The following is a 115343-nucleotide window of genomic DNA, read 5'->3' on the forward strand; positions in this document are numbered from 1 at the left end:
AATAATGCATAAGTTGCAAGCTGAGAATGAATACTGTTGAAGACTTGGTAGAATAATCCAAAGAATAGTGGAAATATAGTAGTAGCGATCGCAAAAGACAAAATCATTTCAATATAAGTAAATCCTAATTCTGAAATCGAAGAGTCTCGAGTTTTACCATACGGCTTATTCCCTGTTGATTTTTCCATTTGACAAGTATCTTTAGATTCCATAATCGTTGTGAGTAAGTCACCTCTTCCTGTATGGTATATGCTCTCATTTTCCATGTTTTTTTACGAATCTGTAACCTGCTAAGCCTTTCTTCCAATAATTCTTGAGCTACTATTCTGGCTTGGTTTTCTAGCATGCGATCATGGAAAAACATCTTCCCAGTTAAGTATAATGGCACAACAAAACCAATTAGCGTAGTCCCTACCATCAATGCAACAAGTGTCTCTACAAGAGTAAATCCTTTTTCCCTTTTATACATGAAAGATTACTTTTGTTGTGCCACTGGCTACTTGGATCACAACATCCATCCAGTTTTTTTCATTTTTCTTTAAGTGGATCGTTCCTCCTCGGACTTGCCCAGTCCTTCGAAATAAGACTCGATTCTCCTTGAAATTACTGGATATTTTCAGATCATCGGGTAATATCGTTTTATGTTGTGTTTTCCCATCTATCCATGTAGTTATTGTCCTATTGGAAAACAAAACAGATACTTCTGTTTCTCTCGCCATAGCAGTTAGTTGTGCATCTTCTAATTGTGAAATAATTTGATATCGAAGTTGAAGATACGTAGCTTTAGCTACCAAAGCAGAGAAATTTGGTACTGCTAATGAGATGAACATCCCCATAATACTTAACGTACACAGCAACTCAACCAAAGTATAGCCGGCCTCTTTCCTATTTTTTACTTGCATACGACTTGAATTTCTCCCGATTTTGATACTAGTTTGTACTTCCCAGCATCTCCTGGACAGTCTGGGATGGTACGAAGATATTTTTGAGAAACTAAATCTTGGATAGTTTTAGGATAGATACCATGATCCAAGTAGTAATTATCTACCTGCATACCAATCATTCGTCGATTTGCTCTATCTGCCTGTACATTTGCCTTTTTGCTGGCTTCTATAAAATTGGGCAGCGCGATTGCAATGATAATGCCAATAATAAATAAAACAACCAACATCTCGACTAATGTAAAACCCTTTTCCTTTTTCATTTTTTCCTCCTATTGAACTGCCTGGATGAGACCGAACATTGGCAAAAATAATGAGATGACTACAACTGCCATAATTAATCCAATAGAAAGTGTTAAAATTGGTTCTAAATAAGCCATCCATCTTTCTAATCTTTCTGTTAACCACTCTTCGGTAGTAGTAGCTAGTTGTACTAACATCTCCCCTAATTTTCCAGTCTTTTCTCCCAAAATAAGTGTCTGAGAAAAGACAGGAAGCAGAGTAGATGATTTTTCTTGGACAATATTGCTTAAAGTAGCACCATGGATAAGTTTTCGTTTCGTACTTTCTAAATACTTACATAAATCAGGCCAAGGCGTTACCTGCTCGAGTAATGAAATAGCAGATAGCATAGGTACCCCTGCTGTCATAAATGAACCTAACTGCAAAGATAAATATTGCGTATACCTATACCGATAATAAATAGTGATTATGGGAATCCGCTTCATAACATGTTGAAATCTCGGATTTCTTCTTCCCCAAATACAAAAAAGCAAAAGAATAAACCCAGATATAAAAATATATGGAAATATTCGCGATAGGGTAAAAATCAACTTAGTAGTATACGGTAACTCCAATGAAAATGATTGAAATAACTCAGAAAAAACAGGCAAGATCACCGTGGATAAAAAAATTAACCCTATACTTAAAGAACAAAGAATAAAGAACGGATAGAAAGTAACTTGTTTTAACTTACGAAACCATTTGGATCTCGATAAATAATATCGATGACACTGATTTAGAGCAAAAAGAACATCACCATGATGTTCAGCTGCCTTCACGAAAGCGCAAAAAATTGCTGGAAACCCGATTGCTTGTAAAGAAGCAGAGAAACTCTCTCCTTTTTGAATCATTTGAATAAGTAAGTTACCATCTCTCTTTGGAATAATTTGCTCTGAAGTAATCATTTGAACACTTTCTACGAGGGAAATACCATTTTCCAACATTGTTTTTAAATGGTAACTAAACATCGCAATTTTCTCGTCTCTCCATTTATCCACTTTTCATCACATCCAATGCCAAATAGTTAAGTTCCTCTTCTGTTGTTAATCCATAATCATATTTTTTACGCAGTGCATGTTCCAACATGTGCACACCTTTCCTTTGAAAATGTTGTCTAATCTGGCCAACTGAAGGTTCTTTCATTATTAAACTCTGCACGGATTCATCTAAATACAGCACTTCAAAAATTCCTGATCGATTATAGTAACCACTCATTTTACAGCGAGGACACCCCTTCCCCCTACACTTCGTACAAGATAATCGAATCAACCGTTGAGCAATTACTCCACTGAGTGCAGAGGCCACAAGGTAAGCTGGTATTCCCATATCAATCAATCGAGTGATGACACTTGATCCATCCGTTGTATGTAAAGATGTAAGGACAAGATGCCCTGTCAGTGCTGCTTCAATTGCAATTTCCGCAGACTCTTGATCACGTATTTCCCCAATCATCATGACATCCGGGTCTTGCCGCAATATTGCCCGTAATCCTTTAGCGAAAGTAAAACCAATCTTGTGATGTACCTGAACTTGATTAATACCAGATAGTTGTATCTCAATTGGATCTTCAAGAGTGATAATATTTCGCTGATGATGATCGAGTAAACGAAGTAATGTATAAAGTGTTGTTGTTTTCCCAGCACCTGTCGGACCAGTAACAACTATCAATCCTGTTCTTTTTAATAAATCCGATACTCGAGTGACTTCTTCAAGTTCCATGCCGAGATGTGTTAAGTTACTAACTGCTAATTGACTGGGCAATAAACGCAATACTAACTTTTCACCGTATAGAACAGGGATCGTAGCTAAACGAACTTCTATCTTTTTTTCTCCCATTTCAACCGTCATTGCTCCATCCTGTGGGAGCCTCCTTTCTCCAATATCTAGTTGCCCCATTACTTTCAGACGAGAAATGACTGCGTTTGCCTCTTCAAGCGGTAAACGGTTTGTCTCTACTAAGTAACCGTCAATACGTTGACGGATAATCAGATTCTCACAACCTGGCTCTATATGAATATCACTAGCTCGATTAGATGTTGCCTCAAAAAATAAATTGTTAACAAACGCAATGACATCCAAAATATCACCTCCAAACAGAACGTATATACCTATTTCGACTTATACATCCCCTAAACCTCTTAATTTGTCAAAAAAAGTATTTTTTAGTCAAAAATAAAAAGGCCTGAATTTCGGCCCCTGATTACGCAAATATGTCGTAGTTTTTACCATAGATACAAGTCGTTTCATCATCTACTTGGATTACCTGTCCATCGAGCAAATCAATATTAATTTCTTTACCATCAGTAGTAGTAAGGGAAACAGTCAATGATCTACGAATTTTAGGTTTAAGTAATGAAGATAAAAACTCGAATTGTGTTGTCATTTCTTCTTCCACGGATACTGTACCTAATTCTGAATCCAACATAATTTTGTAATAGGGTTGTGCCGAAAAATGCTTCATAAAAGCTTGTAGTTGATCCTTTTTTCCTGATACTCTCAACGTCAACATAGTAAGTGACACTCCTTATTTTTTAAATCATCGGAATAGTAAACTTTATCCGTAACTTTCTTTCCCATAATTAAGTATAAAGCCCAATAACTCGGTACTCAATCATTATTAAAATCTATTTTCATCTGTATATTCGCTAATAATTTACAATTTTTCGCTCAAAAACACACAAAAAGAGACAATTTAATATTTTCCATAATAATGACAGAAAAATCCAAGTTTCGGAGAAGGAAAACAGGATTTGACATCGAATCTTTGAACAAACAAAATAACATCTATAGGCAGGGATCAACCAGATGGATCGATATAATTCGCTAGACTTCGGCAAAATTGTCCGTAAACTGAGAACATCTCGCGGTCTCCCTATGAAATTTTTTGAAGATAAAGAGATTTCCCAAGGTACGATTAGTAAAATCGAAAGAGGTGATCCAACAGTCAGCAAACACAAGCGGTTTTACTACTTAGAAAAATTAGGTTACAGTACAGAAAAACTGCAAGAGTTGCTGGAAGAAGAAAATAATATCGCCCAAGTTGAACATCTTCAATTAAAGTCAATAGAAACCATTATTGATTTGGTTGGTGCAAAAGAAGGCTTAAAACAGCTGAAAGCATCAGGATTACATGAAAAAATTCACGTCAAACCAATGGTCAACTTCTTAAGAGGTAAGATTTATTATCAAAAAAAATCTTATGATAAAGCCAAAAATGTTCTACTTGAAGCAATCAAGTTAATTGATCGAAATCTAGGAGTTTGGGAATCTACCAATTTAAAATCATCCTGTTTTGGAGAACTTGCACGTATCTTTTTCCAAGAAAAAAATTATGATGAGACCATTGCCTATAATCAGCGAGGAATTGATTCTTTTGTAGAGCAGGGCACAAGAAAATACACCAAAGCTATTTTGCTTTCCAATCACTCTCTCTACTTGTTAAGACAAGATAAATTGGAAGAGAGTTTGGAAATGGTCAAAAATTGCAAACATAACCTTGGATCGCAGGAAACGGGGCTAAGTTTTATTTACCCTTATAACGTGGAAGTAAATGCTTTAATTGAAAACAAATGCTACACTCAAGCAATTCAAAGTGCTGAGATAGGTATTGAGATTGCTCGTATCAGTCAGAGTTACGATCGATCATTCCAGCTTTGGAGTAGCTTAGGCGATATATTTTTTGAACAGGAAGAATTTTCTGTTGCACTTATCTGCTACCAAACTGCTCTACGGTTAAAACCAAGAGTAAGTTACGAAAACTGGTTTACTTATATTCGCTTACAACTAGGACTTATTTATCTCCAAATGAAAGAACATTCAAAGGCTGAGTCTCATTTGATAGAAGCCGTTAAAACCTCCGATGGGAGTCGGATGGATCAAATATATGATGCATACAATGCATTAGGTGATCTATATCTTTCATTAGATTTTACGGAGAAAGCTGTTCTATCTCTACAAAAAGCACTGCACATTGCTCAAGATCACAAACTGTATAAACAAGAAAGAGATTCACTCACCAAACTGTGCCAATGTCAGACTTACTTGGATGGTGAGCAATATCAAAACTATGTTAACAGCTTGGTATCTGTGAGTATCCAACTCCAAAGAGGAGGTGATTAATATGCGAAAAACAACAAGCGAGCCAATCCACACTTAAATGGAACTATTTTTTGTAAGTTAAAATTGCTATTATTTGAGCTAGCCGTAAGGGGCTAGCTTTATTTTATGCCTGATTAAAAAAATAGTAAACTTAAATAAAAAACTTTTTTTATAACAAAATGCATAAAAAAACGCATCTATCTCATACTAGTTTTAGTGATGGGGAGTGGCCAAGTGGTAAGGCAACGGACTTTGATTCCGTGATGCGTAGGTTCGAATCCTGCTTCCCCAGCCATTCGCATAAATTATAAAAGGCGTTTTCCTCAAAAGGAGCGCCTATTTATTTTTTCACATGAGGAACCAGTTTTGGAACTGAAGACAGTAAGATGAGAATAGCAGTTGCGTATGGCAAGATTTCCAGAAATTCAATATCCCTCACATATTGAAATACCCAAGGGTCATGAATAATTAGGTCTCCTGCAATATAGCCGAGTACTGCCCCCCCGATATATAAAATAAAAGGGAATCTCGCGATAAATCGAGCAACAAATCCACTTCCCCACATCAGGAGCGGGATACTGAGTGCTAAGCCAAATAGCACTAACCACACATTTCCATGGGCAGCACCAGCTACTGCCATCACATTATCCAGACTCATCACAACATCCGCTACAATAATGGTCTTAATCGCACTGCGAAAAGTACCCCCAGCTTCTACATGCGTCATATCATGATTATCACCAACCACTAATTTACCTGCGATAAAAAATAACAACAATCCTCCAGCTGTCATTAAAAAAGGAATGTGCAACAAATAAGCTGCTATGGTTGTAAGAGACGCACGCAATATAACAGCAATACCAGAACCAATTAATATCGCACGTTTGCGTTGTTCTTTTGGTAATCTCCTTGCTGCCATACCTATTACAACAGCATTATCTCCACTTAACAGGAGATCGGAGAGGACAATGGTAAACATACTAATCCAAAATGTAGATTCCATCTATTTCTTCCTTTCCCCAGTTTGTCCTCTTGGACAATTTATGTAAAATACTCAAGTGGTATAACCAATAATGAAAACTTCCAACTTAAGCAAATCATTTAAACTTCGTTCAACAAAAAAAGAAAACTGCACACAATACAGCTTTCCCTTCTCCTCGCTACTTCATAGCTGGAAATTCCCCTTAAGTTTTTAATCGAAAATCAATGCATTCTATACCTTCCACTGCTTCGTTTACCAGTGATTCCACATCTAGTTTCTTTTCTTCACGATTACATACTTTGATTGTCGGCTTTGTTTTTGGCTGCTCTGGTACAAATACTGTACAACAATCTTCATAGGGTAGAATAGAAGTTTCATATGTACCAATGTTATTGGCAATTTTCATGATTTCCGTTTTATCCATGCTGATCAAAGGTCGCAAAACCGGCATACTTGTCACATCATTTATTGCTTGAAGACTTTCTAATGTCTGGCTTGCAACTTGTCCAAGAGATTCACCAGTTATAAGTGCTTTTAAATCAAATTTTTCCGCAACTTGCTCAGCAATCCGTATCATCATACGTCGCATAATAGTGATGCTGTAATTATCGTAACAATGTTTTCGAATTTCTGTCTGAACATTGGTAAAAGGAACTACATACAGTCGTATTCTCCCTCCAAAACGTGTCAAGATTTTGGATAAATCAAATACTTTTTGTTTTGCTCGTTCACTAGTAAATGGATAACTATGGAAATGGATAGCATGTAGTTCCACCCCACGCTTCAAAGCTAAATAACCTGCTACAGGACTATCAATACCACCAGATAGTAATAATAATACTTTTCCACTAGTACCTACTGGTAATCCCCCAGCTCCTACAGTTTCTTTTCCATAAATATAAGTTCCTTTGATGCGAACTTCTATTTTTATTTCTAATTCTGGGTTATGAACATCTACTTTTGCCTGTGGCAGTTTATCCAAAATATATTGTCCAACACGTGGATTGATCTCACTAGAACGTATTGGAAACCGTTTGTTTGCTCGTCTGCTCTCTATCTTAAACGTTGAAATTCCTGGATAAGAAGCAAAGACATTAGCAGCAGTCTTCTCTATTTCTTCGATTTGAGAATGTATGCGAATAGCTGGACTAAAACTGACAATTCCAAAAATATCTTTTAGTGTCTCGATAATGGGAGGTGCAGAATGATTACCAAGTTCCACAAAAATACGGCCATGTTCCCGTGTTACATGAACGCCTTCAAAATTTGTTAATTTTTCTCTAATGTTCTGAACAAGACGATCTTCAAATAACTTTTGATTTCTGCCTTTAAGCGAAATTTCACCATATCGTATTAAAATAACATTCCAATTCATGAATCATCTACACCTTTATCCATTGTTGTAAAGTAGGTATGACATTTGCGACTGCTTCCTTGCAAACTTCTATATCTCGGGGCGTTGTTAGCATTCCCATACTGATCCGTATTCCGCTTATTGCTTCCGGCTTTTTTTTACCCATGGCAAGAAGTACACGACTAGGAGTTTCTTTTTTGGAAGAACAAGCAGATTTACTCGAAACATATAGCCCTTTTTCTTCGAGTGCCCTAACCAGTACTTCTGATTTTATTCCTGGACTGGAAAAATTCAAAATATACGGGACTCCTTTAGTTCCATTTAAAACAATCCCATTTAAATTGGATAAAACAGAAAGCAAATCATTTTTCCAATTTTTCGCTTGTTGATAAAAAACATCCCTATTGTGTAAAGCAATTTCTAAAGCTTTCCCCATTCCTACAATCAATGGAACAGCAAGCGTACCCGACCGGAATCCTTGTTCTTGTCCGCCGCCAATCAGTAACGGCTGGATCAATTTATTTTTTTTCAAATATAAAGCTCCAATACCTTTAGGTCCATGGAATTTATGTGCAGATAAAGAGAGCAAGTCAATCTTCATCTTATTAACATCAATAGGTAACTTAGCGAAAGATTGAACAGCATCCACATGAAAAAATAATTTTGGATAGGAAGCTAGTAATTGTCCAATTTCCTCTAAAGATTGAATAGAGCCTATTTCATTATTCACATGCATAATCGATACCAATATGGTTTTATCGCTGAGGGAAGCTTTTAGTTCTTCCAACGATATTTCACCTGATTCGTTTACAGAAAGATACGTTACGGAGTATCCTTGCTTTTCTAAGTCACGAAAAACTTCATAAACAGAATCATGCTCTATTTTGGTTGTGATAATATGCCTTCCTCTATTTTGATAGGCTTTTGCAACTCCCTGAATTGCAAGATTGTTTGCTTCTGTTCCTCCAGAAGTAAACACGATTTCTGAAGGAATAGCATTTAGCTCATTCGCGATCAAATGACGAGCGTATTCAACTATTTTTTCTGCTTCAAACCCAAGTCCATGTAGAGATGCAGGATTGGCATAAGTATGTTCCATCACTTGGCTCATCATTTCGATAACTTCTTTAAATGGCTTAGTAGTAGCACTGTTATCAAGATAATGCATGAAAACGAATCCTTCCCAAAAAATATGATAAATCTTATCTTATCAGATAAGGATAAAAAAACAAAAAATGATTGTGTTATATGAAAGAAAACTTGCCTGCTGGCAAGTCCTAACGTTTCAAATAAAAGCCTAATCTCTGTAAGAAAAAAAGGCGATTTTCACTCGCCTTAGATATGACAAGAGTCTTTTCCTCGCTTTTGCAAATACTTTTGATGATACTCTTCAGCAGGATAATAAGACTTTGCAACTGTAATTTCTGTTACGATTGGTTTGGAGAACTTCCCAGATTGATCGAGTTCTTTCTTCACCTGTTCTGCCTGATGTTTTTGTTCTTCAGAATGATAAAAAATAGCTGAACGATATTGAGTACCTAAATCGGGACCTTGACGGTTTAATGTAGTAGGATTATGGTTTTCGAAAAATATTTTTAGCAATTCTTGATAAGAAACTTCACTTGGGTCAAAATCGATATCGACCACTTCAGCATGACCAGTCTTATCAGTACAAACATCCTCATAAGTAGGATTTTCCTTTGTTCCACCTGTATATCCTACTGAAGTACTATTAACACCAGGTATTTTACGAAAAAGCTCTTCTACTCCCCAAAAACATCCTGCACCAAAAGTTGCTTTAGCCATGAATTAAATCCTCCTTATGAGAGTCGGTAAAACTCTTTTTGTTTCATTGCTTGATCATTTTCTTCAGGTGTTAGTAACAAAGACTCTTCTGGACGTGGAAAAGGCTTTAAAATCAAATCTAAATAAGTTTTTTCTCGATGATTTACCTCAATTAAAATACCGATATCAATTAATAACTGAATCATTTCCTTTACTGTCGTTGGATAAGTCAAATCAGAACGAATTAATATAGATTCACACCATTGTTCACGAAGCAACAAGTGATGATATATTTGTTTTTTTTGTGCTTCAGCCAATGGAAAGGGTTGAATAGCTAGCTTTTCTGCCTCTTGTTCCATATATAAAAATATTTCTGATTTGGAGTATCCTTGATAAATAAAAGCAACAACACTCAGCACAACTGAATTCATTCCCTGTGGCAGATAGAGGTTCCAACCAAACTCAAAAAATACTGCTGGTACTTGAATATATTCTGCTGACCAGCCCGTACTGAGAATTGTCTGAATGCGCATCTTTTTCCCCTTTGCAGCGCTATTCTTCATCTTGTACTCTGTTACAATCTTAATTTCTTCGCCATTTAGAAACCAATTTATCCGCTTTCGACGCTAGCTTTGGAAAGCGAAGCCGGAGTTTGTGAAGCCACCTTCTTGCCCATGGTGTTGTTTTGGATAACATCACTAAACCGATTAGAAAAAAGAACCATCCTTGCATAATAGGTAGTATTGCACCAATCACACCTAGAATTAAAAAAAAATATCCACCAACAGTTATCATAACTTGTTTTGTAGATCGATTCATTGGACTATGGCCACCCCTAACCCATCTCCGACAGGTAACAACATCGATTCTAAGCGAGAATGACTTGCTAACATCTCTGTTACTTTTCGAACAGCAGTTGGAGCTGGATGTTGATCTTCTTCATCAAGAACTCGACCACCCAAAAACAAATTATCAAGAACAATTACAGTACCATGTAGAGATAACTGCATAACTTGTTCCAAATATGTTGGATAGTTCACTTTATCTGCATCAAGAAATATAAAATCGAACTTCTTTTCTTCTTTAATTAATTTTGCTAATTGTAAGGAAGCATCGCCTATTAAAGTCGTTACACAATCAAGAAGTCCCGCCTTATTTAGATGGTCCTTGGCCAATTTAGCATGTTCTTCTTTAAGTTCGATTGTAGTACAATGTCCGTCTTCATTCAAACCTCGTAATAAGCATATGGTACTGTACCCTGCCAATGTTCCTACTTCCAATATTTGTTTTGCACCAGTCATCCGCACCATCATTGTCAACCACTTACCAACTTCAGATGGTACAGAAATAAGGGGCAGTCCTAATGAAGTTAAACGTGAACCAATTGATGCTAAAACATCATCTTCGTTAACAAATAGATCACGGATATACTTGGTTTGATCCATTAGATGCTCCTTAGAGATTACAATTTTAAATCTTGATACTAGAACCTCCATACCGTTTCCCTATTATATACTAGATTATTTAGAGTGGAAAGAAAAGCCTCTCAAATAGAGAGGCTGCTAAAAAATAGCTAGTATTGGAAAAGCAAGTATCCGGATGAGGAGAACAAAAGCACCAATTCCTACTGCCCACCAGCCAGTAGCACTACCTCTTTGTCCACCAACTATTCCCAGTATAATTCCCAAAGTAGATAAGACAAATGGATACAGAAAGAATGCTAGTATTGACAGGATCAATGCTGTTACACCAATCCCTGTACCATGTACTTCTCTTTCTTCTCTGTGTGCATCAACAGGATTTACACCAGTTGGAGTTAATTCAGCAGCAGTTTCTGTGTCTTGGTGTTTCTTATTTCGCTTCTTTTTCTCTTTGGTCATAATAACCCTCCTGATCCTTATGGAAACTATCCTTAGTTTCTATAGATCAGGATAAAATCATACATATTTTATGTTGTTATCTATTACCTACCGCATGACTTTCTCAATTCGTTCTAATCTTGTCAAAATTTCATTTATTACAGCGTCATACTCGCTCATATTAGGTATGGCTTTCTGTCTAGCTGTATTATGTTTCTTCGATGTTGTTAGTTGTTCCTTTAGATACTCGTTTTCTTTGAGTATTTCTTCATAGTTTCGGATAACAAGGTCAAGAAATTCATTTACTTCATTTACATCATACCCACGCATCGATTGTTTAAAGTCTTTGTTAAAAATCTCCATCGGTGTTAAACGTTTCACTATCCAGACACTCCTATCAACATCAACGTTTCATTTTTTTATTATATACGAATTCTTTGGTTATCGTAAAGTAAACTTGTCAATTGAAAAGCTTTACAATGCTGAATCGACAAACATGACTGTTTTTTTCCTGTAATTAAGGTTATTCCTATTACTTTTTGAATCATAAAAAAAGATGGCTTAGGAGACCATCTTGTGTATTTTATTTTTTGCGTTGTTCTACCATTTTACGAAAGCTGGGATTATCTGAAACATAAACTTTTTCAACAGCTGCATCCATATCTTTCACAAGTGCAGGAATACCAACCCTCAAATGACCTAATGTAGACATCTTGGAATTCGGTGTTACAGCAACATAAGCTCTATTTTTAATGATAACAACTGAAACAGACTGCAATTGAGGATATACCTTTAAAACTTTTTTAGCTATTTCATTTTCAATCCTTACACCTGTGGAAGGTGTTTTGCGTGTAACAAAATTGGCATTTTTGGTATACAGCGAATTTGTGCGATCTATATTCGTTTGATATCTTGTAGGCAACATATTTTGCTCTTGTACAGGTGATTGAGAATGATATCTTGCACATCCCATCACACCTATAGCTAAGATTACTAGAAAACCATATAGAAATTGCCGCATTACCCATCACCTCTCGTTATTTTGAGATAAAACATACAAAAGAATAAATCGAGCTAGCTCAATAATGGCTACTAATGCACTTGCAACATAAGTAAAAGCCGCAGCATTTAATACTTTTTGAACTCCTGTTTCTTCTTCTCTTGCAATGATGCCTTCCGAGAAAATAATATGTTTGGCTCTTGAACTAGCATTGAACTCCACTGGTAATGTCACAAGATGAAACAATACTGTTACTAAATAAAACAAAATACCGACTAGAATTAGATTGGATAATTGCAGAAAAAAACCGATAAGTAATAAAATCGGTGCTGCACCAGAAGTGAAATTTAAAAAGGGTACCAACCGATGTCGAATAACGAGAGCTCGATAACCTTCCTGATGTTGCAAAGCATGTCCACATTCATGTGCTGCAACCGAGATCGCAGCAACCGATGATTTGTCATATACCGCTTCCGAAAGTCGTATTGTTTTGCTCGTTGGGTCATAGTGATCACTAAAACTACCTCGAATAGGCTCAACTTGGACATGTTGGAGTCCGTTTCGATCTAATATATGCCTGGCAACCTCTAAGCCCGTATAACCAGACCTAGCGGCTACTTGTGACCAGCGCTGAAAAGCACTTTTCACTTTAATTTGAGCATAAATAGTGATCAAAACCGCAACAAGCATGACAAAAATGTCCAATACAAAAAACATATCCTACCCCTACTTTCTCTTTCTATCTTGTGCAGGTGAAGGATTTTTATGCCCTATGGAAAATATGGGTTATATAGAGATTTTACTTAACGGATTAACCTCACTTTAAGCAAAAAACTAGAGCTTTGGTTTTACATTTGATAAGATATCCAAGAAGATGCAAATGAGGAGTTTTTCAATGCAACGAACAAAGCCAGACTTCTGGCTTATCCTATTGACGTTTATTCTAGTTGGATATGGTCTTGTGATGGTCTTTAGTACAAGCTATTATAAAGGAATTTTGGATTACCAAAATGCCTACTACTTTTTCAACAAACAATTGATTTTTGCTGGAATTGGATTAGTTCTTTTTTTTATCTTTTCCAATATTCCTTACCATTGGTATCGGAAGCATGTAGGAAAGCTATTATTGGTGTCTTTGTTTATGCTAATATTTGTTTTGCTATTTGCCAGCGAGACTAATGGCGCAAGAAGATGGATCAGCATTGGATCGTTTACATTCCAACCCTCTGAATTTGTAAAGATTGTAATGATCTTATATACGTCCTCCATTATGGTGAAAAAACAAGAGGTATTAGACAGTTTTAAGAAAACAATCCTTCCTCCACTTACCATCATCACTATTTTTTGTGGGTTTTTGGTAATACAACCTCACTATAGTGCAACAATCATTATTTTTAGCACGTGTATGATTATCATTTTTTGTGGCGGAGCTAAACTTAGGCAACTTTTCCTGCTTGCAAGTGCGGGGATACCCATTCTTGTTGCTGTTCTCTTCTTAGATCAATATCGTGTTAATCGAGTAATGGCTCTTTTTAATCCATTTAGTGATCCCCAGAATCATGGTTACCAAGTTATTTATTCATTGTACGCTATTGGACCAGGGGGCATAACAGGCGTAGGTCTTGGTAACAGTATTCAAAAAATGGCATATCTACCCGAAGCACATACAGATTTTATTTTTTCCATTATTGCGGAGGAACTTGGGTTTATTGGAGCTGGAACATTAATTGTTTTATTTGGTATATATGTCATCCGAGGAATACGGATCGCATCTCGTGCACAAGATCTTTTTGGTACCTTGCTCAGTATTGGTATTGTCAGTCTTTTTGCTATACAAGTGATTTTCAACCTCGGTGTAGTCACAGCATTGCTGCCTGTTACAGGTGTTCCACTACCTTTTATTAGCTATGGTGGTTCATCCTTAATGTTTCAACTAATTGCAACTGGAATCTTACTCAATATATCTCGGTACCAAAACATTCGAAAAAAAATAATCACGAAGGAAAAATAAAAAACCTGCTATTCTCAGTGGATAGCAAGTTTGTTTTGTTTAAGGGAGATAACAAGCATTTATTTAGGATGATTTTTTATTGACGGAACGGTTTTGACTCCAAAAATAGTAACCAAATGAAATGGCAGCTAGTGGTACTATGATGTAGAGTGCCTTCGTACCAAAACGATGAATATACTCAAATAACATTTCCCAATTGGAACCGAGTACATGGCCTAAACCGATGAAAGTTGCACACCAGACAATTGCTCCTATATATGCAAATAAGGCAAATCTCGTGATAGACATACAAGAAATTCCCGCAAGATAAGCTGTTACATGACGAACTCCTGGAATAAAATAACCAACAGAAAGAAGAGCACTTCCATATTTACGAAACAACAACTGGGAAATCCGCAATCTTCTTCTCGTGATAAAAATTTTACTCCCATATTTCCGTAAGAAAGGATATCCAAACTTTCTACCTAGAATATAGCTGATTGTAATACCTGTCGCGGAGCCTAAAAGAGCGCTGAGGAAAGTATAGATAAGATGCAGCTGTCCGATGGAAGAGAGGTATCCTAAAAAAGTCATCATAATCTCATCGGGTAGAGGTAATCCAACGATACCTAGTACAAAAAAAAGAAAAACTCCTATATATCCATAGTGTTGTAGAAACTCAACCAACCATTGATCCATGGTACAACCCCGTTTAACAATGCTTTATTAGCTAAAATATACAATACCACAAATAATGCAGTTGCACAAAATAATAAAGAAAACTTGCCGACTGACAAGTTTCATTTACCATATCCTCTACCCATTATTTTAATGCAAGAAAGATATAAGCTCTCTGTATTTTTTCTCATCGATCTTTTGAATTACTTTTACCATTAATTCCACTACATTTTCAACATCTTTTTTGCTCACCATCGAAACATGGCTATGAATATAACGAGCTGCAACTCCAACTACCAAAGAAGGAACCCCACGTTGATTCATATGAAATCTTCCCGCATCTGTTCCTCCACCAAGCATGGTTTCCGATTGAATAGGGATATTATTTTCTGAAGCTGTATCCAATACTAAATCACGCAAACCAATATTAGGTACCATAGTAGCATCTAGAAAAGTAATAACCGGTCCTTCACCCATTTTAGGATGCAACAAATTTTCCTGCCCCGGTGCATCTTCGGCTATCCCTACGTCTATCGCAAAGGCGATGTCTGGGTCCACCGCATACGCTGCTGTTTGTGCCCCTCGAAGACCCACTTCTTCTTGCACAGTTGCACCTGCTATTACCGTATTGGGATGTTCCTCTACTTGTAATCTACGCAATACTTCTATTGCAACATAACAACCCATTCGGTTATCTAACGCTTTTGCTAATATCGTGTCTTGGTCTGGCAAAATTTCAAAAGGACAGGTGGGAACAACTGGATCACCAACTCGGATTCCCCATTCTTTAACTTGACTATCACTGTGTGCTCCTATATCAATATACATTTCTTTCATCGGATAAACTTTATTTCGTTCCTCTACTGTTAAGACATGAGGCGCTTTAGAACCAATAACTCCTGTAAATTTACGATTTCCAGACAAGACGATCACACGTTGGGATAAAAGAACTTGGCTCCACCAGCCACCTAAAGGTGTAAAGCGCAAATAACCGCTTTTTGTAATCTCTGAAACCATAAAACCGACTTCATCCAGATGACCTGCTAACAAAATACGAGGTTTATCTGCTATGCCTTTTTTTTCACCAAAAATACTGCCTAAACCATCTCCTACAATATGGACATCAAACTGTTGCAGTTCATCTCTTACTATATCTCGCACTTCATGTTCATACCCAGAAACACCATTTGCTTCTGTTAATCGTTGTAACAATCGCATGTTTACTCTCCTTTGAATCCGATGTATATTTCCTGTCTAAAATTATCAGATGCATCCGCAATTGCTAACTGATTTTCAAGTTGATTAATGATCTGCGTATAATATTGCGATGCTTCTGTAGTTTGACCCATTTGAATCAGATCATGATAAGCTCGGTAACTTTCTCGTAATAGTTTGAACTGCCTACAAAACTCTTCCTTCGTCATCATACCAGGCCTTTCATCACCTTCTTCATCATAATATGTCTTATAACGATTCAGATAAGCTTCGTATGTAGAAAATGCCTCCATATAAGTACCTACCTTTTTTATATAGGATAAGCATTTCTATACCATTTATACGAATAAAAAAGACTAGTCCGAAGAACTAGTCTCTGCTTTGTATTTTCATATTAAAAAGACGCCCAGCGTCTAAAACAAGCAAGTAGGAAGCAACCAATAAGCCGAGTTCTGTTCTCCAAGTGGTAATCGATAGCTTGTCATATCTCCCACAAAATGGAGCAGCAATCATCTGTCTAGGCCAAGTATTGCTACTTAACTCCAGCGACCTACCCTGAATCACTGCGGGCAACAGCTGTATCCAAAGATACGGATTCTCTATCAGGTCTTGCACCAGGTGGGGTTTACCTAGCCAGCATGTTCCCATGCTGCTGGTGCGCTCTTACCGCACCGTTGCATCCTTGCCTGTGAGGTTTCCCTCCATCGGCGGTCTTCATTTCTGTGGCACTAGCCTTAGGGTTGCCCCCACCGGCCGTTAGCCGGCACCCTGCCCTATGGAGCTCGGACTTTCCTCCCGTGGCACCTTTCGGTTATCCACCGGCGATTGCTTTGTTTACTTCCATGAAATAAGATAATAACAGAAGTACTAAACTTAATCAATAGCAAAATATAACTTTGAAACAGATTTTATTCATTGCCTGTTTGATGGGAAACAAGTTTATAGTACTCGAAATGGATTTTGATCGACTTCAGAAGGAAAAACTTTTGCATCTCCTTCTAAGAGGTTTTTCAATTGACGACAAACATGCGGGACAACTCGCTGTTCTGTGGCATGCCCTATATCAACGAGAGAAATATTTTCTTCTAGTGCAAGTTTCGCAGTATGATAATCGATATCTCCTGTAAGGTAAACATCAGCCCCGTGTCTCTTTGCCTCCATTACATAACGGCTTCCAGCTCCACCAAGAAGAGCTATTCTTTTTACTTTTTCATTTCCGTTTCCAACAACATGAACATGATCCAATCGATACGCTTTTTTCAGATGCAGGACAAAATCTTCCAATGTCATTTCTCCCAAGAGGTTCCCAACTTTACCCATTCCATATGAAACACTTTGAGAAAGAGGATAAATATCATAGGCTACCTCTTCATAAGGATGAGCAGCAAATACTGCTTGAAGCACCCGATCTTCCAGCGATTTTGGCATTATGGTTTCCAATCGGTATTCGTCTACTTTGGATAACTCTCCTTGAATACCCGTGAAAGGAATGCTGTCTTTACCTGGTAAAAATGTTCCTGTTCCTTTTCCTGCAAATGTCCAATGACTATATCCTCCTATAGCTCCTGCTCCATTATTACCAATTGCAGTTCTCACTGTTTCCAGATGGCTGGAAGGTACAAAAACAACAAATTTTAATAATGGATCACTACCATGGATGAGAAATGTCTTCTTTTCCAGCAAACCTATCTCATCTGCTAATACATCATTTACGCCATCTTTTACCGTGTCTAGGTTGGTATGGGCTACATATACTTGAATCTGGTTTGTAATTAATTTTTCAATTAATTTTCCCCTCGGCTGATCCGTACGAACAGAATCAAGCGGCTGAAAAATAAGAGCGTGGTGCGTAAAAATCCAGTTGGCTCCTAAAGCAACTGCCTCATTGACAACTGCATCCGTTATTTCCAGTGTTACTAAAATACCAGTAACTTTACGCTCTAAATTTCCCAATTGGAATCCGATCCGATCTTTTTCTAATGCAAGATTAGGAGGTACCATCTGCTGAAAAACTTCTATAAGTTGATGTCCATCGATAGCCATTGTATCACCTGCTCTTTATCTTTAATTTCAGAATCGATCTCCTCCATTTTTTCTTTTACATCTTCTGACTTGGCATTATTGAGCTGCTTGCGAACTTCCAACTTTCTTTGCAATTCGAATTTTAATTTCGGAATCAGAAGGGTATGCTTTTTTCTCCATAATAGTGGTCCTATCTGAAAAAACCGCTCTTTTTGAAGTGGAAGCTGATGATATGCAGAAACAGATTCATTTTGTTCTGCAACTATAATCTCATAATAGATCCCATCTTCTACTACGATTTCTTCATCTACCAAATACCAATTATTTTGATCCAACCATTTTCGAATACGATTTTCACCAATATTGGGTTGAAGAATTAACCTGCTTACTCCATCTAACTTTTTTCGTCCTTTTTCTAGAATGCTGGTAATGAGAGAGCCACCCATACCAGCAATTACGATAACATCTACTTCTTCATGAATGACATCAAGGCCATCTCCTAACCTTACATCGATGACTTCTTGAAATCCATTTCTATGTACAAAATCAGTAGCATTTTTCCATGGCCCTAGGTTTAGTTCACCCGCTACCCCTCTGGCAATTTTATTGTGCTGTGCTAAAAAAACCAATAGTTTACCATGGTCCGCACCTATATCAGCAACTGTAGTATCAATAGGAACAAACTTAGCTACTTCCTTTAATCTTTTTGACAATTTTTCCTTCACATTTCCACCTGCCCTATTTCACCTCACTCTATTATATCTTACCCCAAAGAAAAAACGAGCAACATAAGTGCTCGTTTTCATGCTCATCCTTTGAAATACAACCATTTCTCAAAAAAAGGAGTTAAATTTTTCCCTGATACTTGATTTGCAATACGCAAAAAATCTGAGGTGGTTGCGATTTTAAACTGATATTGATGATAGTACGTATTTAAGATTTTCATGACTTTCTCTTCTCCTATTTCATCCATTAAAGCAAACATCATCGCTGCTGGACGTAAATAGACCATAATTCCATAGAGTTCGTCAGGATAATCGTACAAACGCTGAGCTGACGTAATTCCTGCTGATCGATGTATTTCATCTGATTTGATAGCAACTCTTTTTAACCAAGGTGCATCATCTTGCTTCATACGCTTTTGCATATAGAGAAACTCAGAAAAGGTAGTTAAACCTTCATCCAACCAAGGCTCCTTGGCTTGATTATTACCTACTACTCCATACCACCACTGGTGAGCTAATTCGTGGACTACTACATTTACTGCAGGGGAAATCCCATTTGATGTCGGAACTTTAGGAAGTGAAGTTACAAGACCTGGGTATTCCATTCCTGCAATGCCATATCCAGTTTCACCTAAGACTACATCTACTTCTTGGTATGGGTAATGGCCAAAACGATTTCCATAAAATTGCAATCCATCTACTGCAGCTTTCAATAGCGGCTCACTAACGTCTTTTGTAGTATTGGTATACCATAAATTCACTTTTGTGTTTCCCGATTTCTTGCTTATTACGTGATAGTCTTTGGTCAAAACCGCAACAAAATCTCTTACATTATACTGTTGTAAATGCACATTTTCCTTGGTTTGATGAATATCTTTCGCGGTTGAAATAACTTGATAACCTTTGGGCACATGGAATGTCACATCAAAATCAGACATCGTGCTATAAAACGGATCACCTGTTGTTGTATAAGGTTCTGTATGCCATCCATCTTTATCTTTAACAGCAAGCATTGGATACCATTGTGCCAGAAAAGCAGTATTTTTATATTTGTTTAATCGTGTACCTCCATGAGGTAAATAAAGCTCATAATCTAATTCTATTTTGGCACTTCTTCCTTTTTGTAATGGCTTAGGAAGTCTTACTTTCATTACCGTGTCGTTAATGTTAACACTCTGTTTTACACCATTCACTTTTACATGAGAAATGGCAATATGGCCTTCTTTTAATGGTTTGGCTTCTTTACCATATTTCCAATGCTGAAAAACATTTGGATACAAACGAAAATATACTTCGTTTTGAATTTCATTTCGAATTTCAGGCAATGTCACAGACATATGTCCTTTTACGATATCTTTTTTTTCTAAATAAGTAGCATCAATTTGATAGGTAGGCCTATTTGTCTTTGATTCTGTTGCAAACATTTGGTTTATATTACATAAAAAAGAAAGTACTATTGTTCCTAAAAGCACAGTAGCTAATAATTTACGTTTCATTTTTCCACTCCTCCACTGGTACCTAAAAATTAGGATTACCAAATAGAAGAAAAACATGTAGAAAACGAAACGCTTTTCCTGCGTATTTCTTATCTATTAATAATTATGTTATGAAATGACTTGATTTCAGCTACCTATTTATACAATTTTTTAATAATCTTATAATTAAAATAATTCCAAACAAAAAACAACATTCCTATACTGATATCTAGCTTTATTTTTATTATTTTTCACTCAGTTCTTTAAAATCAGTATCTGTTAACGCATAAACACATACATTTTCCAGCTGACCATCTACACCTAACTGATAATTTCGTAATATACCTTCCAATTGAAAGCCCAAACGTTCTGCAACTTTTCTACTTCTTACGTTTCTTTCATCACAGTTGATCTCGATTCGATTGGCATTTAAAATCTGAAAAGCAAAAACAGAAATCCCCCGAACAGATTCTGTAATATATCCTTTTCCAGTTAAGGATGTTCGACACCAATATCCAATTTCGAATTTTCGGGCAGACCAATCCATACGATGTAATCCACTGCTACCAATAAATTTTTTGGTATCTTTTTCAAATAGGTGAAAGCGTAAATCGGTCCGTTCTAAAAATTGGGCATGGGCTTTTCGAACATTCGCCTCTGTTTCCTCTTTTGATGGACAGGATTGTGCCCATGGCATCCACTCTTTCAACTCTGCCATCGATTCCATCATTGCTTCATGAACGACTTCTCCATCACCTGGTAGCGGCATTCGAATAAATAATCGCTCTGTCTCAAATGAATGGGGAAAATTTTCCAATATAGGTAACATCTCGATAACTTCTCTCCCTCATATGTGATTCTACATACACAAGGAGAAATTGTCAATGAACCACTTTCCCCTACAGAAATAGAAGTTTCTTACTAATGAGCGTGTTACTTATCCGTTTAAAATAGAGTATTTTTACAATCTTGAAAAAATTAATTTATGATGATTTGATCAATCCTTACTGCAATACCATATACTAGAATTCCCAGTTCTTAACTGCAACTGGGAAGATTTTTGTTTTATGTATCGTCATAATGAGATAGCGATAAAGCTCATGCTGCTTGGAAAAGTGAGAAAATGCTACCGTTCATATTCTTAAGGAAAGGCCACAACTTTTCATAAGTTGTGGCTTGAATAGAAAAAAACTTAACATCCTATTTCCCGGGCAATTATATTTCGTTGTATTTCAGAAGTACCCTCACCGATCTCTGTTAACTTGGCATCCCGAAAAAACCGTTCCACTTTGAAGTCATGAATGTATCCCCAACCACCATGAATCTGAATAGCTTGGTTGCAAACTCGCATTGCAACTTCTGAAGCAAATAATTTACAAATAGAAGCCTCTTTTGTAAATTTCCTGCCCTGGTCTTTCAGCCAAGCTGCCTTATAAACATAATTTCTAGCTATTTCGATTTCCATTGCCATATCAGCAAGTTTATGTTGAATTGCTTGTATTTTAGAAAGCGAATGTCCAAATTGCATCCGCTGTCCAGCATATTTTTTTGCTAATTCAAAAGCACCTTGGGCAATACCTACAGCCATCGCACCAATACCAATTCTCCCACCATCTAAAGTGACCAAAAATTGACGAAATCCATTTCCCACTTCACCTAACACATTTTCTAGCGGTATGTGAACCTTGTCTAGAAATATTTCTGTTGTATTTGAGCTTTTTAATCCTAATTTATGATAATTATCATTTATAGTGACTCCATTCAAATGTGTTGGAACAATAAAAGCAGTTATTTCACGCTTATCCTTTGTTAAGTTTGTTCTGGCAGTTAAACTTAAAAATTTGGCATATGATGCATTTGTAATAAAGCATTTGGAACCTTGTATTAACCATCCATCAGCTAATTTATCAGCTGATGTCTGTGTTCCAGCTGCATCAGAACCTGCATTAGGTTCCGTTAAACCAAAGGAACCTAATGTTTCCCCTTTACAAAGTGGTATCAAATATTTCTTTTTTTGTTCTTCAGAACCAAATAAGTAGATGGGAGCACATCCAAGTGAAATATGAGCAGAGTAGGTTATTCCCGTAGAGGCACAAACCCGACTTAATTCTTCGACTGCAATTGCAAAGGAAATAGTATCAGCCCCACCACCGCCATAATCTTCTGGGAAGTTAAGACCCATTAATGATAAATCAGCCATTTTCCTAAAGATACTGCTTGGAAACTCACCAGTTATATCTCGTTCATCTGCGTTTGGAGCTACTTCTTCTTCTGCAAATTCACGCATCAACTTTTGAATCATGGATTGCTCTTTCGTAAGATCAAAGTTCATTCTTTGTCCCCCTACAACCCTTATTGACAGCGCTTACAACCTTATTATAGGCGAGAAGGTTTGTTTTCTTCAATTTTTTTGTTTATTCAGATGATAAAGGCTTATTTCGCCACTTCGCTAATTTGCATTGGACTTAGAATAGAGTTAGAATGAGAGCACAAAAAACTCACCAATCTGGGAGTAGATTGGTGAGTAATCGTGTTGTGTTTTATTCCAAAAAGTCTTTTAACCTTTTGCTTCGGCTTGGATGACGAAGTTTGCGGAGTGCTTTTGCTTCAATTTGACGAATTCGTTCACGTGTTACTCCAAATACTTTTCCTACTTCTTCTAAGGTACGAGTTCTACCATCATCTAATCCAAAACGCAATCGCAAAACATTTTCTTCTCTTTCCGATAATGTATCTAATACATCTTTAAGCTGTTCTTTTAAGAGTTCATATGCAGCAGCCTCAGCTGGAGCTGTTGCATCATCATCTGGAATAAAGTCACCGAGATGAGAATCATCTTCTTCACCGATTGGAGTTTCCAAAGATACAGGTTCTTGAGCTATTTTCATGATCTCACGAACTTTTTCTGGAGTTAACCCCATCTCTTTTGCGATTTCTTCTGGCATGGGCTCTCTGCCTAATTCTTGAAGCAATTGACGAGATACACGGATTAATTTATTAATGGTCTCCACCATATGAACAGGAATACGTATAGTTCTTGCTTGATCAGCAATTGCACGCGTAATTGCTTGTCGAATCCACCAAGTTGCATACGTACTAAATTTAAATCCCTTACGGTAGTCAAATTTTTCTACCGCTTTGATAAGACCCATATTACCTTCTTGGATTAGATCGAGAAATAACATTCCACGTCCTACATATCTTTTTGCAATACTCACTACTAAGCGCAAATTAGCTTCTGCTAATCTTCTTTTTGCCTCTTCATCGCCTTCTTCAATGCGAGTTGCAAGATCGACTTCTTCTTCTGCTGATAAAAGCGGAACTCGTCCAATCTCTTTCAAATACATCCGTACTGGATCATTAATTTTAACGCCAGGTGGAACACTCAAATCATTTTGTAGGAAGTTATCATTTTCCGTATCATCATTATGGTTAAATTCGTCTTCTCCATCATTAATAACTTCAATACCTTGTTCCGTTAACACCTCAAAGAAGTCATCTATTTGTTGAGAGTCTTGTTCGAATGATGCCAATTTTTCCATAATCGATTTATAAGTTAGAACACCCTGTTTTTTCCCGGACTCTATTAACTGTTCTTTGGCTTGATCCAATGTAATTTCATCGACATGCGATTCGTTTGCCAATCTAACTCCTCCTTCCTCCTACTGCTTAAACATTTTCTGTTTTTTCCTAAGTTGTTCTATCACTTGTAATCCCAACTCTGCTGCTTTTAATGGCTCTCCTGCGTTTTCCACTTGTCTTACTTGCTTTCCTTGCTGCTTTATCGCTTCAACTAAATCAGATTTGCGTATTCTATCTATTAAGTTCCCTATCATTTCCTTACTCACTTCTGATGGTATTTCTAACATTCCAAGCGAAGTAATCTTTTTTACTAGAACTGAGTCTTGAAGCGATTGGATAACGGGGACAAAACCAGCTTGATTTCCTTTTGAATAATAAGCACATAAATAAGGAATGAAAGACCCATAGTCCCCTTTAAAATGATAATCCTTCAACTCATCTTCCACCCAGCCAGCTACTTGCTTATTTTGTATCATATGTGCTACTAAATATTTTTCTGCCGTTTCTACTGGCGACATTCCAAGCGTATGTTTGCTCACCGTTTGATTACCATTATTCCACTTGACTTTTTCTTTATCCCTCTGTATGCTCTTCTTTTTGGGAAATTTTTGTTTGCTCAGTTCTTCTTTCACTGCTTCGAATGATAAATGAAACTCTTCAGATAGGTGTCTGGCATATAAATCTTGCTCAGTAGCGGTTGGCAATGCTGCGATAAAACGTATCGCAGCAGCAATATAACTAAGACGATCATCATCATCTGTCAACTTGTAACTTCGTTTCATGCGATCCAACATAAACTGAGCAATCGGTTTTGCACCACCGAGGACTTCTTCTCGAAATGCAGTGGCCCCTTTTTCTCGTAAAAAATCATCGGGGTCCAGACCTACCGGCATCTGAGCTACCCTTGCTTTTAATCCTTGTTCCTTCATCATTTCCAGTGAACGCTCAGTTGCAGATTGCCCTGCTTCATCGGAATCAAAACAAAGTGTTACTTTGTTCGTATTTCGACCAATAAGGCGGGCCTGTGTGTCTGTTAGAGCAGTTCCAAGTGGAGCTATCCCATGAGAAATCCCAGCTTGCCAAAGTGAGATGACATCCATAAAACCCTCCATCAGTATAGCTTGTCCATCCTTGCGGATATGTTTCCGGGCACGAGAAAGATTGAACAGATGATTCCGTTTTTGAAAAAGGCGTGTCTCCGGAGAATTTAAGTATTTTGGACCATTATCCGCAAGTGCTCTACCACCAAATCCCACTACTCTTCCTTGGGGATCAGTGATTGGAAAGAGAATACGGTGACGAAATCGATCATAAGCAGATCGAGTTTTATCATCTGGAACAACGACAAGACCAGCTTCTACCAATAAATCAATGGATACTCCTCGCTTCTGAAAAAAGGGTATCAAACATTCGGTAGACGGTGCATAACCAATTTCAAATGTTTTCATGGTCTCCAAACTTATTTTTCGGTTCGCTAGATATTCTCTAGCTTCCCTTCCATAGGGGGTATGCAATAATAAGTGGTGATAAAGTTTTGTTGCTGTGGAAAGTACAAAACGCAATCGACTAATAACTTGATCTTCATCCGAAACAGTGTATGCTTTGTCTGGTATTGCAATATCTTTTTCTTTTGCTAAGTGAATGACAGCTTCTTGAAAAGTGTACTGCTCGACATCCATGAGAAATTGGATGACATCTCCGCCAGCACCACAACCAAAACAATGATAAATTTGCTTATGTGCTGCAACAGTAAAAGAAGGAGTTCTTTCGGAGTGAAAAGGACAAAGACCAAAGTAATTGCGACCGCCACGCTTTAAACTCACATACTGACTTACTACATCCAAGATGTCTACTTCCTTGCGGATACGCTCTAAGACCTCTGAAGATATTTTTCCCATCGACATCACTGCCCCTACCTGTTACCATTGTCGAAGATGAATTAGCACTTGGAATAGTTCGCCGCAAAAAAAGAATCTCCTGCAAAATTACTAGAAATTTATTTGGTAATGTTTACATGTACGAAAGATTTATGTATCTCCTCTTTTTTTGCAGTGAATCGAGATGTAATGCAAAAAGATTCCTAAAAAATGGATTTTACTTGAAGTAATCTTATATGCTCTATTCTACAAAACTGTATAGAGTCCTTCTAATTGAATAATTTCCCGTATTTAGGACATACAATCATTAATATACCCTAAAAATACAAATTATAAAATAGATTTTATTACAAAATTAGATTAGTAAGATTTACCTATCGCATACAAAATCCACAAAAAAACCCGGTAACACCGGGTCTAATTCTTTAATTTTTTTTGACAGAGCTGTTTAATTGTGCTTGTGCTGCCGACAACCTTGCAATTGGAACTCGAAATGGTGAACAACTGACATAATCTAAACCTGTGTCGTGGAAAAATTGGATGGAACTTTTCTCTCCTCCATGCTCTCCACATACTCCTGTTTTCAGCCCTTCTTTCTTCTTTCTCCCTGCTACAGTTGCCGTTTTGATCAAGGAACCAACACCAGCCTGATCCAACACAATAAATGGATTTTCTGGCAGCACCTTTTGGTCTACATAAGTGTGCAAAAACTTGCCCTCAGCATCATCACGACTAAATCCAAAGGTAGTCTGTGTCAAATCATTTGTTCCAAACGAGAAAAAGTCAGCTTGTTCTGCTATTTCTTCCGCAGTTAGCGCTGCTCGAGGAATTTCAATCATCGTACCAATGGTGTAATCAAAAGAAACTCCGGTTTCTTCTTGAATATTTTCTCCAACTGCGATAACCATTCTTCGCAAAGCTTTTAATTCTTGCACATGCCCTACTAAAGGAATCATTACCTCTGGAATTACAGTAATTCCGGTTTGTTTTGATTCTACAACAGCCAAAAAGAGTGCTTCTACTTGCATCTGATAAATCTCTGGATTTGTCATGCCAAGCCGACAGCCTCGATGTCCTAACATAGGATTGAACTCATGCAGTGCGCGAACCTTCCTTAGCAAAGCTTCTTTTGCTACATACTCTTTCGGATTTGTCTTCTCGTACTGCATTTTCGTCAGCTCTACTACTAACTCCTCCATATTTGGTAAGAACTCATGTAAAGGAGGATCTAAAAGACGAACATTTACTGGTAATCCATCCATCGCCGCAAAAATTCCTTTGAAATCTTCTTTCTGCATCGGCAGTAATTTGGATAAGGCACTTTGTTGTTCTTCTTCATTGTCTGCTAAAATCATTTGTTGGACGATCGGGACTCGATCAGGCTCCATAAACATATGTTCTGTCCGGCAAAGTCCAATGCCTTCAGCTCCAAATTCTCTAGCTTTTTTCGCATCTACTGGATTATCAGCATTTGCTCGAACTCTCAAACGACGAACTTCGTCTGCCCAAAGCAAAAGTTGTTCAAATTCAGTGGAAAGATTAGGATCAATCAGAGGTACTGTTCCTTGAATTACTTGACCAGTACTTCCATCAATCGTAATATGATCCCCTTTTGCAATCGTGAGATTCCCTATTACAACCAATTCATTTCGCAAATCTATTTTTAATTGCTCACAGCCACAGATACAGGCTTTGCCCATTCCACGAGCAACTACAGCAGCATGACTAGTCATTCCCCCGCGACTAGTTAATATCCCTTGAGCTGCAAGGATACCATGGATATCCTCAGGAGTAGTTTCAGGACGTACGAGAATTACTTTATGTCCTTTTTCTGTCATTTTCTCTGCTTCATCTGCATCAAATACTACACTGCCAGATGCAGCCCCAGGAGATGCTGGTAAACCTTTGGCTATGACTTGTAAAGTGACATTTGGATCGATACGAGGATGCAACATTTGATCCATTTGATCTGGATCGATGCGGAGCAGCGCTTCTTCTTTGCTAATTTTCTCCTCACTTACAAGATCAACAGCAATTTTGACAGCTGCTTGTGCTGTTCTTTTACCAGACCGTGTTTGCAAAATATATAGATTTCCTCGTTCCACTGTAAACTCAATATCTTGCATATCTCCATAATGTCCTTCTAATAGGCTAGATAATTCTACAAACTTTTTATAAATAGATGGCATCTGTTCTTTTAAATCAGCAATTGGCTTTGGAGTTCTTACTCCTGCAACCACATCTTCCCCTTGAGCATTGATTAAAAACTCTCCATACAATTCCTTTTCTCCAGTTGATGGATTGCGCGTAAAGGCAACTCCAGTTCCTGAATCATCGCCTAAATTACCAAAAACCATCAACTGCACATTTACCGCAGTACCTAAATCATCAGGAATTTTATTGATCTTGCGATACACTTTTGCTCTTGCGTTGTTCCAAGAACGAAACACAGCTTTTATCGCTTGAGATAACTGAACTTTTGGGTCCTGAGGAAAAGGTGAATTCGTCTTGGTTTGAACGATCTTTAAGTAACGTCCAATCACTTCTTGCCAATCTTCGGCAGAAAGAGCTGTATCTTCCGAAACACCTCTTTTTTCTTTTAGCTCATCAATGACATCTTCAAAAAAGTAGTGATCAATTCCTAACACTACATTAGAAAACATTTGGATAAAACGACGATAAGAATCATAGGCAAACCTTGGATTTTTGGTCAAATTCGCTAAGCCTGCTACTGTTTGATCATTAAGACCTAAATTTAAAATCGTATCCATCATTCCCGGCATAGAAAAAACGGAACCCGACCGAACCGAAACCAAGAGTGGATTTATGTCGTTGCCAAATTGTTTCTGAGTCTGTTGCTCTAGCTGATCTAATGCAGTGTATACTTGTTCCATTAACACATTGGATAAAAGTTCACCTTCACGATAATAATCGAGACAAGCTTCCGTCGTAATCGTAAAACCTGCCGGAACGGGCAAACCTGCATTTGTCATTTCCGCTAGATTTGCACCTTTCCCGCCAAGGAGATACTTCTGATCTTTGGAACCTTCTGGAAATAAGTACACTTTTTTTGTTGTCATGGATTGCTTTCACCCCTGTTTGTTGATCATATCCAAGATGATATTTGCAGTCTCTTCTACCGCTTTATTGGTCACATTAATTTGAGGACATCCAACTCGACGAATGATTTGTTCAGCGTACTCTAATTCTTCTAATATTCGACCCATATTCGCATAACTAGCCTCGGAAGTTAACCCTAATGCTTTGAGGCGTTCCCGTCGAATACTATTTAAATGTTCAGGATCAATGATAAGCCCAATGCAACGCTTACGAGGAATCAAATAGAGTTGATCAGGTGGTTCTACTTCTGGAACAAGCGGGATATTCGCCACTTTCAACCCTCTATGTGCAAGATACATCGAAAGTGGGGTTTTGGAAGTACGAGATACTCCAATTAATACTACATCTGCACGTAAAACACCCCGAGGATCTTTTCCATCATCATATTTCACTGCAAATTCAATTGCTTCTACTTTTCTAAAGTATTCTTTATCTAATTTATGGATAAGCCCGGGCTCTTTTTTTGGTTCTTTTCCTAGTAATCGACTAATTCCATTCATCACAGGTCCAATCAAATCTACATAAGGCACTTGATTTCTCACTGCTTCACTTATGAGGTAATGCTGCATTTCAGGAACCACTAGTGTAAAAACGACCAGAGCTTTTTCTTCTCTTGCGATTTCAATGACTTCTTTAATTGTTTTTCGATCACCTACATATGAAACACGGCGTATCTCAACAGATTTGGACCCAAATTGGCTTGCTGCTGCACGAATTACTGCCTCTGCTGTTTCTCCGATTGAATCGGAAACCAAATATATAATGGAATGGCCGAGCAAGTGGTTCACCTCCCTATACTTTCATTGCTTGTCCTAGTTCAACAAACGCCTTGACAATTGAAGTTTTCGTAATTCGGCCAACTACTTCCCATTCCTGGGGATATACTTGATGCTGCCGAACCACTGGAAGTGAATCCACTTGATGGTTTACCATTTGCATAGCTGCTTCAAACAAGGAATCTTCACTTCGACAAATTATCAGATTTGGCATTCTTGACATGATCACACCTACTGGAATCGATGAAAGTTCTGATTTTCCCATGGCCGCTTTTAATAAGTCTTTTCGGGATACAACACCTGTCAAATATCCTTCTTTTTTGAGGATAAAAATACTTCCAACATCTTCTAGGAACATGGTGCAAATTGCATCGTAGACAGATGTGTTCTCTTGGATTACGATAGGGACAGACTTATATTCACCCACAGATAAACTTTTGATATGCTCTCCTAATAATTGATTAGCAGTTTTACCTGTGTAAAAATATCCAACTCGCGGTCTTGCATCAAGAAAACCTGACATGGTGAGAATGGCTAGATCTGGTCTTAAAGTTGCACGAGTTAAATGGAGCTTTTCTGCTATCTGTTCCCCTGTAATAGGTCCCTTTTCTTTTACAATTTCGATGATTGTTTCTTGGCGTTTCGTAAGTTCGATGGTCTTTACACCTCCTATTTCTCCAAATGTGACATACTTATATTATAATCTCCTTATATAGTATATACTATATTTTTTCTTCCTTGCCTATCGTTTTTTGTTTTCTATGTATTTCAATATTTATAAATAATATTATTTGTTTCCTATTCCGTTTTTCCCCAGAATACCAACTATGGAGATTTGATGATAGTGATACTATCTATTATAAGGCTATTACAGATTTTGTAAACTAAAGTAAATAACGCTTTCACCATGTAAACAAAGGATTATTATAAAAATAAAGTAATAACAACCATAAACACAAACAAAACCATTGATATCGTTTATTATTTACTTTATTTCAGATTATTAATAAAATGTATATAAAAGAGTCCCATTCTACCTAAAAAAGGAATATCATGTTTTCTTTCCGATCGAAGTCGCTTCCCTTCTGGCTCGTACCGCTCATGATCGGTCAGGTGATCACCGTTGCGGCAATCCCTGACCTGATCAATCAGGCTTTGCATGTCATCCTCGACAAGCAGGGAATGCCCGTAGGGCAGATCATTGGATCATTTATCCTCACTTTTGCCATTTGTGGACTTCTCTTTGGAAGGGTGACGGATCGATATGGACCGAAGAAACTACTAAGCATATCTCTTCCCGCTTTGATCGGAACGCTAACCCTGTATCCTCTTACAAATACAACATGGGGATACATGACGGTTCGTATTTTGAATGCGATTGCCTATTCACTTGTCGTGAATGCGCTATCCGTACTCATGCGAATGAGCATGCCTAGTGGTCGTCACGTTCAGGCGAGAATCACTGGTTTCACCAGTGCAAGTTCCTATCTGGGCGCAGGTCTGGCGATGTTTTTCGGCCTAAAGCTTTCAGACAATGCGGGAAAACTTTGGCTCACTGTACAGATCTTGGGACTGCTTTCTGCTGGATTGATCTTTTGGGGTATGACCCTGATCCATTCACAGGAGCAGGTTCCGATGAAACAGAAGGTGCTGAGGTCGGTCAGGAAGGCAGTTTCCCACTCTGTTGGAGAAGCTAAGAGGCTGTTTGACAAAGATGCCTTTCTGATTTCACTTCCTAGTCTAGGAATCAGTGCTGTTTATCTAGCCTTTCTGACCTATTTCGCGCTCTATGCCGGTGGAGAATCAGCGGCTTCTATTCTTCTCTTGACCACCATGACAAATGGGGTAGCCTCTGCTACTTTTGTTCCCAAATGGGTGGTAAAGAAAGGATATCGTCCCGTTATGTTGGGGAGTATTTTCCTCTTGACCGCAAGCTTGATTCTCATCCGAGTTGGGGAGCAGTTCTGGCTGCTTCTTCTGGCTGGGATGATGGTTGGAATGGCGATTTCCAGCAGCAGTCTGAGTATGTCAGAAGAAATCAATTCAAGGGTATATCATGGACGCCTAGGTGCAGGAGTTGCTACCTATGGTTTTCTCCGTCAAATTGGTGGTGTGATTGGTACCATTTATTCGGGGATCATGTGGGGAATCTGGAAAGCTGACATGTGGCTCTCCCTTATTCCTCTGCTCCTAGTCGCCCTATTTCTGCTCTTCTCTATTCGGTTGAAGACTAGGCGGGGCTCCAGCAGAACCCAAAACCGTGGTGGTTATAAGGATTTGGAACTCGGCAGACATAATGCTGCTTGGGAACTTGCCTTCGGCAAAGCCGATCATAATACTGTGGTGAGTAGTGTACAACTCTACGAGAAGCAATTTTTGGACACAAGAAAATTGCAAGAACTATCACCTGAAGTTCTTGTACAGAGAATCCAAAATCTGTCCTTGGCAATAGCTCTTCTCCATCATGTGCAGGGTTCAGCAAGCGGTAGGCTGTCTTCTGAGATGATTACCCAAACTCGTCGGCAGCTCATCACTCACCTGAAAATGCTTGATCGACAAAATCTTCGGCACTATCTCCGGAATCCTTGGCAACCTGAAGTAAAGGTTAAGGATTTCGCGTATCAATTGGAGATAGAAGATTTGCATCAGTTGACTGCAGCAGAAATTGACCTTCGAGTAAAGAGTACCATTCGAATCGTACAGATGCATTTGGAGGCTGGTCATGTACTGGACGATACGGCTCAGGAGCAGATCGATCAGGAAATTGAGAGGGATGACTTTCGAACCGTACAAAGGTATTTGGAGGCTCTTCGAATTCTTCATGTACTAGACGATTCGGATCTAGAGCAGATCGATCAGGAAATTGCAAGACTAAACTCCATCCATGGAGAATGGGACAAATAACATTACCTGTTCTTTAGGGCTTAGGTAACGTAACTGCGTCCCCTTTGAATAAAGGGGACGCAGTCCAGATTTAAAACCTATATCAAGATAATAGAAATTATCCCCTGTACTAACACTTAATGATGTGGTTTTTCTTACTATTTACTTAAACTAGGGTAAATTTCATTACTCCCCTTCAAATACAATATGCTCAAAAGCAACAAAAGAGTGAACTAGTTGATGAATACTTTTTAATAGTGCCAAACGATTTTCTTTGATGTCCTCACGATCCACCATCACCATCACATGGTCGAAAAAAGTATGAATAGCAGGAACGATCTTCTTCAATGCCCTGTATACAGATGATGCATCCTGAGCTTGTGTTACTTCATCCAAAGAAAGTTGAAAAGCTTGGAACAGAGCTATTTCTTCCTCTTTTTCCAATAAGGACTGGTTTACAACTTGTTGCTTACCTTTTGTAGCTAGATTAGCTACCCGTATGAATCCATCTACTTCCACCTTAAAGCTTTCCCGTTGCACACTTTCCATCAATACCTCTGCTTTTTGCACCACATTGGAAAGGTTATCGATATCACTTGCTAACACTGCTTCTACCACATCATAACGAATCGATCGCTCAGACAAAAGTGCTTTCAATCGTAAGCGAAAGAAATCCAATAGTTCCGTTGCAACCTCTATGTTAGGACGTTGGAGCCTACCTGATTTTCCGACAACCGCCAGTGCCAATTCAATTAATTTGCTTAAGGATAAGTTCATTTTTGGTCGTTGTAACAACAATTGAACAATAGCGGATGCTTTTTTTCGAAAGCCATATGGATCTTGAGAACCGCTAGCAGTTAGCCCAATACCAAATCCAGAAGCAAGTGAATCTAAGCGATCAGCCAGAGCTAAAATGAAGCCAATATTACTCACAGGTAACTCATCTTCTGTCTGGCGAGGCAGTACTTGTTCGAAGAGTGCCTCTGCTACTTGTGGTATCTCTCCTTGAAGCAAGGCATATTCGCGTCCCATATAACCTTCTAACTCTGGGAATTCCCCGATCATCTGCATTGCTTGATCAAATTTTGCAATCAAAGCAGCTCTCGCTAGTTGATGTTTTTCTTGCTCCGAAAGACCCACTGTCTCTCCAATAGCTAAGGCTAATTTTTCCCCACGTTCCACACGTTCTGCCATTGAACCAAGTGTTTCTTGGTAAACGATATTAGCTAATTTCTCTTTTGCTTGATCAATGGTTACCTTTTTATCTTCTGCAAAGAAAAATTGAGCATCCGCCAATCTTGCGCGCAATACTTTTTCATTTCCTTGGCTGACATGTGTTAAACCATTTTTATCCCCATTTCGTATCGTCACAAAATACGGCAATAAAGCACCAGACTCATTTTGCACAGGAAAATACCGTTGGTGTTCTCGCATTGTGGTAATGAGTACTTCTTTGGGTAAGTTCAGATATTCGGTGGCAAATTGACCACTGACTACTGTTGGATACTCAACCAATTGAGTCACTTCTTCCAATAGATCTAGATCAATCGGAATATCCCAACTGTGTTCTTTTTGCAGTTCGATAAGCTGGTTTCGAATATTCTCTTGCCGTGTATCCATATCCACTTCTACAAATTGATCACGTAAAGCCAATGGATATTGTTCTGCTTCAGAAATAGCGATTTCCTTCCCTAAAAACCGATGTCCCCTTGTCATACGATCAGCAGTAACTCCTGCAAAAGAAACCGGAATCACTTTATTATCGAAAAGACTGACTAACCAGCGAATCGGACGAATAAATTTCGTCTTGGTAGCTTCCCATCTCATCGTTTTTGGAAAAGTTAAACTCTCTAAGATGGACACAAAAGAATTCATTATTACTTCTTCTGTGTGTAATCCAACTTCTTGTTTTATTGCATAGACATATTCGGTTCCCTTGTCTTCCCTGAGTTCTAACGAAGAAAGTTCCACACCATTTTTACGGGCAAATCCCATCGCGGCCTTGCTCCAAGAGCCATCTTCTGCTTTGGCGATTTTCGCAGCTGGACCACGCAGTAATTCCGTGCGATCACTTTGTTTCTCTGCTACTTCGTTCACCAATACTGCTAAACGACGAGGCGTCGCAAAGGTTTGAACAGCACCGATGGAAATTCTTTGCTCCGCAAACCATTTCTCGACTTTTGCTGAGAATTGTTCTGCTGCATTTCGAACAAATCGAGCAGGAATCTCTTCACAACCAATTTCAAATAGAAAACTATGCTTCACTTTGAACGCCTCCTTGCTTAAGCAGCGGAAATCCTAATTTTTCTCGCTCTTCAATAAATGCTCTCGCACATCTTCTTGCCAAGTTACGAACTCGTTTGATATAGCCCGTTCTTTCTGTGACACTAATCGATCCACGAGCATCCAGTAAATTAAACGTATGAGAGCATTTTAAAATGTAATCATATGCAGGAAAAACGAGTAATTGATCCAAAGCCCTGCCTGCTTCTCGCTCAAAAGCATCGAATTGCGAAAATAAAAATGCTTCATCCGATATTTCGAAGGTATATTTGGAATGCTCATATTCTGCTTGATAGAAAATATCCCCATATGCGACGCCTTCTACCCACTCCAAATCAAATACGTTTTCTTTTTCTTGAATATAGGAAGCTAGGCGTTCTAACCCATATGTAAGCTCAGCGGAGACCAACTCTGTTTCCAAACTGCCTACTTGTTGAAAATAAGTGAACTGGGTGATTTCCATCCCATCTAACCAGACTTCCCATCCAAGCCCTGCTGCACCAAAAGTAGGATTTTCCCAATTGTCCTCTACAAACCGAATATCATGATCCAATGGATTCAATCCCAATACCCGTAAACTATCCAAATATATCTCTTGGATATTGTCTGGTGCAGGCTTCATAATGACCTGAAATTGATGATGCTGATAAAGTCGGTTTGGGTTCTCTCCATATCTGCCGTCAGCTGGACGACGGGATGGCTCGACATAAGCCACGTTCCATGGCTCAGGACCTAACGCCCGCAAAAAAGTCATCGGATTTAATGTTCCAGCACCTGTCTCGACATCATATGATTGAACCAATATACATCCTTTTTCACTCCAAAATTCTTGCAGTGCTTTGATCATCTGTTGAAAATTCAACACGTTCACCTCCAAAAAATACAAAAAAGCTTCTTGTCTCCATGTGATGATAAAAAACATCACATAGGGACGAGAAGCTTTTTTCCCGCGGTTCCACCCTATTTGACCAAAACACATTTTGGTCCGCTTTCAGTTTCAACCTAATGCTCAAGAACGCCTATTCACGAATGCCACTATCAGGCTCACACTCTCCCTGATTCGCTAGGAAGTGGGGGATTCGTTACTACTTTTCTGTCATCGCACTTCAAATTTTTTTTAGCTTACCAAATGCAATAGGGAATTGTCAATGTTAAGACTGTGAATCAACATAATATAATACTTATGTGTATGATCAAACATCTATTAAAAAAATTATTTACCTAGGCGGAGTTAGGAGATGATACATGTATCCATCACCTAACTCCACCGTTTACCATGGTTGAGCTAGAACTCAGAGTCCGAAGCGCTTCTTGATCGCATCCATGCTGTTCTCAAGCGCCTCTCCGTGTCGCTGGGCGGAGGGGTCTTCGGACTTCTTGGCATCTGCGGCCACCCTCTCCGCGTTGTCGAGAATCTTTTCCTCTTCTTCTTCTGTTGCCATGGCAAACTCCCCTTCAGGGATTCAGACCACTCCTATTGAGCAGCACTTATTTTTGGAAATCAGTTGTCTATATCCTCTTGAGATATCAAAATCAACGGATACCCTTAACTACTGCTGGAAAAACTCGCTTTTTTGAAATAGTTTCGTGAGTTTATTTTGTATTTACCCGCTGCCTTGGATCACATTAGAATGAACTTGAAAAGGTTTATGCAATTACCCTTTTTTCTTCGTCGTTATTACTTGATCAGAAGTAGAAGAATTTCTAAGGCCTTATTTCTCGTTTTTCCTGACCAATTAACTGTGTATTCCTAAATTTCAATAATTAATTTACAATCAACCTGCCTTTCATTAAAATAGAGATAGTCCATCAACTGGATGTGCTATCATAGAGAACTGGAGTCAAAAATGACATCCAATCCCGAACCCTCTCCTCCTACTGGGCTGCCAGTAGTCCTGAATGACGTGGGTGACAACACTGCGGACCCAGAGAAGTCCGAGCCCCAAGACTCTCCGCCCCCAGTGAACCCCTTCGGCACTTGGAACGAGTGAACTAAGTAGTCTCATCGTTCCAGTTGGTTGCATGTGGATATCATATGCAGCCAACACCCTTCATAGAGAACCTAATAAAAAAAGAAAAAGCAAACAATAGAAAAAATCCATTGTTTGCTTTGTTATTTTCCATTCCAAGTTGATCGCAATTGTTGAAGGATTGCTCTTGACTTGGTCTTGATATCCAATTGTGCATCTAAATAAAATTGCAATATCGTCTCCATATCGTGTTTGGTTTCCCATTTTATATTGACATTTCCTAGTTGATCAGCAGATATATCATTTAAAATCCGCAAGTAGTATGCAGTTGCAGGGGTAATGCTGATATCTCTTGGCGTCATGCACTTGGTACACACCATACCGCCTTGTGTCAGCGAGAAGGCTGCTGCTTCTCCATTTTGCCAAGGAGTCCCACATTTAGCACACTCGGAAAATACAGGTTTATAGCCAGCCGCTGCTAGGATCGCGAGTTCTAGTAAACGCGTCAATATTTCTGGGTCTTTGCCATCATTTAATTGAGAAAGCAACAGTCCAAGCTGATTATATAAAGTTAGAGCAGGTTCTTTTTCTACGATAATTCGATCCACTAATTCTAACCAATATGCGCCGTAAGCAGTCAATAAAAGATCTGATCGTATAGTTTGATGGTGATGAATGATATCTGCCTGAGAAAGGGACGGCATACTTGTTGGACTATGCTGATAGCAGACAAAATCAGCAATCGTAAAAGGTTCTGTCACTGCACCAAATCTGCTTCTTGGTTTTTTGGAACCTCTTACGATCATGCTTACTTTTCCTCGTTCACGGGAAAAAATAAACAGCAAATGATCACTTTCTCCATATGGTTGATTTCGAAGGACAATTCCTTGCAATTTGATAATCATTGCTGTCCTTTCTACTAGGCCTCTTCTTTTTGCTCAACGTCCTCTAACTGTTCTTCATCCTGCTCAACTGTTAAAGCCTCTATATCTTTGTATAAAAGATAGGCATCGATGCTACCCGTTACCTGAAAACAGCTCCATGAGAAATTTCGCAACGAGTCTCTTCCTTTCTAGAGAGGGGTTCAGAGTTAGCATGACCGAGGAGCATGATTTATATGAGACAAAGTTATTGGTTATTTTTTACTCCTCATCGCGATAGCCATATTCCCTCAGATATTGGGATTCATTGCGCCAATCTTTTCGCACTTTAACCCATAAATCCAAGAATATGCGATATCCAAATAAACGTTCCATTTCGGTACGAGCAAGTTTACCGACTTGCTTTAGCATTGCGCCTTGCTTGCCGATCAAAATTCCTTTTTGTGATTTACGTTCTGCAACAATAGCAGCCCGTAAATATAAAGTTTGTTGATTTTCCCTCAACTTCGCCTCTTCTACCACTACTGCAACAGAATGAGGAATTTCCTCATGTGTTAATTCTAACACTTTTTCCCGAATAATCTCACCCATGATGAATTTTTCAGGATGATCCGTCACTTGATCTTCTGGGTAATACATGGGGCCTTCTGGTAAGCGTTCTAAAATTAACTCAAGCAAACGACCTGTATTATTTCCTTTTAAAGCTGATATAGGAATAATCTCATCGAAGTCATGAAGCTGACGGTATTGCTCGATAAATGGCAAAAGTTTGTCAGGATGAACTTTATCAATTTTATTGACCACCAAAAATACTGGTGTAGAAACCCCTTTTAGACGTTCGATTATGTATTGATCCCCGCCGCCTAAACCTTCTTCTGCATCGACTAAAAATAAAATAAGATCTACTTCTGTAAACACATTTTGCGCTGTTTTAACGAGGTATTCTCCTAGTTTAGACTTAGGTTTGTGAATCCCTGGTGTATCAAGGAAAATAACCTGACCATGTTCATCTGTATAAATGCCTCTGATTTGATTTCTCGTTGTCTGAGGCTTGTCCGACATAATGGCAATCTTTTGGCCGATTGCTTCATTCATCAATGTTGATTTCCCCACATTTGGTCGTCCAATAAGTGCCACAAATCCGGAACGGAACTTATTTGTCATAAAAATCCTCCTTTTGAAAAGCAAAAGGGAGCAGATCTGCAACGTTACCCGTTTGCTTACTCCCCCTGTAAATTGTATAAAGTTACAGGCATATTAGCTAAAAACCATTCTATTACTACATGTCGACAAAAGGCGAGACAGGATTATGTGCGATAGCTCAAAATAATGCTGCTCCCTCAGGGAACATTAGCTCATTTTGTATTTGGTGGTTCCTACAAAAGCTGCAATCCGAGTACAGCTATGACAATCCCCATAAGCGCACCAAAATACATCGATCGATAATTGGTGTTTTCTTTAATACGTGACTGCACGGCAATGCCCGTTAAAAATAACACCAAGATACTTATAGGAAGCTGCCAAATTACCAAGATGATTAATGTCGCTACACAAAAGGTGAGAGACATGATCAAACTCGGTTCCCAGTCTTTCCAATATCTCGAAACCCATGCTTTCAGCAAAAAAGTTGCAAAAAAAGTAACTAATACAATTGCTGTAAGCCCAATCGTTGGCGGATAGAGAGAATGTTCCGAAATACTGGTGTGAATAAACCGTAAATAAGGAAAAAAGATACTAGTCCCAACAATAAAAGCAAGTCCTGCTGTTAAAAATACAGCTCCTGCTGCAACATCTTTGGCAATCTTAGCAAGCGGATGGAATTCTCCTGTGATCATATCTACTACTGCTTCGATGGATGTATTGATCAATTCAGCAAACAATACCAATGTGATAGAGACAAACAACAGCAATATTTCTAGCTTTGATAAAGATAAACAAAGGCTTAATAATAAGACAACCAATGCCGTAATAAAATGGATGCGCATATTGCGCTGGGTGACAACCGCATACTTTAAGCCTTCGATCGCGTATCGAAAGCTTTTGAGTACTTTAGTCACCCACATGAAACATCTCTCCCTATCTCGTAATATCTAACTCGGATAATACTTTCTCTTGCAAGCCGAACATTTCTTCTTCCTCTTCCTTTGTTTCATGATCATAACCAAGTAAATGCAAAAATCCATGTACTACCAAAAAGGAAATCTCTCGCAGTAAGGAATGACCGTATTCTATCGCTTGAACACTTGCTATAGGAAGACTGAGAATAATATCTCCAAGTTCAATCGTTTCTTCCCAATCTTCTTTGCTCCATTCCGATCGATTTTCAAATAGCGGGAATGAGAGAACGTCTGTAGGACTATCTTTTTCCCGATACTCTCGATTGATTTCTTGGATTCTTTCCTTACTAACTAAGGTTAACGATACGGAAACCTCTGGAAGTTCTTCCATCTGAGCTACTTTATCTAATACTTCTTGCACTCTGTCAATCGCTGCTTTTTCCTCTTCTGTCAGAGGTATTTCTGCTTCTATTTCAATGGTTACCATCTATTTTGCCCCTTTTGTTGGTATATCCTCTGGGTACTCGATGCGGGAATGAAAAATCCCCTGCAACGTTGCTGCCATCGCTTTAGCGATAGAATTACATTCTTTAAATGTCAAATCACATTCATGAAATTGTCCATCTTCTAGACGATCTCGGATAATTTTACTAATCATATTTTCAATTCGTGATGGAGTTGGCTTGGAGATGGAGCGTACAGCAGCCTCCACACAATCGGCAATCCCGACAATAGCTGCTTCTTTAAACTGTGCTTTTGGACCAGGATAGCGATAATCAGCCTCAATAACCTGTGTTCCATTGCTTTGTTCTAGTGCACGGTAATAAAAAAACTTCAACAAAGTTGTCCCATGGTGTTGTGCAGCAATATCTTTGATTGCTTTTGGAATGCGATGAGCCTTCAGCATCTCTACACCATCTCTTGGGTGTGATAAAATAATTGTTTTGCTCAGATTTGGTGATATTTTATCATGGGGATTATCTCGATGGATCTGGTTTTCGATAAAGAATTGTGGCCGCTTTAATTTTCCAACATCATGATAATAAGCTCCAACTCTCGCAAGAAAACCATCAGCACCAATTGATTCAGCTGCTGCCTCCGCCAAGTTTCCGACTATGATGGAATGATGATAAGTACCAGGAGCTTTGTAAAGTAAATCTTTAAGTAATGGATGGTTAGGATTGCTAAGCTCCAAAAGACGCAGAGGAGATAGTATTCCAAACATGGCTTCAAAATAGGGCAAAAAGCCAATCGTGAGCACAGCAGAGAAAATACCGCCAATTAAGCCGAACAAGAGTGATTGAAAAAGTTGCGCCCAATCACGTTCTGCTGGCCATAATGTATAGAGAGCAAGAATAGCTACCATACTCACAAGAGAAGTTAAAACACCTGCTTTTAACACGGCACTTCTTCGTTTAACACCGTCAAGGGCGAAGGTGCTGATCATCCCACTGATCAATGCAACTAATCCAAAACGAAAATCAAACAACAACTGATTATCTCCGTTAAAAAATATGCTTGCTGCTAAACATAATAATAAACTTGCTGCTAAAGATAATTTTGAATTTAACAACAAGGTAATCAGCATCGTTCCGAGCGCGACAGGAGCGAGAAAACCTACTGTACTCCATTCTAAATTTTGTCCTAATGTAACTATCTTCATCCCAATCAGTGTAAGTAGCATGATCGATACCAGCAATAAAAGTTGGCTGTTATCTGCATGCAGGAAGGAATGAAAGCGCTGCACATAAAACCGAAAGATAGCCAAAACCAACAAGACAAGAATCAGTAAACCCACATAAGGCAGGACATTTGTTTGTTCGCGTATCAAACCTATTTCTTTTAATTTTCGATATTGATCAGGAGTGACAACTTCCCCGGAAGAAACGAGCACTTGCCCTTTTTTGATCGGAATTGATTCAACAGAATCTTTCGCAGCTTCTCGAAGGGATTCTGTTTTCTTCTGGTCATATAGTTCATTAGGAATTAAAAAATATCTGGTGATCTCACGTGCCAAATAGCGTGAATTACTCGATAGTGATGAAGTGACCAACATGCTGTCTACCTGATCTTTCTTCGTGGCAAGTTCTTGAGAACGAACTCCTTCTTCTAATATATTGGACACAATGTCTCTGGTAGTTAGACGTAAATCTGTTAATTCAGTTAAAGAAGTTCGTACTAATTTAATATAAAATTCTTCTGGTAGTTCTTGGGAAATTGCATCTTTTAAGCTTTTCAATTTTTCGGGTTCTTTCAACGTTTTATCTCCGATGATCCTTCTTGCATCAGCAAACACCAAATCAATTTTTTCAATTTGACTGTTCGTTAATTCTTCGTTTTTTGTGTATTGAGGATCTACAGAGTTTGCTGCTCTATCCTTTGCTGCTTTTGTCGCTGTATCATCAATTTTAGTTATAGGAGAAATAATCGTTTCTCTACTTATTTTCCCAACTTTTATATCGACAAACTGCGGCAAGGCATGTGGAAGCAACAACAAATAGAACGCGACCCCGAAGATCGCGTAAATGAGTATCTGTATGGAAAAATGACTTTTCCACTGTCCTTGAAAAAAAGAAGCTCTTTGGCTTTTTCCCATAACTAGCTGGCTCCTTGGTTGTCTTCCTCTGCATATGCTTCAATAATTTGTTGTACCAGTGTATGTCGAACAACATCAGCTTGTTTTAAATAGACAAAACGAATATCCGGAATATTTTCAAGTATCCGCTCTGCCACTCGCAATCCTGAATTTTTTCCTCGAGGCAAATCCACTTGGGTTACGTCACCAGTTATGACCATTTTGGAGCCAAATCCAAGACGAGTTAAAAACATCTTCATTTGTTCAGGTGTTGTATTTTGAGCCTCATCTAAAATGACAAATGCGTCTTCTAATGTTCGTCCACGCATATACGCTAGAGGTGCAATTTCAATTAGTCCACGTTCCATCATTTTCGCAACTTGTTCCATTCCAAGCATGAAGTATAAGCTATCATATAAAGGGCGTAAATAAGGGTCTACCTTTTCTTGAAGATCACCAGGTAAGAATCCTAAGTTTTCCCCTGCTTCTACTGCTGGTCTTGTTAACACGATCCGCTTAACACGATTGGTCTTTAAAGCCATCACTGCCATAACGACAGCCAAAAAAGTTTTCCCAGTACCTGCAGGTCCAATCCCAAAGACGATGTCTTTTTTCTGGATAGCTGTGACATAATGCCGTTGGCCTAATGTCTTGACTCTCACCTTTTGACCTTTTTGGGTAATACCTACTTCTTCTTGGTACAGTTCCAATAATTCATCGGCCTTGTCCGTTTCCGAAAGTCGCTTGGCATATACAACATCACGTTCATTTAACTCCAAGCCTTGGCGAATAAGCGTCAGCAAGACGCGAAATAATTCCTGTGTTCTATCTACTTGTTCAGATGGTCCAGAGACTACAATTTCTCCGCCCCTCGAAACGATCTTGACCTTACTGTCTGCTTCAATCACTTTGAGAAACGTATCATGCGGGCCAAACAATTTAATTGCTTCATCAGAAGTCTGAAATTCAATGTGAATCCGTTTTTCATTGCTTTGCAAATGTTTCAATCCCCTTGTAGTATAGGCTTTTCTTGAGCAATATTTTCAACCACATCAAAATGTATCTTCAAATAAACTTTACCATTGTCTATGCGTTGGTGCAAAACTTTTTCCCCTAAAATTCTACCTTCTGGAGCAATAGTATTAGTCATTTCCAATCTAGCTCTTTTTTTTCCTAAAGTAATCGCATCTGTATGATTTCGAGTATAGGTTACTTGTCTAACAGACCAATAAACATCGCGTACCAAACCGATCGGTAATTGATATTTTCCAATACGCAGTGCCGATATTCTTCTCATTAGTTCTGATTTTGCATAAGGTTTAGGCGTAGAAAATGGATTAGTTAAGATAAATGGCCCCACAAATGGCCATGTATAACGTGTTTTTTCTCCAGTATATTCGTTTTGTACATACTTTAGGGGCACAACTACCTCTGATTCATACCAAACCTCACCTAAAACAATTCCTTTAGCCCCAACAATTGTCCCCTTACTTGGAGATGCTGCGGCTCCATAAGTACCTGAAACCAACAATTGCCCTTTTTTCACAGCATCATGTACTTTGACCACCGGATTCCCGTGAAAAACACGTACATCCATAATGAAGGCATTTTTTTTAGAAATCAAATCTACAGGCCGACGAATCAGCTTCTTTTCCCCGATCGAATCTACCCGTTTTTTTTCTGCCACTGTGACAATGATGCGAGTACCTTCTATACGCACTCCAATCCATGAAGCATTTGGAATTCGTTTTAGAAGTTTTCTTTGCAGTTGATCCGTATTAGGAAATCCAACTTTAAGCTGTCCTGGATAAATACCTTCCTTTTGTAAAATAGATAGAACATATTTATCTGGTAATTGCTCATTTCCCTCCACATCTATATACCAAATAAACGAAGAAAAGAAGAATAGCAAAAATAAAAAAATAGAAAAACCAATGACAAAAAACTTTCGCTTCTTTATCTTTTTGAGCATGAAAAAAGGCCCTGATTTCTCCACTATTTTCCCAGCTATTTTATATTGTTTCATATACTTCCAAACTTGCATGATATCTGATAACAAAACGGTAATTCGCACTTTTTCTTTACTTACCCATTGTACATTCTTAAGGACAATCTTAGCTTGTACGATTTGATCCAATAAGATTGAAATATTTTGCCCCAAGCATTCAATAGTTACTGTACCACCTCTCACATGCCTTCTCCCCTATTCCTTATTCTTCATATGTACTGCAGAGATTTTTCCAGTAAGTAATATTCTATCTGGGTAAATAGCTTCCATCACAAGAGAGTCACCTTCCACAGTAAGAAAACCTGTAGCCGTTTTTAACGTGAGTAAATCTGGGTTAAATTGATGGACACCTATAAAATTTTCGATTTGTAACTGTTGTCCGATCCATTCTATGCGAGGGAGAGTCCCAACCACTTCAGGGGGTAAATCAAACCAATTGGAAGCTAGTTGTGTAAGTCGTTTCATCGTTTTCCTCCCTCCATCTCCTTGTTAAGAATATGCACGAAACAGAGAGAGTAGAAGAAAAAATCCAGAAATCAAAAACGACTCCTGAAATGGAGTCGTTCATTCCTATACTATTTGGTTTGTTGCTGCTCGACTTGAGCGATAAGCCGTTTCGTTATTTCTCCACCTACTGATCCATTCGATCGAGCAGTTGTATCTTTTCCAAGGGTCACACCAAACTCACTAGCTATTTCTTCTTTAAATTGGTTTAATACTGCTGCTGCACCTGGTACTAATAATTTATTTGTGCTTCTTGGCATTGGTCTTGCACCTCCTTATCTACCCTTTAGTATGGGAAGGAGGTTCTATCTTTACTTGTATTACATCTTACCAGAGCTGGCAAAATTGGCCTAATGCCTAAGTCGTCGTCGAATAAACCGACGAATGACAAAAAATAATACAATCAAGACAATGATGACGAGCACAATAAATATGATACCTGCGATGATAACCCCACCAACGAAAGAGCCTAACTTACTAAAGATGCTTTTTTTCTTTTTTGTCTTGTAATAAGAATAACTACTCGATTTATAAGATGGTGAATAGTAGCTGGAATGCGAACTACTGGTATGATAGCTGGAGTGTGACCTTATTTTTGCATAACTCACTTCCGAGTGAGCAGTAGCAAATACAACAGACAATAGCAGCATGGAGAGAAATATAGCTGTTAATCGTTTCAATTAATTACCTCCATCAATATATAATAGTTTTATTCTATAAATAACTATTACTGATTGGCAAGTAGAATTATCTTAGAGTATTGTGCTATTCCTTTATACCCTAATTTACAGCTCGACGCAAAAAGGTGGAATAACTAAACTTTGCAATGATTAAACCCACAAACCCAATAGAAAGTAAAACAGCAAAGGTTGGCCATATATCACTTATTTTTGCCCCATGAGCCATCACTTCCTGTAAACCATGTTGTGCCCAGTATTGAGGAGTCATTTTCCCAAATACTTGTACATAAGAGGGAAGCATATCAAAGGGAAACCAAAGTCCGCCTAACATGGAACCACCTAATGTAAATAATTGAGTAATCCCTTTTGAAGCCTGATCAGATCGAATTAACATGGAAACTGCTATACCGATGCTTGCTCCGCAGATACTTAGGGATATTACGATCAACAAGACAAGCAAAAAGTTGCCGAAAACTAAGCCATAGGCAAAATGACCAAATAGGAGCAACACTAAACATTGAAACAGAACCATAAATACATTTGGTAACCACATGCCCAGTAAATACTGCCAGGAGCTGATGGATGTACCTTGTAAACGAGAAACCATACCCGAATCCCTCTCCGCTGTAAATCTTGTTACCATCGTCATGATGATAAAGAAGGAGAACATAATCATATAACCTGGAACAACTTGAGTAATACCATTAATTTCACTAGATGTTTCATTGATTGTAGTGATGGTTATAGGAGCTTTCATTGTACCTGCTATTTTCGATTCTGGCTGACCCTCACTCAATAAACTTGTTTTAATTTTTTGTTCTCGATATTGATTACTCAAACCGTTTAGCACAGCATCCACTGCTGCTGCAGCTTGATTTGCATTCCCATCTCGATAAAATTGAATCTGAGAAGCACTAGTTGCGAATTGTTTTTCAAACCCTTTCGGAATTACCACAAGAGATGAAATGTTTCCTTTTTGTAACTGCTTTACTTGATCGTTAAAAGATGAGCTGCTTTCTAATTTCACATCTATCTCTTTTATTCCATCCAACTGTTTTATAAATGCACGAGAGAGAGTAGATTGGTCTCTGTCTATTAGTTGAACTGTTACTTTTGAGTCTGAATTGGAGAACATAAGATTCATAACTACGATAAAAAAGATCGGCATAGCAAACAACCAAAAAAAGTTTCCTTTTCGTTTTAAAAATATTTTCAACTCTTTTTTTAATACTGTACTCATTTTTGACTCTCCCCCTTACACATCTCTGAGACTTACACCAGTTAATTTTAAGAAAACATCTTCCAATGACGGACGTAGTATTTCTAATTTTTTGATAATTAGTTTTTGATTCGTTGCTATTTCCGTTAAATATTGAATTGTTGGAAGTAGTTCTTCTGTTTCAATTACCCAACCATTGCCTTTTTCTATTACATTTGTTGCAGAAGGTACTTTTGGTTGTTCGCACTTCTGAGCAGATTCCATATAAACAGATGGCTTTGTATGCTTTGTTAGAAGTTCATCTAGTTCGCCCACAGCAATGACATTTCCATTATCAACAATTGCAATCTCGTCGCACAGTGCCTCTACTTCTTCCATGTAATGTGTAGAATAAATAATTGTCACTCCTTGCTTGTGCAGCGAGCGAATCAATTCAAAAATAAGGTTACGAGATTGAGGATCAATCCCCACAGTTGGTTCATCTAAAATTAATAAGTCAGGCTTATGCAACAATGCTACAGCGATATTAATCCGACGTTTCATACCTCCAGAATACGTACGAACTTCGTCCTTTCCACGGTCAGATAAACCTGTTTTGGCCAGTACATCTTGAATCTGATCTTGCAACTTGCTTCCTGTCACTCCAGCCAATTCACCAAAAAAAAGTAAATTATCGATTGCTGACAAATCTTCGTACAGGGTAATAGATTGTGGAACATATCCTATTTTTTGTTGGATCTTTACTAGGTTCTTTTTCATATCTAAACCCATTACTTTTATTTGACCAGAATCTGGCTGTATAATGCCAGAAATCAGTTTCATCATCGTTGATTTCCCTGCACCATTGGGACCAAGCAATCCAAAGCATGATCCCTTTTTGACTGAGATTTCTAATTGATTCACTGCGATACGTTTGCCATAACTTTTTTTTACTTTATGAAATTCAAGCATATTCGTCATATAATCTCCTCCTCGATACCTGTTAGACCAGTTTTCTTTCCAAAAGATTAGACATAGAAGCAATTAGCATGTAGGTGATGATCCAGCATGGTATCCAAGCAATTAAGGAAAACTCAGGAAACGCCATATACTGGTGTTCTACGAAATGGAATATCACCTCTGCATATGATGAGATCACGAGAGCCCAAAGTACCCAAAATCCGATCCAAAATAGAGAGACTAAATAACGATACTCGGTCAAAGCCAATGTTCCCATAAACATGCCTAAAGCAATAACAAGTGGACCGATGACAATCATGATCAAACCAACATTTGCACCAGTTGATAAGAAACTGCCTATATCATGGAGCTGTAACTTAGGATCGAGAAGCAAGACATAGAAAAAACCTGCTAATCCAATCACAAAAATAATGAGGTAAGTTAATATCGATCTCCACATGGCTGCAAGAAATTTGGCCCAAATCAGTGTCTGACGACTGTAAGGCAAAGATAACCACCAACCAATGGTGTTACTGCGCTGCTCTCGTTTGATTGTTCCTCGGGAGATTCCAATTAAAATAAAAGGTAAGCCATATAACACATTCCAAATTTGAACCGGCTCTAACTCTCCAGTAAGCGCAAGCCTTGTTATAAACACGACAGCAAGAACTAAGAAGACGACTAAATAAATATACTTGATGTATCTTTTGTGACTCGAATTTTTATCTTTATCCGTACTCCTCTGTTTCAATTCATGTTTGACTAGATTCCAAAACAAATTTCATTCCTCCTATCGATATAACTCCCGGTAGATACTCTGTAGAGAACCTTGCTTTTCCCGCATTTCTTCTACATCCCCACTGAGAATGACTGCCCCCTCTTTAAAAAAGACCACATAATCGAATAATCCTTCTGTTTCTGCTATTTCATGTGTACTGATCAAAATCGTTTGCTCTCGTTCGCTAGCTAAATCGATGATGGTCTCCATGATTTGTTCTTTCGCAATCATGTCAATTCCCGCAAAAGGTTCATCTAATATAACCAAAGGTACCTCTCTAGCCATGCATAAAATTAACATCAATTTTGCTTCTTGTCCTTTAGACATGCTGGCTGTCATCATCGAAGCATCTAAGTTCATTCTGTTTGCTAGATCAAAAGCTTTGTCTTCTTGAAAACCAGGTAAAAAGTTTTTACCATATTCGATCGTCTTCTCTACACTGTAATCGAGATACCAACGTGCACGATCTGGTAAATAGGAAATTTGGTGATTCAATTTCCAGTTTGGCTTTTGCCCGAGTACTTGAATCTCACCTGCGTCGTTTTTGATTTGTCCTACAAGTAATCGAAAAAAAGTAGATTTCCCTGCACCATTCGGTCCTAAAACACCTACAATGCGATTTGCTGGAATTTGAACTTCCGCTTCCTGCAATGCGAAGTTTTTTTCGAACTTTTTACTCAGCCCTTCACATTCAATTACATTCATTTGTTTACTCCTTTCTCATTGGTGATCCATTGAATCATGTCTTTCTCGTTATAGCCTAAGCTTTTCATCTTTTCCACAAACTCTAAACAATAGCGCTCTGCTAATTCTGACTTAAACGATGCGATGTTGTTTTTGGATGTAGTAATAAATGTTCCTTGCCCGCGACGTTTTTCTGTCAATCCATCTCTCTCCAATTCTTGGTATGCTCGCATAACTGTATTTGGATTCACCTTTAAACTAATCGCTAACTCACGTACAGATGGTATCTTCTCTCCCAAACCGATCTCCCCCCGTGCTACTGAACTTCTAATCTGATCTAAGATTTGTTCGTATAAGGGTTGGCTAAGATCAATTTGAAAAACAAAAGAGCCAACCTTTCTATCTTCCATGTATGCTCCTCCCTTTCAGGAGTATTTTTTCTTATAAGTGTATTATAACAACTAACACACTTAATGCAAGTGTTTTTTATCATAAAATAAAAAAAACAGTTAGGAATGATTTTCCCAACTGCCTTCAGCTATTATTTTCCGATGATATGAACCAATCCTTGGCCGCCATCTACGATTACTCGGTCTCCAGTCTTTAAACGAGTAGTCGCATTTCCACACCCAACAACCGCTGGAATTCCTAATTCTCTAGCAACAATCGCAGCATGGGAAAGTGGTGCTCCTACATCTGTAATAATGGCCGCTGCTTTTGGAAATAAAGGTGTCCAGCCTACATTCGTACTAGAGGCTACCAAAATCTCACCTGCTTGCAGTTCCTTTCCTTGATCTGGGCTTATCAAAACGCGAACTTTTCCCACTATCCTCCCAGCAGCCCCTGCAAATCCTTTTAACTCTTCTGTATCCATTTCTGTAGATGGGATGGTTGGATCATAAATATCTCCTCTCTTTTGAGGATCTTTAGCCCATGAAAAGGGATCAAATCGCCCGCGTATAATTGCTGGAAAAGGTGGCAAAGACTTAAACTTAGCATATGTTTCTTTTCTTTTTGAGATAAACTTTATTATATTCTCTTCATCAGATAACAATTTTTCTATTTCTGTGAGATAAAGAAAAAAAATATCTTCTCCGATTCCTGTTATGTTACCAATTTGAAGCATAAAGGCTCGTAAGACACGATGTACGCGAACAAACTCAGAACGTACTGTTTCTCTTAGCTGTGCACCTTCTGCCGCTAATTTTAGTTGTTCCTTTAGCCATCGCTTTTTAAGCGGATACTTTTGTTCAAATCGAGCAAATGCTGCCTTACTCTTGGTTTCTTGAGTGGTCAATAATTCCATCACATTTATGTTGGATTGTTGGAATTCTTTTATTTGTCCCTCCAACCAATCGCTATTTTCAGCTGGATCAGCAATGGACAGTTCAAACTCATAAGGACCTCGATGCCCATACTGGCGAGCATAATCTTCCTTGCTCCATTCACCGGCCAATACTTTGGATATCCCTAACACAGGTCCAAGACTTGCTAATTCACCTTCTCCCCTTAAGTTTGAAAGCAGAGCATTTGCATCTTCTTCTCCGACCATTTTTGCTAGTTTTTTCTTCAATCTCATCGCTAAAACTGCTTTTGTTCCCCCAGACAGAAGTGTCAGCCACGCTTTACGATGATAAGGATGCAGCTCCTCTTCCCAAATATTTTTTATCTCAGCAGTTGTCGTTGCTGCTGCAATTTGCTTTTTTATATTTTGACACCACTGTGGAGTATCTGAAATTTGTTTCGTTATGGATTTTGAGGCAATCTGAACTTCTTTGAGATAGTGTTTTACTTTTGGTACCATCAATTTTAATAATTCCCACCGAGTAAATGGATAGACTGGTAGTTCCATCTCTTGTGGTATATTGCCAAATACATCGCCAATGAGAGAAAGCGCGAATTTAGGACTGATCCCAAATGCAGAGAAAACCGATAACCTCCTGCTGATATTGGTATAAATTCTTCCGCATATATTTCCCGACATGAGATAGTATCCTGGAACAACACTGATTTCCTCATCTAAATATTGCAAGATCGACCATGTGAAAGGAGTAACAACATCTGGCACAGCTTCCCCAACATTAGCATTGGTCCAGAGGTAGTCTCCTGATAACGAATAGTTTATGTCATAAGTTTCCATGTTTCCCTTGGATAGTGTAGTGATTGGTCGAGCTTGAAGGATATATAACTTTTCATTTGCAACGGCCCATTCCAAATCTTGTGGTAAACCAAATTGTTTTTCTAACTCTATCGCCAAGTCATAAAGTTGCAATGCGTATTTTTTCATTCTATATGGACCATTATATTTTTTTCGAATACGAGTCAATTCAAAAATATAGGCATCCGCTTCTCCAGAAACCAGCTGTTCTCCTAAGCCATTAACAAAATTTCCAATCATGCTCACACTACTACCAGTCACTGGATCAGCAGTAAACAAGACCCCTGACATCTGGGACGGAACCATTACTTGAATGACAACCGCGATTTGATGATCTTCTTTCATTCCTTTAATCGAAGTATAAGATTTCACTCTTTCATGATGAACAGAATGAATTACCGTTTGAATGGCTTCCCTTATCTCTTCATCTGTAGATTGATTTAATACGGTTTCAAACTCCCCAGCAAATGATGCTTCTGATGAATCTTCACTTAAAGCAGAAGAACGAACAGCAAATTTAGCTTGAGGATATCTGAATCGAATTTTGTTTAAATGAGTGACTACCTCCGTCCAAACCCCATCAACAAAGTTCTCTGGTCCAGTAGCTGTAGATAGAATGACAAATCCATCTGGAATGGGGTACCCATCTTGAAACATCTTTGCCAGCATCATCCCTTTCCCACCTGCAAAAGAGAAATCAGCTGGAGTTAATTCTGCAAAACTTTTCACATGATGACTCATGTCAAACATCTCCTGTTTTCCTAGTTGTATAGTGTTTTTCTGAGTATCTCTAGATATTTATCCAATTCTTGTAATGTCTTGCCATTCTGAAGTTCTTCAGCTTTTTTAAACTTATCTCGAGCCTGAACCTTATTAGATATGCCTTCAATCGTCCAAATAATGATATCCAATGCTCTTGAAGGATCGATATCTCTGCGAAAAAGAGACGCATCGATCGAAGCAAACATTTTAACATAACTATCTCGAATAATTTCTTGATTGCGAGAGTTAAGTTTATCTTTTATTTCAGTCGCTTCTTCTATATTGGCTTCTATAAGAAAATCAAATATTACAGGATATTTGTTCATCAATCGAAGTTTAATCAATAGCATTTCTCGAGATCTCAGTAAAATATCTTTTTGGTCAAAATCGATTTGTCCAAAAAAATCTTCCAAGATTACCTCTACGCAATAATCGTAAAGGTACAAATACAACTTTTGTTTATTGGAGAAATAATGAAACAATAATCCCTTGGAAATACCTGCTGTTTCCACGATTTGATTAGTAGATGCTGTTCTGTAACCTTTTAGAGCAAATTCTTTCATTGCAGCATTTAATATTTGTTGTTGTTTAACAGGATCTAAAGCAAGAAATTTAGAGGTCATATAAAGTTTTCCTCTCTTTTCACGTTTGACCAATGTGGTCAATTACATTTTAAGACTATTGACCAATGTGGTCAATAGGAAAGGTTATAAACATTTACTCATCTAGAGATATGGCAACAACAACAATCCTTTTCAAATACACACAACAAAAAAGTGGGATGGGGAATGTTTAGAAACAGAAAAAGCCATTCCCACTAAGGAATCTGGCTTTTCCATAATTAAAACTGATGTTTTAACTAACACGCAATGTTTTACCCGTTTCTACTAAACTTTTCATCATTGATAACCCAATTGGCCAACCATTAAAATAATAAAAAAATCCACCAATATTTTTATTGATGGATTACATAAATAAAACCACTTTTAAAATCTATGAAAAATAACTTATTTACGGGATCTGGATCGAGGAGACTCAACCCAGACTGTAGACGTGAAGACACAAATAACAAAACTTTCACATCCACTTGGTGTATTCTCAACGAGCACAGCGAAGCAACGCCCGAATAGTCATGGCGAAACCATAAACCATTCCAATGACGATGAATACCATCCCGAAGAACACACCCAAGACCATGAGAGCACCGAAAGTGAACAGCATTCCCCTCACCATCCAGCGCATTGCTCGGAAGGTCGCTACGATGATGCATGCAAAGCCTACTACGGCGGAAAGGATGTAGGGAAGGTTCTCCTTCCATTCCGTGAGAACCGCGAGGACGAAAACAAAACCAGCGACGCGATAGATGCTCTTCACGAAAGCTCCTAAGAATTTGACCTTAACACTGATTTTAGGGACAACATCCGCTATCCATGCAGAAGTCACCTAAAGTTATAATTAGATTAGCACACTTCTGAATAATAGGATAGCTGATAAAAATAATACATTACAAAAAAGACCCTCATAAAGAGGATCTGAATTTTACCTAGGATATTTTCGTTTATATGGTTTGATTGCTTTTGGTGAATCTAAAACCTCTTTAAGCAAAAACGCTTTTTGCAATGGTTTTAGTTTCTTTTGTTTCGCCATTGGTAATGGCAAAACAGTATTTAATTCATCATGCTGCCTATCTGACGGGATCATGGATTTTTTGGAGGAGAAAAAGTCAGATTTGTTATCTATCATACTCTCTTTTTGAGCAGAGCCTTGATTTGGATCTGTACTTGGTTTCTTGTTCATCTGCTTCGATTTTTTCTGCTTATGTTTCAACTGATCCCCTGCTGGTTGTTTCGCACTAGAAGTGCAACATAGACGACCAATACCCCACAATATTAGAAAAGCGATGCCAAAAGGGATGAGCGTTTTGATTAATTCTAAGATGGCAATCATATCATCCCTCCCGTTCCTTCCCCATAAGCAAGAGACTGATATGGGATTTCGTTAAGAGATTACTCTGTATCATCTTCGCCCGTATCCCCTATGGTACGACGCATTTTGGTATCCGCATCTATGTTTTGAAGTTGGTAGTAGTCAAGCACTCCCATCTTCCCAGAGCGCAATGCTTCTGCAAGTGCTTTTGGCACCTCTGCTTCTGATTCTACAACTTTGGCACGCATCTCTACTACATGTGCACGCATTTCTTGTTCTTGGGCTACAGCCATTGCACGGCGTTCTTCTGCTTTTGCTTGAGCAATCCTTTTATCTGCTTCTGCTTGATCTGTTTGCAGTTCTGCACCAATATTTTTACCAATATCTATATCTGCAATATCAATCGAGAGGATTTCGAAAGCGGTTCCAGCATCGAGACCTTTGGAAAGAACCGTGTTGGAGATACTGTCTGGATTTTCAAGTACCGCTTTGTGACTAGCGGAAGAACCAATTGTGGTAACGATTCCTTCTCCTACACGTGCAATAATCGTTTCTTCTCCAGCACCACCAACAAGACGTTCAATGTTTGCTCTTACGGTTACACGAGCAATAACTTTTAATTCAATCCCATCTTTGGCTACAGCTGAAACGACTGGAGTTTCAATAACACGAGGATTTACGCTCATTTGGACTGCTTGTAATACATCACGTCCTGCCAGATCAATCGCCGCTGCACGTTCAAATACCAAATCGATATCAGCACGGTGTGCAGCTATAAGAGCATCTACTACTCTGTCAACATTACCACCGGCTAAAAAGTGTGTTTCTAACTGCTGAATGTTTACACCAAGACCAGCTTTATGTGCTTTAATTAATGGATTGACAATTCGAGCAGGAGTAATTCGGCGAAGACGCATACCGATCAGTGTGGTCAAACCGACATAAACTCCTGATGCCATTGCACTAATCCAAAGCATTACCGGAACAAATGAGAACAAGATAGACAAAACAATAATCGCTAAAACAACAATAACAATAGGACCTAACAAACTAGTATCATCCACTAAAATTCTCCTAACATGATATGATATGGATATATCCCTAATAATAACCTAATTATTCTATCTCTTCATCCACTATTTTTACAACTACTCGAGTTCCTTCTACATTTGTGACAATAATCACCGCATCTTTTGGGATAAGCTCTCCCTCACTTACCACATCTTCTTTTTGACCTTCGATCATGGCCCATCCAGCTGGCCTCAGTGCGGACAGTGCCACACCTTTTTTCCCAATCAAATATTTACGATTTTTGGAAGAAGTATAACCTTCTTCATTATTTTGCTGACTCGAAAGAATAATTTTGCGCCATGTAGTACGAAACCCAAAAAATTTGTAAAGAATCCAAATGAACAAGACAGTAGCAACGATTCCAATAGCCAAAGCACTGAGTCCTACGGCCACACTTTTTGCAGCTGTTACTACAGAATAAAAGAGAGCGATAGTACCCAATGTTCCGAAAATACCTCCAGGTACAAGCATCTCAATTATGAGTAATATTAATCCAACTACGAATATAATAGGTGCACTCAATTCAGCTATCCCTGCTGCAAATTGCCCATAAAAGTACAGCACAAAAGCTCCAATGCCGATTACACCGGGAATAATATGTCCAGGAGCTAGTAATTCTACAAAAATGCCCGCTAAACCAATCGTTAGAAGAATAGCCATGATAGCAGGATGTGTAACGATATCCCAGCTAGTCGAAGCTGCAAGCAGAGTGGTTCCAAGGGTCATATCTTCTATCCCCTTTCTTGATGTTGAAAAAAAGACAGCGCAAAAAACACGCTGTCATCCGAGTAACTGCTGGACCAACTGATTTACTTTCTTGCCGTCCGCACGCCCTTTTGTAAGCGGCACAACAACACTCATCACCTTGCCCATTTCTTTTTTCGAAGAAGCACCTGTATCAGCAATTGCCTTTTTCACAATTTCAAGAAGTTCTTCTTCGGTTAATTGCGCAGGAAGATACGCAGACAAAATTTCAATCTCACGTTTTTCCTTTGAAGCAAGATCTTCACGACCTGCTTTTTCATATTCTTGCAGAGAGTCCTTGCGTTGCTTGATCTCGCGTACAAGTACCTCTAATACTTGATCTTCACTTAGTCCGCTTCGATTATCGATCTCCACCTTTTTAATGGAGGCACGAACCATGCGAATGGTAGACAATGTTTCTTTGTCTTTTTGTTTCATCGCAGCTTTCATATCTTGATCCAACTGCTGGATTAAGCTCACAGATCGGACACCTCTTATCTACGCTTTTTATTGCGTGCTGCTGCTTCCGCTTTCTTTTTCCGTTTCACACTGGGTTTGTCATAACGCTCGCGCTTTCTAGCCTCCGATAAAACCCCATCTTTTGAGATGGAACGTTTGAAACGACGTAAAGCAGTATCGAGTGATTCATTTTTTCTCACACGTGTTTCAACCATGCTTCTCCCTCCCTCCAAGGGCAAACAAAAGCCACTAGAGTAAGCAGATAGCGGCCTGATCCAATATAAAGGAGGTCAGCATCCACGACACCTGCAATAACCTTGTAAAATTTTGAACACAAAAGGTCATTCTCCATTATAAATCATCAAATGAGGCGATGTCAAAGCTTCTTAACCTGGAGGCCAAGTCAGTTGACGTCCACCTACCAGATGAAAATGAATATGAGGCACCGTTTGTTGCCCAAACACTCCTATGTTGTTGACGACACGGAAACCTTCGTTATCCATACCCAACTGTCCAGCTACTTTTTGGATACCGAGTATTAAGTTACCCATCAGTTGTTTATCTTCTTCTTTTACATCCATCATGGAAGGTATATGCTTTTTTGGAATGAGTAAGACATGAGTAGGTGCAGCAGGCTGAATATCATAAAAGGCATATAAATCTTCATCTTCATATACTTTTTTTGATGGAATTTCTCCCGATATAATTTTACAAAAAATACAGTCCATTGTAACCTCCACTATTCACCTTTGCATCTTATCAGCATACACTATAACACGATTTTAACAAAGGGGAGAGTTCATTTTGGCGAAAAAATATACAGTTAGTGAAGCTGCGTTACGGAGATTAGTCAAACAATTGGTGACAGAGGAAGTAGAAAAAAAGTGGAATCAACCTAACGGACCTTTTATCGATGAATTTCAAGAAGACCCTTGGTTTTATCTAGGAGAACCAACACCAGCAGGTGACCAAAAAAATACTCGCTCCAAACAACAAGCACCATCTGAACACCCAGAATGGCAAGATACATTTTATCCTGAGCTTGGTGAGATAGATGCCCCCCCTTTTTTAAACAGGCAGCCCAAAAAGAAATAACTCCTCTTTTCTAGTGATTCCTAACAAGGAATCGCTTTTTTATTATCTAGCATGTGCATGTCCTCTTCCCCATATGATGTAAGGAGGAGGAAGGATTATGGCAGCTATTTTACTACCCTTTTGTGGGGGACTTATTATCTTTTTATATGGAATGAAAATGATGCGAAATGGTCTTGAAAGCCTAGCAGAAAAACATCTCCAAAACATATTGTTACGCTTTACCAAAACACCTTGGCGGGGGATGGTATGCGGAACAATCTTAACCGCATTACTGCAAAGCAGTACAGCAGTGACAGTCTTCACTATTGGTTTAGTTGATACAGGACTGCTAACTTTTGCTCAATCATTAGGCATCATCCTTGGCACCAACATCGGAACCACGATTACTACACAATTATTGGCATTAAAATTAGATGATTTTTCCTGGCCTTTAGTCGTTATTGGACTTATTTTGATTGTAATGAAACAGCGCACGGGATCAATATGGTTTGGACTTGGGCTTATTTTTGCCGGAGTAAAATACATGCAAGGTGTTGCCACTCCTTTAGAGCAAGCTGGATATATCGATTGGCTGATGTCAAGTACTGATTATCCCATTTTGATGGGATTTCTTACAGGTATGGTGATCACTGCACTCATCCACAGCAGTAGTGCTATGGTAGCCATCACAATGGGTTTTTATGCCTCTTCCGTCATTACGCTGCCTTTTGCTATTGCTGTCGTAATCGGAAGCAATGTGGGTACATGTGCGACTGGTTTGATCGCAGCACTCCAAACCAAACCATCCGCCAAAAGAGTTGCGATTGCACATCTTGTACTAAATGTTAGTGGAGCACTCTTATTCCTCCCACTCATCCCTCTTCTCCTAGATGTAGTCTCTCAATTTTCGAGCAATCCTTCGATTCAAGTCGCACATACCCAAACGATCTACAACATCGTCTGCTCATTGTTAGTGCTTCCTGTATGTGCTGGATTTGCTAAGTTGGTGGAGTGGATGGTGCCTAGCTAGATGGGAAACTAAAGATTAGAGAGAATCACTGAATGATTACTTGATATATTGGAATAATCTTGCTATTATACTAACAAAACGTATGCAGTTAAAATTAAGTGCATACGTGTAAAGAGGGAATTAATTTGAGAAATGATAAAGAAAAGATAGTAGAACAAATATTAGAAATTAAGGAACCTTTTATTTCAGCAAAAAGCTTAAAAAGTCAAGGATTTAATACTTATGATATTCATACATTGCTTAAAGATGGACGATTGGAAAGAATAAAACGCGGGCTTTATAAATGGACACAGATCGAACAAGAGTATAATGAAATCGCTGACGTTATGGGAATAATACCAGAAAGTGTACTTTTCCTCTTTTCAGCCCTTAGTTATCATGAACTAACCACTTACATCCCGAAAGAACATACAGTAGCTATTCCACGCACCATGCGTAAACCAATCATACCAAGTTATCCTCCAATAAAAATATTCCATTTATCAAAATATCGATTTGAAACAGGTATCATGGAGACGATGATCGGTAATTGCACCATAAAAATATACGATTTGGAAAAAACAGTATGCGATACTATCATTTATCGGAACAAGATTGGTATGGATATCGTCAAAGAGATGATAGAAAGATATATAATCAATCCTGAAAAAAACTTGCAAAGACTTATAGAATATGCTAAAAAATTAAGAATCTACAAAATGGTAAAAACTTACTTGGAGGTACTTATATGATCAAAGACATGTCTAGTTCAATCAGAGCTAGATTGTTAAACTTGGCCAAACAGCAAGGTAGGTCATTTGATGAAATTTTAACAATGTATATGCTTGAACGTTTACTCTATCGCTTATCTTGTTCCCGTTTTAAGAAAAACTTTGTTTTAAAAGGCGGGCTTCTGTTGTGTGTAATTTTTAATGACCCACACAGAACAACAAAAGATGTAGACTTTTTGGCAAAGTTACTTGCTTCACAACTTGAAGAGATTGGGGAAATATTCAGAGAGATATGTCAAACTGAAGAAGATGATGGTATTTTATATGTAACAGACACCATTAAAACAATACGCATTAAAGAAGGAGCCGACTATGAAGGTGTACGTGTCTTAATTGAGTGTCGTCTAGGCCAAGCGATAAAAAAACTACAGATTGATATCGGATTTGGTGACGTAATTGTACCAAAACCTAAACTTATGCAATACCCTACTTTATTGGATATGGATTATGCCCAAATGTTTGTATACTCCTAAGAATCAGTTATTGCTGAAAAATTTGAAACGATGATTAAACTCGCTAAGTTGAACAGTCGAATGAAAGATTTCTATGATATCTATCTACTAACAAAACAATTTCCCTTTGATGGTAGAATAGTATATGAAGCCATTTTTGAAACCTTTCAAAGGAGAGGTACTTTATATGAACGTAAGCCGGACATATTTTCCGAAGAATTTGTCATTTCTGATGATAAACAAAAACAATGGGCAGCGTTTTTAAAAAGAACCACCAAAATATCTATCTCGTTCGAACAAGTTATGAAACAAATAAAAATTTTTCTGTTACCGATTTATGAAGCAATACTCAATGAAAAAGAATTTTTTGGCAAATGGAATAACGAAGAGATAAAATGGACAAGCAATATCGGATAAATGTGTAAAAGTTCTATTATCGATCATCAGGTTGATGCTACCTGATGTGATTTGTTAATCATTTTTATACATTCCCATTAAATACTGGATTGCTTTTTCCAATATAGAATGATTGTTTTCATAACCATTTACTTGATGAAGTTCTCTTGCTTCTTCAATCGAATACCAAGCCACTTCGTTTATTTCTTCTAGTTGAGGGCTAATACTATCTTCATCCGTTTGAACTACATAATAGGTCACTTCTTTTTCTACTTCCCCATGCTCAGAATGCATAAAAGTATAGGAGATAGTGTCTATTTTCGCGACAATTTTACCGACAACTCCTGTCTCCTCTTCAATCTCGCGAACAGCTGTTTGTTCGATCGTCTCCCCTGCTTCTTGATGTCCTTTAGGTAAAGTTATCTTGCCAAAACGATCTTGGATAAGTAAGAGTTGAATTGCTTCCCCTACTTTCCGAAACACGACTCCACCTGCTGATATTTCTTTACGCAAATTAAACCCTCCTATTTTATTGTAATGCAAGTATCATTTATCCCGTAATGCTTTAAATGCTTTATCATAACGTTGAAAAGCCCATTCGGCGATTTTTAGACACCCTTCATCAAGCTCACTTTTATGTAATTCAATGATTACTTTTTTATCATTGATTATAAGTGTCACACCACCGTCCGAAAATAATGGATGCTTTATAGATACGTAACCCCACTAAAAGAAATTCTAGTGGGGTTACGTGTTACATAAAGCTGTCTTAGTTTTAAGAACACAATTGTTTCTCATCCAACACCCTAACAAAAGAGCCCTTATTCATTTCTGCTCCTACTTCATCGATTTTCACCCGACATACTTTCCCAATCATGTCCTCCGTTGCAGGGAAAGCCACAGGAAGATAATTATCCGTATAACCAGTATACAAACCCCTACCCGGTTCTTCTTTGTAGGCTCTTTCCGGGATCACTTCTAATACTTCCCCAACATACTTGCTGGCATATGTGGTAGTTAGTTTATTCGATAAAGCAATCAGTCGGCTGACGCGTTCGGTTTTCACCTCATCGGCTACTTGATCAAGCATCCTAGCAGCAGGGGTTCCCGTACGTTTGGAATATGGGAATACATGCATTTGATACATCCCTAACTCTTCTACAAAGCGATAACCATTTAAAAATTGTTCTTCGGTTTCTCCTGGAAATCCCACGATCATATCAGTGGTGATCGCTACACCAGGGAGGGCATCATGCAATTTTAAGATGGTTTCCCGATATTCTTCGACGGTATATTTGCGACGCATTCTTTTTAATACTTCATTGTCACCAGCTTGGAGAGGGATATGAAGGTGACGGCACATTTTATCCGATGAATTTAATACATCAATCAGACGGCCATCTACTTGGCTTGCTTCTATAGAGCTGATTCGAATCCGGTGCAAATCTGGGATTTTATCAAGGTCAATCAAAAGATCAGCTAGTTGATAGTTTTCCAAATCATCCCCATAACCACCTGTGTGAATTCCTGTGAGCACAATTTCTTTATAACCAGCAGCAACTAATTGGCGCGCTTGAGCCAATACATTTTCCGGCTTGCGACTACGGGAAAGTCCTTTTGCCCACGGAATAATGCAGAAGGTACAGAAGTTGTTACAACCTTCTTGGATTTTTAGTGATGCCCGAGTGCGATCTGCAAATGCAGGAACATCGAATTCTTCGTATTCGCGCTGTTTCATGATATTGCCAACAGCATTGATAGGCTGCCGCTCTGTGCGATATTGCTCCACATATTCGATGAGTTTATCTCTTCCTTGTGTCCCTACCACAATATCTACACCAGGAATTGCAGCGACTTCGCTTGGAGACGTTTGTGCGTAACATCCAGTAACGGCAATAACAGCATCTGGATTTTTCCTAATCGCTCTACGAATCACTTGACGACTTTTTTTATCACCTGTATTGGTAACCGTACATGTATTGATCAGGTAAACATCTGCTTTGGTATCAAACTCTACTCTTTCGTATCCCGCTTTTTGAAACAGTTGCCACATTGCTTCTGTTTCATATGCATTTACTTTACATCCCAATGTATGAAATGCGATTTTGCTCATTTTCAGTCACCCCCTAATTCGTTAAACATAAACATGAGACAGGCCAACAAACTAATCGCTGCTGTCTCCGTACGTAAGATACGATTTCCTAACGTGATCGGTTTTGCGCCATGTTCAACTGCTTCCCCAATCTCTTGCTCCGAAAATCCGCCTTCTGGTCCAATTATCATCAAAATGGATTTACTCTCTTGTATAAAAGGTACTGTTTGAAGTGCTAATCCACCCTTTTCATAGGCGATAATTGCTACATCATAATTTGAAATCTCCGACAAAAGTGCCTTCCAATTCAATGGAAGCTCAACAGATGGAATAATCCCGCGATGAGATTGCTCTGCTGCCTCTTTCACAATCTTAATCCAGCGATCTCGTTTTTTCGGTGCTTTGTTCCCTTCTAATTTTACAATGGTTCGAGTAGAGGAAAAAGGCAGAAATGCATTTGCTCCTAGTTCTGTAGCTTTTTGCAAAATCCATTCAAATTTTTCACCTTTTGGCAGTCCTTGTGCAAGGGTTACTTGAACGTTAGGTTCCCCTTCAGATTGCGAGCCTTCTATAACATGGCAAGTAACTGCTGATGGGCTGATCGACTCAATTTTCACCAAATAATCCATTCCCATCATACAGCAAATAAATGTATCTCCAACCTGACTTCGCATCACGGTACGAATGTGATGAACATCATCACCTGTTATATGAATTACTTCCCCGAACAATTGATCAGGAGTAATAAAGTATCTTTGCATGAAAAAACCCTCACCAGCTTACCATTTTTTCGCTGCTACAGCTACCCAGTCTTCTTCGGTAATGATTTCTAGTACTGTTAAACCAACAGACTGCAAACCTTTCACGATGTCCTCTTGTTTGCTCTCTATAATTCCTGAACCAATAAAAACCCCTCCAGGTTCTAGGACTCTTGGTAGATCATACATCATTTTATGTAAGATTTCAGCTAGTATATTGGCAACGATTAGTTGTGCTGTCGTTCCTACACCTTGCAGTAGATTACCTGCCTTCACTACTATCCGTTTGGTATCATTTTGGGCACAATTTTCTTGTGCATTTTTCACTGCAACAGGATCTAAATCTAGGGCTAAAACTCTACCCGCGCCCAATTGTTCAGCTGCAATGCTGAGAATCCCACTTCCACATCCTACATCGATAACTTTATTGCCAGGATGAAGATATTTTTCCATCAATTGCAATGTCAATCTCGTAGTTGGATGTGTTCCTGTTCCAAATGCCATACCTGGGTCTAAATAAATGGGTAGTTCACCTGATTGGGTTTTGTATTCCTCCCACACCGGCACAATAACCAATCGATCAGACACACGTGTCGGTTTGTAGTAAGTTTTCCACGCATTTGCCCAATCTTCATCATCCACCCACTTTGTTTCAATTTTCCCCTCTCCAACATGTAAACCATATTCTTTTAATTCAAGTAAACATTCCTCCATTTGAGAAACCAGCTGATCTGTATTCTTTACTTCTGCAAAATAAGACTTAACAATTACCCCTGAATCAGGGTAATCCGTAGGATTTAAAGCGATGATCTCACCATATTCTCCCGGTTGTGTTCGATCGATGGTTGCCGATTCTTCAATGGAGACTCCCCCAGCTCCATTATCCTGTAATCTTTCTGTCAATGCTTCAACTGACTCTTCTTCTGTATATATCGCTAATTCTAACCATTTCATCGGAACATCCTCCTAAAAACATCCTAGAAAATGAAGTAAAAAGAAAACGGGCATCTAATCGCCCGTTACTCTCCTTTAAATGCTTTTTTCATTTTCGTAAAGAAATTATCGCTCTGCTCATGTATATATTCTCCAGAAAGTCGATTAAAATCGCGAAGCAGTTGCTTTTGTTCTTCTGTTAATTTCATAGGAGTGACTAGCTTTACTTGTACGCGAAGATCACCTTCGTATCCCACGTGCACGCGGTACTCCTTTACCTCTTAGACGGAATTCTGTTCCTGTCTGTGTTCCAGCTGGAACTTTCAACTTAGCCCTACCATCTAAAGTTGGTACAACAATCTCATCTCCAAGGGCAGCTTGCACAAAACTCAAAGGAATCTGGCAGGTTAAATCATAGCCATCTCTTGCAAAAAAGTCATGCTTTCTAACAAAAACAGTAACATATAAGTCCCCAGGCGGCCCGCCATTAACTCCAGGATTCCCTTCCCCTGTGATACGAATTTGTTCCCCGTCATAGATGCCTGCAGGAATGGTAACAGGAATCTTAAATTTCTTCTTGGTCTGTCCAGTACCGGCACAATTCACACATTTGTCGCGAATTACTTTCCCTTTCCCACGGCATTGCGCGCAATCATGGCGGTTTACAATACGTCCAAAAGGAGTATTTTGAATGGATTCTACATGCCCTTTTCCTTGGCAAGTCGAACATACTTCTGGTTTGCTTCCTGCCTTCGCTCCAGAACCATGACAAATATCGCATTCTGCCGCTTTCACCATGATGATATCTTTTTGAGCACCAAAAATAGCATCTTTGAATTCAATATGCATTCTAGCTTCTAAATCAGTTCCCTGTCTTGGTGCATTTGGGTTAGCACGTCTACCGCCACCAAAGAACATATCAAAAATATCACCAAAACCAAAGTCTTGGCCATTAAAACCAGCTCCGCCACCCATACCACTTGGGTCTGCATGACCAAACTGATCATATTGAGCTTTCTTTTGTGGATCGCCTAATACCTCATAAGCTTCTTTTACTTCTTTAAATTTGGCTTCGGCATCGGCTTCTTTGTTTACATCAGGATGATATTTGCGAGCAAGCCTTCGATAAGCTTTGCGGATTTCTTCTTCAGTAGATGTTCGAGAAACATCCAACACTTCGTAGTAATCACGTTTGCTCACAAGATCACCTCCTTCTCCCTAAAAATTAAAAATATATGGAGGAGGCCAGAGTCGGGCATCCTTCGACTATGGCCATGAGGATTGTGTGCATTAATTTTCTTCTTTGACATCTTCAAATTCGGCATCTACTACATTGCTGTCGTTCTTTTTCGCTTCTGGATTTTCTTGAGCAGCTGCTTCTTGCTGCATTTTTTCATACAACTTGACAGAAAGTTGTTGGACTTTTTGTTCCAGTTCTTCTGTTGCTGTTTTCAAAGCTTCTTCGTCAGTTTCTTGTAAAGCTTTTTGGACTTTTTCTTTTGCTGCATTTGCTGCTTCTACTTCACCTGCATCTACTTTATCTTCTAATTCTTTCACTGTTTTTTCAGTGGTGAATACAAGTTGTTCAGCTTTATTTCTCAGTTCGACAGATTCCTTTTTACGTTTATCTTCCTCAGCATTTTCTTCTGCATCGCGAATCATCTTCTCAATGTCAATATCGCTTAATCCACTGGAAGATTGGATGGTAATAGCCTGACTCTTATTAGTTGCTTTATCTTTTGCTGCAACATTAACGATACCATTTACATCAATATTAAATGTTACTTCAATTTGTGGAATACCACGAGGTGCCGGTGGAATGTCATGTAATTGGAAACGACCGAGCGTTTTATTGTCGTTTGCCATTGGCCGTTCTCCTTGAAGAACATGGATATCTACAGCAGTTTGATTATCAGCAGCGGTAGAAAAAATCTGTGTTCCATCTGTTGGAATGGCAGTATTACGCTCAATAATTTTGGTAAACACACCGCCCATTGTTTCAATACCGAGAGACAGAGGTGTAACGTCAACCAATACTACGTCTTTCACATCACCAGTAATAACTCCACCTTGAATAGCTGCACCCATTGCTACTACTTCATCTGGGTTAACACCTTTTGTAGGTTCTTTTCCAGTGAGGCGTTTGATCGCTTCTTGTACAGCTGGGATACGGGTAGAACCACCCACTAATACTACTTTGCTAATATCACTAGGTGATAATCCTGCATCACTCAAGGCTTGACGTGTAGGTATCATAGTGCGCTCAATGAGTTTTGCACTCAATTCTTCAAATTTCGCGCGTGTTAGTGTTATTTCTAGGTGTTTTGGTCCAAATTGATCCATGGTCAAGAAAGGAAGAGAAATGGTGGTATTCAATACACCAGACAAATCTTTTTTTGCTTTTTCAGCAGCATCTTTGAGGCGTTGAAGTGCCATTTTATCTTGAGATAAGTCGATACCGTTTTCCCGTTTAAATTCTTGAACCAAATAATCAATGATGACTTGGTCGAAGTCATCTCCACCCAGATGGTTATCTCCACTTGTAGAAATAACTTGGAAGAAATTATCTTCTAGTTCCAAAATTGAAACGTCAAAGGTACCACCACCGAGGTCGAAAACTAAAATCTTTTCTTCCCCCGTCTTTTCTAAACCATAAGCTAATGCAGCTGCAGTTGGTTCATTGATAATACGCATAACTTCAAGACCAGCAATTTTACCTGCATCTTTTGTAGCTTGGCGTTGGCTATCGTTAAAATAAGCAGGAACAGTGATGACAGCCTGAGTTACAGGTTCTCCTAAATAGCTCTCTGCATCTTGTTTTAATTTTTGGAGAATCATTGCAGAAATTTCTTGAGGAGTGTACTCTTTTTCTTCAACTTTCACTCTATAGTCTGTTCCAATATGTCTTTTTACTGACATCACTGTATTTTCTGGATTCGTAATAGCTTGACGTTTTGCAGCTTCTCCAACCAATCTTTCGTTTTGTTTAGAAAATCCAACGATTGAAGGAGTTGTTCTACCTCCTTCAGCATTAGGTATTACTGCTGCTTCTGAACCTTCCATGAATGCCACACAAGAGTTTGTAGTTCCTAAATCAATACCGATAATCTTACCCACTGCTTACACCCTCCTAAAAATTAATGCTATGTATATAATAGCTTAGTTGACAGAATAATTTATCTTAATTTAGAGAAGAAATTTGTCCATATAAAAACTTCCTGAAATTATGTAGAAAGATTACCCTTATGTACTCACTTTCACCATTGTTGGGCGAATTACCCGATCCCGGAAGCGATAACCAGATTGTAACTCCTCTATCACAATTCCAGACTCATGCTCACTTGATTCTACTTGCAAAACAGCATTATGTACATGCGGATCAAATGGAACACCAACTGCCTCCACCATACTTAGACCTGCATCAGACAAAGCCTGAAGCAACTGACGATAAACCATCTCTACTCCTTCGAGTAAACCTCTGTCCTCAGCTTTTATTTCTGCCGTATCTAGCGCTCTTTCAAAATTGTCTAGGACTGGCAGCAAAGACTCTACAAGAGGAACAGAAGCATACTTTACCGCATCCTCTTTTTGTTTCTGTGCTCGACGACGAGTATTCTCTAGATCAGCAACAGCCCTTGATAATTGATTCTTTGACTCAGCTAACTCACTTTCTAATTGTGCACTTTTCTCTTTCAACAATGCAAATTCATTTTGCAGTGAATCATTCTCATCTCGGGAAGGCTTAGAGGTATTTTCGTCAACATGTAATACGTTTTCCTCTGCATCTCCTACTTTTTGCTTTTCTTCCATACTAATCCCTCCTTATTCACCGCTTCTCATCTTCACAACGGTATGAATTCTAAGTACAGCAGTAGCAACTTCTCCTGCTGCTTTTAATGCATGATATTTCACCAGTAGAGGATCAACAACACCCATTTCAATCATATCTGAGATAGTACCACGATCACAATCAATTCCCAAAGAATCGGAATCACGTTTTACTTGGTAAGCTTTCACCATCTCAATCTTCTCTAGAGGGTTAAATCCAGCATTTGCGACGACTTGTGTCATAGGTCGCTCCAATGCCCCAGCTACCACAGCTACCCCAAATCTTTCCATACCTTGAATACTATCTCGAAAGCGCTCTACATCACGAGCAATAGAAAGTTCCAGTGCACCACCACCAGGTACAAAACCACCTTTTACAGCAGCCTGCACTGCGGAAGCTGCATCTTTGCATATCCGCTCCCGTTCTTCTACTACCTCATCAGTAGAAGCACTTACCAAAATGGTGGCATACGCTTTTCCTCGTCCCCCACTGATTAAAACACGCTCTAAAATTCCATCGTCCTCGATAATGGAAGCATACCCTAATACTGATTCTAGTTCTTCGACTGGTTTAAATAAAGTACTGCGTTTGATCGGTTTTGATAGTGTATGTTCAGATACACGATAAACTTCTTCTTGTGTGAGGTCGGAGACAACCATTACACCAGAGTCCGTAAGTATATCTTCTGCTAATGGGTCAATGTTTCCTGTGGTTAAAACTATTCCTACATTCAAATGAACCATATTTTCAATAGCTTTTAAAAATTGTTCACGAAAACGTTCATGTTTTTTAAATCCAGACTCTGTTCGGAGTGCTTCATCATCTACTGTATCAGCATAAAGAGAGTCAGCCAACAATAAAATTCTCGCATCTACTTTTGCCCGAGGCATTTGTGGATTTAATCGAGAACGATTAAGAAAAACACCCGTAAACACAGCGCTTTCTGCACGAGGATGAGCAACTACAGAACTAGATAATCGGAAATTTTTATCTACTAATTTCTCATGCCCGATTAGATGAGCAGCTTCTATTACAGATACTGTAATATCTTCGTTTTCTCGACTCGCTGTAAAAGCAATTCTCTGTAGCCACTCGTCATCAAGGTGTTGGATCTGACGAGCACGATCTTTCATTTTTTTTAGAGCAAAGCGAACACCCCGGTTGATGCCAGCAATAACCTTTACAACCGGAACACCTAATGTTACCTGTTTTACACCTTCACTTACAAGGGCTGCTGCAAGTAAAGTCGCTGTTGTTGTCCCATCACCCATTTCATCTTGTTGAGCACGTGCCACATTAACAATCATATGAGCAGCAGGATGTTCTACTTGCATACGATCTAGTATTGTCACTCCATCATTGGTAACAATTACTTCTCCTCGTTCCCCAACAAGCATGGTATCTAAACCTTTAGGTCCAAGAGTAGTCTCCACTGCAGATGCGACAGCTTTTACAGCATTTGCATTCGACTGGAGAGCAGATAAGCGTGGATCTACTCTATCTACATCAAAAAATTCACTTTCCGCCATTGAACCTTCTCTTCCTTTCTTTCATGGGGACCGAGGATACATCCTTTATTGTTTCTTGATGCATATAGTATTTTGGCTGCGCTTTACATCTCACGTTTTCGTAAGCTTCCTTCACTGCGCGGAGATTAACTTAGTAAAACCTTCAATAAGGGATATTACTTTACCATAGTCCATTCTTGTGGGACCTAACACACCTATTGTTCCAACAGGGTCCTCATCTACTTTAAAAGATGCAGTTATCACACTACATCCTTGAACACCATCAAGTGAGATTTCACTCCCAATTCGAACTTGTATTCCAGGTATCAGTGGCTCTAAAGGCTCCAAGAGTTGTAGAACTTGTTCATTCGCTTCCACCAAATCAAGCAACCCACGAACTTTATTGACATCGCGAAACTCAGGTTGTTCTAACATCCTTGTTGTCCCGCTTAAAAAAATCTGTTCGGGATGTTCAAACTCAAATAGTTGCTCAAGCATAGTAGGGATGAGTTGTGCAGGATACAGTAAGTGATGCAGATCATCATAAATTTGGCTAAAAGCCAGTTTATTCAATTTTGAAAGTGGCAGACCAATTACCCGGTAATTGAGCAGATTGACCAGTTCCTCGATCATGGATAAAGAAATAGCCTCAGGTATGAAGATTTGATGTTGCTCCACTTGCCCTTTGTCACTGACGATGACAGAAACTGCAAGATTGTCACTAATCGGCACAATAGATAAATGTTTCAAGTGCCCATCTACTAACTTAGGCCTTACAATCATTGCCATATAATTCGTAAGCTGCGAGAGTCTGGCTGAAACGCTTTGCATCTCCATCTCCAGTACATTTAGAGGATCTAGCATCCATACAGCTCGTCGGTTCTCGTCTCTTTGTACTTGAGAATGCAGCAAATGATCAACATAAGAACGATATCCCTTTTCTGAAGGAATACGTCCGGCAGATGTATGCGGTTGCTCCAAAAAACCCATCTCTTCTAAATCAGCCATTTCATTTCGCACAGTAGCAGGGCTAAATCCAACCCCTTCTTTTTTTGACACAGTACGTGAACCAACAGGTTCTGCTGATAGGATGTATTCATCAACGATTGCCCAGAGAATCTTTTTTTGCCGCTCAGTTAACATCTGCCTCCCTCCTAACTTGGTAGATAAGATGGCATAAATCTTATCTATGCCTCTGTCAGCGCCTTGTAAGGCAAGACACACGGCAAGTTTTCTCTATTAGCACTCGTTTATTCCGAGTGCTAAAATCTACTCTTAAAGTTATCAAACCACTGATTCCGTGTCAATGATATCAGTAGAGAAATTGGGCAAAAACATCATTCCCAAATAACAAACCTTGCTCGGTAAGTCGGAGAATATCATCTTCTATGGTAAGAAACTGTTTTTTTACTAATATTTCAATTGCTTCCTTAAAAACTTTATCAGCAGGTAATCCATATTGTTGTTCGAATTGCTTCAAACTAACTCCTGCTAATAGTCTTAGACCAAGAATAAAGTAATTTTCCATCTGTTCTTGGATGTCTATTTTATCCTGTTGTAAAATTGGGCGTTCTCCATTGGCTATACGCCCGATATATTCCGAAATGCCTTTTACATTTGCATGCCGAATATGATTTACGTAACCATGAGCACCAGCACCAAACCCATAATAGGCTTCATTTCTCCAGTAGGTGGAATTATGTTTGCTGGCTTTTCCTAGTTTGGAAAAATTACTAATTTCATATTGAATATATCCTTGTGAAAGCAAATAATCACGAATTAATTGATACATCGCATACTCTGCATCTTCTGTCGGCAACGGTAGCTGTCCGCGCTCTTCTAAATGATAAAATAGTGTTCCTTCTTCTACTTTTAAACTATAACAAGAGAAATGATCAGGAGATAATGCTACTGCACGTTCCAATGTATCCCTCACTTGTTCTACTGTTTGATTTGGTAAACCAAACATTAAATCAAGTGAAATATTCGTAAAACCTGCATACCTAGCATCTTTTACACTAGTCGCAATTTCGCTTACTCCATGTGATCTTCCAATGTCCTTTAACAAATGTGGCTCAAAGGTTTGTGCACCAAAACTTAAACGGTTCACTCCGCCTGCTCGCATAACCGAAAGTAACTCGCTGGAGGTCGTTCCTGGATTTGCTTCCATTGTATATTCGATAGTTGGGGACCAGTTTGGAAAGTAACAACGGATCATACGAAGTAACTTTTCCATCTGAACAGGAGTCAGGACGGTTGGAGTACCTCCTCCGATAAATATACTTTCCAACATGCCAAGGGGAGCATCTTTCACCGTCATCTCGATTTCTTTTTCCAAAGCATCGATATAATCATCCACTGGCTGTCCATCTACAACATAAGCGGTAAAATCACAATAATGACATTTCGTAGCGCAAAATGGGATGTGAATATAAACCGCTTTAGGGGAAAACACTTACTTCTCCTCCATCTTAAGAACAGCCATAAATGCTTCCTGCGGAACCTCTACGCTACCGACAGCTTTCATCCGCTTTTTACCTTCTTTTTGCTTTTCCAACAGTTTGCGCTTACGGCTTATATCCCCACCATAACACTTAGCCAGTACATTTTTGCGGATGGCGCTAATGTTCTCTCGTGCTACTACTTTGTTTCCGATTGCTGCTTGGATTGGTATTTCAAACATTTGTCTAGGGATCAGTTTTTTCAACTTTTCTACCAACAAACGGCCACGATGCTGGGCACGATTGCGGTGGACGATAAAGGAAAGGGCATCTACTACTTCTCCGTTTAATAAAACATCCATCTTCACCAGATCTGAAGTCTTATTACCGATTAACTCATAGTCAAAAGATGCATAACCTTTGGTACTTGATTTTAAGAGGTCAAAGAAATCATAGACAATCTCAGAAAGCGGTAAATCATACTGCAAATTCACACGATTGGTATCCAAATACTTCATGTCGATGTATTGACCACGTTTGTTTTGGCAGAGTTCCATAACGGTACCAACATAATCATTGGGCACCATAATGCCCGCTCGCACATATGGTTCTTCCACATGATCAATCTTTTGAACAGGAGGCATCAATGTTGGATTTTCTATTTGAAAAGAAGTACCATCCGTCATGTGGACTTGGTAAACAACACTTGGCGCTGTGGTGATGAGGGATATTTGAAACTCTCGTTCGATTCTTTCTTGGATGATCTCCATGTGAAGCAAGCCCAAAAAACCACATCGAAATCCAAATCCAAGCGCATTAGAGGTTTCTGGTTCATAGGCCAAAGATGCATCATTTAATTCCAATTTTTCCAATGCTTCTCGCAGGTCTTCGTATTGGGAAGAATCCACTGGATACAATCCACAAAATACCATCGGATTTGTTTTACGATAGCCCGGAAGTGGTTCAGCTGCTGGATTTGTAGCATCTGTTATCGTATCTCCAACACGAGTATCCTTTACATTTTTAATACTTGCTACCACAAAACCAACTTCCCCAACAGATAATTCATTCATGGAGACAGGATGTGGATTGTAAGCTCCTACTTCCAGTACTTCAAAAATTTTGCTTGTCGCCATCATTTTGATCTTCATGCCTTTGCGTATCGTTCCTTGAACAACCCGCATATAAACGATTACACCTTTGTAGGCATCATAAAAAGAATCAAAGATGAGCGCTTGTAGAGGAGCTTCAGCGTCTCCAGTAGGTGCTGGTACTTTTGCAACAATTTGCTCCAAGATATCTTCAATTCCGATACCCGCTTTTGCTGAAGCAAGGACAGCATCACTAGCATCCAAACCAATAACTTCTTCTACTTCTTCCTTTACGCGCTCTGGATCTGCACTTGGCAAATCAATCTTGTTGATGACTGGAATGATTTCTAGATCATTTTCCAATGCAAGGTATACATTCGCTAATGTTTGCGCCTCGACACCTTGTGCTGCATCTACAACGAGTAAAGCACCTTCACAAGCTTGCAAACTCCGTGATACTTCATATGAAAAATCAACATGGCCAGGTGTATCGATTAGATTCAATATGTACTCCTGCCCATCTTTTGCCCGATAAGGGAGACGTACTGACTGTAACTTAATGGTAATGCCGCGTTCTCTCTCTAAATCCATCTTATCTAAAAATTGATCTTGTTTCTCTCGCTCAGTGAGTGCCCCTGTAAAATCAAGGATTCGATCAGCTAACGTTGATTTTCCGTGGTCAATGTGTGCGATAATGGAAAAATTACGTATTTGCGATTGTTTATTCATCCGTTCTAATCCTCCCTGCTAGCCCATTAGCAGACTGCATTGTATCATTATAGCAGGCTGTAAGGAGAGCAAGCAATGGTATTAGATATTGTTTGTCCTGCAACAAACATAAAAAAACGCCACATTGCTGTGGGCGTTTTTCTTAAGTCCTATTTTACTACTGATTTGTGCACATAAGCATATGCACCGCTTTTTAGCTTGATTTTGTAGAAGTCTCCAACTACTCCAACTTTGTTGAGGACTGTTCCACGAGGTACTACTTGTAATACTTTTGCGTTAAGAGAAGCAGCAGCACGGATATTTGCAGCACTAACGGAAACCGTCAGTTTACCAGCAGGACTTGGGGTGGAAGTACGATGTTTTCCATGCCAGATACCATCGCTCTTACCAGTATGAATCCATACCAATGTACCAGTTCCTACTGTGTTGTAAAGTTCAATAATTTGGTTGTTATTCATTCGTACACAACCGTGTGATGCATGCGTTCCGATGGAAGATGGTTGGTTAGTCCCATGAATGCCATATGTCCGACCATTGTCACCACGAACTTGTAAACCAAGCCATCTTGGACCTAGTGGATTTTTGGGATCTCCTCCAGGAATACCTTTCCAACCGGGTTGGTTAATTTTAATGATAATTTCAAATGTTCCCTCAGGTGTTAACGCTTTGGTTTTCCCAGTTGCTACTCGGTATGTCTTAATTACCTTACCGTATTTGTTGTACAAATAAAGGTAATTGGTTGTCTTGTTGATTTCAATTTTGTAATCATCAGGACCACCAGCAGCGTAAGAAGTATTAGCTGATCCGAAGCCAGCCAAAACAGTTAAGACCAAAGCTAACGCAGTGAGAATACTGACCCACTTAGCAGCTTTCATCAAACCTCCCCCATCTCTCTTTGTAGAAGTAAAAAAGGTGCTACTTATTTTTATAATAAATGATCTACTGTTATCTGTATATACATTAGGAACTCGAAATAAAAAAAAAGTCGACTTTTTTTAGTCGACTTTTTAATAAAATTTTAACTCTTCGTTATTAAATTATTTATTTAGCCCATGCGAAAACAGTACTCAGCATCATTCTGGAATAATAGCGCATATTGGAACCAATTGCATTTCCAATATTAGATAGGACATTTTCACTCTGGGTGATTGTCTTTTGAACTTTTTGTACTTGAACAGCGTTGATTTTATTGGATTTTACTACTTGTCCGAGTACATTTAACTCCAATTTATCGCCTTTACTACTCAACTGCACTGCTCTTGGTGCGCCTTCGATACCTTGCATTTTTTGAATATTTTTTTCTGCTGAATCAATCCCGACAAATACCCCGATCAACAATACAAGGGCAAGGCTCATAATCTGGATAGAATATCGCATTTGCTTCATCCTTTCTATTTTTGAACCGGAATTGCATCTGAAATTCGTTCTCTTAACACTTTTGCCAATATATCTGTCGATCGATACACTTCTTGGAAATTATTATCAATTCCGCCTATTTCCACAAGAAAACTCCCTTTAGATAAGGACTGGTTATACTCCCCATTTGTCCCCATTGTCCTCGGCTTGATAAAGACACCTCTGACTAATCCAGGAGCAATCTTATTGATATCTTTGTACAAGGAACGAGCCAATTTTAGATTGTCTGTATAGTGCTTACTTGCTCCCCCCACAACAAAAGCAAGTCTAGCATACGTTTTTCCTTTAATCGTAATGGTGGTCTTTTTACGTCGCTGAGAGTCTCGATGGATGTCAATCAAATACGTTAAGTGATCGTACTCCTTTAATGCTTGAACTACTGTCTTGCGTGATGCATTATAAGCCCCTCGATATGGATATGGGAGATGTGATGCTACAGAACCTATCCCCATCTTCGCCAAATCTTCTGCGAGATGCTTGCCCACCAAGGTGATGTTTTTGTTGGCATCATTGGCTTTCATACCATTGGATTGATCCAGCTCCGGAATATAGGACTCCGAGAAATGCGAGTGATAGATAAACACCCTTTTTACTTTTGGACTTGTTACCGTAGTAGATGGCGGTTTCTGTTCTGACTGTTCTTGTTTCTTGATCTGATTCATCACTTGTTCTTCGAGATTTGCAGGCGGCGATGACTCAATAGGAACATCCGAAAAGGTTACATCTTTACTCGCTGTATCAATATCGGTATCAAATAGAGCAAACAAAGGAATTTCATTGCTCAAAAAAGTACGAGGATCTTGTGGATCAAAACTAGTCATCACTTCAAAAAAGAGGCGTGATACCATCTGTTCGCTTCCCGGACGGTGAATCATTTCCTGCAAATAAGGAATGTTATCACTCATGACTTGAAGTAGTGTCCTAGAAGTAATATTGGAAGTAACTTTACCCAATTGTGAGTTATGATTCGACTCGGTTTGAAAAACAAAAAAGACACCCAAGACCAAGAAAAGGTTTGCTGCACTCATCATAAAAATAACGAACATTCGCCGATATCTAGGATCTGATAGGTTATATGTCTCCATGCGAAAATGCGTCCGCCTCATCCTAACTCCCCCATCCGTGCACTTTCTTTTCTATCAATACCTATGAGAGAGTTTGAGAGAGTAGAACGAAAAAATAGAAGAGAAGAATAATAGCAACAATTTGGCTTTTATAAAGTTAGACGAATGAATAATGGGCTATTGATTAAGTTTATTTATTCTAGAGAATAATTGTCGTCATATGATTTTGTTGATAAAATAAATATACTTCTATTAGTCAACTGATCAGAAGGGCATCCCATGCCTGCAAGGAAGAATGGTAGGCAGCACGCCTTCGCCGACAGGATCGGGCTCAACAGGTACCACGGGTTTGCGAGGCAAAACCTGATGATCCTGCTCCGCCGCGCTGAGATCAGCCGCCAAGAGATGCGGGACTGTTTCTGGTTCATCCGGAAATACAATGATCCCAACACCTTCGAGCTCGAACTCATGTCGCTTCTGGAGACTGAGCTTCAAACCAAGGAGCCGAATCAACTTCCCAGCTTCGACATCTGTGCTCTGCAAGCCAACTTCGAGAGTGAGTTGGTCGAATATGGGGTGAGACCTGAGGCGAGAACTGCCGATCATGTCTCGGCGCTTCACAGGTGGAATGACGCTTTCGATCTGGAAGCGTATCTCTCCCTCTGGCCGATGTACGAAATAACGGGCTCTCGTACCAGCAAGTGCGATGAGCTCCTTCACCAGTACTTCGAGGAGGCGATGGAGAAGGACTTGGGGGGTGAAACCCTCAGATTCTGGGGAGACATGCTCGACCTGTGGCTCATGATCCTCCCGGAAGGGGAAGCGGTCAAGGTCAGAGAGTACCGCGAGCTGGTGAACAACCGAATCTCGGCGTAGGCATACGGGTGGGTTAGTAGGACAAGTTCCCGCTAATCCGCCCGCCGACAATTCTAATATTCATATATAAAGAAGGGATACCACTATCGGTATCCCTTCACGTTTTAATATTTATTCTTCTCAAAAAACCAATATCTACACAAAAGACACTACTAGTAATAGCATCTACTGCATCAGTCAAAAAGAGATAGTCACACTTGCAATTCAATTTTCCTCCCAAATGGTAATAACTCATTCAACAAATGATAAGTGATTTCGAAATTAATCTGTAAATTTCTATTTATCTTACAGGTAATTTCCTTTATAATTACTTTAGCCAACTAAATCCCCTATATACAGAAAGGTCAAACCAGATGACTGTTCTGGTAACAACCAGCTCAACGCATCCTTCCTTCCAGGAGCTTCTGGATGAAAACATCAGGCTTCGCCGAAGGCTGAAGCAGATGATGCAAGAGATGAGGAGGTCACACAAGAATCGGGATCACATCATCGAACTGCGTATGCTTCTCCGCATTGCTCCTGAGCTCCTTCCTCAAGGGATTCAACTCGGCGAGCGTCCCCACTGGGGTCAGGAGCAGCTCAAGCGGATGGCACTCACTGGAGAAGTCTTTCCCCTCAAGCATGACGAGACACAGAACATCCTCTGTTTCGCCTATCTCGGAGTGAAGCTTCGAGGTGAAGTCATCCGTCTGCATGCTGGAGGGAATGCGCCTGGAATGTGGAGCGACCTTCAGTACCTGCTTGTCCCTCACTTCTCAAAGCTGATTCGGTACTACCGACAGTAGAGGCTGGACATGCAAAACCAGAACCTCTAGAGGTAGGGGATCGTGGGGCTTCCTAGGAACTTCGGTTCGCAGGAAGCCCTGCCCCAATATAGAAAAACCGTTCAGAGATTCAACGGATTTTTACTACCATTATTAATGCATATGGGTTACAACATTATCCATCGTCACTGCTTCATGTAAGGCACAGTTTAATCCCGTCGCAATCACTTTCGCCATATCATTAATAAAATCATCTACTTCTTTTGGCGTTACCATCAAATTTTGACCCAATGGTGATAATATCTCATGAATAAGCTGTCTCTTTTCATCATCTTCTAACCCGCCAACTAAACCCAGCATCTTTGTTTTGGTCTCAAGTGGTACTTCTTGCTGCTCTAATTCTTTTAGTTCTGGACGATTCAAAGGATCAAGCGGATTTCCTTTTACTCCTGACATTTCTCTACTCAAGTAAGCCAATAAGTAGTTCACCGTATCAAATGCAATCGTCACTGCATCAACTACGGTTGGAACTCCTACTGTTACTATATTGCAATTCTGAAGACAAAAGCGCTCCATTCCGTTTTTCAAGAGTTGCCGCAGTTTCTCTAGCACAACTTACTGCCTCAAAAAACTTTGGAACATCAAAATGAAGTTCAATTGTGATGTCTTCTCCTGCGACTTTCACCTCTCTCACAATACTTTTAATCATTTCTCGTTTTTCTTCAGTAGTTGCAATCACAAATAATTTTCCCCAGTCTTCTAATACATCTTGTAGTTTTAAAACATCTACTTCCGAAAGACCATTGCTGTCTTTTAATGCTTTCATCTCTTCATATAGTCTTTCTGCTTTTTGCAATTCCCGTACTGATCGTTCATACAGCTCTTTTAATTGGGCTTCAGAGAAAGAAGAATCTTCTCCCATTAAAATCTTGAGCAAGTGATTATTCGCATTTTCTTTTGCTCGCTGCCATTGTTCTCGATCCTGTTTTGCTTGCAACAGTTTTGCTTCGATTTCTTTGGAAGCATGTAACGTCTTTTGTTGAATCTCGCTTAATACATTCGATGTGATCAATTCTTTGGTGTATTCCTTTATTTTATCCATGACCAGTCTATCGAGTTTTTCCGTTTTATGCGTTCCTTTTTTTGACCCACAGGCATGAACTCCTGACTTGAGTCTCCTTAGACAACGATAGATACCATATAATTCGCCTTTTTTTGTTCTTTTGGAATCCAACCAATCCCGCTGACTTCCATATGTCATATTGCTGCCGCATTCACAGGTTAAAACACCTACTAATAACCCTTTTCCTGTTCCTTTTCGCTGAGGAGCAACCCCTCCAAACTGATTATTGGTCACTCTCGCTTTTTTCATCTTTTGTGCTTTTCCCCAAATCTCTGCTGAAATGATTTCATATTCCGGCCAAAACTTCTCTGATACGAGTTCTTCCCCTTGTTTGGTGTACTTTTGATACGATCCAAACTCTCCTTCTACTGTCTTTGTTTTCCCATAAGACAAATAACCTTTATAAACCGTGTTACGTAATATTTTTCGAATACTTTCGGATCGCCACTGGCGACCTGTCCTTGTCTGTAAATCTCTCTCATTTAATATACTAGCAATTCGCAGCATTCCTAGACCTTCTGATACATACAACCGATAGATTTCTTTTACTACTTCCGCCTCTTTAGGGTCAATGTCCAACATATTGGACAACTCATGATGATTGCGATACCCGTATGGAGGATTTCCACCAGTCCAAAAACCCTCTTTATGAATGAGTTTCATCATATCTGTTACACGAACTTTGGTATCCATTGAAGACTTTTTGGCAGACCAAAATTCAATGAAGTTCAAAATTTCATCCGCATCTCCATTGTTGGTAAACTCTCTATTTTTATCTACTACCCAAATCCGGCAATGCCTTAAAAAACGTATGGCATGATTTAAACTCTCTGTTGATCGGCGGCCAATTCGGTCGAGTTTATATACTAACAATACATCAAATAGACCTTTTTTCGCGTCCTCAAAAGCACGATTCAGACCTGTCCGTTTACTAGTATGTGTATGAAATCCAGATACACCGGCTTCTACATACTCTAACTCCGTAAATTCCCAATCCGGTTGATTCTCTATGTACTCCATGCATTTCTTCTTTTGAAGCGGAAGATCATTTTCATCTGATGCAGGTCTAGCAGATACTTTGCCAGATCGAGCAGCTAGTTTCATCTTTCCTTGGCTTGTTTGTTTATTTGTACTTGCCCTCATAAATAATGCTATTCTTAGTTTACCTGACATAAATCTACAACCTTTCACATTCTACAGTTGTATTATTACAGGTATTATATACTGCTCTGACTAAAGAAACAAATATAAAAGAGGCTTATCTAGCCTCTATTCTAATTTTGTCCGTTTGTCCCTTTTTTTAAATTTATCACTATAATAGCGTGAAGCAACTTCAGCGAAAACACGCTGAAAGTCAGTGATTTTATTTTCAATATCTATAGTATCGAGTTTATTGTTTGTTACAACTACTTTGACTTTGTAATCGGACATTTTAAACAACATCCTTTTTATTTTTACAAAGTATTTTTTTCTAATAACCCCTCATTATTCATCTGAACAACATAGAACTTATTGATCTCTTATTTCTTAAGGAAATTAAGACACTGAAAAAAATCTCTCTTCTACAAAAAAATAGATCACATTGCCAAGTGTGAAAAACGTAAGCTTGATGCATTCAAAAATGAAATAAAATACCAAAAAATCATCTTTCCAATAAATATTCGTTATACCATGGGTTATCCCAACTCTGGTATGACCTAGATAAATTGTAAACTCTAACCCGAAAGAAAGGATTGTTTGTATCCCAAACAAACCTAAATAAGTAAGAAAACTCTGCTTAGCTGTTTTTGCAATTGTTTTCGTTCTTAATATGGGAAATGGAGTAGTATAGGAAAACAATAAGGCAGGCCCCAATGAAAAAATGAATAAATAAAAGATTTCCATCCATTGTTCTAAGGTAGTTAAATCAGCTTGAAAATCAAAATAGTAATGGAATGCTAGAGTGTAGATGAGATAACTCGCTAGAGCCGTTAATAATATGTTTATGGACATAAGAATATATAGGCGTTTTTTTATAGTCACTGAATACTCCTTTTTATTTGTTTTATTTATCATTCTCTGAATAAACAAAAAAGGGAGGCATATATATCCCCTTGATTATCTTTCTCTATTTGAGATCCACTTCATTAAAATTATAATACATAAGAAGTTTTTGCCTAAATATAAATTTGAACACAAGCTCTTAAATACTTTAGAGAATATTCGTACTGATTCTCGTATTAGAACCCGGATCATTTCTCTCTTTTGAAAGGTTATTTAAGGTTACAAAAGTATAGTTTTGTAACCTATATTCGGAAAACGTTGATATATAAGGGTTTTTTAAGCATGAGATTCCGCATGAGATATGCCCTTATTTTTCCATTTATATTTTTAATTGGTAAATAGACTTATGAAATAATGATTCATAAGTCTTTTTATATATCCGAGATTTATGGGTAGTTGTTTTCTCCCTAAACAAAACAATAAGAACCTAGAAAATGAAATACGTCTCTCCCACTTTAATTATAAAATATAAATAAGATAAGATATAGACTGTTTATTCTTAGAGCTAAGTTCTAGAATATATACATATATTGTAATCAACTCTTCGGTGCGTAGAAAAAGAGGATACCATAAGCACTATTTTCAAAATATATCAATGAAACCAAAAGAAATGTTAGGAGGAGATAGATTGAGTTCTTTGGTTCTCGATTTTCAGGAAATGAAAAAAACACAGCTTATGCTTGTCGGCGGAAAAGGGTTAAATTTAGGGGAATTATCAAAAATTCAAGGGATACAAGTGCCAAATGGATTTTGTGTTACAACAGAAGCTTATCAAAAAGCCCTCAAACAAAACGAAGTGTTCCACATATTGTTGAATCAACTAGCACTGCTAAAAGCAAAGGATCGAGATCAAATTGGTGAAATCAGCAGGAAGATTCGAAAAACCATTATGGAAGTAGTAATTCCTTCCAATGTGGTGAAAGCTGTTGCTCACTATCTCTCCCAATTTGGCGAGGAACACGCTTACGCTGTTCGTTCCAGCGCAACTGCTGAAGATTTACCTCATGCTTCTTTTGCCGGTCAACAGGACACCTATTTAAATATCATTGGGAAAGATGCAATATTGCAACATATCAGTAAATGCTGGGCTTCTCTTTTCACGGATCGCGCAGTAATTTATCGTATCCAAAACGGATTTAACCACAGCCAAGTTTACTTATCCGTTATCATTCAGCGGATGATTTTCCCACAGGCTTCCGGAATTGTATTTACTGCTGATCCGATTACTTCCAATCGAAAGGTTCTATCGATCGATGCTGGCTTTGGTTTAGGAGAGGCCCTTGTCTCCGGCTTGGTATCTGCGGATTGCTATAAGGTGCAAGAAGAGAAAATCGTCAATAAGATGATAGCAACCAAAAAATTGGCTATCTATGGACGAAAAAAAGGCGGAACAGAGACAAAACAGATCGATTCTGATCAACAAAAGACGCAAACACTTAGTGACCAACAAATTTTACAACTCGCACACATAGGCAGAGAGATCGAAGCCTATTTTAGCTGCCCGCAAGATATCGAATGGTGTTTAGCAGACGAGATATTTTATATCGTCCAGAGTCGTCCCATCACGACTTTATATCCTGTGCCTGATTCAGATGATCGGGGGAATGGGAATCGGGTTTATCTATCTGTTGGTCACGTACAGATGATGACAGAACCAATTAAGCCACTAGGCATGTCCTTTTTTAAAAAAAACCATAAACATTCTTTGCTGCACGCAGGCGGAAGGTTGTATATGGATAACACCGATATTCTGGCGTCACCTGTCAGTAGAAAAAATTTTTTTGATGCAATGGAACAATCTGATCCGCTCATCAGAGACGCATTTATAAGTCTCATAGAGCGAGAAAATTTTATAAAATCTATACCTGATGGTATAGAAATGCCTCGGCTCATTGAAAGCAATGAAGATGTATTTGAGAATTCTCTGGCACAAAATATCGAGATCAATCCAACCATCGTTCTTGATTTAATCAAACGTAATGAAGCATCGATAGAAGAGTTAAAACAAAACATCCAAACAAAATCAGGATTGGACGTATTTGATTTCATTCTAAAAGATTTTCAACAATTAAAGAAGATCTTATTTGATCCACAAAGTTCTCATACGATTATGGTTGCTATGAATGCTTCAGTCTGGATCAATAAAAAAATGCAGAAATGGTTGGGTGAAAAAAACGTAGCAGATACGCTTTCTCTATCTGTTTCAAACAATATTACATCGGAGATGGGTTTGGCGCTAATGGATGTTGCCGATGTGATTCGTCCTTACCCAGATGTAATCCATTATTTGCAGCATGTAAAAGATGATAACTTCCTAAATGAAATAATTAAGTTTCATGGTGGAATAGAAGCCCAAAACGCAATCAATACGTTTCTCACCAAATATGGCATGCGATGTCCAGGAGAGATTGACATTACTCAAATTCGCTGGAGTGAAAAACCAACGATACTCATCCCGATGATTCTCAGTAACATCAAAAACTTTGAGTCGAATGCAAGCAAGCGAAAATTTGAGCAAGGGCGACAGAAAGCGTCGGAAAAAAAACAAGAGTTATTAGATCGATTAAAGCAGTTACCAGATGGCAAACAAAAAGCCGAAAAGACAAAACAAATGATCAGCCTGATGCGTAATTTCATCGGTTATCGGGAGTATCCAAAATACGGAATGATAAATCGCTACTTCATTTATAAACAGGCCTTAATCAAAGAAGCCAAAAAGCTTGTAGAAGCCAAGGTTATGCAAGAAAAAGAAGACATATACTATCTTACGTTGGAGGAATTTCGCGAAGTTGTACAAACAAATAGATTGGATTATCAGATCATCAACAAAAGAAAAGACGAGTACAAATTATATGAAAAGCTAACACCTCCACGGGTTATCACATCTGATGGTGAAATCATTGCAGGTCAATATAAACGAGAAAATCTCCCAGGCGAAGCTATTGTCGGTCAACCTGTTTCTTCCGGGGTGATAGAGGGCAGAGCACGTGTCATTTTAAAGATGGAAGATGCAAATTTAGAAGAAGGAGATATCTTAGTCACTACCTTTACCGATCCTAGCTGGACCCCTTTGTTTGTATCCATAAAAGGGCTAGTCACCGAAGTTGGTGGACTCATGACACATGGAGCGGTCATCGCACGTGAATATGGTTTACCAGCAATTGTTGGAGTCGAAAATGCTAGCAAACTGATAAAGGACAGGCAACGTATTCGAATAAATGGAACTGAAGGCTATATCGAACTATTGTGATTTGAATACATCCCATTTTAATTAAGCAGGCAGCGCTCTGATAGTACAGAGCGCTGCCTTACATTCCTATCTCATTTTTCACCTTCCAAATAAGGCCTTCGTTACACTGATCTATCTAATGTGTTCGTTTAACTTATTTTTTCTCTACCACAGCAAAATAGTTCCCCTCATTATCAGCAAAGTTAAATACTCTTCCTTCAGGCATTTGCATCATTTCTCCAATTGTTATGTTTTTACTTTGAAATTCTTTATATAAGGAATCGAGATTTTTCGAGAAAAACAATAAGGAAGGTGTTTCGAGACTCACTTCAGGAGACATCTTTGCGACCAATTCCTTATTATGTAGAACAATGCTGGTTTGAGCATTATTCGTTGGGGCAATGACATACCACTTCATCCCTTGCCCATTATCGTGCTCAGAAATGAGAGAAAATCCAATTTTTTCTGTCCAAAACTTCAGTGCTTCCTCCTGATTATTGACATACAACATGATTTGCCCTACGATATCGATCAATGTTCTTCACTCCATTCCTTCTTATGTGTCCCATTCTTCACTATTTTATTGATTACCATTCAATCTGCATGGGAACAAACATGAAAAATATAAGAGAAATGGCTTTTAGCTATATTTGTTCTTCAAGAGGAATTTCATATGTATAGAAAAAATCTCTATAAAATGGATTTCTTACTGAAAATGTCACAAGTAAACATCTAATTAAGGTTAAATTATACAAAACATTAGGTATTATGTTAATAAATAAACTTTTGAAGAGGAGACAAAGAAAAACTCATGAGAAAAATTTGGATGCCTTCATTAGCTTTCATCTTAGCACTCACCTTTCTTTTTTCCGTACAATCCCATTCCTTTGCTGCAGGCAAAGACACAAGTGTTTCTACTTACATCAAAGATCAGCGGTCTGATCACTGGACACCCAAAATAGCTGCCAATTCCCATCATAAGCTTCGAATAGAAATTACAAATAACAATGATTCCAAAATTGCCTTTCATGTAACAGATGTAAAAACAAAGGAAAAAATTATAGAAAAAACGAAAAATAACAAAGGAAAACAAACATACTCCGTGTCTGGTCTATCCGGAACTTATCAACTTCGTCTATACTGCTACGATAAACGCCCATATAATAGAGATCATTGTGATGCAAAAGCAGTCGTTTATAACTATTAATCATGAATCCAAACAAATTATATGAAGTTAGATAAAGGCTGATGCTAAGCATCAGCCTTCTTCCACTCACAAGAAATGATCCATTTACAATTAAATCCCCTGCCCGAAACTATAAAAATCGCAGATAAAATTCGAGTCTCTCTTGCTCCAATTCGGCTAACATCTGAATAAAATCATCAAAGTCAGAAGCAACATGAGAACGATCCAATGCTTGATAATAGTGTAAACGTTGTTCTTTCTTTATCACTATGGGAACAAATCCTATTTTTAACAGTTTCAAATTCATTAATAGCCTTGCAGTTCTACCATTTCCATCAATAAACGGATGAATTTTCACAAACAAACTATGCAGCATCGCTGCTCTTTTTACTGGATGAAACTGTTGTGCTTCTGCCCTATACCATGAAATGAGATTCCTCATTTGCTCTTCAACTATTAAGTAATCAGGCGGAATATGCTCTGTTCCACTAATTAGAACGTTAGTTTTTCGATAACCGCCAGCATTTTCATTATCAATCCCTCTGAGAATAATGGCATGTAAATCTTTGATTACTCTTTCTGAAAACGACTCATTTCTTTTCACGATATCTTCTAGTAAAAATATAGCTTCTCTATGATTCAATGCCTCAAGATGTTCTTTAACTGATTTTCCACCAATCGTGATACCATCCTCTAACACGACTTTTGTTTCTGATAGTGTTAAAGTATTCCCCTCGATTGAATTCGAATGATACGTCCACTCCACAACAAGATGATCATGCAAGTTTTTAACTACATGTTTAGGAAACGGACGGTTTTGATCTAAAAGCAACTTTAATCATCCATTTGCTTGAATCGATTCATCACAAAATTACCTCTTCTATATATTATGAAACCATTATACTTCTAGTTCTATGGGTTATCTACTTTCTTAAACTTAATCGCACCCAACCATTTGGGTGATTTTATTTTACAATAGAGTATCTTTTTTTATAGCAAATAAATTGAACAACTTTACTTCTATTTTTATTTTTCAACTATTTATGTCATTCATCCTCAAAATAAATTTTTCATAATTCATAGAATAAATAGTATAATAACTTAGTTAGCATCCGTTCAATTTAATCCCAGGAGGGATTATGTCAAACATCACCGTTGTGTACGCGTGCGAAGAACCACCAAAGAGGTACAAGAAGTCCATCTATCTGGTAGGGCCTACGCCAAAGAATCCTGAAATCCAGTCGTGGCGTCCGCATGCCCTCTATCTGCTTGAAACAGCAGGTTACGATGGGGTTGTCTTCGTACCTGAGATTCGTCCTGGTCAAGATGGTAAGAAGATCAACACCGATCAGGAATACTTCGACCTGATCGAATGGCAGGAGCGCTGCCTCCACCTCGCTGATGTAATTCTCGCTTGGGTTCCGCGCGACATGGAAACCATGCCTGGCCTGACGACCAATGATGAATGGGGCAAGTGGAAGGACAGTGGCAAAATCGTGTTCGGAGCGCCGGAAGATGCATTCGGCACTCGTTATCCTAGGCTTTATGCAAGGAAGCTCCATGTACCTGAAGCAACTACTCTGGAACAGACGGTTGCCAATGCGCTGGAGTTGATGGGAGAAGGTGCATGGCGAACGGATGGAGAAAGGGAAATTCCTCTGTTTGTTTGGCGCACTTCCCGTTTCCAAGAGTGGTATCAGGCACAGCGTGCTGCAGGTAACGTACTGGAGCATGCACGAGTCGTCTGGACCTTCCGGGTCGGCAAGGATCGTCGGTTGGTGTTCTTCTGGGCCTTGCATGCGGAGGTCTACATTACTGCCGAAGGCCGTTCAAAGACCAATGAGGTAGTGCTGTCTCGTCCAGACATTGCCACCATTGTCCTCTATCAGCGTGCCGAGTGTCTGGATGACAGCCGCGTAGTACTCATCAGGGAATTTCGCACTCCGGTCTCCAATGCTTCAGGATACGTCTGGGAAGTTCCCGGCGGTTCCAGCTTCAAGCATGTCCCCAATCCTCGTGCGCTCGCTTCAGAAGAGTGTCGGGAAGAGACAAGTCTGGACCTTCCGGCTGATCGGTTTGTGATGTATGGTTCCCGACAGGTCGCCGCAACGATGTCGGCTCACCGAGCCCACGTCTTCGGCGCCGAACTGACCGACGACGAAATGGAGTATCTGCGTCAGAAGCAAGGAATTCCACAAGGTGTTCTGGAGGACACGGAGCGGACATACGTAGAGATTCCGACCCTGCGTGAAATCCGGGAACAGGAACTTGTGGACTGGCCCACGCTTGGCATGATCCTTCATGTTCTAATGGGATAGAACTAGCTGCTACCTTCACTTCTGTATAGAGTGAAGTAGTTCTGGTGTCAAATAGAAAACAATAATGTCACCAGAGTAAAATGACCCCGGCTGAAGACAGTCGGGGTCACCTCTTTTCCTTTTATAGCAATTAACATAGAAGTTCTTATATGAGGCTAAAAATGATATTGTATCTTAATCAGCGAAAATATCGTAATTTCTCCCATGTATATAAACCAAACCATCTCCCATCTCTACCATTTCAGCATCTAATAAAGTGAGCTCGATTTCTTTTCCGTCCTCACTAGTAATAGACAATTTACTTACTTGTCGAGTTGTTATCGTCGGTTTGATGTATGGATTTTCATCAAAAAAATAGTCTATTCGAAGTTCATCTCCTCCGATAGAAAACCGAGAACGATTGTAAAAACGCCATTGATGACTTATTTTTAAAAACTCTACAAAACCCCTCACTTTATCTCTACAGCCTTCTACGATTAACCTTAATGCCATTTCCTATCACCTCTGTTTATATTTAGAGCTTACTTAATCTCCTGATTTCCATACGAATCAAAGCATGAATCCATCTTTCATCATCCTCCATGCCATTTGGAAACAAAAATTTTGCGATATACCCTTTGCCCATTGATGGAGTTCTGTTACCAGTTCCTTTTTATGCTGATGCATAACATCCGCAGTATACTGGTGTCTGTCTGCTAACTCTTGAAGCACATTTGTAACTTCTACTGGAACTGTTCGGTTTTCCAGAATCCAATCTAGACTTATTGAATTTTTCATAGTCATGAACGGTAACTAATAAATTTGGAGCTTATGACTAGCCCCTCTTCCTTCAAAGTATGGTACCTACCACTGTATCTCTAATGACAAACCAAAATATTTACAGTATAATCATAGTAATCAGAAAATCATAAAGGAAGATGCCTCTTGGCTAGAAAAGATTACTATCATCAATCTGATGCCCCTAAAGCCAATTCATTAGTCCCCGCTGCTTCAGCAATTGTAGAGGACTCACTGCACAGAATTTTGTTGCACAAAAGAAGTGACAATCACCTGTGGTCATTACCTGGCGGAGCCATGGACTTAGGTGAATCCATCGAAGAAACAATCATCCGTGAAGTTAAAGAAGAGACCGGATTCGATGTAGAGATATTAAAGTGCATTGGCCTTTACACAGACCCCCATCATATTATCGCATTCTCTGATGGTGAGATTCGCCAGCAATTTTCGATTTGTTTTCATTGCAAAATCTTAGGTGGAGAAATAGCGGTTAGTTCGGAATCAACACAAGTCACGTTTTTTACAAAAGATGAATTAGAAACATTAAACTTACATCCTGCTCAACAGATTCGCATTCAAGACTATTTTGCAGATCAAGAAAGAGTCTTTATTCGATAATAGGAAGGGGAACCACAGCGATGAATACTCGCTCCAAAATAGATGAAGTGGTAAAGCTGATCATGGATAAAATTAACCAAGGAATTTACTATGCTGGATACCGTTTACCTTCTGAACGAGATTTAGCAAAGGATTTAGATATCAGCCGCTCCACTGTTCGAGCCGCACTTCTTCGCCTGCAATCAGAAAATCTGATTGAAATTGTCCCGCGTGGAGGTGCATTTGTCCGCTCGTCTACCCCAAAAGAAATTTTAGGGGATACAAGCCATCCTAAAATAGAAGGTAAAGAACTGCAAAAAAACGATACATACATGCAAGTTTTGCAACAACAAGGAAGAGAAGTTTTCGTTCGATTTTTAGACCGATCCAAAATTATTCCTGCTGGGGCTCAGATTGCAGGTAAATTAAACACCACCGCTGAAACAGAAGTGTTTCGACGCTATCGCGTTCAAATTGTCGATCGTGTTCCCTATCGGATCATGGAAGGCTATTACCTTGCTTCTCTGCTGCGAGAGTTGTGCGAACGAGATCAAGAGTTATATCCTCTTCAACGATGGAACGATAATTATGTTCCATTCTTTACATGGCTCCGAGAGGAAAAAAACTTTTATCCTACCACTGTAAAAGAACGCCTTACATGTCGCATGCCAACAGAGGAAGAAGCAGCCATCCTGAATATCGCCCGTAACCAAGCCGTAGTCGAAATGCAGCGTCAAGTTTGGGGACGATTTAAAAGTGAAGGGGAAGACATTCTGTATGAATATAGCCGATTCATTTGCAATGCATCCCTTCATGAATTTGAGTACAGCTACGAAATTGAAAAATCTTGACCTCTACATAGAGGAATGATTAATCTTGAAAACGTTGCCATCTAAGGTGTCTCATCTCTGCTTAGAATTATAATAAATTATTAATTTATTTACAAATTTTGAGAAATTGACAAATCAGTTCCTATTCCCAAGTCAAATTTTACTCATCTAGGTGAATCAGCGAAAAAATTTCACCAAAATCGACTCACATGTCGGTCTCATTTGACTTAAAAATGACGTTTCAAACCATTTCACTGACTATTTGAAACAAAAAAATTTTTGGTACGATAGAGGAGGATAGATTTTATGGATTTTGAACAATATAGTCGCCTGGAAGTGGGTACTTTACTTCTCCGTTTGCGAGAAAAATCCCACCTTACGCAAAAGCAATTAGCAAGAAAAGCTGGGGTCTCTTCTTCGACTGTAAGTAACGTAGAAAAAGCAAAGGGAAAAAGAGCCAGTCAGCAAACGATCAAAAGATTGTTTGGAGCTATTGGTATCGCTTGGGAAGATATCCCTCAACTATTGAAAAAAGAAGCAGGAAAGAAAGATCAGTTCCTGCAAATGATCCAATTAAAACTAACTTCCATCGAAAATCACATCGACTATGGCTATCTTCAAGAAGGAAACAAAGAATTAAAGAAAATAGAAGCAGAGTTAAAAGATGATCCATTATTAGCCATCATTCACTATTTAAAAGGGAAATACTTTTTTCGTAGAGGAAAAGAACATTGGTCGAAAGCTTATTCTTACTTTCAAGATGCGATTGCTGGCTGTAACCGCTTCCCTGCTCTTTTATCTACCAATGTAGTAGCAGCTAGTTACTATGAACTAAGTCGCATCTACTCTCGATCTAACAATTATCAAGAAGCATTGATACGGTGGAAAATGGTTTACAAGCTTTTGATCCAAATGGAGAACGAAAATCTACCAAATATGTTTTGCTTGTGAGCAAAGTCATTTATTTGGAGAAGTTAAAGCGAAATAGTGAGGCTAAAAGAGTTATAGAAGACATGCGCATGTACGAAGGTGAAATGGATACTGAAACCAAACTAAATATGTATCAGTCAGAAGTAAACCTGCTCTTTCGGGAAAAAATGTATGATCAAGCGATCCAAAAGGCAAAACAGGCGATTGATATCGCTCGTCGAGAAAAAAGCTATGATCGATCTTTTGAAATGTGGACAACGTTAGGAAGTATTTATAAGGATTTAGGAGATTTGGAAATGGCGAAAGTATGCTTTGAAACTGCAACTGAATGGAAAGATAGAATCAAAGATATCTATTTTGCTGCATATAACCAAATAGAATTTGGGAAACTGTACAGTCTAATCGGTGATATCTCCTTAGCCGAATCACATCTGCAAAATGCTGTTAAATTGAGCGAAGATGTTGACGATGCCTTTTATCAATTTGAAGCTCTTAGTGGTCTCTCAGAACTATGGTTACAACAAAATCGCAACGATGAAGGAATCCAAGCATTAAAACAAGCATATCAATTAGCACATAAACATGGTTTACAGACTCAAGAAAGAAATACCGCATTAAAATTGGCGGAATCTTATAAGAGCATTGACAAAAGAAAATATCAAGATTATTTAACAATCTTTTACGAAATCAGTGTAAAATTATCAGGCACTGGAGGTGAGGAAGAAATGTCTTTTGACCATTTAAATCGTCGTGCAGGAAGCCCGCCAGATAATTAAAATTTTTTGATCGAAACGCAAATCGATTCTATATGCCCCACTATCGGAACAATAATCTGTTAAAAGAAATTTCAACACATTTAAGTTTTGAAAACACAGCACCCTCTGACAGAAGAGAGAATTCAATTCCATAATGTCAGAGGGTACTATTTTCCCGTAAGTGGGAAAGCGGACTTCCTAGAGCTAGCGACGCACGTTGAACTTCTGTGCGAGAGCTACCGTCTGAGCCTTTGTCCACGCATCAGAGAGGACCTTCTTCGCATCCTCGATCCAAGCTTGGATTCGCCGTTCAAGCTCTTCCATGCCGTTTTCGGCGTCGATCCAGTCCAAGTTCTCACGGAGCCATTCAGGTCCCTGAGTGACCTGCTCCACCTTTTGATGTGTCTCCTGATCGAGGTTTCCCTCCTCAAGGAGATCCGTTGCGGTCCAGGTATACGAATCTCGCTCGATTCCTCGGAATCGACTGATTCGCTGCAACGGATGTTCCTTCACATCCGTGAGGATTTCCATCACAGCCTTGTCCGAACGAACATCAGCGACCCACTTTTGGATGTCCTTTTCCTTACGAGACCTTCCGAACTGGAAAGGATAGCTGCACCAGAGTTCGAACACTTCATCTCGATGGCGAACATTTTCGATACGCTGGAAAAGCTCACGCGCCTCGTTCTTGAGACCCATCAGTCGCTCGTTCAGCTCATGCATGTTCTGCTCCTGCCCCATAAGAGAAGCCCTTTGTGTTCCTTCATTATATTATTTTTTTCTAATGGGCTCCATGTAATTTGGTGTTTATCTGCTTCTTAATCGGACTTGGAAAAGTCCTAGCAATCTTCTGTAACAAACTCGAAACCGTTATACCCGTATTATTATAACTATTGGAACTCCTACTGCAAGTACAGGTACACCGAGTGTTTCTTGATTCAACTGTTTACGCTTGTTGCCCACTCCTGCACCGGGGCTGATACCGGTATCGGTTATTTGGATGGTTGTGTTGACGCGGGACAATGCGCGGGATGCTAAGGAATCAAAGGCGATGACGACATCTGGTTTGGATTCTTGAACGATTCCGTAGATGATCTCACTTGTTTCCATTCCGGTAATACCGAGCACTCCAGGGGAAACTGCTGCTACTGAGCGGTAGCCATCGTCTACTTGCTCTGGAGCTAAGACAAATAGATGTCTAGTGACCATCGATTGTTTGATCACAAGTGGTCCTAAAGAGTCTGGGGTTACATTCCAGTTTCCAAGTCCTACCAGGAGAACTTTTGCATTTGCATCAATGCCAACATCTTGAAGAAATTGTGAAAATTGATTGGCAAAGTGTTCGGCTACTCGCTCTTGTAAATTAGAGTCTTTGGAACGCAGAGCAGGAACTTCGATGGTCACGTATGTACCTGGTGCTTTGCCAATTCGCTGGGCTCCTTCATCATTTTCTACCCATATCCAGCTGGTTCGGATTCCTTCTGCATTGGTCTCATTCATCTTGACACCAGGTATTTGACTATCCTGTTGTTCACGGGCTAGATCATGTGCTTCGATTGCTAAATCTGTTCGGATATTGTACTGACTCAGGTCGATTTGATGTTCTTTCATCTTGGTCAACTCCCGATATATTTTCTTCCCTATTTTTTACTATTATCGCGCTATTATTCTTTACTTTCCTAGACGTTAGTGTTACAATGATGCATGTTGTTTTATCGGAACCAACAGTATTACTATGGAGGTGAATTTCCCTTGGCTAACATTAAATCTGCTATCAAACGCGCTAAAACAAACGAAGCTAGACGTCTTCATCGTTCTGCTCAAAAATCTACTATGCGTACTGCTGTAAAACGTTTTCTAACTGCTATTGAAAACAATGATAAAGAACAAGCTACTGGTCTTTTGAAAACAGCAAGTCGTACTTTGGATAAAGCAGTAACAAAAGGACTTATTCATAAAAACGCAGCTGCTCGTAAAAAATCTCGTCTCACACAAAAGTTACAAGCGCTATAAGGACGACCCTTCATGGGGTCGCTTTTTCATACTTTCGCGCTTTTTTCATATAATAAGGACAAGATTTACCACTTTCTGTGTAGATTAAGAGGTGTCAAAGATGGAGAATTTCCTTACCTTGCATCTGCATACAATCGCAACTATTGTCTTTATCATGATGGCACTATCGATGATCATGATCCGAATTCGATCTGCATCAAAACCGACAAACGCCAAAAAGATTCTCATCCCCCCGCTCGGTATGAGTACTGGGTTCCTTATGTTTCTCTTCCCACCCACTCATATCTCATGGACATGGGCTGGATTGGCTTTTTTGTGTGGATCAATTCTGTTTTCTATTCCACTCATCAAAACGTCCAAGTTTGAACTTCGGGAAGGTCAAGTGTACTTAAAGCGTTCACCTGCTTTTGTCTATATCTTAGTTGGTCTTTTGACCATTCGGTTGGCGCTTCATTCGTATATTGAGCATTTTCTAAGTATCCCTCAAACTGGGGCATTGTTTTTCATCTTAGCTTTTGGAATGCTTGTACCATGGCGAATTGCGATGTATCTGCAATATCAGAAACTGCTAAAAGATGATAAGATAGAACCACTAGCAACTAACTAAAAATGAATGATTGATAAGGCATTGTCATTGCAGTGGTATAACTGGTGGGACTGCCTTTTTTCTCATGTATTTAAAATAAATCAGACCGAGTGGAGCAGCCTCGGTCTTTTTGTATCTAAAACTCCATTTTTCTCTAATCTTCCTCTGAAACTACTTTTATGCCGTTTCTCTTCAACAGCGCCGCCGTAACTCCATTTCCTGCTTGTTTCTTCCCTTGGAAAGTTCCATCATAAATAACACAGCTTCCACAAGAAGGGCTGCGCTCTTTTAAGATGGCTTCTGTAGCACCGACTGATTTTGCCACACGTAATGTTTCCTCTGCACCACGGATAAATGCATCCGTAACATCTTCTCCTTCAACGTTGACCACTTTGGCTTTTCCATCTAAAACATCATCCCCGTCACCACCTATGATCTCTGCTGGTAGACGTGGAGTAGATAACCCTCCCATCTGTTCTGGACAAACCGGTACCGCCTTACCTTCTTTTACTAACTTTTGTACCTCTGTATCCAAACTATGCTTTCCGTCAAAACGGCAATGAACGCCCATTAAACAAGCACTTACCAGTTTCATCTTTGGTTGCACTTCCTTTTTATAAGAAAATTAAGAATATGATTGCACTCTACCGAAAAACAGAAGAACTTGTTACAATGTAGGGGATGAATATATGCTTTTCACAATGAAACCCTTTCTTCTACGAAGAAGGGAATTTATCTATGTCTACGATACTTTTGAAAAATGAATTTTGTAAAGGGTGTTTTTATGTCTTCATCTGTTGTCGTGGTTGGAGGCGGCTTAGCTGGACTTTCTGCAGCAGCCAGACTAGCATACCACGGATACCAAGTAACACTATTAGAAAAGGCGCCCAAACTAGGTGGAAGGGCAATGTCCATCCCAATGAAAGGGTTTAATTTTAATTTTGGGGCACATGCCATCTATGCACGAGACAAATCTGTCCTCCGTAAGTTTGAAAAAGAAATCAAATTGGAAGTCGATTGGCGCGATTTCTCTCCTTCTAAAGCATTTTATGACATGGGAACTTTTACCACACCGATGCCTGCAACATTAGAAGGACTGTATAAAACGGAAGTGCTCGATGCAAATAACAAACTTCGATTTGCTGCTGAGATTTTAAAAACATTGACTGCAATTGAACGCGGAGAAGATGGCGTACTAATCGGGGATTACTTAAAAAAGCAACCTGAGCAAATTCGTGAATTACTGTTAACAGTTGCTTCTTCTAACTTTTTTACCAATGAACCTGAAAATATTCCTTCCCCCTTATTTTTTGCCTACTACAAAAGACTCTTCTCTACCCAGCGAGCTGTTGCCTACATAGGTGGAGGTTGGCAAGCGATTGTAGAATCTTTTGCAAGTATCATTGAAAAAAATGGCGGAAAAATTGTTACAAAAGAAAAAATCGATAAATTAGAAGTGGAAGGTAGTAAAATCAAAGCAATTCATGGAAAAGAACAAACTTACGAAGCAGATGAATTTATTTTCTGTATTCCACCGAAAGAACTTGGAAAATTATTTGGGGAAACAAAATATGAATCTCTGTTCACCGCTTATACAAATTATCTCCCTACACAAGTTGTAGTATATGATGTTGGTTTATCCGAGCGAATAGCAAGTCCATACACATATATTTATCACAAAGGGGAACGTGTATTTATTACGGATATTTCCCATTATGATAAAACTTGTATTCCTGAAGGCGGACAGTTGATGCAAGCTATTGCTTATTTGAATGAGGAAGAAATCAAAGAAGGAAAAGCAGATGAAAAAGTAGCGATTATCGAATCTGTATATGATAAACACTTTGCTGGTTGGAGAGATGTTCTTGTTGCAAAACGACTTTCCAAAAAAGCAACCGTACAAGAAATCAAAAGCATTCATGACCAGCAGCTCATGCCTGTCCAGTTTTATAGTTTAAAAGATACTTATTTCGCAGGAGATTGGTGCCATGGTGAAGGACAACTGTCCGAGCTCTCATTCACCTCTGCATATGAAGTTACCAACCGTATTATGAAACAGGAAAATAACAACTAAGCTTTTTCAGACAGCCCCTTCTGGTGTGCTGTCTTTTGTTTTTTAAGGATACTCTTCTATATTTCTTCCCCAACAGCCGATTATCGCAAAAAAAGAAATTCATGATATAACCTTTAAAATTGGACTTGTTCTACTAGGTAGTTTCTCTGGAAAGGGATTTTGTATTTTCTTAAATCTCTCTCTTTCTAGAAAACATTTATTCATCTAAATTTCATTTGATTACCTTGTGTAATTATCTTACTATTAGAAACAAACTAACTATTAATTTATCATGAGGGGGATATATGCTTGGTTAAAACATTAATTGGCTTGCTTTTCCTCACTAATTTTTATTGGAATATTTCCTTAGAATCCTTTATCTCTGAATTGTCTCAATACCACCAGCACCATGAACAAACTCCCGTAGAAAATACACCATCCCAAAAACAGGAAATTTCCAAAGAGGAGTCTGATACACAACCTTCATCAGAAACTCAGACCAATGATCCAGAAACAATTAGCAATGATACCAATAATCCATTTCTTAACACAATTGGTCTTTATACCGAAACAGATTCCCAAGCTATCAAATGGGTAAAAAACAACGCAAATGATGAGCGTGCTAAAAAAATTAAGGAAAAAATAGCTAGTACTCCCACTGCAAGATGGTTTGGCGGGTGGAATGCAGATGAAGTAGACAACTATGTCAGTGAAGCAGCAAAGGAAAAGAAACTTCCGATCATTGTCGCATACAATATTCCTCAGCGCGATTGTGGTGGATACTCGGCAGGCGGAGCAAAGTCAGCAGAAGAATACAATGCGTGGATTCAAAAGATCGCAAAAGGTATTGGCAATCGCCCTGCTATTGTCATTTTAGAGCCAGATGCTTTGATTCACCTAGACTGTTTATCTAATACAGATCGGCAAACTAGATTTTCCTTGCTAAATGGCGCAACAGAAGTCTTAAAACAAAATGCACCTGCTGCTTGGACTTATATCGATGGCGGGGATGGAAAATGGAAATCTCCTGAAGATATGGCAGGATGGTTAAAAGAGGCAGGGGTTGCAAATACCAGAGGTATTTCTCTAAACGTTTCTAACTACAATAAAACGACTGATGTCGAACAATATGGCACAAAATTAACAGAAACACTGAAAAACAAATATAACATCACTGCCCACCTCGTTATAGATACTAGTCGCAATGGCAATGGATCAAATGGCGAATGGTGTAATCCTTCTGCCAGAAATTTAGGAAAAGAACCAACTATCCAATCCAGCTCTTTTGCAGACGCTTATCTATGGATCAAACGTCCAGGTGAATCCGATGGCGATTGTGGGATTGGAAAAGGTACACAAGCTGGACAGTTTACACCAGAATTAGCGATATCCTTGATCAATGGTTCTTGATTATCAGAAAAACCGATTGCAGGCTTTATCACCTACAATCGGTTTTTCTTATTCTTCAGATCCTACAGTAAAACGTTGATTTTTATGTTTTGGATTTTCTATTTCATCAAGAATGGCAACTGCGAAATTCTCATAACTCACGTAACTTTTTCCTTTTTCGTTGATTAATAATACATCAGAACCAATGGTATATTTCCCTGTTCTTTTCCCAAGAGCAAAAATTGCCGATGGACTGACAAAAGTCCAATTGAGTCCTTTGGTCTGTTCCAAGATAGCGAGATTTTCTCCTTGATTTTTTGCTGTCGGTAAAAATGCTTCTGGAAAGTTAGGTGTATCAATTAGTCTCATTGTTCTAGATTCATCCACATACAAACTTCCAGCACCGCCAACTACTATCAATCTCGTGTGGGAGTTGTCTTGTAATGCCTCTATCAATACATTTCCTGCTTCTACATGGAGATGTTCTTTTCCAGCAGGTGCTCCAAATGCGTTGACCACTACATCAAATGGTTGCAGATCTTCATGAGTAAGCTGAAAAATATCTTTCTCGATGACATCTCCTGAATAATCCAGTTTGGTTGCATTTCTTACAATAGCTGTTACTTGATGCCCTCTGTCTATCGCTTCTTTTAAGATGTTTCGTCCCGCTTTTCCAGTAGCTCCGATTATCGCTATTTTCATGGTTCATCTCCTACATTTATTTAAAAACTTAGACTGCCTATTAGTTTCTGCAAACACATTCGATACATACATTACTTTAATTGGGCGGAGTTTGGTCACATACATGACCAAACTCCTGTTGAACCCAGACTTCGAGGTCGCCCCAACGGATCAGAGTTCTTCGAACCACTTGGCGATAGCACCCAGTGCTCGGAACGGAAGGCTGAGTAGCAAGCCAATTCCACGGATGAGAGACATCCATTCAGAGTCACTCATCCAGAACAAGTAGTCCTCGATCATATCTCCGGTGAACTTCCAGAAGCTCCTGCGGTTGCGAGACGTCTTCTTCAGCTTTACGGGCTTGCGACGACGACGCGAGAGAATTCGCATTTCCCCTCCATGGATTCTGTTAGCACTAATGTTAAGTGCTAACTTCCATTCTATCAAAAAATGCTGATATCAATAACGATACCAGCATTAGACTTAAATAAATTTCCGGGACATGATAGAAACAGCTAAGATGGCAATACCCGTCATAACGAGCGCAACAATAGCAAATACCATAGCAAAGGTACGACGGTCATCTGCATAACTTTTTAACTGTTCATAAGTCTTTTCATCCATTCTTTTTGCATGAAACAATTGATTACCATTTCCTATCCATAGCAAGATAACCGAAATGGCAAAAATAATCCAAGGTGGAATTCCTTCGATAAAAGCGATTTTAGGGTTACGTATAGATGCTTGGACAATAAAAAAAATCGTAGCTGCTACTTGCAAGATAGCATTTGTAAAATAATACGAGAACCATGCATCTTTTAATTTTTCTTTTTCATATACTTGCAACTCTTTCATACCTGGAAACAATAATAAAAGAGGCCCAGATGTTCGAAAGAGAAAAAAACCGATAGGAGAGATGAGAAATATAGCCGCTAAAACAAGATAGACTACTAATCCAGTAGCACCTGTAAAAATGACACTGTAGGCAATAATGGCATAGAGAAAAAAGATCAGATTGGTATAGATTAATTGTTTTTTTCGAAGATCTTTCTGCTTTGCTTGTTCCATATTTGACACCTTTCTTTAAGCAGTAATTCCATGTATCGCTAAAAAGATTTGTTCTACTGCTAATACTTTCTCTATTTTACCAGATTTGATATCTTGATCAGCTGCGATGGTTAATGACAAATATTTTTTCAATTGTTCCAAGGTAAAAGATGAAGAATGAGAAATTGCTAATTTCACAGGATACGGATGAACTCCTAACATTTTTGCGATTTCACTAGCACCCATCCCCCTAGCCGTCAGCACTTTCGCCTGATATAACAAGCGAAATTGCCTAGTCATCAATGCTAAAATTCGAATCGGCTCCTCTTTTTGCGTGAGCAGATCTTCCCATATTTGCCAAACTTCAGTGATTTTCTTTTCTGCTAGTTTCTCCGTCAATTGAAAAACATTATTTTCAAGCGTACGCGGGATCAATTCATCAATGATTTCTCGCGTGATGATACCTTTGGGGCCTACAAAGAGACTTAGCTTCTCACATTCTTGATTGATGAGACGTAAATCACTACCGACTACCTGTATGAAAGAAATACATACCTCACGTTTGATCTTTACTTGCAGAGCTCGAAATCGATCCATTACCCATTTGAGCAATACTTGTCCTTTTAATTCATCAAATTTGGTAACAGATGCTACCTTCTCCATTTGTTTAACTACTTTTTTGCGTTTGTCTAATTTATCGTTAACTACGGTAAAGACAATTGCACTACTTTCACTTGGTCTGCTTAAATAATGGAGCCATGCATCTAAATTGTGATTTTGCTCTCTTTTTGGTTTAGCAGTTGTAAAAAAAGTTGCATTTTTAGCTAAAATGAGCCGTCTTCCTCCAAAAAAAGAAGGAGTTTCTGCTTCTTGTATCACTTGTTCCAAAGGAGTATCGTCTAGATCCATTACAAGTAAATTCCAATCTCTTTCTTCTTCTGGAACTTGACCGCGAAGCTGATTGCATGCTTCTTCCATTAAAAATGATTCTAGTCCATAGTACAGAGATACAGGAGGAAGTTTATCTATCATCGAAATGATCATCACCTTTCTTCATGCTTTCTATCCGGTATCCTCTAGGATTGATATGAACCAAAATAGCGCCTTGATAATCCGTTCGCCATATCTGTGCACCAAACTGGTGCAAACGTGAAAGTACTTCTGGCTTTGGATGACCATAACGATTGTGTAAGCCGACTGATATGAGTGCTTGATCTGGATCTATGTTTGAAATCCATGCGTATTTTGTTGATGTTTTACTCCCGTGATGAGCTACTTTTAATATATGTACCCTCGGCAACTGAAACTTTGCAAGGACCTCCTTTTCCGCAGGCTCCTCCATATCTCCTGTGAAAAGTATATTTGTATTATATATTGATAGTAACATAACGATCGATCCATTGTTGATATTCGCTGATGAAACAACGGATGAAGGATGCAAAATCTTCGCTTGTACCCCTTGTTCGATTTGCCAACTGTTACCTGAGACAACCAATTTTATCGGAATCTGTTTCTGTCTCATAAGCGTCAATAGTTTTTTTTCAAAAGAATCAGCTGGTACAGCTGCATTATGAAGCACCTGTCCGATCGAAAAACGCCGAACCACCGCCTCTAATCCTCGAATATGATCTCCATCTCCATGAGTCATCACAATCGTATCTATATGGTTAATTCCTCGATATCGCAAATAAGGTACAACCACATCTCTACCGACCTCAAAAGTACTCGTCTGTTTCTGCCATGCCTGCTGTCTGCGTGGAAGGATACCTCCACCATCTATCAAGATAACTTTTCCGCCTGAAGTTTCAATCAGCGTAGCATCTCCTTGCCCCACATCTATCATCGTAATTCGTGTAGTTGAAAGATTCCCAGCAAATAGAAGGATTCCTGCTAACACAACAAGTGCAGAGATCATGACATACCGGAGGCGTTGAATAAACAACCGATCCGTCACTATGGTGACGTAAAGGAACCAAAAGATAAAAAAATAACAAAGAATCCACCATAGTGTCGGAGGAGAAAGTGAGTATGTCATGTACGGAAGTCCAGAAATCCATCGTAAGACGTGATCCATTACACCTAATACCCAAGAAGTTATGCCAGCTAATATCGCTCCCCAACTGCTAGAAATAAGATTTATCAAGACAGATAGACTTGATAGCGGCAGAACAATAGCACTATATACTGGTACAAATATCAAGTTGACAGGAGCAGACAGCCAAGCATACTGATAAAAATATGCACCTACAACAGGGAAAGAAACGACTTGGGATACGAGCATCACAGACAAAGCTTGACGAAATCGATGCCAAGGAACCGGAATATGATGAGAAAGAGGTTCTACATAGACCACTAAACCGAGTGTAACCAAAAAACTGAGCTGAAATCCTGGCTCCCAGAGCTGATAAGGATTCCAAATAAGTTGAAACAAAAGAGCTAGTGCCAAAAAGGAAACAGCATCTGTTGTTCTTCGTAAAATGACTGCAAGCAGCATCATCATTGCCATGATTACAGATCGAATAACAGGTGCACTCCCTCCCGTCAACATCGCATAAAATGGAAGAAAACCAAGGATCAAAAGTGCTGTTTTTTCTCTCGTTATCCCACAGGCAATCAAGCAAAAATACAAACTGGCTACCAAGATGGAAACATGAAGTCCCGAAATGGACAGCACATGTACCAGACCAAGTGTGGAAAATATCTCTTGTGTAGTAGAATCGAGCATATGTTGTTCACCGATAAGCATTGCTTGTAGTAGTCCAGCATACTTTGCTGGATATAACTCAGCAATTTGATCATGAAGGAATAGGCGTAACTTTTCGACTTGAGAACCTATCGAATTGGAACAAGCAATAACTTGAATCTGAGTGAGAGATGGTACATATGTCTGCCAATGAATACCATAGTGATGCAAATATCCCGCATAATCAAATCCTCCTGGATTTCGTGCTGGTGACGGCCTTTCCAGCTGGAGAGGAAGCTGAATGCTGCAACTTGTATACCAACTTTTAACGATGGAAAGTTGGTCAAGACTATTTGCTTTCGTATTTACTCGAATGAGTTCCTCTGGTACCTGCTTAAGTTTTTCACCATCTCGAAAATATCTGATCTGAACGTCAAACCGGATGCTGTCTCCATCGATATTCGGAAGAGAAGCAATCTTTCCCACTCCATAAGTATGTAATGGTTTTGAAAATGCAGAAACATTCCCTTCATTGTAAAAATCAAAGTAAGCAGCACCAAAAGAAATGCCTATTAAACATAAAATAACGGGTCCCCCCTTCATGTATTTACCATAAAAGAGACACCCGCTTAAAGCGATAATTACCGCGATAATCCAATATGTATCGATATGAATTTGATTTGCTAGCCACACACCAACAATCCAACCACTAGTAATGCTCACAAATGGTCGATACAATCTGTTCGCTCCCCTACTTCTAAACTAGAGCGAATTTATCATATTTTCCAAATTTAGTCAAACGTATATTCCTATACTTTTGGCAATGTAATCCCCTGTTGATGTTGATACTTCCCAGCTTTGTCCTTGTAAGAAACCTCACATGCCTCATCGCTCTCTAGGAATAGAACTTGGCATAAACCTTCATGCGAATAAATTTTCGCTGGCAATGGTGTAGTATTGGATATCTCCAATGTCACATGTCCCTCCCAGCCTGGCTCAAACGGAGTAACATTGGTTATAATACCACACCTAGCATAAGTCGACTTGCCAACACAAACTGCCAGTACATTTTCAGGTATACGAAAATATTCTACTGATCTCGCCAATGCAAAAGAGTTTGGTGGAATGATGCACACCTCACCTTTATAATCGATAAAAGATTTTTCATCGATTTCTTTCGGATCAATAATCGGATTTAATGCGTTATGAAAAATTTTGTATTCATCGGAAACACGTAAATCATAGCCATAACTCGATAAACCAAAACTAACAAATTCTCCTTTCCCCACATTCCGCTCTACAAATGGTTCGATCATCTTTTGTTCGATTGCCATTTTGCGTATCCATCTATCGGATTTAATTGTCATATATAACCCTATCCTTCCGTCAGATATAGATTCCAAAAATATGATACACCAAATCAATAATCTAAGATATAAATTCAAAAAGTAAAACTTAAAGATCTGCCATCCTTCAAAAAAATTCCCTATCAGCCATGCATGTTCATCCAACACCACATTTTAATATTTCAATCAAATCAATACCGATACATAAAAAGAAAACGATATATGCACGTTAATGATTAACTAAACAATTCTTTGCATTTTTGAAAACGTTTCCGTTACAATAGAATTGCAAAATATTTTTCAGGAGGAATAATTATGTCAAATAATGGAACAATCATTGATTTAACAAATAAATATGGTGCAAAAAACTATCATCCTTTACCCATTGTTTTAGTAGAAGGGGAAGGAGTATGGGTAACCGATGCGGATGGAAACCGCTATATGGATATGCTTAGTGCCTACTCTGCACTCAATCATGGACACCGCCACCCTCGATTAATTCAAGCTTTAAAGGAACAAGCAGATAAAATCACACTTACTTCACGTGCATTTCATAGTGAACAACTAGGTCCTTTCTATGAAAAAGTAGCTCAAATCACTGGTAAAGAAATGGTTCTACCGATGAATACAGGTGCAGAAGCGGTAGAAACAGCGATCAAAACCGTTCGACGATGGGCATATGATGTTAAAAAAGTAGCAGCTGATCAAGCTGAAATCATCGTCTGTGAAGATAACTTCCATGGCAGAACGATCACTACTGTTTCCATGTCCTCAAACCCTGATTATCAACGCGGTTTTGGACCGCTTACGCCAGGTTTTAAAGTGATTCCTTATGGAGATGTGGAAGCACTTCAAAACGCGATTACTCCAAACACTGCTGCATTTATTTTAGAACCGATTCAAGGAGAAGCTGGAATTATTATCCCTCCAGAAGGATTCTTAAAAGCTGCATATGATATCTGTAAGAAAAATAATGTTCTGTTTGTCGCGGATGAAATCCAAACTGGATTTGGCCGGACTGGTCAATTATTTGCCTGCGATTGGGAAGATGTAAAACCTGATATGTACATTATGGGGAAAGCATTAGGAGGCGGAGTGATACCTATTTCAGCAGTTGCTGCAGACCGAGAAATTTTAGGCGTCTTTGAACCTGGTTCACATGGATCTACATTTGGTGGAAATCCGCTTGCTTGTGCCGTTTCCATTGCTGCTTTGGATGTGTTAGAAGAAGATGAATTACCTAGACGTTCTCGTGAGCTGGGAGCATATTTTATCGAGGAACTAAGAAAAATAAGCAATCCGATTATCAAAGAAGTTCGTGGAAAAGGATTATTTGTCGGCATGGAGCTGCATGAAAAAGCCCGTCCTCACTGTGAACAATTGATGAATGAAGGCCTTCTCTGTAAAGAAACACATGACAACACAATCCGTTTTGCTCCACCATTGACCATTACCAAAGAAGAATTGGATCAAGCTATCAATTTGGTGAAAAAAGTCTTATCCTAAATCAAATAGCGCATAGGAAAACACCTTCTGGTCAATGAAGGTGTTTTTTGTATAAAAGAGAAAAATTAATTTATTAGGGATTTCTTGCGGATTGAATCCCTTTTCCATTGAAAGGAAGGTAGTTATTCTGTGAAACTGCATAATATTCGTTTATGTGTAACCAAATTCCAGGAATGTTTTTTCTTTTATCGAGACACGTTAGGATTCAAAGTGCTATGGGGAAATGAAACAGACGCTTATGCTGAATTTGACACTGGTGTTTCAAAAATAGCTTTATTCAAACGTGAGCTTATGGCAGAAACGGTAGGTGCTGATGATTTTCCTCTCGATAATCGAAACCTGGATGCATTTGCTCTTATTTTCGAAGTAGAGAATGTAGATAAAACCTACCAAGATTTACAAGCAAAAGGAGTATCGTTTAATACCAGACCGACGATTAGAAAAAATTGGGGGTTAAAAACAGCTCATTTTAGAGACCCCCAAGGAAATTTGATAGAAATTTATGAGCCTTTAAGAAACTAACATCACCTATCAAATAGAAATAGGGGAGTTTTCGCAACTCCCCTACTATGCATTTAGCTTACAAATATTTTTTCTTTAATCCGCTCTAATGTTCGTTCTCCAATACCAGAAACTTGCAACAACTCATCGACCGATCGAAATCCTCCATGTTCTCCTCGATATTGAATAATTGCCTTTGCTTTTGTCGGTCCTAAACCCTCCAACTCCTCTAACTCTGTTAAAGTAGCTGTATTCAGGTTAATTTTATTTTCTTCTTTGTTTTGGATGGCAGAAGCCTCCGTCGGAACTTCTTCCCCTTTCTTTGGAATGTAAATCATAGATCCATCTGCGATAATTTTCGCCAAGTTAATGCGATTTACATCAGCAACATCAGATGTACCACCCGCCACTTCTATAACTTGATAAAGCCTCACTGGCATGGTCAGTTTATAAATACCCGGCTTTTTCACAGCACCTTTCACATCAATGGTAGCAATTGGTGTTTGTTTCTTTGGTTCCACCATTTTATCTTTAGGCTGCTGCTGTGGATATACAGGCAATGATGTTCCTTGCAACGAAATATCATCTTGATTCCAAAGTAGAGCACCAATCGCAAATACTAAGATAGCAACAAGCGCTATTGCTAATTTCTTTTCTCTCGGGGACCAAGTAAATGGACTCATACCAAAAACCTCCATACATGACTCCTTTACCAATTCGCATTAAGTCCTTCAACTTCCTACCAAAAAGGAATTTTATCCCAAAAAAATATTAAAAGCGATAGAAGATCTTCTATCGCTGGTGACTCACTACTCAAAATTCCACCTATGTAGCTGGAGAGTTCTTTCCTTGTATCTTTTTCTCTTTATTTGCCTCTACTGCTTCACCTAAAGGCGTACCCTTCTCTGCTAGTCGTTCATCCCGTTCTTTATCAGCACCTTCTGCATGGAGTAATGTATCTGGCTTTTGCTGTTCCACTTTATTCCCTCCTACTTGTTTGGCGTCAGTATGTCCGCTTTTCCGTAAAAAATACCCATCTATGATGAGAGATGGGTAATCTACTCCGCAATGGACATTCTAGAATGATCGCCCAAAACTAATCGAACTGCTTGCTCTTCTTTGGGATGATTCCCTAATAATCTAGCATACTGTCCTATTACACTGTCCATAACAGGTCTTGTTAAATCTTGAATAACTGCATGATCAAGACAAATACTTTGAGAAATACTACAGTTTTCTATGGTCACATTATCTCCAATCGTTGCATATGGCCCAATTGTCGCATTGGTTAATATACAGTTATCTCCTATCACAATAGGACCGCTAAGGACACAGTTTTCTAGCTTTGTATTTTTGCCTATACGTATATTTTTAGACATCATATCGAACAACATCCATTTATTTGCCGCTAACCATCGATCAATTGTCCCTACATCAGTATAGTTTTCTTTTGTAATCGAGTATGAAATGGAATAACCTTGATGAATCAACCACTGAATCGCATCGGTAATTTCATATTCACCACGAGGCGATGGATCAATGGAACGAATAGCTTTAAAAATCACTGGAGAAAAATGATACATCCCAATCACAGCAAGATTACTTTTCGGATCAATCGGCTTTTCCACTATATTGACAGCTCGATCATCAACAATCTCAGCAACTCCATAATCGCTAGGGTTTTCCACTTCAGACAGAAGAATCGAACCATGATTTCCTTCAAAGGCATGGATTAATGTCTCCATCGGTTCTTTTATCAAGTTATCTCCCAAAAGGAGTATAAAAGAATCAGTTCCGACAAATGACTCCACCAACTTGAGCGCATGTGCGATTCCAAGTTGTTCTTTTTGATAACAAATGACTGGTTTTGCAGGTAACTTATTCAAATATTCTATAAGCATATGTTGTTCTGAATGGACAACCACAGCAATCTCTTCAATGCCTGCTTGATAAAATTTTTCTAAGCAATACGCTACTAGTGGACGGTTCACAACAGGTAACATCGTTTTAGGAATAGTCAACGAAAAGGGCTGCATTCGAGTACCTTTACCTGCACATAATATGACACCTTTCATGATAAAGAAACTCCGACACCATAATACTCCCAATGAACCATATCCTTTGGTGATAAAGCATTTCTGCCATCGAACAGAAGCGGTTTCGCCACCAAATGTGCTGCCTTTTCCCATTCTAACTCCACTATTTCAGGCCACTCAGTCGCCACTATAACTGCATCCGTTTGCGTAATTGCTTCAAATGGGTCCCTGCAATAGGATACTTGTGGAAATAATCTTTGCATAGCTCTCATTCCTTTGGGATCAAAGGCTGACAATTCTGCATTATTTTGCAACAAATACTGAAGTATTCGGATCGATGGTGCTTCACGAATATCATCTGTATTTGGTTTAAAGGTAAGCCCTAATACAGCGATTTTTTTGCTTTCTAATTTTCCCAACACTGTTTCGACTTTATTTAAGAACCACATAACTTGACTGTTATTTATATCTTTTACAGCTTGTAACAAAGTAAGGTTAACCCCTGTTTCTCGACTCATGGACAACAGTGCTGCTGTATCCTTTGGGAAACAAGAACCTCCGTACCCGATACCAGCATGCAAAAACTGCTCCCCAATTCGACTATCCATCCCCATTCCTCTTGTCACTTCTTTTATATTTGCTCCTACTTTTTCTGTTAGACGAGCCAACTCATTAACGAAGGAAATTTTCGTTGCTAAAAAAGCATTTGACGCATACTTGATCATTTCACTATTTTTAACGGAAGTAAAATAAAGCTTCTCTGCAACAGACTGATACAGTTCTGTCATCACCTTCTTTGCTGTTGTTGTTTCACATCCAATTATCACCCTTTCGGGGTTTCGAGCATCTTGAAGAGCTCTTCCCTCACGTAAAAATTCGGGGTTGGATATGACTTCAAATGGAATCACTGCTCCCCTTTTATGTTGACTTTGCTCAATAATTTTTCTGACCATTTCCCCTGTGCCAACAGGCACTGTACTCTTGATGACAATCATCTGTGGTTTTTTTATCTGTTCTCCGATTTGACTGGCTACTGTTTTTACATAGGTTAGATCAGCCTTGCCATCGTCTGCTGAAGGAGTACCGACTGCAACCATCACCACATCACATTGATCTATATCCGAAATTTGATTGGAAAATGTAATTTGATTCCTTTCTAGTAAAACACGTAAGTTTTCTTCCATTCCTGCTTCATAAATAGGAAGTTTTCCTGATCGGAAAGACTCAATCTTTTTTGCATCTATTTCTATCCCTAAAACATGATGTCCTTCTAGACCCAAAGCCACACTCATAGTAGCTCCAACATAGCCCATGCCAATCACTGCAACGTTCATGACATCGCCTCTCCATCTTACTTTTTTCTTTAGTGATTCTTAATATATGTTTGGTGTCTATCGAATGATCCATTATTTTATTTAATTCTTAAACGAAATACCTATTTTTCATAGAAACAGATAGGTGCCCTTCCCATTAGAATCTATAAACATATTTTGTGAGAAATGAAGATTTTAAGTAGGAGGGCTATGAATGAGCGAGTATATCATTCAGCCTTGGGGCACTGCGGAACAAGATTTCGAAGACGTACCAGCTGAACTTACGGAACTAGCAAAAAAAGTAACCACTTACTATGATATGAAAGTCAAAAATATGCTAATGATTACCTCCAAACCAGATAAAGGCGGTGCCATTTGGCGAATCGATACTGATAAAGGCGCACGGAGTTTAAAAGTTCTGCATCGCACACCAGAAAGGAGTCTATTTAGTGTTGGAGCACAAGAATACGTCGTAAATCAAGGAGCACGAGTGCCCAAACTAATCCGAAGCAAATCTGGAGACAACTGCGTCGAAGCTGGTGGAAAACTATGGATCGTTACCGACTGGATCGATCTCACACCAGCAAATCAAACATCCATCGACGGCTTTGCGAAACTATGTTATGGACTAGGAGAATTTCACCATCATTCCAAAGGCTACCATCCTCCATTTGGTGCAAAATTTTCAAGCAGACTGCATAACTACCCCAAGCAATATGAAAAAGTAATAACCAAAATTGGCTGGTTCCGAGAATTAGCCCGGGCTTATTCTGAAACACCTGCAAGTAAAACCTTACTTAAAATGGTAGATAAATATCAGCAACAGGCCATCAAAGCCTTAGAAATATTAAACAATTCTTCTTATTACGACCTTATCGCAAAAGGAGAAAAATATTGGGGACTCGCTCACCAAGATTATGGTTTCTCCAACGGCCAAATTGGACCGAAAGGTGTATGGATAATCGATTTGGACGGAGTTTCGTTTGATTTACCTATTCGAGACTTGCGAAAATTGGTCACCAGTTCCATGGAGGATAAAGGAGCATGGGATGTCAATTGGATGAATGGCATGATTCAAGCCTATAATCAATCAAATCCAATCAGTCCCCAGTTATTTGAAGTGTTTCACACAGACATGATGCTGCCAAACGAGTTTTATAAACATGTGAAAGAAATTATTTTCAACCCTGATACTGCGATGAATGAGCAATTATTGACACTGTTGAGCAATATTGAGAGCCAAGATGCCACAAAATGGGCCGCTTTACAGCAGCTTAGCAAGGACTGGAAAGTAGGCGGGAAATACATTTCAAAAAACTGGGAGGAAGCGTTCAAGAAAAAGTACCAAGAAGAATATGCGAGAAAAGACTATGGCATGTCAGAAGAACTATGGAAAAAACTCAAACGGCAACCATTTAAAGAAGAAAAATACCAAGAAGAAAATCGGAAAGAAAACATCGATAAAGATTCGGAAAAATCGAAGCAAACCATACCGGAAGAAGTAAAGGACAAAGTTACGAAAAAGCGACCTCAAAAGAATCAGAAGAAATACAAGAAAACGATACCAAGAAGACCAAAAAAGACACTTCCTCAAAAGTACAAGAAAACACTTCCACGGAAGTACAAGAAAAGAAAACTTACAAAAAATCCAAAAAAAATACCACTTCGAAAAGAAAAAAGAAAATATACTCCCATTCGTTCTCCTAAAAAACCGATTTATGGTACTCCTGCGAGAAAGAAATATTTAACGGATAGAAAGTTGAAAAAACGAAGAAGAAGCACTCCTAAAAACTTAGCTGGAAGAAGGAAGAAATTTGTTAATTCTTCACCTAGGAAAAGGAGTGTGTAATGAATGAATATCTTGATGATCTGTACAGAAAAATTACCAGTTCCTCCTGTTCGAGGAGGAGCGATCCAAACCTATATCGATGGTGTATCTCCACTGCTTAGTAAGCGGCATAAACTTACGATTTTAAGTGTAGATGACCCTAGCCTGCCAAATAGACAAACATTGGCTGGAATAGATTATGTGCGAGTTCCAGGAAAACTTCCCGATGTCTATATCCAACATGTTGTGGCCTATCTTAAAAATAACGCGAGCAAATATAATTTAATTCACGTGTTCAATCGACCGAAGTTCATTCCACCCATTCGTTCAGTAGCCCCTAATGCTAGGCTTATCCTGAGTATGCATAATGATATGTTCTTACTAGAAAAGATCGATCCATCAACCGCGGTAGCAGCAATTGGTTCACTGGAAAAGATCGTGACTGTAAGTAGCTACGTTGGTCAAACGATAGCAAAACAATATCCCCAAGCACAACCGAAGTTGAAAACCATCTATTCAGGAGTGGATATCAAACGTTATATCCCTAGCTCTGAAGCAGAACGAAAAAAAGAACGTGATATGCTTCGTCGTCAGCATAATCTGCAAGGCAAAAAAGTAATTTTGTTTGTCGGTAGATTAACTGCCAAAAAAGGAGTAGATAGACTAGTACTCGCCATGCAATCTTTGAAGAAAAAGCACTCGAACATTGCACTTGTATTGGTCGGAAGCAAATGGTACAGCGATGAAGGTATAAGCGACTATGTGGCTTATGTTCACGCACTTGCCAATCGTTGTCCTGTTCCTGTCATTACAACAGGGTTTGTCGATCCTCAACAAGTCCACAAATGGTTTTGGGCTGGAGACGTTTTTGTCTGTACTTCCCTCTGGCAAGAACCTTTAGCAAGAGTGCACTATGAAGCAATGGCTGCTGGATTACCTATTGTCACTACTGCTCGAGGTGGAAATGCAGAAATAATTCAGAGCAGAGAAAATGGAATAATTGTACAAAATCCAGAAAATCCTGAGGAATTTACCAGCGCCATCTCCACCATTTTATCGAGCGAAACAATGAGGAAACACATGGGTGTCACAGGAAAAAGATTAGCAGTCCAAAATTACGGATTTGAACGGGTAGCAAAAGATATTTTGTCTGTTTGGGAAAAGAAAAAATAAGAAAAGTAGAGGAGTTCCATGTCAAAAATACTAGTTACTGGATGTGCTGGTTTTATTGGATCTACTTTAACTGAACGACTAATACAAGATGAACTGGAAGTAATCGGAATAGATTGCTTTACCTCTAATTACGATCGAAAAGTAAAAGAACGAAATCTTCGTTGGCTCATACATCAACCAAGGTTTCGTTTTCTCGAACAAGATCTTCTCACTGCTGATTTTAATCTTATTTTAGATCGTGTAGACACCATCTATCATCTCGCTGCCTTGCCAGGGGTTAGAACCAGTTGGGGAGCTGATTTTCGGGAATATGTCGATAACAACATTCTGACCACCCAACGCCTTTTAGAAGCGATAAAGGAACGAACATCCATAAAGAAAATGGTATATTCCTCTTCTTCTTCTGTATATGGTGGAATGAATGGGCCTACTGCCGAAGATCATATCCCACACCCCATTTCTCCATATGGAGTAACAAAACTTTCAGCCGAACAGCTTTGTGAGCTCTACCACAAAAACTTTGGAGTTCCAGTTAATTCATTGCGATACTTTACCGTATTTGGCCCGAGACAAAGACCTGATATGGCTTTTCATCGTATGATCAGTCGTATTTTACGCGAGGAACCCATCCCGATATACGGCGATGGTCAGCAATCTCGAGATTTTACCTTTGTGGAAGATGCGGTTACGGCAAATCTCTTAGCTGCCCACTCTTCTGTTACCGGAGAAGTGTTTAATATTGGCGGCATCTCTCATCTCACTGTAAATGAAGCAATCCAACTGATGGAAGAACAAACCGAAAAAAAAGCTATTAGAAACTTTCTTCCAGCCCAAGCAGGCGATCCAAAACATACTTGGGCAGACATTTCCAAAGCTAGGAGCATCCTTGGTTATAAGCCGACATTTGACGTAGAAAAAGGAATTTTTCTACAGATTGAAGAAATCAAACAAATCCTTTAATATTATAATCGGAATGACGATACATGGTTGCGATAAACTTGTATCGTCTTTTATTTCCAATAGTCTGGTACTATCTCTCTCAATACGGACTCTTTTGCCCATTCTTTCTCTTGGTCTTCTAATACAGGATTTCCATCTAAATAAGCATAGATCATGCGCTCAGGTACTAAATTGCGCGTACAAAAATGAATCAAATCGGATTGACTAAGTACAGATACGGATTGATAACCAGCTAAAAATTGATCTACATCTTCTCGATTCCATGGATGGAACCGGAAATGATACATCAAAACTTGAGCCAAATCTTTTCCGATGGAATCATAAGTAAGTCTCTCAAAATCGATGAGCCATACTTCTGAATCAGCATCCATCATTATGTTTTCTTGATGCAAACTCCCGTGGCATAAAAGCGAAGTAATATTGGGATACTTAAGGAGATTATCTTTTGCTTGTTTCATCCTTGCTAAAAGCCAACTATCAGTATGTGAGTTTGTCCATTGGCTCCGTTCTGTTACTTTTTTGTACTTCCGATGAAACCATTCTCCCCACGCTTGACGAATGCGTTTTTTAGGAATTTGATTACTGGGGTAATTGGCAGCAGCTTCATGAAATTGAGCCAGTTTCTTCCCTGCTGCATAAAGCCAATCTCGTTTATACGGACTTACCTCTTGCACATCCGAAGGAAGCCACTGTTCTACAACATAATCACCATCATGATAGTGTAAAAGCAATTTATTGGTTCTTGTTTTTCTTAAAGTCGGCACGTGGGAAAATCCGTAGAAATGGAGATGCTGAATAACAGAGTCAACGAAATCGATATCCTTCATTTTTTTTGCATTCTTAAAAGCAACAATTCCCTGATCCGTTTTCAATTTATAAACGGCTCTCACTTTCCGTATTTCATAAACGTGATACCCATAATGGGATTCCACTAACTGTTTTACTTGATAAGCTTCAAGGTCTGTTTTAGCCTGTATCTGCACGACTATCACCTTCTGTTACACCTGTTTCTCCATCATATGAATTTCAGCCTAAATCGTGTTACAATCTCATTTAAATGCTTGACTTATCAAATGAGAAAGTCCGAGGAGATACGATGACACATTTTGCAAATCAAAAAATATTACCCGCAGCCAAAAACATCAAACAATATGAAAAAATGTTGCGTTCTCACTACAAATATATCGTGCTTCTGGATACTCATATCGGTCAATTAGAGAGTCTGATTTCCCTTGCTAACCGAAATCAGAAAAAAGTACTCTTACATGCTGATTTGATTCAAGGCTTACGAAGTGATGAGTATGCAGCGCAATTTTTATGCCAAACCATCAAACCAGCAGGTTTGATCTCAACACGAACTCCGGTTGTAAAAGTAGCGAAGAAAAAATCACTTATTGCCATTCAGCGATTATTTCTATTAGATTCTCATGCTTTAGAGACAAGCTATCGACTTTTAGACAGCTTTCAACCTGATTACATTGAAGTATTACCTGGAATCATGCCTCATGTCATTCAAGAAGTAGCATCGAGAACAAAAATCCCGCTCTTAGCTGGTGGATTAATCCGAACTCATCAAGAAGTTCAATTAGCTTTAGATTCGGGCGCAGTCGCTGTCACTTCTTCTGATCGTAAAATTTGGGATAGATAAAAAAAGCTTGCCATATTCGTTTCGATAGGATATTATTCTAATTGTAAACGTTTACATCAATTTTTAAAAAGTTAATCCATGTGATGAGATGAGGAGAATCACAAAAATCCCCTTTTACTGGGAGGGAATTTTTGTGATTTTTTATTTGCCTATCTCCTGTATCTCTTTCTCTATCACTCAATTTAAAGGAGGTTTCATGTATGTCCACTTTTATGGCAGAACTTATCGGAACAATGATTTTAATTATTTTAGGTGATGGTGTTGTCGCTGGTGTACTCTTAAGTAAATCAAAAGCAAAAGATGCTGGTTGGATTGTCATCACATTTGGTTGGGGTTTTGCTGTAATGATCGCTGCCTATGTCGTCGGGCATATAAGTGGAGCTTATCTAAACCCCGCTCTGACAATAGGGTTTGCCATTGCAGGTAAATTAGCTTGGGCTCAAGTATTTCCTATGATACTGGCTCAAATGATCGGGGCTTTCCTCGGTGCAGTTGTTGTTTGGTTGCATTATCTGCCTCATTGGAAAGAAACAAATGATGCTGAACTTAAACTAGCTGTTTTTTCAACTGGACCAGCTATTCGCAGTTCATTTGCTAACTTATTAAGTGAAATCATAGGTACTGCACTTCTCGTATTCGTATTACTAGCATTTGGAGCAAAAGGACTAGTATTTGCTGATGGTGTACAAACTATCGCGGTTGCCTTCTTAATTGTTGCAATTGGGATGTCTCTCGGAGGAACAACCGGGTATGCGATTAACCCAGCTAGGGATCTAGGTCCACGTATTGCTCATGCAATCTTACCAATCGCAGGAAAAGGTTCTTCTGATTGGGGATATGCTTGGATTCCTGTTATTGGACCCGTTATTGGTGCAATCCTAGCAGCTGTACTCTATATGGGATTGTTTTAACATATAAGTAATAACACGAAAATGGAGGAGTCATAAAATGAGTAAAAAATACATTCTATCCATCGATCAAGGAACGACGAGCTCAAGAGCAATTCTTTTTAACAAACAAGGTCAAATCGTTGGTGTAGCACAAAAAGAATTCACCCAAATCTTCCCAAAAGCTGGCTGGGTAGAGCATGATGCCATGGAGATCTGGGGTTCTGTCCAAAGCGTTATCTCTGAAGTATTAGCAAAATATCCTGTATCTGCAAGTGAAGTAGCTGCAATTGGCATTACCAACCAGCGTGAAACAACCGTTGTTTGGGATAAAAACACC

General features: G+C 38.9%; 122 protein-coding genes, 1 tRNA gene, 1 other RNA gene and 2 pseudogenes (1 of these 126 running past the window's edge). 29 read left to right on the forward strand and 97 right to left on the reverse strand.

Going from position 1 to position 115343, the window contains the following annotated elements:
- Positions 1 to 124: 124 nt before the first annotated feature.
- The 6 genes from AC5WOE_RS00005 to AC5WOE_RS00030 all read right to left on the reverse strand — a co-directional run bounded on the left by AC5WOE_RS00005 (position 125) and on the right by AC5WOE_RS00030 (position 3732).
- A complete protein-coding gene (locus AC5WOE_RS00005; RefSeq protein ID WP_496047957.1) occupies positions 125 to 469 on the reverse strand; it encodes a PilW family protein in 345 nt (114 codons plus the stop codon).
- On the reverse strand, positions 462 to 902 hold the full coding sequence (locus AC5WOE_RS00010; protein WP_496051598.1) for a prepilin-type N-terminal cleavage/methylation domain-containing protein: 441 nt from the start codon (positions 900 to 902) through the stop codon (positions 462 to 464). Before AC5WOE_RS00010 ends, AC5WOE_RS00005 begins: the two co-directional genes overlap by 8 nt.
- The gene (locus AC5WOE_RS00015) at positions 893 to 1204 is read right to left on the reverse strand and encodes a competence type IV pilus major pilin ComGC (RefSeq protein ID WP_496047959.1); all 312 of its coding nucleotides are present in this window, start codon (positions 1202 to 1204) and stop codon (positions 893 to 895) included. Before AC5WOE_RS00015 ends, AC5WOE_RS00010 begins: the two co-directional genes overlap by 10 nt.
- 9 nt (positions 1205 to 1213) lie before the next feature.
- On the reverse strand, positions 1214 to 2221 hold the full coding sequence (locus AC5WOE_RS00020; RefSeq protein ID WP_496051599.1) for a type II secretion system F family protein: 1008 nt from the start codon (positions 2219 to 2221) through the stop codon (positions 1214 to 1216).
- Complete coding sequence (locus AC5WOE_RS00025) at positions 2214 to 3302, reverse strand: GspE/PulE family protein (RefSeq protein ID WP_496051600.1); 1089 nt, start codon at positions 3300 to 3302, stop codon at positions 2214 to 2216. The genes AC5WOE_RS00020 and AC5WOE_RS00025 overlap by 8 nt, the downstream gene beginning before the upstream one ends.
- A 121-nt stretch (positions 3303 to 3423) precedes the next feature.
- Complete coding sequence (locus AC5WOE_RS00030) at positions 3424 to 3732, reverse strand: hypothetical protein (protein ID WP_496047962.1); 309 nt, start codon at positions 3730 to 3732, stop codon at positions 3424 to 3426.
- A 296-nt stretch (positions 3733 to 4028) separates the two neighbouring features.
- Here AC5WOE_RS00030 and AC5WOE_RS00035 point away from each other — a divergent pair, with 296 nt between their 5' ends.
- A complete protein-coding gene (locus AC5WOE_RS00035) occupies positions 4029 to 5342 on the forward strand; it encodes a helix-turn-helix domain-containing protein (protein ID WP_496047963.1) in 1314 nt (437 codons plus the stop codon).
- A 199-nt stretch (positions 5343 to 5541) separates the two neighbouring features.
- Positions 5542 to 5616 (forward strand) — tRNA-Gln (locus tag AC5WOE_RS00040).
- Positions 5617 to 5661: 45 nt separating this feature from the next.
- Here the strand turns inward: AC5WOE_RS00040 and AC5WOE_RS00045 are convergent.
- The 11 genes from AC5WOE_RS00045 to AC5WOE_RS00095 form a co-directional block, all read right to left on the reverse strand.
- On the reverse strand, positions 5662 to 6324 hold the full coding sequence (locus tag AC5WOE_RS00045) for a TerC family protein (RefSeq protein ID WP_496047964.1): 663 nt from the start codon (positions 6322 to 6324) through the stop codon (positions 5662 to 5664).
- A gap of 181 nt (positions 6325 to 6505) precedes the next feature.
- Complete coding sequence (gene thiI / locus AC5WOE_RS00050; protein WP_496051601.1) at positions 6506 to 7678, reverse strand: tRNA uracil 4-sulfurtransferase ThiI; 1173 nt, start codon at positions 7676 to 7678, stop codon at positions 6506 to 6508.
- A 7-nt stretch (positions 7679 to 7685) separates the two neighbouring features.
- Entirely contained in the window at positions 7686 to 8825 is a 1140-nt protein-coding gene (locus AC5WOE_RS00055; protein WP_496051602.1) for a cysteine desulfurase family protein, read from the reverse strand.
- Between the two features lie 167 nt (positions 8826 to 8992).
- Positions 8993 to 9463 (reverse strand): peptide-methionine (S)-S-oxide reductase MsrA, encoded by a 471-nt coding sequence (gene msrA / locus AC5WOE_RS00060; protein ID WP_496047967.1) that lies wholly within the window; start codon positions 9461 to 9463, stop codon positions 8993 to 8995.
- Between the two features lie 14 nt (positions 9464 to 9477).
- Positions 9478 to 9975 carry a DUF6042 family protein gene (locus AC5WOE_RS00065; protein WP_496047968.1) on the reverse strand — a complete coding sequence of 166 codons (498 nt, stop codon included), beginning with the start codon at positions 9973 to 9975 and terminating at the stop codon, positions 9478 to 9480.
- A gap of 49 nt (positions 9976 to 10024) precedes the next feature.
- Positions 10025 to 10261 (reverse strand): PGPGW domain-containing protein, encoded by a 237-nt coding sequence (locus tag AC5WOE_RS00070; protein ID WP_496047969.1) that lies wholly within the window; start codon positions 10259 to 10261, stop codon positions 10025 to 10027.
- A complete protein-coding gene (locus AC5WOE_RS00075) occupies positions 10258 to 10887 on the reverse strand; it encodes an O-methyltransferase (protein ID WP_496051603.1) in 630 nt (209 codons plus the stop codon). The genes AC5WOE_RS00070 and AC5WOE_RS00075 overlap by 4 nt, the downstream gene beginning before the upstream one ends.
- A 117-nt stretch (positions 10888 to 11004) precedes the next feature.
- Positions 11005 to 11322 carry a DUF4190 domain-containing protein gene (locus tag AC5WOE_RS00080; protein ID WP_496047971.1) on the reverse strand — a complete coding sequence of 106 codons (318 nt, stop codon included), beginning with the start codon at positions 11320 to 11322 and terminating at the stop codon, positions 11005 to 11007.
- 87 nt (positions 11323 to 11409) lie between these two features.
- The gene (locus tag AC5WOE_RS00085; RefSeq protein ID WP_496047972.1) at positions 11410 to 11682 is read right to left on the reverse strand and encodes a DivIVA domain-containing protein; all 273 of its coding nucleotides are present in this window, start codon (positions 11680 to 11682) and stop codon (positions 11410 to 11412) included.
- Between the two features lie 202 nt (positions 11683 to 11884).
- Positions 11885 to 12322 carry a YhcN/YlaJ family sporulation lipoprotein gene (locus AC5WOE_RS00090; RefSeq protein ID WP_496051604.1) on the reverse strand — a complete coding sequence of 146 codons (438 nt, stop codon included), beginning with the start codon at positions 12320 to 12322 and terminating at the stop codon, positions 11885 to 11887.
- Positions 12323 to 12328: 6 nt separating this feature from the next.
- On the reverse strand, positions 12329 to 13018 hold the full coding sequence (locus AC5WOE_RS00095; RefSeq protein WP_496051605.1) for a zinc metallopeptidase: 690 nt from the start codon (positions 13016 to 13018) through the stop codon (positions 12329 to 12331).
- A 178-nt stretch (positions 13019 to 13196) separates the two neighbouring features.
- Here AC5WOE_RS00095 and ftsW point away from each other — a divergent pair, with 178 nt between their 5' ends.
- Entirely contained in the window at positions 13197 to 14312 is a 1116-nt protein-coding gene (ftsW, locus tag AC5WOE_RS00100; protein WP_496051606.1) for a putative lipid II flippase FtsW, read from the forward strand.
- Between the two features lie 63 nt (positions 14313 to 14375).
- Here ftsW and AC5WOE_RS00105 read toward each other — a convergent pair whose 3' ends face one another.
- The 14 genes from AC5WOE_RS00105 to ccpN form a co-directional block, all read right to left on the reverse strand.
- Entirely contained in the window at positions 14376 to 14990 is a 615-nt protein-coding gene (locus tag AC5WOE_RS00105; RefSeq protein ID WP_496047976.1) for a DedA family protein, read from the reverse strand.
- A 129-nt stretch (positions 14991 to 15119) separates the two neighbouring features.
- Complete coding sequence (locus tag AC5WOE_RS00110) at positions 15120 to 16187, reverse strand: M42 family metallopeptidase (RefSeq protein ID WP_496051607.1); 1068 nt, start codon at positions 16185 to 16187, stop codon at positions 15120 to 15122.
- Between the two features lie 2 nt (positions 16188 to 16189).
- The gene (locus AC5WOE_RS00115) at positions 16190 to 16477 is read right to left on the reverse strand and encodes a hypothetical protein (RefSeq protein WP_496047978.1); all 288 of its coding nucleotides are present in this window, start codon (positions 16475 to 16477) and stop codon (positions 16190 to 16192) included.
- Positions 16478 to 16609: 132 nt separating this feature from the next.
- Positions 16610 to 17026, reverse strand: an RNA gene (gene rnpB / locus AC5WOE_RS00120) — RNase P RNA component class A.
- A gap of 97 nt (positions 17027 to 17123) precedes the next feature.
- Positions 17124 to 18227 carry a Nif3-like dinuclear metal center hexameric protein gene (locus AC5WOE_RS00125; protein WP_496047979.1) on the reverse strand — a complete coding sequence of 368 codons (1104 nt, stop codon included), beginning with the start codon at positions 18225 to 18227 and terminating at the stop codon, positions 17124 to 17126.
- A complete protein-coding gene (locus tag AC5WOE_RS00130; RefSeq protein WP_496051608.1) occupies positions 18200 to 18931 on the reverse strand; it encodes a tRNA (adenine(22)-N(1))-methyltransferase in 732 nt (243 codons plus the stop codon). The genes AC5WOE_RS00125 and AC5WOE_RS00130 overlap by 28 nt, the downstream gene beginning before the upstream one ends.
- Positions 18932 to 19014: 83 nt before the next feature.
- A complete protein-coding gene (locus AC5WOE_RS00135) occupies positions 19015 to 20427 on the reverse strand; it encodes a M1 family metallopeptidase (protein WP_496047981.1) in 1413 nt (470 codons plus the stop codon).
- A 223-nt stretch (positions 20428 to 20650) separates the two neighbouring features.
- Complete coding sequence (locus AC5WOE_RS00140) at positions 20651 to 21235, reverse strand: GNAT family N-acetyltransferase (RefSeq protein ID WP_496047982.1); 585 nt, start codon at positions 21233 to 21235, stop codon at positions 20651 to 20653.
- A 363-nt stretch (positions 21236 to 21598) separates the two neighbouring features.
- Positions 21599 to 22738 (reverse strand): acyl-CoA dehydrogenase family protein, encoded by a 1140-nt coding sequence (locus AC5WOE_RS00145; protein ID WP_496047983.1) that lies wholly within the window; start codon positions 22736 to 22738, stop codon positions 21599 to 21601.
- Positions 22739 to 22946: 208 nt separating this feature from the next.
- Complete coding sequence (gene rpoD / locus AC5WOE_RS00150) at positions 22947 to 24050, reverse strand: RNA polymerase sigma factor RpoD (protein ID WP_496047984.1); 1104 nt, start codon at positions 24048 to 24050, stop codon at positions 22947 to 22949.
- 18 nt (positions 24051 to 24068) lie between these two features.
- Positions 24069 to 25886 (reverse strand): DNA primase, encoded by a 1818-nt coding sequence (dnaG, locus tag AC5WOE_RS00155; protein WP_496051609.1) that lies wholly within the window; start codon positions 25884 to 25886, stop codon positions 24069 to 24071.
- 404 nt (positions 25887 to 26290) lie between these two features.
- Positions 26291 to 28945, reverse strand: a complete 2655-nt coding sequence (gene ppdK / locus AC5WOE_RS00160; RefSeq protein ID WP_496047986.1) for a pyruvate, phosphate dikinase — start codon at positions 28943 to 28945, stop codon at positions 26291 to 26293.
- A gap of 9 nt (positions 28946 to 28954) precedes the next feature.
- Positions 28955 to 29764 carry a pyruvate, water dikinase regulatory protein gene (locus AC5WOE_RS00165; RefSeq protein ID WP_496047987.1) on the reverse strand — a complete coding sequence of 270 codons (810 nt, stop codon included), beginning with the start codon at positions 29762 to 29764 and terminating at the stop codon, positions 28955 to 28957.
- Between the two features lie 13 nt (positions 29765 to 29777).
- Positions 29778 to 30434, reverse strand: a complete 657-nt coding sequence (gene ccpN, locus AC5WOE_RS00170; RefSeq protein WP_496048806.1) for a transcriptional regulator CcpN — start codon at positions 30432 to 30434, stop codon at positions 29778 to 29780.
- Positions 30435 to 30814: 380 nt separating this feature from the next.
- Between ccpN and AC5WOE_RS00175 the strand changes: the two genes are divergently transcribed.
- On the forward strand, positions 30815 to 32665 hold the full coding sequence (locus AC5WOE_RS00175) for an MFS transporter (RefSeq protein WP_496051610.1): 1851 nt from the start codon (positions 30815 to 30817) through the stop codon (positions 32663 to 32665).
- 165 nt (positions 32666 to 32830) lie between these two features.
- Here AC5WOE_RS00175 and glyS read toward each other — a convergent pair whose 3' ends face one another.
- From glyS to AC5WOE_RS00315, 28 genes are all read right to left on the reverse strand, one after another.
- Positions 32831 to 34909, reverse strand: a complete 2079-nt coding sequence (gene glyS / locus AC5WOE_RS00180; RefSeq protein WP_496051611.1) for a glycine--tRNA ligase subunit beta — start codon at positions 34907 to 34909, stop codon at positions 32831 to 32833.
- Positions 34899 to 35789 carry a glycine--tRNA ligase subunit alpha gene (gene glyQ / locus AC5WOE_RS00185; protein WP_496047990.1) on the reverse strand — a complete coding sequence of 297 codons (891 nt, stop codon included), beginning with the start codon at positions 35787 to 35789 and terminating at the stop codon, positions 34899 to 34901. Before glyQ ends, glyS begins: the two co-directional genes overlap by 11 nt.
- A 430-nt stretch (positions 35790 to 36219) precedes the next feature.
- Positions 36220 to 36369 (reverse strand): hypothetical protein, encoded by a 150-nt coding sequence (locus AC5WOE_RS00190; RefSeq protein ID WP_496051612.1) that lies wholly within the window; start codon positions 36367 to 36369, stop codon positions 36220 to 36222.
- A gap of 671 nt (positions 36370 to 37040) precedes the next feature.
- Positions 37041 to 37802: a DNA repair protein RecO gene (gene recO, locus AC5WOE_RS00195; RefSeq protein WP_496051613.1), complete on the reverse strand. Its 762-nt coding sequence runs from the start codon at positions 37800 to 37802 to the stop codon at positions 37041 to 37043.
- Positions 37803 to 37816: 14 nt separating this feature from the next.
- The gene (locus AC5WOE_RS00200; protein WP_496047992.1) at positions 37817 to 37954 is read right to left on the reverse strand and encodes a YqzL family protein; all 138 of its coding nucleotides are present in this window, start codon (positions 37952 to 37954) and stop codon (positions 37817 to 37819) included.
- Positions 37955 to 38039: 85 nt separating this feature from the next.
- A complete protein-coding gene (era, locus tag AC5WOE_RS00205; protein WP_496047993.1) occupies positions 38040 to 38942 on the reverse strand; it encodes a GTPase Era in 903 nt (300 codons plus the stop codon).
- Between the two features lie 212 nt (positions 38943 to 39154).
- Positions 39155 to 39841 (reverse strand): diacylglycerol kinase, encoded by a 687-nt coding sequence (locus AC5WOE_RS00210; protein WP_496047994.1) that lies wholly within the window; start codon positions 39839 to 39841, stop codon positions 39155 to 39157.
- Positions 39842 to 39854: 13 nt separating this feature from the next.
- Positions 39855 to 40322 carry an rRNA maturation RNase YbeY gene (gene ybeY, locus AC5WOE_RS00215; RefSeq protein ID WP_496047995.1) on the reverse strand — a complete coding sequence of 156 codons (468 nt, stop codon included), beginning with the start codon at positions 40320 to 40322 and terminating at the stop codon, positions 39855 to 39857.
- Positions 40323 to 42431: an HD family phosphohydrolase gene (locus AC5WOE_RS00220; RefSeq protein WP_496047996.1), complete on the reverse strand. Its 2109-nt coding sequence runs from the start codon at positions 42429 to 42431 to the stop codon at positions 40323 to 40325. It abuts the gene before it with no gap.
- Between the two features lie 2 nt (positions 42432 to 42433).
- Positions 42434 to 43408, reverse strand: a complete 975-nt coding sequence (locus AC5WOE_RS00225; protein WP_496047997.1) for a PhoH family protein — start codon at positions 43406 to 43408, stop codon at positions 42434 to 42436.
- Between the two features lie 5 nt (positions 43409 to 43413).
- The gene (gene yqfD, locus AC5WOE_RS00230; protein ID WP_496051614.1) at positions 43414 to 44601 is read right to left on the reverse strand and encodes a sporulation protein YqfD; all 1188 of its coding nucleotides are present in this window, start codon (positions 44599 to 44601) and stop codon (positions 43414 to 43416) included.
- Positions 44602 to 44613: 12 nt separating this feature from the next.
- On the reverse strand, positions 44614 to 44883 hold the full coding sequence (locus AC5WOE_RS00235; protein WP_496047999.1) for a YabP/YqfC family sporulation protein: 270 nt from the start codon (positions 44881 to 44883) through the stop codon (positions 44614 to 44616).
- A 110-nt stretch (positions 44884 to 44993) separates the two neighbouring features.
- Entirely contained in the window at positions 44994 to 45182 is a 189-nt protein-coding gene (locus AC5WOE_RS00240; RefSeq protein WP_496048000.1) for an alpha/beta-type small acid-soluble spore protein, read from the reverse strand.
- 90 nt (positions 45183 to 45272) lie between these two features.
- Positions 45273 to 45602: a hypothetical protein gene (locus tag AC5WOE_RS00245; RefSeq protein ID WP_496048001.1), complete on the reverse strand. Its 330-nt coding sequence runs from the start codon at positions 45600 to 45602 to the stop codon at positions 45273 to 45275.
- 100 nt (positions 45603 to 45702) lie between these two features.
- Positions 45703 to 46842, reverse strand: a complete 1140-nt coding sequence (locus AC5WOE_RS00250) for an ABC transporter permease (protein ID WP_496048002.1) — start codon at positions 46840 to 46842, stop codon at positions 45703 to 45705.
- 15 nt (positions 46843 to 46857) lie between these two features.
- Positions 46858 to 47781 carry an ABC transporter ATP-binding protein gene (locus tag AC5WOE_RS00255; protein WP_496048003.1) on the reverse strand — a complete coding sequence of 308 codons (924 nt, stop codon included), beginning with the start codon at positions 47779 to 47781 and terminating at the stop codon, positions 46858 to 46860.
- A 22-nt stretch (positions 47782 to 47803) separates the two neighbouring features.
- Complete coding sequence (locus tag AC5WOE_RS00260; protein WP_496051615.1) at positions 47804 to 48538, reverse strand: ABC transporter permease; 735 nt, start codon at positions 48536 to 48538, stop codon at positions 47804 to 47806.
- 12 nt (positions 48539 to 48550) lie between these two features.
- Positions 48551 to 49243 carry an ATP-binding cassette domain-containing protein gene (locus AC5WOE_RS00265; protein ID WP_496048005.1) on the reverse strand — a complete coding sequence of 231 codons (693 nt, stop codon included), beginning with the start codon at positions 49241 to 49243 and terminating at the stop codon, positions 48551 to 48553.
- On the reverse strand, positions 49240 to 49632 hold the full coding sequence (locus AC5WOE_RS00270) for a GntR family transcriptional regulator (protein WP_496048006.1): 393 nt from the start codon (positions 49630 to 49632) through the stop codon (positions 49240 to 49242). Before AC5WOE_RS00270 ends, AC5WOE_RS00265 begins: the two co-directional genes overlap by 4 nt.
- 131 nt (positions 49633 to 49763) lie before the next feature.
- Complete coding sequence (locus AC5WOE_RS00275; RefSeq protein WP_496051616.1) at positions 49764 to 52121, reverse strand: PEP/pyruvate-binding domain-containing protein; 2358 nt, start codon at positions 52119 to 52121, stop codon at positions 49764 to 49766.
- A 20-nt stretch (positions 52122 to 52141) separates the two neighbouring features.
- The gene (locus AC5WOE_RS00280) at positions 52142 to 52765 is read right to left on the reverse strand and encodes a TetR/AcrR family transcriptional regulator (protein ID WP_496051617.1); all 624 of its coding nucleotides are present in this window, start codon (positions 52763 to 52765) and stop codon (positions 52142 to 52144) included.
- A 475-nt stretch (positions 52766 to 53240) separates the two neighbouring features.
- A complete protein-coding gene (locus AC5WOE_RS00285; RefSeq protein WP_496051618.1) occupies positions 53241 to 53516 on the reverse strand; it encodes a hypothetical protein in 276 nt (91 codons plus the stop codon).
- A gap of 165 nt (positions 53517 to 53681) precedes the next feature.
- The gene (locus tag AC5WOE_RS00290) at positions 53682 to 54089 is read right to left on the reverse strand and encodes a hypothetical protein (protein WP_496051619.1); all 408 of its coding nucleotides are present in this window, start codon (positions 54087 to 54089) and stop codon (positions 53682 to 53684) included.
- Between the two features lie 59 nt (positions 54090 to 54148).
- On the reverse strand, positions 54149 to 55132 hold the full coding sequence (gene floA / locus AC5WOE_RS00295) for a flotillin-like protein FloA (protein WP_496048011.1): 984 nt from the start codon (positions 55130 to 55132) through the stop codon (positions 54149 to 54151).
- A gap of 52 nt (positions 55133 to 55184) precedes the next feature.
- A complete protein-coding gene (locus tag AC5WOE_RS00300; protein WP_496048012.1) occupies positions 55185 to 55865 on the reverse strand; it encodes an NfeD family protein in 681 nt (226 codons plus the stop codon).
- A 54-nt stretch (positions 55866 to 55919) separates the two neighbouring features.
- Positions 55920 to 56363, reverse strand: coding sequence for a GatB/YqeY domain-containing protein (locus AC5WOE_RS00305; RefSeq protein WP_496048013.1), 444 nt, complete (start codon positions 56361 to 56363; stop codon positions 55920 to 55922).
- 14 nt (positions 56364 to 56377) lie between these two features.
- Positions 56378 to 56557, reverse strand: a complete 180-nt coding sequence (gene rpsU / locus AC5WOE_RS00310; RefSeq protein ID WP_240873640.1) for a 30S ribosomal protein S21 — start codon at positions 56555 to 56557, stop codon at positions 56378 to 56380.
- 171 nt (positions 56558 to 56728) lie between these two features.
- Positions 56729 to 57070 (reverse strand): histidine triad nucleotide-binding protein, encoded by a 342-nt coding sequence (locus tag AC5WOE_RS00315; protein WP_496048014.1) that lies wholly within the window; start codon positions 57068 to 57070, stop codon positions 56729 to 56731.
- Positions 57071 to 57146: 76 nt separating this feature from the next.
- On the opposite strand from AC5WOE_RS00315, the gene AC5WOE_RS00320 reads away from it, so the two are divergent.
- From AC5WOE_RS00320 to AC5WOE_RS00335, 4 genes and pseudogenes are all read left to right on the forward strand, one after another.
- Positions 57147 to 57437 (forward strand): hypothetical protein, encoded by a 291-nt coding sequence (locus AC5WOE_RS00320; protein WP_496048015.1) that lies wholly within the window; start codon positions 57147 to 57149, stop codon positions 57435 to 57437.
- Between the two features lie 97 nt (positions 57438 to 57534).
- Positions 57535 to 58446: a Na/Pi cotransporter family protein gene (locus tag AC5WOE_RS00325; RefSeq protein WP_496048016.1), complete on the forward strand. Its 912-nt coding sequence runs from the start codon at positions 57535 to 57537 to the stop codon at positions 58444 to 58446.
- Positions 58447 to 58571: 125 nt separating this feature from the next.
- Positions 58572 to 59177 carry a type IV toxin-antitoxin system AbiEi family antitoxin domain-containing protein gene (locus AC5WOE_RS00330; RefSeq protein ID WP_496048017.1) on the forward strand — a complete coding sequence of 202 codons (606 nt, stop codon included), beginning with the start codon at positions 58572 to 58574 and terminating at the stop codon, positions 59175 to 59177.
- Positions 59178 to 59266: 89 nt separating this feature from the next.
- Positions 59267 to 60085 (forward strand): annotated as a pseudogene (locus AC5WOE_RS00335) (nucleotidyl transferase AbiEii/AbiGii toxin family protein).
- A 54-nt stretch (positions 60086 to 60139) separates the two neighbouring features.
- Here the strand turns inward: AC5WOE_RS00335 and AC5WOE_RS00340 are convergent.
- The 15 genes and pseudogenes from AC5WOE_RS00340 to spoIIP all read right to left on the reverse strand — a co-directional run bounded on the left by AC5WOE_RS00340 (position 60140) and on the right by spoIIP (position 75967).
- On the reverse strand, positions 60140 to 60577 hold the full coding sequence (locus AC5WOE_RS00340) for an NUDIX hydrolase (protein ID WP_496048018.1): 438 nt from the start codon (positions 60575 to 60577) through the stop codon (positions 60140 to 60142).
- Between the two features lie 33 nt (positions 60578 to 60610).
- Complete coding sequence (locus AC5WOE_RS00345) at positions 60611 to 60745, reverse strand: hypothetical protein (RefSeq protein ID WP_496048019.1); 135 nt, start codon at positions 60743 to 60745, stop codon at positions 60611 to 60613.
- A gap of 94 nt (positions 60746 to 60839) precedes the next feature.
- On the reverse strand, positions 60840 to 62177 hold the full coding sequence (gene mtaB / locus AC5WOE_RS00350) for a tRNA (N(6)-L-threonylcarbamoyladenosine(37)-C(2))-methylthiotransferase MtaB (protein WP_496048020.1): 1338 nt from the start codon (positions 62175 to 62177) through the stop codon (positions 60840 to 60842).
- 2 nt (positions 62178 to 62179) lie between these two features.
- Entirely contained in the window at positions 62180 to 62917 is a 738-nt protein-coding gene (locus AC5WOE_RS00355; RefSeq protein ID WP_496048021.1) for a 16S rRNA (uracil(1498)-N(3))-methyltransferase, read from the reverse strand.
- An 18-nt stretch (positions 62918 to 62935) separates the two neighbouring features.
- Positions 62936 to 63868 (reverse strand): 50S ribosomal protein L11 methyltransferase, encoded by a 933-nt coding sequence (gene prmA / locus AC5WOE_RS00360; protein ID WP_496048022.1) that lies wholly within the window; start codon positions 63866 to 63868, stop codon positions 62936 to 62938.
- Positions 63869 to 63933: 65 nt separating this feature from the next.
- A pseudogene (dnaJ, locus tag AC5WOE_RS00365) lies at positions 63934 to 65047 on the reverse strand (molecular chaperone DnaJ).
- Positions 65048 to 65137: 90 nt separating this feature from the next.
- The gene (dnaK, locus tag AC5WOE_RS00370) at positions 65138 to 66964 is read right to left on the reverse strand and encodes a molecular chaperone DnaK (protein ID WP_496048024.1); all 1827 of its coding nucleotides are present in this window, start codon (positions 66962 to 66964) and stop codon (positions 65138 to 65140) included.
- Positions 66965 to 67090: 126 nt separating this feature from the next.
- On the reverse strand, positions 67091 to 67657 hold the full coding sequence (gene grpE, locus AC5WOE_RS00375; protein WP_496048025.1) for a nucleotide exchange factor GrpE: 567 nt from the start codon (positions 67655 to 67657) through the stop codon (positions 67091 to 67093).
- Positions 67658 to 67669: 12 nt separating this feature from the next.
- Entirely contained in the window at positions 67670 to 69205 is a 1536-nt protein-coding gene (locus AC5WOE_RS00380; RefSeq protein WP_496048026.1) for a TCP-1/cpn60 chaperonin family protein, read from the reverse strand.
- Positions 69206 to 69316: 111 nt separating this feature from the next.
- Positions 69317 to 70327: a heat-inducible transcriptional repressor HrcA gene (gene hrcA, locus AC5WOE_RS00385; protein WP_496048027.1), complete on the reverse strand. Its 1011-nt coding sequence runs from the start codon at positions 70325 to 70327 to the stop codon at positions 69317 to 69319.
- Positions 70328 to 70496: 169 nt separating this feature from the next.
- Positions 70497 to 71639, reverse strand: a complete 1143-nt coding sequence (gene hemW, locus AC5WOE_RS00390) for a radical SAM family heme chaperone HemW (protein ID WP_496051620.1) — start codon at positions 71637 to 71639, stop codon at positions 70497 to 70499.
- Positions 71640 to 73445: a translation elongation factor 4 gene (gene lepA / locus AC5WOE_RS00395; RefSeq protein ID WP_496048029.1), complete on the reverse strand. Its 1806-nt coding sequence runs from the start codon at positions 73443 to 73445 to the stop codon at positions 71640 to 71642.
- A 149-nt stretch (positions 73446 to 73594) separates the two neighbouring features.
- Positions 73595 to 74320 carry a L,D-transpeptidase family protein gene (locus tag AC5WOE_RS00400; RefSeq protein ID WP_496051621.1) on the reverse strand — a complete coding sequence of 242 codons (726 nt, stop codon included), beginning with the start codon at positions 74318 to 74320 and terminating at the stop codon, positions 73595 to 73597.
- Positions 74321 to 74486: 166 nt separating this feature from the next.
- On the reverse strand, positions 74487 to 74822 hold the full coding sequence (locus tag AC5WOE_RS00405) for a DUF3679 domain-containing protein (RefSeq protein ID WP_496048031.1): 336 nt from the start codon (positions 74820 to 74822) through the stop codon (positions 74487 to 74489).
- A 14-nt stretch (positions 74823 to 74836) separates the two neighbouring features.
- On the reverse strand, positions 74837 to 75967 hold the full coding sequence (spoIIP, locus tag AC5WOE_RS00410) for a stage II sporulation protein P (RefSeq protein WP_496048032.1): 1131 nt from the start codon (positions 75965 to 75967) through the stop codon (positions 74837 to 74839).
- A 237-nt stretch (positions 75968 to 76204) separates the two neighbouring features.
- Here spoIIP and AC5WOE_RS00415 point away from each other — a divergent pair, with 237 nt between their 5' ends.
- Positions 76205 to 76801, forward strand: coding sequence for a hypothetical protein (locus AC5WOE_RS00415; RefSeq protein ID WP_496048033.1), 597 nt, complete (start codon positions 76205 to 76207; stop codon positions 76799 to 76801).
- Between the two features lie 464 nt (positions 76802 to 77265).
- Here AC5WOE_RS00415 and AC5WOE_RS00420 read toward each other — a convergent pair whose 3' ends face one another.
- Positions 77266 to 77496 (reverse strand): hypothetical protein, encoded by a 231-nt coding sequence (locus AC5WOE_RS00420; RefSeq protein WP_496048034.1) that lies wholly within the window; start codon positions 77494 to 77496, stop codon positions 77266 to 77268.
- A gap of 23 nt (positions 77497 to 77519) precedes the next feature.
- Between AC5WOE_RS00420 and AC5WOE_RS00425 the strand changes: the two genes are divergently transcribed.
- Entirely contained in the window at positions 77520 to 77642 is a 123-nt protein-coding gene (locus AC5WOE_RS00425) for a hypothetical protein (protein ID WP_496048035.1), read from the forward strand.
- Positions 77643 to 77718: 76 nt separating this feature from the next.
- Here AC5WOE_RS00425 and AC5WOE_RS00430 read toward each other — a convergent pair whose 3' ends face one another.
- The 4 genes from AC5WOE_RS00430 to AC5WOE_RS00445 form a co-directional block, all read right to left on the reverse strand.
- Positions 77719 to 78075 carry a GPR endopeptidase gene (locus AC5WOE_RS00430; RefSeq protein ID WP_496051622.1) on the reverse strand — a complete coding sequence of 119 codons (357 nt, stop codon included), beginning with the start codon at positions 78073 to 78075 and terminating at the stop codon, positions 77719 to 77721.
- 4 nt (positions 78076 to 78079) lie between these two features.
- On the reverse strand, positions 78080 to 79861 hold the full coding sequence (locus tag AC5WOE_RS00435) for a recombinase family protein (RefSeq protein WP_496051623.1): 1782 nt from the start codon (positions 79859 to 79861) through the stop codon (positions 78080 to 78082).
- Between the two features lie 96 nt (positions 79862 to 79957).
- Positions 79958 to 80119 carry a hypothetical protein gene (locus AC5WOE_RS00440; protein WP_496048038.1) on the reverse strand — a complete coding sequence of 54 codons (162 nt, stop codon included), beginning with the start codon at positions 80117 to 80119 and terminating at the stop codon, positions 79958 to 79960.
- 105 nt (positions 80120 to 80224) lie between these two features.
- Complete coding sequence (locus AC5WOE_RS00445; protein WP_496051624.1) at positions 80225 to 80710, reverse strand: hypothetical protein; 486 nt, start codon at positions 80708 to 80710, stop codon at positions 80225 to 80227.
- Between the two features lie 649 nt (positions 80711 to 81359).
- Here AC5WOE_RS00445 and ppsA point away from each other — a divergent pair.
- Entirely contained in the window at positions 81360 to 83981 is a 2622-nt protein-coding gene (ppsA, locus tag AC5WOE_RS00450) for a phosphoenolpyruvate synthase (RefSeq protein ID WP_496048040.1), read from the forward strand.
- A 133-nt stretch (positions 83982 to 84114) separates the two neighbouring features.
- On the opposite strand, the gene AC5WOE_RS00455 is transcribed toward ppsA, so the two are convergent.
- Positions 84115 to 84495, reverse strand: coding sequence for a VOC family protein (locus tag AC5WOE_RS00455; RefSeq protein WP_496048041.1), 381 nt, complete (start codon positions 84493 to 84495; stop codon positions 84115 to 84117).
- 276 nt (positions 84496 to 84771) lie between these two features.
- On the opposite strand from AC5WOE_RS00455, the gene AC5WOE_RS00460 reads away from it, so the two are divergent.
- Positions 84772 to 85167 carry a hypothetical protein gene (locus tag AC5WOE_RS00460; protein WP_496048042.1) on the forward strand — a complete coding sequence of 132 codons (396 nt, stop codon included), beginning with the start codon at positions 84772 to 84774 and terminating at the stop codon, positions 85165 to 85167.
- A gap of 109 nt (positions 85168 to 85276) precedes the next feature.
- Here AC5WOE_RS00460 and AC5WOE_RS00465 read toward each other — a convergent pair whose 3' ends face one another.
- A complete protein-coding gene (locus AC5WOE_RS00465) occupies positions 85277 to 85978 on the reverse strand; it encodes a Fic family protein (protein ID WP_496048043.1) in 702 nt (233 codons plus the stop codon).
- A gap of 307 nt (positions 85979 to 86285) precedes the next feature.
- Here AC5WOE_RS00465 and AC5WOE_RS00470 point away from each other — a divergent pair, with 307 nt between their 5' ends.
- A complete protein-coding gene (locus AC5WOE_RS00470) occupies positions 86286 to 87464 on the forward strand; it encodes a nucleoside 2-deoxyribosyltransferase domain-containing protein (protein WP_496048044.1) in 1179 nt (392 codons plus the stop codon).
- 174 nt (positions 87465 to 87638) lie between these two features.
- Here the strand turns inward: AC5WOE_RS00470 and AC5WOE_RS00475 are convergent, their stop codons facing one another.
- On the reverse strand, positions 87639 to 87956 hold the full coding sequence (locus AC5WOE_RS00475) for a hypothetical protein (protein ID WP_496048045.1): 318 nt from the start codon (positions 87954 to 87956) through the stop codon (positions 87639 to 87641).
- A gap of 57 nt (positions 87957 to 88013) precedes the next feature.
- The gene (locus tag AC5WOE_RS00480; RefSeq protein ID WP_496048046.1) at positions 88014 to 88247 is read right to left on the reverse strand and encodes a hypothetical protein; all 234 of its coding nucleotides are present in this window, start codon (positions 88245 to 88247) and stop codon (positions 88014 to 88016) included.
- 141 nt (positions 88248 to 88388) lie between these two features.
- On the opposite strand from AC5WOE_RS00480, the gene AC5WOE_RS00485 reads away from it, so the two are divergent.
- The 4 genes from AC5WOE_RS00485 (at position 88389) to AC5WOE_RS00500 (ending at position 91374) form a co-directional block, all read left to right on the forward strand.
- The gene (locus AC5WOE_RS00485) at positions 88389 to 88859 is read left to right on the forward strand and encodes an NUDIX domain-containing protein (protein ID WP_496048047.1); all 471 of its coding nucleotides are present in this window, start codon (positions 88389 to 88391) and stop codon (positions 88857 to 88859) included.
- 20 nt (positions 88860 to 88879) lie between these two features.
- Complete coding sequence (locus AC5WOE_RS00490) at positions 88880 to 89689, forward strand: GntR family transcriptional regulator (protein ID WP_496048048.1); 810 nt, start codon at positions 88880 to 88882, stop codon at positions 89687 to 89689.
- A 285-nt stretch (positions 89690 to 89974) separates the two neighbouring features.
- The gene (locus AC5WOE_RS00495; protein WP_496048049.1) at positions 89975 to 90619 is read left to right on the forward strand and encodes a helix-turn-helix domain-containing protein; all 645 of its coding nucleotides are present in this window, start codon (positions 89975 to 89977) and stop codon (positions 90617 to 90619) included.
- Positions 90550 to 91374, forward strand: a complete 825-nt coding sequence (locus tag AC5WOE_RS00500) for a hypothetical protein (RefSeq protein WP_496048050.1) — start codon at positions 90550 to 90552, stop codon at positions 91372 to 91374. Before AC5WOE_RS00495 ends, AC5WOE_RS00500 begins: the two co-directional genes overlap by 70 nt.
- Positions 91375 to 91557: 183 nt before the next feature.
- Here the strand turns inward: AC5WOE_RS00500 and AC5WOE_RS00505 are convergent, their stop codons facing one another.
- Both AC5WOE_RS00505 and gpr read right to left on the reverse strand, forming a co-directional pair.
- On the reverse strand, positions 91558 to 92094 hold the full coding sequence (locus AC5WOE_RS00505; RefSeq protein WP_496048051.1) for a hypothetical protein: 537 nt from the start codon (positions 92092 to 92094) through the stop codon (positions 91558 to 91560).
- Between the two features lie 129 nt (positions 92095 to 92223).
- Complete coding sequence (gpr, locus tag AC5WOE_RS00510) at positions 92224 to 92964, reverse strand: GPR endopeptidase (RefSeq protein WP_496048052.1); 741 nt, start codon at positions 92962 to 92964, stop codon at positions 92224 to 92226.
- 141 nt (positions 92965 to 93105) lie between these two features.
- Here gpr and rpsT point away from each other — a divergent pair, with 141 nt between their 5' ends.
- Both rpsT and AC5WOE_RS00520 read left to right on the forward strand, forming a co-directional pair.
- Positions 93106 to 93366, forward strand: coding sequence for a 30S ribosomal protein S20 (rpsT, locus tag AC5WOE_RS00515; RefSeq protein WP_496048053.1), 261 nt, complete (start codon positions 93106 to 93108; stop codon positions 93364 to 93366).
- 100 nt (positions 93367 to 93466) lie between these two features.
- A complete protein-coding gene (locus AC5WOE_RS00520; RefSeq protein WP_496048054.1) occupies positions 93467 to 93973 on the forward strand; it encodes a CcdC family protein in 507 nt (168 codons plus the stop codon).
- A gap of 133 nt (positions 93974 to 94106) precedes the next feature.
- On the opposite strand, the gene AC5WOE_RS00525 is transcribed toward AC5WOE_RS00520, so the two are convergent.
- The gene (locus AC5WOE_RS00525) at positions 94107 to 94547 is read right to left on the reverse strand and encodes a 2-thiouracil desulfurase family protein (protein WP_496048055.1); all 441 of its coding nucleotides are present in this window, start codon (positions 94545 to 94547) and stop codon (positions 94107 to 94109) included.
- A 189-nt stretch (positions 94548 to 94736) separates the two neighbouring features.
- On the opposite strand from AC5WOE_RS00525, the gene AC5WOE_RS00530 reads away from it, so the two are divergent.
- Both AC5WOE_RS00530 and AC5WOE_RS00535 read left to right on the forward strand, forming a co-directional pair.
- Entirely contained in the window at positions 94737 to 96026 is a 1290-nt protein-coding gene (locus AC5WOE_RS00530) for a phytoene desaturase family protein (protein WP_496048056.1), read from the forward strand.
- A gap of 288 nt (positions 96027 to 96314) precedes the next feature.
- Complete coding sequence (locus AC5WOE_RS00535; protein WP_496051625.1) at positions 96315 to 97415, forward strand: glycoside hydrolase family 6 protein; 1101 nt, start codon at positions 96315 to 96317, stop codon at positions 97413 to 97415.
- 48 nt (positions 97416 to 97463) lie between these two features.
- Here the strand turns inward: AC5WOE_RS00535 and AC5WOE_RS00540 are convergent, their stop codons facing one another.
- The 6 genes from AC5WOE_RS00540 to dcd all read right to left on the reverse strand — a co-directional run bounded on the left by AC5WOE_RS00540 (position 97464) and on the right by dcd (position 103172).
- Positions 97464 to 98096 carry an NAD(P)-dependent oxidoreductase gene (locus AC5WOE_RS00540; protein WP_496051626.1) on the reverse strand — a complete coding sequence of 211 codons (633 nt, stop codon included), beginning with the start codon at positions 98094 to 98096 and terminating at the stop codon, positions 97464 to 97466.
- A 150-nt stretch (positions 98097 to 98246) separates the two neighbouring features.
- Positions 98247 to 98375 (reverse strand): hypothetical protein, encoded by a 129-nt coding sequence (locus AC5WOE_RS00545; RefSeq protein ID WP_496048059.1) that lies wholly within the window; start codon positions 98373 to 98375, stop codon positions 98247 to 98249.
- A gap of 183 nt (positions 98376 to 98558) precedes the next feature.
- Positions 98559 to 99143, reverse strand: a complete 585-nt coding sequence (locus AC5WOE_RS00550) for a hypothetical protein (protein WP_496048060.1) — start codon at positions 99141 to 99143, stop codon at positions 98559 to 98561.
- A gap of 15 nt (positions 99144 to 99158) precedes the next feature.
- Positions 99159 to 100154 (reverse strand): DNA polymerase III subunit delta, encoded by a 996-nt coding sequence (gene holA, locus AC5WOE_RS00555; protein ID WP_496048061.1) that lies wholly within the window; start codon positions 100152 to 100154, stop codon positions 99159 to 99161.
- Complete coding sequence (locus AC5WOE_RS00560) at positions 100144 to 102543, reverse strand: DNA internalization-related competence protein ComEC/Rec2 (protein WP_496051627.1); 2400 nt, start codon at positions 102541 to 102543, stop codon at positions 100144 to 100146. The genes holA and AC5WOE_RS00560 overlap by 11 nt, the downstream gene beginning before the upstream one ends.
- A gap of 71 nt (positions 102544 to 102614) precedes the next feature.
- Positions 102615 to 103172: a dCTP deaminase gene (gene dcd, locus AC5WOE_RS00565; protein WP_496048063.1), complete on the reverse strand. Its 558-nt coding sequence runs from the start codon at positions 103170 to 103172 to the stop codon at positions 102615 to 102617.
- A gap of 294 nt (positions 103173 to 103466) precedes the next feature.
- Between dcd and AC5WOE_RS00570 the strand changes: the two genes are divergently transcribed.
- Together AC5WOE_RS00570 and AC5WOE_RS00575 are read left to right on the forward strand one after the other, a co-directional pair.
- On the forward strand, positions 103467 to 104657 hold the full coding sequence (locus AC5WOE_RS00570) for an ornithine--oxo-acid transaminase (RefSeq protein WP_496048064.1): 1191 nt from the start codon (positions 103467 to 103469) through the stop codon (positions 104655 to 104657).
- Positions 104658 to 104786: 129 nt separating this feature from the next.
- Positions 104787 to 105179 (forward strand): VOC family protein, encoded by a 393-nt coding sequence (locus tag AC5WOE_RS00575; RefSeq protein ID WP_496051628.1) that lies wholly within the window; start codon positions 104787 to 104789, stop codon positions 105177 to 105179.
- Between the two features lie 53 nt (positions 105180 to 105232).
- On the opposite strand, the gene AC5WOE_RS00580 is transcribed toward AC5WOE_RS00575, so the two are convergent.
- The 4 genes from AC5WOE_RS00580 to AC5WOE_RS00595 all read right to left on the reverse strand — a co-directional run bounded on the left by AC5WOE_RS00580 (position 105233) and on the right by AC5WOE_RS00595 (position 108528).
- Positions 105233 to 105841 carry a ComEA family DNA-binding protein gene (locus AC5WOE_RS00580; protein ID WP_496051629.1) on the reverse strand — a complete coding sequence of 203 codons (609 nt, stop codon included), beginning with the start codon at positions 105839 to 105841 and terminating at the stop codon, positions 105233 to 105235.
- A 142-nt stretch (positions 105842 to 105983) separates the two neighbouring features.
- Positions 105984 to 106136 carry a hypothetical protein gene (locus AC5WOE_RS00585; protein WP_496051630.1) on the reverse strand — a complete coding sequence of 51 codons (153 nt, stop codon included), beginning with the start codon at positions 106134 to 106136 and terminating at the stop codon, positions 105984 to 105986.
- Between the two features lie 80 nt (positions 106137 to 106216).
- The gene (locus tag AC5WOE_RS00590; RefSeq protein ID WP_496051631.1) at positions 106217 to 107233 is read right to left on the reverse strand and encodes a sugar phosphate nucleotidyltransferase; all 1017 of its coding nucleotides are present in this window, start codon (positions 107231 to 107233) and stop codon (positions 106217 to 106219) included.
- Positions 107230 to 108528 (reverse strand): UDP-glucose dehydrogenase family protein, encoded by a 1299-nt coding sequence (locus tag AC5WOE_RS00595; protein WP_496051632.1) that lies wholly within the window; start codon positions 108526 to 108528, stop codon positions 107230 to 107232. The genes AC5WOE_RS00590 and AC5WOE_RS00595 overlap by 4 nt, the downstream gene beginning before the upstream one ends.
- Positions 108529 to 108721: 193 nt before the next feature.
- Here AC5WOE_RS00595 and AC5WOE_RS00600 point away from each other — a divergent pair, with 193 nt between their 5' ends.
- From AC5WOE_RS00600 to AC5WOE_RS00610, 3 genes are read left to right on the forward strand one after another with little or no spacing between them, the layout of a single operon-like run.
- Entirely contained in the window at positions 108722 to 110356 is a 1635-nt protein-coding gene (locus AC5WOE_RS00600) for a CotS family spore coat protein (RefSeq protein WP_496048070.1), read from the forward strand.
- A gap of 3 nt (positions 110357 to 110359) precedes the next feature.
- Positions 110360 to 111508 (forward strand): glycosyltransferase family 4 protein, encoded by a 1149-nt coding sequence (locus AC5WOE_RS00605; protein WP_496048071.1) that lies wholly within the window; start codon positions 110360 to 110362, stop codon positions 111506 to 111508.
- A gap of 18 nt (positions 111509 to 111526) precedes the next feature.
- Positions 111527 to 112468 carry an NAD-dependent epimerase/dehydratase family protein gene (locus tag AC5WOE_RS00610; RefSeq protein WP_496048072.1) on the forward strand — a complete coding sequence of 314 codons (942 nt, stop codon included), beginning with the start codon at positions 111527 to 111529 and terminating at the stop codon, positions 112466 to 112468.
- A gap of 50 nt (positions 112469 to 112518) precedes the next feature.
- Here AC5WOE_RS00610 and AC5WOE_RS00615 read toward each other — a convergent pair whose 3' ends face one another.
- Positions 112519 to 113460 (reverse strand): phosphotransferase, encoded by a 942-nt coding sequence (locus AC5WOE_RS00615; RefSeq protein ID WP_496051633.1) that lies wholly within the window; start codon positions 113458 to 113460, stop codon positions 112519 to 112521.
- A 104-nt stretch (positions 113461 to 113564) separates the two neighbouring features.
- Here AC5WOE_RS00615 and AC5WOE_RS00620 point away from each other — a divergent pair, with 104 nt between their 5' ends.
- From AC5WOE_RS00620 to glpK, 3 genes are all read left to right on the forward strand, one after another.
- Complete coding sequence (locus AC5WOE_RS00620; protein WP_496051634.1) at positions 113565 to 114116, forward strand: glycerol-3-phosphate responsive antiterminator; 552 nt, start codon at positions 113565 to 113567, stop codon at positions 114114 to 114116.
- A gap of 143 nt (positions 114117 to 114259) precedes the next feature.
- Positions 114260 to 115027 (forward strand): MIP/aquaporin family protein, encoded by a 768-nt coding sequence (locus AC5WOE_RS00625; RefSeq protein ID WP_496052032.1) that lies wholly within the window; start codon positions 114260 to 114262, stop codon positions 115025 to 115027.
- Between the two features lie 37 nt (positions 115028 to 115064).
- Positions 115065 to 115343, forward strand: partial view of a glycerol kinase GlpK gene (gene glpK, locus AC5WOE_RS00630; RefSeq protein ID WP_496051635.1) — the beginning only. 1215 nt of this gene lie beyond the right edge of the window; only the first 279 of its 1494 coding nucleotides appear in the window; its start codon is at positions 115065 to 115067; its stop codon lies beyond the right edge, outside the window.

The sequence above is a fragment of the Shimazuella sp. NTD248 genome, from assembly GCF_059510395.1.

Coding starts and splice junctions, on each gene's coding strand:
- AC5WOE_RS00005 (WP_496047957.1), bottom strand. CDS start 469: ATGTATAAAAGGGAAAAAGGATTTACTCTTGTAGAGACACTTGTTGCA.
- AC5WOE_RS00010 (WP_496051598.1), bottom strand. CDS start 902: ATGCAAGTAAAAAATAGGAAAGAGGCCGGCTATACTTTGGTTGAGTTG.
- AC5WOE_RS00015 (WP_496047959.1), bottom strand. CDS start 1,204: ATGAAAAAGGAAAAGGGTTTTACATTAGTCGAGATGTTGGTTGTTTTA.
- AC5WOE_RS00030 (WP_496047962.1), bottom strand. CDS start 3,732: ATGTTGACGTTGAGAGTATCAGGAAAAAAGGATCAACTACAAGCTTTT.
- AC5WOE_RS00035 (WP_496047963.1), top strand. CDS start 4,029: ATGGATCGATATAATTCGCTAGACTTCGGCAAAATTGTCCGTAAACTG.
- AC5WOE_RS00045 (WP_496047964.1), bottom strand. CDS start 6,324: ATGGAATCTACATTTTGGATTAGTATGTTTACCATTGTCCTCTCCGAT.
- thiI (WP_496051601.1), bottom strand. CDS start 7,678: ATGAATTGGAATGTTATTTTAATACGATATGGTGAAATTTCGCTTAAA.
- AC5WOE_RS00055 (WP_496051602.1), bottom strand. CDS start 8,825: ATGCATTATCTTGATAACAGTGCTACTACTAAGCCATTTAAAGAAGTT.
- msrA (WP_496047967.1), bottom strand. CDS start 9,463: ATGGCTAAAGCAACTTTTGGTGCAGGATGTTTTTGGGGAGTAGAAGAG.
- AC5WOE_RS00065 (WP_496047968.1), bottom strand. CDS start 9,975: ATGCGCATTCAGACAATTCTCAGTACGGGCTGGTCAGCAGAATATATT.
- AC5WOE_RS00070 (WP_496047969.1), bottom strand. CDS start 10,261: ATGAATCGATCTACAAAACAAGTTATGATAACTGTTGGTGGATATTTT.
- AC5WOE_RS00075 (WP_496051603.1), bottom strand. CDS start 10,887: ATGGATCAAACCAAGTATATCCGTGATCTATTTGTTAACGAAGATGAT.
- AC5WOE_RS00080 (WP_496047971.1), bottom strand. CDS start 11,322: ATGACCAAAGAGAAAAAGAAGCGAAATAAGAAACACCAAGACACAGAA.
- AC5WOE_RS00090 (WP_496051604.1), bottom strand. CDS start 12,322: ATGCGGCAATTTCTATATGGTTTTCTAGTAATCTTAGCTATAGGTGTG.
- AC5WOE_RS00095 (WP_496051605.1), bottom strand. CDS start 13,018: ATGTTTTTTGTATTGGACATTTTTGTCATGCTTGTTGCGGTTTTGATC.
- ftsW (WP_496051606.1), top strand. CDS start 13,197: ATGCAACGAACAAAGCCAGACTTCTGGCTTATCCTATTGACGTTTATT.
- AC5WOE_RS00105 (WP_496047976.1), bottom strand. CDS start 14,990: ATGGATCAATGGTTGGTTGAGTTTCTACAACACTATGGATATATAGGA.
- AC5WOE_RS00110 (WP_496051607.1), bottom strand. CDS start 16,187: ATGCGATTGTTACAACGATTAACAGAAGCAAATGGTGTTTCTGGGTAT.
- AC5WOE_RS00115 (WP_496047978.1), bottom strand. CDS start 16,477: ATGGAGGCATTTTCTACATACGAAGCTTATCTGAATCGTTATAAGACA.
- AC5WOE_RS00125 (WP_496047979.1), bottom strand. CDS start 18,227: ATGGCTATCGATGGACATCAACTTATAGAAGTTTTTCAGCAGATGGTA.
- AC5WOE_RS00135 (WP_496047981.1), bottom strand. CDS start 20,427: ATGAAACGTAAATTATTAGCTACTGTGCTTTTAGGAACAATAGTACTT.
- AC5WOE_RS00140 (WP_496047982.1), bottom strand. CDS start 21,235: ATGTTACCTATATTGGAAAATTTTCCCCATTCATTTGAGACAGAGCGA.
- AC5WOE_RS00145 (WP_496047983.1), bottom strand. CDS start 22,738: ATGAACTTTGATCTTACGAAAGAGCAATCCATGATTCAAAAGTTGATG.
- dnaG (WP_496051609.1), bottom strand. CDS start 25,886: ATGGGAAAAATATCTTCAGAGGTCTTAGAGCGTATCCGCAAGGAAGTA.
- ppdK (WP_496047986.1), bottom strand. CDS start 28,945: ATGACAACAAAAAAAGTGTACTTATTTCCAGAAGGTTCCAAAGATCAG.
- AC5WOE_RS00175 (WP_496051610.1), top strand. CDS start 30,815: ATGTTTTCTTTCCGATCGAAGTCGCTTCCCTTCTGGCTCGTACCGCTC.
- AC5WOE_RS00190 (WP_496051612.1), bottom strand. CDS start 36,369: ATGGCAACAGAAGAAGAAGAGGAAAAGATTCTCGACAACGCGGAGAGG.
- recO (WP_496051613.1), bottom strand. CDS start 37,802: ATGATTATCAAATTGCAAGGAATTGTCCTTCGAAATCAACCATATGGA.
- era (WP_496047993.1), bottom strand. CDS start 38,942: ATGACAAATAAGTTCCGTTCCGGATTTGTGGCACTTATTGGACGACCA.
- AC5WOE_RS00210 (WP_496047994.1), bottom strand. CDS start 39,841: ATGTGGGTGACTAAAGTACTCAAAAGCTTTCGATACGCGATCGAAGGC.
- ybeY (WP_496047995.1), bottom strand. CDS start 40,322: ATGGTAACCATTGAAATAGAAGCAGAAATACCTCTGACAGAAGAGGAA.
- AC5WOE_RS00220 (WP_496047996.1), bottom strand. CDS start 42,431: ATGGGAAAAAGCCAAAGAGCTTCTTTTTTTCAAGGACAGTGGAAAAGT.
- AC5WOE_RS00235 (WP_496047999.1), bottom strand. CDS start 44,883: ATGAAACGACTTACACAACTAGCTTCCAATTGGTTTGATTTACCCCCT.
- AC5WOE_RS00240 (WP_496048000.1), bottom strand. CDS start 45,182: ATGCCAAGAAGCACAAATAAATTATTAGTACCAGGTGCAGCAGCAGTA.
- AC5WOE_RS00250 (WP_496048002.1), bottom strand. CDS start 46,842: ATGAGTACAGTATTAAAAAAAGAGTTGAAAATATTTTTAAAACGAAAA.
- AC5WOE_RS00255 (WP_496048003.1), bottom strand. CDS start 47,781: ATGACGAATATGCTTGAATTTCATAAAGTAAAAAAAAGTTATGGCAAA.
- AC5WOE_RS00265 (WP_496048005.1), bottom strand. CDS start 49,243: ATGAATGTAATTGAATGTGAAGGGCTGAGTAAAAAGTTCGAAAAAAAC.
- AC5WOE_RS00270 (WP_496048006.1), bottom strand. CDS start 49,632: ATGGAAGATAGAAAGGTTGGCTCTTTTGTTTTTCAAATTGATCTTAGC.
- AC5WOE_RS00275 (WP_496051616.1), bottom strand. CDS start 52,121: ATGAGTCATCATGTGAAAAGTTTTGCAGAATTAACTCCAGCTGATTTC.
- AC5WOE_RS00280 (WP_496051617.1), bottom strand. CDS start 52,765: ATGACCTCTAAATTTCTTGCTTTAGATCCTGTTAAACAACAACAAATA.
- AC5WOE_RS00290 (WP_496051619.1), bottom strand. CDS start 54,089: ATGATTGCCATCTTAGAATTAATCAAAACGCTCATCCCTTTTGGCATC.
- AC5WOE_RS00300 (WP_496048012.1), bottom strand. CDS start 55,865: ATGACCCTTGGAACCACTCTGCTTGCAGCTTCGACTAGCTGGGATATC.
- rpsU (WP_240873640.1), bottom strand. CDS start 56,557: ATGGTTGAAACACGTGTGAGAAAAAATGAATCACTCGATACTGCTTTA.
- AC5WOE_RS00315 (WP_496048014.1), bottom strand. CDS start 57,070: ATGGACTGTATTTTTTGTAAAATTATATCGGGAGAAATTCCATCAAAA.
- AC5WOE_RS00325 (WP_496048016.1), top strand. CDS start 57,535: ATGGCAGCTATTTTACTACCCTTTTGTGGGGGACTTATTATCTTTTTA.
- mtaB (WP_496048020.1), bottom strand. CDS start 62,177: ATGAGCAAAATCGCATTTCATACATTGGGATGTAAAGTAAATGCATAT.
- AC5WOE_RS00355 (WP_496048021.1), bottom strand. CDS start 62,917: ATGCAAAGATACTTTATTACTCCTGATCAATTGTTCGGGGAAGTAATT.
- prmA (WP_496048022.1), bottom strand. CDS start 63,868: ATGAAATGGTTAGAATTAGCGATATATACAGAAGAAGAGTCAGTTGAA.
- grpE (WP_496048025.1), bottom strand. CDS start 67,657: ATGGAAGAAAAGCAAAAAGTAGGAGATGCAGAGGAAAACGTATTACAT.
- AC5WOE_RS00380 (WP_496048026.1), bottom strand. CDS start 69,205: ATGGCGGAAAGTGAATTTTTTGATGTAGATAGAGTAGATCCACGCTTA.
- hrcA (WP_496048027.1), bottom strand. CDS start 70,327: ATGTTAACTGAGCGGCAAAAAAAGATTCTCTGGGCAATCGTTGATGAA.
- lepA (WP_496048029.1), bottom strand. CDS start 73,445: ATGAATAAACAATCGCAAATACGTAATTTTTCCATTATCGCACACATT.
- AC5WOE_RS00400 (WP_496051621.1), bottom strand. CDS start 74,320: ATGAAAGCTGCTAAGTGGGTCAGTATTCTCACTGCGTTAGCTTTGGTC.
- AC5WOE_RS00405 (WP_496048031.1), bottom strand. CDS start 74,822: ATGCGATATTCTATCCAGATTATGAGCCTTGCCCTTGTATTGTTGATC.
- spoIIP (WP_496048032.1), bottom strand. CDS start 75,967: ATGAGGCGGACGCATTTTCGCATGGAGACATATAACCTATCAGATCCT.
- AC5WOE_RS00415 (WP_496048033.1), top strand. CDS start 76,205: ATGCCTGCAAGGAAGAATGGTAGGCAGCACGCCTTCGCCGACAGGATC.
- AC5WOE_RS00420 (WP_496048034.1), bottom strand. CDS start 77,496: ATGCAGACGGATGACTTCACCTCGAAGCTTCACTCCGAGATAGGCGAA.
- AC5WOE_RS00435 (WP_496051623.1), bottom strand. CDS start 79,861: ATGTCAGGTAAACTAAGAATAGCATTATTTATGAGGGCAAGTACAAAT.
- AC5WOE_RS00440 (WP_496048038.1), bottom strand. CDS start 80,119: ATGTCCGATTACAAAGTCAAAGTAGTTGTAACAAACAATAAACTCGAT.
- AC5WOE_RS00460 (WP_496048042.1), top strand. CDS start 84,772: ATGAGAAAAATTTGGATGCCTTCATTAGCTTTCATCTTAGCACTCACC.
- AC5WOE_RS00470 (WP_496048044.1), top strand. CDS start 86,286: ATGTCAAACATCACCGTTGTGTACGCGTGCGAAGAACCACCAAAGAGG.
- AC5WOE_RS00475 (WP_496048045.1), bottom strand. CDS start 87,956: ATGGCATTAAGGTTAATCGTAGAAGGCTGTAGAGATAAAGTGAGGGGT.
- AC5WOE_RS00480 (WP_496048046.1), bottom strand. CDS start 88,247: ATGACTATGAAAAATTCAATAAGTCTAGATTGGATTCTGGAAAACCGA.
- AC5WOE_RS00490 (WP_496048048.1), top strand. CDS start 88,880: ATGAATACTCGCTCCAAAATAGATGAAGTGGTAAAGCTGATCATGGAT.
- AC5WOE_RS00495 (WP_496048049.1), top strand. CDS start 89,975: ATGGATTTTGAACAATATAGTCGCCTGGAAGTGGGTACTTTACTTCTC.
- AC5WOE_RS00505 (WP_496048051.1), bottom strand. CDS start 92,094: ATGGGGCAGGAGCAGAACATGCATGAGCTGAACGAGCGACTGATGGGT.
- gpr (WP_496048052.1), bottom strand. CDS start 92,964: ATGAAAGAACATCAAATCGACCTGAGTCAGTACAATATCCGAACAGAT.
- AC5WOE_RS00520 (WP_496048054.1), top strand. CDS start 93,467: ATGGAGAATTTCCTTACCTTGCATCTGCATACAATCGCAACTATTGTC.
- AC5WOE_RS00525 (WP_496048055.1), bottom strand. CDS start 94,547: ATGAAACTGGTAAGTGCTTGTTTAATGGGCGTTCATTGCCGTTTTGAC.
- AC5WOE_RS00530 (WP_496048056.1), top strand. CDS start 94,737: ATGTCTTCATCTGTTGTCGTGGTTGGAGGCGGCTTAGCTGGACTTTCT.
- AC5WOE_RS00540 (WP_496051626.1), bottom strand. CDS start 98,096: ATGAAAATAGCGATAATCGGAGCTACTGGAAAAGCGGGACGAAACATC.
- AC5WOE_RS00545 (WP_496048059.1), bottom strand. CDS start 98,375: ATGATCGAGGACTACTTGTTCTGGATGAGTGACTCTGAATGGATGTCT.
- AC5WOE_RS00550 (WP_496048060.1), bottom strand. CDS start 99,143: ATGGAACAAGCAAAGCAGAAAGATCTTCGAAAAAAACAATTAATCTAT.
- holA (WP_496048061.1), bottom strand. CDS start 100,154: ATGATAGATAAACTTCCTCCTGTATCTCTGTACTATGGACTAGAATCA.
- dcd (WP_496048063.1), bottom strand. CDS start 103,172: ATGACAATTAAATCCGATAGATGGATACGCAAAATGGCAATCGAACAA.
- AC5WOE_RS00570 (WP_496048064.1), top strand. CDS start 103,467: ATGTCAAATAATGGAACAATCATTGATTTAACAAATAAATATGGTGCA.
- AC5WOE_RS00580 (WP_496051629.1), bottom strand. CDS start 105,841: ATGAGTCCATTTACTTGGTCCCCGAGAGAAAAGAAATTAGCAATAGCG.
- AC5WOE_RS00590 (WP_496051631.1), bottom strand. CDS start 107,233: ATGAAAGGTGTCATATTATGTGCAGGTAAAGGTACTCGAATGCAGCCC.
- AC5WOE_RS00595 (WP_496051632.1), bottom strand. CDS start 108,528: ATGAACGTTGCAGTGATTGGCATGGGCTATGTTGGAGCTACTATGAGT.
- AC5WOE_RS00600 (WP_496048070.1), top strand. CDS start 108,722: ATGAGCGAGTATATCATTCAGCCTTGGGGCACTGCGGAACAAGATTTC.
- AC5WOE_RS00605 (WP_496048071.1), top strand. CDS start 110,360: ATGAATATCTTGATGATCTGTACAGAAAAATTACCAGTTCCTCCTGTT.
- AC5WOE_RS00610 (WP_496048072.1), top strand. CDS start 111,527: ATGTCAAAAATACTAGTTACTGGATGTGCTGGTTTTATTGGATCTACT.
- AC5WOE_RS00620 (WP_496051634.1), top strand. CDS start 113,565: ATGACACATTTTGCAAATCAAAAAATATTACCCGCAGCCAAAAACATC.